77 protein-coding genes and 1 tRNA gene are annotated in these 85,872 nt (G+C 68.9%); 22 read left to right on the top strand and 56 right to left on the bottom strand.

All coding sequences use genetic code 11. The annotated features are described in order from the left end of the window. The first annotated feature begins 410 nt into the window (after nucleotides 1-410). Complete coding sequence (locus tag FMP39_RS15795) at nucleotides 411-1,190, top strand: hypothetical protein (RefSeq protein ID WP_141590920.1); 780 nt, start codon at nucleotides 411-413, stop codon at nucleotides 1,188-1,190. 28 nt (nucleotides 1,191-1,218) lie between these two features. On the opposite strand, the gene FMP39_RS15790 is transcribed toward FMP39_RS15795, so the two are convergent. From FMP39_RS15790 to FMP39_RS15705, 18 genes are all read right to left on the bottom strand, one after another. Further along, on the bottom strand, nucleotides 1,219-2,025 hold the full coding sequence (locus tag FMP39_RS15790; RefSeq protein ID WP_141590918.1) for an LpxI family protein: 807 nt from the start codon (nucleotides 2,023-2,025) through the stop codon (nucleotides 1,219-1,221). Between the two features lie 28 nt (nucleotides 2,026-2,053). Then, nucleotides 2,054-2,830, bottom strand: a complete 777-nt coding sequence (lpxA, locus tag FMP39_RS15785; protein ID WP_011554711.1) for an acyl-ACP--UDP-N-acetylglucosamine O-acyltransferase — start codon at nucleotides 2,828-2,830, stop codon at nucleotides 2,054-2,056. Between the two features lie 29 nt (nucleotides 2,831-2,859). Further along, on the bottom strand, nucleotides 2,860-3,321 hold the full coding sequence (fabZ, locus tag FMP39_RS15780) for a 3-hydroxyacyl-ACP dehydratase FabZ (protein WP_011554712.1): 462 nt from the start codon (nucleotides 3,319-3,321) through the stop codon (nucleotides 2,860-2,862). Next, nucleotides 3,321-4,370, bottom strand: coding sequence for a UDP-3-O-(3-hydroxymyristoyl)glucosamine N-acyltransferase (gene lpxD / locus FMP39_RS15775; RefSeq protein ID WP_043612861.1), 1,050 nt, complete (start codon nucleotides 4,368-4,370; stop codon nucleotides 3,321-3,323). Before lpxD ends, fabZ begins: the two co-directional genes overlap by 1 nt. Before the next feature lie 31 nt (nucleotides 4,371-4,401). Beyond that, nucleotides 4,402-4,956, bottom strand: a complete 555-nt coding sequence (locus FMP39_RS15770) for an OmpH family outer membrane protein (RefSeq protein ID WP_141590916.1) — start codon at nucleotides 4,954-4,956, stop codon at nucleotides 4,402-4,404. Between the two features lie 107 nt (nucleotides 4,957-5,063). Next, nucleotides 5,064-7,466, bottom strand: coding sequence for an outer membrane protein assembly factor BamA (gene bamA, locus FMP39_RS15765; protein WP_228558020.1), 2,403 nt, complete (start codon nucleotides 7,464-7,466; stop codon nucleotides 5,064-5,066). A gap of 130 nt (nucleotides 7,467-7,596) precedes the next feature. Continuing rightward, nucleotides 7,597-8,271: an ABC transporter ATP-binding protein gene (locus FMP39_RS15760; protein WP_090495491.1), complete on the bottom strand. Its 675-nt coding sequence runs from the start codon at nucleotides 8,269-8,271 to the stop codon at nucleotides 7,597-7,599. 2 nt (nucleotides 8,272-8,273) lie between these two features. Then, nucleotides 8,274-10,643: an ABC transporter permease gene (locus FMP39_RS15755; protein WP_141590911.1), complete on the bottom strand. Its 2,370-nt coding sequence runs from the start codon at nucleotides 10,641-10,643 to the stop codon at nucleotides 8,274-8,276. 12 nt (nucleotides 10,644-10,655) lie between these two features. Continuing rightward, complete coding sequence (lysS, locus tag FMP39_RS15750) at nucleotides 10,656-12,209, bottom strand: lysine--tRNA ligase (protein ID WP_141590908.1); 1,554 nt, start codon at nucleotides 12,207-12,209, stop codon at nucleotides 10,656-10,658. A 74-nt stretch (nucleotides 12,210-12,283) separates the two neighbouring features. Further along, a complete protein-coding gene (locus FMP39_RS15745) occupies nucleotides 12,284-12,625 on the bottom strand; it encodes an anti-sigma factor (RefSeq protein WP_090495551.1) in 342 nt (113 codons plus the stop codon). A 38-nt stretch (nucleotides 12,626-12,663) separates the two neighbouring features. Beyond that, on the bottom strand, nucleotides 12,664-13,290 hold the full coding sequence (locus tag FMP39_RS15740; protein ID WP_141590906.1) for an RNA polymerase sigma factor: 627 nt from the start codon (nucleotides 13,288-13,290) through the stop codon (nucleotides 12,664-12,666). 140 nt (nucleotides 13,291-13,430) lie between these two features. Then, nucleotides 13,431-14,553, bottom strand: a protein-coding gene (gene prfB, locus FMP39_RS15735) for a peptide chain release factor 2 (RefSeq protein WP_228558019.1) whose coding sequence is annotated in 2 segments (ribosomal slippage) — nucleotides 13,431-14,483 and nucleotides 14,485-14,553 — 1,122 coding nt in all. Because the reading frame shifts where the segments join, the coding sequence is not laid out codon by codon here. A gap of 18 nt (nucleotides 14,554-14,571) precedes the next feature. Beyond that, the gene (locus tag FMP39_RS15730) at nucleotides 14,572-15,894 is read right to left on the bottom strand and encodes a DUF4105 domain-containing protein (RefSeq protein ID WP_141590902.1); all 1,323 of its coding nucleotides are present in this window, start codon (nucleotides 15,892-15,894) and stop codon (nucleotides 14,572-14,574) included. Between the two features lie 99 nt (nucleotides 15,895-15,993). Next, entirely contained in the window at nucleotides 15,994-16,878 is an 885-nt protein-coding gene (gene ybeY, locus FMP39_RS15725) for an rRNA maturation RNase YbeY (RefSeq protein WP_186817935.1), read from the bottom strand. After that, nucleotides 16,875-19,385 carry an HD family phosphohydrolase gene (locus tag FMP39_RS15720; RefSeq protein ID WP_194858414.1) on the bottom strand — a complete coding sequence of 837 codons (2,511 nt, stop codon included), beginning with the start codon at nucleotides 19,383-19,385 and terminating at the stop codon, nucleotides 16,875-16,877. Before FMP39_RS15720 ends, ybeY begins: the two co-directional genes overlap by 4 nt. 133 nt (nucleotides 19,386-19,518) lie before the next feature. Continuing rightward, nucleotides 19,519-20,604 carry a PhoH family protein gene (locus FMP39_RS15715; protein WP_141590897.1) on the bottom strand — a complete coding sequence of 362 codons (1,086 nt, stop codon included), beginning with the start codon at nucleotides 20,602-20,604 and terminating at the stop codon, nucleotides 19,519-19,521. An 87-nt stretch (nucleotides 20,605-20,691) separates the two neighbouring features. Beyond that, nucleotides 20,692-21,807, bottom strand: a complete 1,116-nt coding sequence (locus FMP39_RS15710; protein ID WP_141590894.1) for a DUF4388 domain-containing protein — start codon at nucleotides 21,805-21,807, stop codon at nucleotides 20,692-20,694. A gap of 6 nt (nucleotides 21,808-21,813) precedes the next feature. After that, complete coding sequence (locus FMP39_RS15705; RefSeq protein WP_228558018.1) at nucleotides 21,814-24,021, bottom strand: hypothetical protein; 2,208 nt, start codon at nucleotides 24,019-24,021, stop codon at nucleotides 21,814-21,816. Nucleotides 24,022-24,137: 116 nt separating this feature from the next. Between FMP39_RS15705 and mazG the strand changes: the two genes are divergently transcribed. Together mazG and rpsT are read left to right on the top strand one after the other, a co-directional pair. Beyond that, nucleotides 24,138-25,328, top strand: a complete 1,191-nt coding sequence (gene mazG, locus FMP39_RS15700) for a nucleoside triphosphate pyrophosphohydrolase (RefSeq protein WP_141590889.1) — start codon at nucleotides 24,138-24,140, stop codon at nucleotides 25,326-25,328. A 139-nt stretch (nucleotides 25,329-25,467) separates the two neighbouring features. Further along, on the top strand, nucleotides 25,468-25,743 hold the full coding sequence (gene rpsT / locus FMP39_RS15695) for a 30S ribosomal protein S20 (protein WP_011554729.1): 276 nt from the start codon (nucleotides 25,468-25,470) through the stop codon (nucleotides 25,741-25,743). Between the two features lie 72 nt (nucleotides 25,744-25,815). Here the strand turns inward: rpsT and lptE are convergent, their stop codons facing one another. The 3 genes from lptE to leuS all read right to left on the bottom strand — a co-directional run bounded on the left by lptE (nucleotide 25,816) and on the right by leuS (nucleotide 29,491). Beyond that, complete coding sequence (lptE, locus tag FMP39_RS15690) at nucleotides 25,816-26,346, bottom strand: LPS assembly lipoprotein LptE (RefSeq protein ID WP_228558017.1); 531 nt, start codon at nucleotides 26,344-26,346, stop codon at nucleotides 25,816-25,818. 31 nt (nucleotides 26,347-26,377) lie between these two features. After that, on the bottom strand, nucleotides 26,378-26,893 hold the full coding sequence (locus FMP39_RS15685; protein ID WP_228558016.1) for a hypothetical protein: 516 nt from the start codon (nucleotides 26,891-26,893) through the stop codon (nucleotides 26,378-26,380). Nucleotides 26,894-26,989: 96 nt separating this feature from the next. Further along, nucleotides 26,990-29,491, bottom strand: coding sequence for a leucine--tRNA ligase (leuS, locus tag FMP39_RS15680; RefSeq protein WP_141590925.1), 2,502 nt, complete (start codon nucleotides 29,489-29,491; stop codon nucleotides 26,990-26,992). A gap of 504 nt (nucleotides 29,492-29,995) precedes the next feature. Here leuS and FMP39_RS15675 point away from each other — a divergent pair. Next, nucleotides 29,996-32,866: a SusC/RagA family TonB-linked outer membrane protein gene (locus FMP39_RS15675; RefSeq protein ID WP_141590923.1), complete on the top strand. Its 2,871-nt coding sequence runs from the start codon at nucleotides 29,996-29,998 to the stop codon at nucleotides 32,864-32,866. 3 nt (nucleotides 32,867-32,869) lie between these two features. After that, nucleotides 32,870-34,213, top strand: a complete 1,344-nt coding sequence (locus FMP39_RS15670; RefSeq protein WP_141590883.1) for a RagB/SusD family nutrient uptake outer membrane protein — start codon at nucleotides 32,870-32,872, stop codon at nucleotides 34,211-34,213. 66 nt (nucleotides 34,214-34,279) lie between these two features. Here the strand turns inward: FMP39_RS15670 and FMP39_RS15665 are convergent, their stop codons facing one another. From FMP39_RS15665 to plsX, 25 genes are all read right to left on the bottom strand, one after another. Next, a complete protein-coding gene (locus tag FMP39_RS15665; protein ID WP_141590881.1) occupies nucleotides 34,280-35,170 on the bottom strand; it encodes an NAD(P)-dependent oxidoreductase in 891 nt (296 codons plus the stop codon). A gap of 93 nt (nucleotides 35,171-35,263) precedes the next feature. Then, the gene (locus FMP39_RS15660; RefSeq protein WP_141590878.1) at nucleotides 35,264-36,994 is read right to left on the bottom strand and encodes a putative ABC exporter domain-containing protein; all 1,731 of its coding nucleotides are present in this window, start codon (nucleotides 36,992-36,994) and stop codon (nucleotides 35,264-35,266) included. Continuing rightward, nucleotides 36,991-37,740 carry an ABC transporter ATP-binding protein gene (locus FMP39_RS15655; RefSeq protein WP_090495508.1) on the bottom strand — a complete coding sequence of 250 codons (750 nt, stop codon included), beginning with the start codon at nucleotides 37,738-37,740 and terminating at the stop codon, nucleotides 36,991-36,993. The genes FMP39_RS15660 and FMP39_RS15655 overlap by 4 nt, the downstream gene beginning before the upstream one ends. A 16-nt stretch (nucleotides 37,741-37,756) precedes the next feature. Then, entirely contained in the window at nucleotides 37,757-38,137 is a 381-nt protein-coding gene (locus FMP39_RS15650) for a response regulator (RefSeq protein WP_011554738.1), read from the bottom strand. A 41-nt stretch (nucleotides 38,138-38,178) separates the two neighbouring features. Further along, the gene (locus FMP39_RS15645; protein ID WP_141590875.1) at nucleotides 38,179-39,216 is read right to left on the bottom strand and encodes a chemotaxis response regulator protein-glutamate methylesterase; all 1,038 of its coding nucleotides are present in this window, start codon (nucleotides 39,214-39,216) and stop codon (nucleotides 38,179-38,181) included. Then, a complete protein-coding gene (locus tag FMP39_RS15640; RefSeq protein ID WP_141590873.1) occupies nucleotides 39,213-40,085 on the bottom strand; it encodes a protein-glutamate O-methyltransferase CheR in 873 nt (290 codons plus the stop codon). Before FMP39_RS15640 ends, FMP39_RS15645 begins: the two co-directional genes overlap by 4 nt. A 9-nt stretch (nucleotides 40,086-40,094) precedes the next feature. Continuing rightward, complete coding sequence (locus tag FMP39_RS15635) at nucleotides 40,095-42,074, bottom strand: HEAT repeat domain-containing protein (RefSeq protein WP_141590871.1); 1,980 nt, start codon at nucleotides 42,072-42,074, stop codon at nucleotides 40,095-40,097. Beyond that, nucleotides 42,071-42,448, bottom strand: coding sequence for a hypothetical protein (locus FMP39_RS15630; RefSeq protein WP_141590868.1), 378 nt, complete (start codon nucleotides 42,446-42,448; stop codon nucleotides 42,071-42,073). The genes FMP39_RS15635 and FMP39_RS15630 overlap by 4 nt, the downstream gene beginning before the upstream one ends. Nucleotides 42,449-42,469: 21 nt before the next feature. Next, on the bottom strand, nucleotides 42,470-42,994 hold the full coding sequence (locus FMP39_RS15625; RefSeq protein WP_141590866.1) for a chemotaxis protein CheW: 525 nt from the start codon (nucleotides 42,992-42,994) through the stop codon (nucleotides 42,470-42,472). Then, nucleotides 42,991-43,557, bottom strand: a complete 567-nt coding sequence (locus tag FMP39_RS15620) for a chemotaxis protein CheW (RefSeq protein ID WP_090495514.1) — start codon at nucleotides 43,555-43,557, stop codon at nucleotides 42,991-42,993. Before FMP39_RS15620 ends, FMP39_RS15625 begins: the two co-directional genes overlap by 4 nt. A 43-nt stretch (nucleotides 43,558-43,600) precedes the next feature. After that, a complete protein-coding gene (locus FMP39_RS15615; protein WP_141590864.1) occupies nucleotides 43,601-46,174 on the bottom strand; it encodes a chemotaxis protein CheA in 2,574 nt (857 codons plus the stop codon). Next, nucleotides 46,171-46,545, bottom strand: a complete 375-nt coding sequence (locus FMP39_RS15610; RefSeq protein WP_011554746.1) for a response regulator — start codon at nucleotides 46,543-46,545, stop codon at nucleotides 46,171-46,173. The genes FMP39_RS15615 and FMP39_RS15610 overlap by 4 nt, the downstream gene beginning before the upstream one ends. 55 nt (nucleotides 46,546-46,600) lie before the next feature. Then, complete coding sequence (locus tag FMP39_RS15605; RefSeq protein WP_141590862.1) at nucleotides 46,601-47,092, bottom strand: M17 family peptidase N-terminal domain-containing protein; 492 nt, start codon at nucleotides 47,090-47,092, stop codon at nucleotides 46,601-46,603. A 30-nt stretch (nucleotides 47,093-47,122) separates the two neighbouring features. Beyond that, entirely contained in the window at nucleotides 47,123-47,545 is a 423-nt protein-coding gene (nusB, locus tag FMP39_RS15600) for a transcription antitermination factor NusB (RefSeq protein WP_141590860.1), read from the bottom strand. Between the two features lie 3 nt (nucleotides 47,546-47,548). Beyond that, nucleotides 47,549-48,052, bottom strand: coding sequence for a 6,7-dimethyl-8-ribityllumazine synthase (gene ribH, locus FMP39_RS15595; protein WP_020478482.1), 504 nt, complete (start codon nucleotides 48,050-48,052; stop codon nucleotides 47,549-47,551). Nucleotides 48,053-48,092: 40 nt separating this feature from the next. Then, nucleotides 48,093-48,755: a riboflavin synthase gene (locus FMP39_RS15590; protein ID WP_141590858.1), complete on the bottom strand. Its 663-nt coding sequence runs from the start codon at nucleotides 48,753-48,755 to the stop codon at nucleotides 48,093-48,095. Between the two features lie 51 nt (nucleotides 48,756-48,806). Beyond that, nucleotides 48,807-49,970 carry a bifunctional diaminohydroxyphosphoribosylaminopyrimidine deaminase/5-amino-6-(5-phosphoribosylamino)uracil reductase RibD gene (ribD, locus tag FMP39_RS15585; RefSeq protein WP_141590856.1) on the bottom strand — a complete coding sequence of 388 codons (1,164 nt, stop codon included), beginning with the start codon at nucleotides 49,968-49,970 and terminating at the stop codon, nucleotides 48,807-48,809. 9 nt (nucleotides 49,971-49,979) lie between these two features. Beyond that, entirely contained in the window at nucleotides 49,980-50,486 is a 507-nt protein-coding gene (nrdR, locus tag FMP39_RS15580) for a transcriptional regulator NrdR (RefSeq protein WP_011554752.1), read from the bottom strand. A gap of 21 nt (nucleotides 50,487-50,507) precedes the next feature. Beyond that, on the bottom strand, nucleotides 50,508-51,764 hold the full coding sequence (gene glyA / locus FMP39_RS15575) for a serine hydroxymethyltransferase (RefSeq protein WP_011554753.1): 1,257 nt from the start codon (nucleotides 51,762-51,764) through the stop codon (nucleotides 50,508-50,510). A 36-nt stretch (nucleotides 51,765-51,800) separates the two neighbouring features. Then, nucleotides 51,801-52,244, bottom strand: a complete 444-nt coding sequence (gene rpiB / locus FMP39_RS15570) for a ribose 5-phosphate isomerase B (RefSeq protein ID WP_090495521.1) — start codon at nucleotides 52,242-52,244, stop codon at nucleotides 51,801-51,803. Between the two features lie 20 nt (nucleotides 52,245-52,264). After that, entirely contained in the window at nucleotides 52,265-53,518 is a 1,254-nt protein-coding gene (gene fabF / locus FMP39_RS15565) for a beta-ketoacyl-ACP synthase II (protein ID WP_141590854.1), read from the bottom strand. Nucleotides 53,519-53,602: 84 nt separating this feature from the next. Further along, nucleotides 53,603-53,845, bottom strand: a complete 243-nt coding sequence (gene acpP / locus FMP39_RS15560) for an acyl carrier protein (RefSeq protein ID WP_011554756.1) — start codon at nucleotides 53,843-53,845, stop codon at nucleotides 53,603-53,605. 104 nt (nucleotides 53,846-53,949) lie between these two features. Continuing rightward, entirely contained in the window at nucleotides 53,950-54,699 is a 750-nt protein-coding gene (fabG, locus tag FMP39_RS15555) for a 3-oxoacyl-[acyl-carrier-protein] reductase (protein ID WP_141590852.1), read from the bottom strand. Next, nucleotides 54,696-55,637, bottom strand: coding sequence for an ACP S-malonyltransferase (gene fabD, locus FMP39_RS15550; protein WP_090495524.1), 942 nt, complete (start codon nucleotides 55,635-55,637; stop codon nucleotides 54,696-54,698). Before fabD ends, fabG begins: the two co-directional genes overlap by 4 nt. A 138-nt stretch (nucleotides 55,638-55,775) precedes the next feature. Beyond that, nucleotides 55,776-56,837, bottom strand: coding sequence for a phosphate acyltransferase PlsX (gene plsX, locus FMP39_RS15545; RefSeq protein ID WP_141590850.1), 1,062 nt, complete (start codon nucleotides 56,835-56,837; stop codon nucleotides 55,776-55,778). Nucleotides 56,838-57,280: 443 nt separating this feature from the next. Between plsX and rpmF the strand changes: the two genes are divergently transcribed. Then, entirely contained in the window at nucleotides 57,281-57,469 is a 189-nt protein-coding gene (gene rpmF, locus FMP39_RS15540; RefSeq protein WP_011554760.1) for a 50S ribosomal protein L32, read from the top strand. Nucleotides 57,470-57,601: 132 nt separating this feature from the next. Here rpmF and FMP39_RS15535 read toward each other — a convergent pair whose 3' ends face one another. Then, nucleotides 57,602-58,204 carry a DUF177 domain-containing protein gene (locus FMP39_RS15535; protein ID WP_141590848.1) on the bottom strand — a complete coding sequence of 201 codons (603 nt, stop codon included), beginning with the start codon at nucleotides 58,202-58,204 and terminating at the stop codon, nucleotides 57,602-57,604. A 163-nt stretch (nucleotides 58,205-58,367) separates the two neighbouring features. On the opposite strand from FMP39_RS15535, the gene FMP39_RS15530 reads away from it, so the two are divergent. From FMP39_RS15530 to FMP39_RS15505, 6 genes are read left to right on the top strand one after another with little or no spacing between them, the layout of a single operon-like run. Next, on the top strand, nucleotides 58,368-59,303 hold the full coding sequence (locus FMP39_RS15530; RefSeq protein ID WP_141590846.1) for a lipopolysaccharide assembly protein LapB: 936 nt from the start codon (nucleotides 58,368-58,370) through the stop codon (nucleotides 59,301-59,303). After that, the gene (locus FMP39_RS15525) at nucleotides 59,300-59,806 is read left to right on the top strand and encodes a hypothetical protein (protein ID WP_141590844.1); all 507 of its coding nucleotides are present in this window, start codon (nucleotides 59,300-59,302) and stop codon (nucleotides 59,804-59,806) included. Before FMP39_RS15530 ends, FMP39_RS15525 begins: the two co-directional genes overlap by 4 nt. Before the next feature lie 25 nt (nucleotides 59,807-59,831). Beyond that, nucleotides 59,832-60,512: a response regulator gene (locus FMP39_RS15520; protein WP_141590843.1), complete on the top strand. Its 681-nt coding sequence runs from the start codon at nucleotides 59,832-59,834 to the stop codon at nucleotides 60,510-60,512. Between the two features lie 13 nt (nucleotides 60,513-60,525). Next, nucleotides 60,526-61,887, top strand: coding sequence for a cell wall metabolism sensor histidine kinase WalK (locus FMP39_RS15515; protein WP_141590842.1), 1,362 nt, complete (start codon nucleotides 60,526-60,528; stop codon nucleotides 61,885-61,887). Nucleotides 61,888-61,899: 12 nt separating this feature from the next. Continuing rightward, the gene (locus FMP39_RS15510; protein WP_140793614.1) at nucleotides 61,900-62,844 is read left to right on the top strand and encodes a metallophosphoesterase; all 945 of its coding nucleotides are present in this window, start codon (nucleotides 61,900-61,902) and stop codon (nucleotides 62,842-62,844) included. A gap of 59 nt (nucleotides 62,845-62,903) precedes the next feature. Further along, entirely contained in the window at nucleotides 62,904-63,398 is a 495-nt protein-coding gene (locus tag FMP39_RS15505) for a histidine phosphatase family protein (RefSeq protein WP_011554767.1), read from the top strand. A gap of 6 nt (nucleotides 63,399-63,404) precedes the next feature. Here the strand turns inward: FMP39_RS15505 and FMP39_RS15500 are convergent, their stop codons facing one another. The 6 genes from FMP39_RS15500 to FMP39_RS15475 all read right to left on the bottom strand — a co-directional run bounded on the left by FMP39_RS15500 (nucleotide 63,405) and on the right by FMP39_RS15475 (nucleotide 70,272). Beyond that, nucleotides 63,405-63,857, bottom strand: coding sequence for a DUF1634 domain-containing protein (locus tag FMP39_RS15500; protein WP_194858413.1), 453 nt, complete (start codon nucleotides 63,855-63,857; stop codon nucleotides 63,405-63,407). Next, entirely contained in the window at nucleotides 63,854-64,696 is an 843-nt protein-coding gene (locus FMP39_RS15495) for a sulfite exporter TauE/SafE family protein (RefSeq protein ID WP_141590838.1), read from the bottom strand. Before FMP39_RS15495 ends, FMP39_RS15500 begins: the two co-directional genes overlap by 4 nt. A 96-nt stretch (nucleotides 64,697-64,792) precedes the next feature. After that, nucleotides 64,793-65,533, bottom strand: a complete 741-nt coding sequence (locus FMP39_RS15490) for a carbonic anhydrase (RefSeq protein WP_141590836.1) — start codon at nucleotides 65,531-65,533, stop codon at nucleotides 64,793-64,795. Further along, complete coding sequence (locus FMP39_RS15485) at nucleotides 65,530-67,077, bottom strand: SulP family inorganic anion transporter (protein WP_141590834.1); 1,548 nt, start codon at nucleotides 67,075-67,077, stop codon at nucleotides 65,530-65,532. Before FMP39_RS15485 ends, FMP39_RS15490 begins: the two co-directional genes overlap by 4 nt. A 205-nt stretch (nucleotides 67,078-67,282) precedes the next feature. Continuing rightward, a complete protein-coding gene (locus FMP39_RS15480) occupies nucleotides 67,283-68,626 on the bottom strand; it encodes a sigma-54 dependent transcriptional regulator (RefSeq protein WP_141590832.1) in 1,344 nt (447 codons plus the stop codon). Beyond that, nucleotides 68,623-70,272, bottom strand: coding sequence for a PAS domain-containing sensor histidine kinase (locus FMP39_RS15475; RefSeq protein ID WP_141590830.1), 1,650 nt, complete (start codon nucleotides 70,270-70,272; stop codon nucleotides 68,623-68,625). The genes FMP39_RS15480 and FMP39_RS15475 overlap by 4 nt, the downstream gene beginning before the upstream one ends. A gap of 195 nt (nucleotides 70,273-70,467) precedes the next feature. Between FMP39_RS15475 and FMP39_RS15470 the strand changes: the two genes are divergently transcribed. From FMP39_RS15470 to FMP39_RS15430, 9 genes are all read left to right on the top strand, one after another. Continuing rightward, nucleotides 70,468-71,157 carry a response regulator gene (locus FMP39_RS15470; RefSeq protein ID WP_090495539.1) on the top strand — a complete coding sequence of 230 codons (690 nt, stop codon included), beginning with the start codon at nucleotides 70,468-70,470 and terminating at the stop codon, nucleotides 71,155-71,157. 132 nt (nucleotides 71,158-71,289) lie between these two features. After that, nucleotides 71,290-72,111, top strand: a complete 822-nt coding sequence (locus FMP39_RS15465) for a phosphate ABC transporter substrate-binding protein (RefSeq protein WP_141590828.1) — start codon at nucleotides 71,290-71,292, stop codon at nucleotides 72,109-72,111. 61 nt (nucleotides 72,112-72,172) lie between these two features. Next, on the top strand, nucleotides 72,173-73,153 hold the full coding sequence (pstC, locus tag FMP39_RS15460) for a phosphate ABC transporter permease subunit PstC (RefSeq protein WP_225887838.1): 981 nt from the start codon (nucleotides 72,173-72,175) through the stop codon (nucleotides 73,151-73,153). After that, complete coding sequence (gene pstA / locus FMP39_RS15455) at nucleotides 73,150-74,061, top strand: phosphate ABC transporter permease PstA (RefSeq protein WP_141590824.1); 912 nt, start codon at nucleotides 73,150-73,152, stop codon at nucleotides 74,059-74,061. Before pstC ends, pstA begins: the two co-directional genes overlap by 4 nt. A gap of 46 nt (nucleotides 74,062-74,107) precedes the next feature. After that, complete coding sequence (gene pstB / locus FMP39_RS15450) at nucleotides 74,108-74,851, top strand: phosphate ABC transporter ATP-binding protein PstB (protein WP_222595301.1); 744 nt, start codon at nucleotides 74,108-74,110, stop codon at nucleotides 74,849-74,851. A 25-nt stretch (nucleotides 74,852-74,876) separates the two neighbouring features. Continuing rightward, on the top strand, nucleotides 74,877-75,563 hold the full coding sequence (gene phoU, locus FMP39_RS15445; RefSeq protein WP_141590822.1) for a phosphate signaling complex protein PhoU: 687 nt from the start codon (nucleotides 74,877-74,879) through the stop codon (nucleotides 75,561-75,563). A 143-nt stretch (nucleotides 75,564-75,706) separates the two neighbouring features. Then, on the top strand, nucleotides 75,707-76,915 hold the full coding sequence (locus FMP39_RS15440; RefSeq protein ID WP_141590820.1) for a ceramide glucosyltransferase: 1,209 nt from the start codon (nucleotides 75,707-75,709) through the stop codon (nucleotides 76,913-76,915). A 52-nt stretch (nucleotides 76,916-76,967) separates the two neighbouring features. Continuing rightward, nucleotides 76,968-77,414, top strand: a complete 447-nt coding sequence (locus FMP39_RS15435) for a response regulator (RefSeq protein ID WP_141590817.1) — start codon at nucleotides 76,968-76,970, stop codon at nucleotides 77,412-77,414. Between the two features lie 78 nt (nucleotides 77,415-77,492). After that, on the top strand, nucleotides 77,493-78,776 hold the full coding sequence (locus FMP39_RS15430; protein WP_141590815.1) for a hemolysin family protein: 1,284 nt from the start codon (nucleotides 77,493-77,495) through the stop codon (nucleotides 78,774-78,776). Between the two features lie 59 nt (nucleotides 78,777-78,835). On the opposite strand, the gene FMP39_RS15425 is transcribed toward FMP39_RS15430, so the two are convergent. Beyond that, nucleotides 78,836-80,062: a fibronectin type III domain-containing protein gene (locus FMP39_RS15425; protein ID WP_141590813.1), complete on the bottom strand. Its 1,227-nt coding sequence runs from the start codon at nucleotides 80,060-80,062 to the stop codon at nucleotides 78,836-78,838. 361 nt (nucleotides 80,063-80,423) lie between these two features. Between FMP39_RS15425 and FMP39_RS37420 the strand changes: the two genes are divergently transcribed. After that, a complete protein-coding gene (locus tag FMP39_RS37420) occupies nucleotides 80,424-80,774 on the top strand; it encodes a hypothetical protein (protein WP_194858412.1) in 351 nt (116 codons plus the stop codon). 234 nt (nucleotides 80,775-81,008) lie between these two features. Here the strand turns inward: FMP39_RS37420 and FMP39_RS15420 are convergent. Together FMP39_RS15420 and FMP39_RS15415 are read right to left on the bottom strand one after the other, a co-directional pair. After that, nucleotides 81,009-81,082 (bottom strand) — tRNA-Arg (locus FMP39_RS15420). A 123-nt stretch (nucleotides 81,083-81,205) separates the two neighbouring features. Next, nucleotides 81,206-85,561, bottom strand: a complete 4,356-nt coding sequence (locus tag FMP39_RS15415; RefSeq protein ID WP_141590811.1) for an Ig-like domain-containing protein — start codon at nucleotides 85,559-85,561, stop codon at nucleotides 81,206-81,208. Between the last annotated feature and the right edge of the window lie 311 nt (nucleotides 85,562-85,872).

Genomic DNA, 85,872 nt, shown 5'->3' with positions numbered 1-85,872 from the left:
CGCCCCAGCAGCCCCAGCACCTCGTAGCGCCCCCCCGGCACGGAAGGCACCGCGCCTGGCACCGGCGGGGACGGAAGGCCCGCCACCGTGGCCCCCTCCCCGTCCGGCCGCGCGGCCGTTTCCGAGGGCAGGGTCGGAACGAGGAGTGGCGCGTCGCTCCCAGGCGGAGGCATGGGCAAAGCCTATCAAACGCATACAGCCGCGGCACGGTGGCACACCGAGCCTGTGCCACCGTGCCACGCGAGGGTGTGTCACCTCACGTGTCTCGAGTGCGCGCCCAGAGGGAGCCATGCGGTCCCACGCCACGGCATACGCCTTGCTCAAGCAGCGACGCGGCAAGGACGCGTGAAGGGCTCAGGGCCGCACGCGCCGCGCCGCCTCAACACCTCACACCACAGGAAACCCAACCCATGTCGAAGCTGCGTCACGCACTGATTGCCCTGTCCATGCCCGCCGTCCTGTGGGGCTGCGGTCCCGAGGACCTGATGGACGTCTCCGCGGAGCCCCCCGCCGCGCAGGACCTGACAACGCAGGGCCAGGAGCTGGCCACGGCCAACACGTACACCTGGTCCCAAGGCAACCTCGCCACGCCCATGGGCACGACGGTGAACCGGACCTGCTATCTGATGCGCGTGGGTGGAGACTTCGAAGGTGGCGGCGAGCGCGTCGACATCTTTCAGACGGGCAGCTCGTGGTACCTCGGCGGCAACTCGTCGCAGACCGGCATCAACGGCGCCGCGGGCTGCATCAACGTGGCGGATACGGGCACGGAGTACACGTGGACCCAGTCGTCGAGCTACCCCACGTACCTGGGCTCCTCCACCAACCGCGTGTGCTACCTGACCGGCGTCGCGGGCAAGTTCCATGGGAGCGGCGAGTGGGTCCACGTCTATGAGACCGCCGGAAGCTGGTACATGACGGGCAACTCCAGCCAGAGTGGTGTGCGGGCGCGCGCGCGATGCATCGACCTGGGCGCTGGCACCACGTTCAGCCCGGAGTACACCTGGAGCCAGGGCAACTCGGCCACGGCGTTGGGCGGCAGCGCGGGCCGCTCCTGCGCCCTGACGTACGTCCGGGGCAAGTTCGAGGGTGGCGGGGAGTACGTCCGCACCTACCAGGCGGGCGGCTCATGGTACCTGGGCGGCGCGTCCGGCCAGGTCAACGTGGCCGCGCGCGCGCGCTGCTTCTAGACGCCGCCGGCGCACGGGGCGCCGGGGCTCAGGGCACGCCGACGATGGTGATGCCCCTGGACTCGGCGCCCGCGAAGAGGGCCGGGGCGTCCAGCAGCACCGTGCGCCCCACCTCGAGCGCCAGCACTCGCGCGCCCACCTCCTGCATGACTTCCAGCGTGTGAGGGCCCACGGCCGGCAGGTCGAAGCGGAGGTCCTGCTGCGGTTTGCAGCGCTTCACCACCACGGCGCCTGCGTTGCCACCCAGCCTGCCGCCCCGGAGGATGGCCTCGTCCGTGCCCTCCACCGCCTCCAGCGCCAGGACGTGGCCGTTGTGCACCACCACCGTCTGCCCCACGTCCGCCTGGCCCAGCAGCATGGCGACCTCGCGGCCCAGGGCCACGTCCTTCTCCTGCGCCGGGTGCAGCCGAGGCCCCGCGAGGTGGCCCTCCGGGCACAGCACCTCCCCCAGGAAGTCCGTGGGGGCGATGATGGTGACGCCGCGCGACTCGAAGTCCGAGGCCACCGCGCGCAGCAGCGCATCATCCCGGAAGCTTCGCAGCCGGGAGATGATGCGCACCGCGCCCAGGTCCGGCCGGGCTTCCGCCAGCGCCCGCACGCGGCCGATGCCGCCCGCCATGACCGCCTGCTTCACGCCCGCTTCCCGGAAGGCCTTCTGGATGCGGTCCACCTGACCGACACGCACCCACGTCAGCCGGTCCACCTCCGACGCCAACGCCGGGTCCGTCTCTCCCCGGTGCGCCACGACCACGACTTCCAGGCCCTTCTTCCTCGCGGCACGCGCGAAGAGAAAGGGCAGCCGGCCGTTGCCCGCGATGAGGCCAATCCGATCCACCGCCGATGCCCCTCCGTCGCTCACGGCGTCAGCGCGTGAGGCCGCGCTTGCTCTGCTGGATGAACTGGATGAGGTGGTCCACCTCGGAGTGGCCCGCCAGCTCCGCGCGCAGCCGCACCATGGCCTCCTGGAGCGTCAGCTTCGAGCGGAACAGAATGCGGTGCGCTTCCTTCACCCGCTCGATCTGCTCCTTGGAGAAGCCGCTGCGCTCCAGGCCCACCGTGTTGAGGCCCACCAGCTCCGCCCGGTCTCCCTGGGCGGTGGCATACGGCGGGATGTCCATGGTCACCATGGCGCCGCCGGAGATGAAGGCGTGCTTGCCCAGGCGGGTGAACTGATGCACCGCCGCAAGGCCGCTGATGATGACGTGGTCCTCCATCGTCACGTGGCCCGCGAGCGCGGAGCCATTGCCGATGCGGCAGCCATTGCCCACCACGCAGTCATGCGCGACGTGGCAGTTGGCCATGAAGAGATTGCCACTGCCAACACGGGTCGCGCCGCCACCACCGGCGGTCCCCTTGTGCAGCGATACGAACTCGCGAATCTGGTTGTCGTCGCCGAGCACCAGCTCCGTGTCCTCGCCCGCGTACTTGAGGTCTTGCGGGTCGGCGCCAACGGAGGCGAACTGGAAGATGCGATTGCGCTCGCCCAGCGTCGTGCGGCCCTCGATGACGACGTGGGGCCCCACACGGGAGCCCGCACCGATCGTCACCTGGGGACCGATGATGGAATAGGGGCCGACCTCGACGGTTTCGTGAAGGCGGGCGTCGGGATGAACCACCGCGGTGGGATGAACCTGAGCCATGAAGTCTCCTCGTGCTCGCGGGGCGCGAATCAGGATGCCGCGCTCTCAGCCGCGTCGGCGTCCTTGTCCACGACGGTTGCCAGGAACTCGCCTTCGGCGACACGCGCGCCGTCGACCGTCGCCAGGCCCTTCGTCTTCCAGACAGCGCCCTTGTGACGCACCACCTCGATCTCCAACTGGAGGCGATCCCCCGGCAACACCGGCTTGCGGAAGCGCGCGCCGTCCACGCCCATCAGGTACGTGAGCTTGCGCGACGGATCCATGTTCTCGCTCTTGTAGGCAAGGATGGCCGTCGCCTGCGCCAGCGCCTCCAGGATGAGCACACCCGGCATCACCGGGTGACCGGGGAAGTGCCCATTGAAGAAGGGTTCGTTGATGGTGACGTTCTTGTAGGCCGTCAGCTTCTGGCCCGGGATGATCTCCACCACCCGGTCTACCAGCAGGAACGGGTACCGATGCGGCAGCAGATTGAGAATCTCTCCGATGTCCATCACGGCCCCTTTTCCTTCTCCAGCGTCTCCACCCGGCGCCGCAGGGCGCGCACTTCCTTGAGCAGGTCCGCCATCTGGCCCGCCGCGGCGCTGGCCCGCAGCCACTCTCGGTGGGGAACGGCGGGGCTACCGCTCACCACCTGGCCATCTGGCACGTCGTGCGCGACGCCGGACTGCGCGCCCACCTTGGCCAGGTCACCAACGCGGATGTGCCCCACCACGCCAACCTGCCCCGCGAGCACCACGCCCGTCCCAACCTCCGCCGAGCCGGACACACCGGCCTGAGCGCAGATGAGGGACAGCGGGCCCACTCGCACGTTGTGGGCAATCTGCACCAGGTTGTCGAGCTTCGCGCCGCGCCCCACCACCGTCTCGCCCACCGTCGCGCGGTCGATGCAAGTGCACGCCCCCACCTCGACGTCGTCCTCGATGCGGACGATGCCGACCTGGGGAATCTTGAAGTGCTCCGGCCCCGCCTCGCCTTCCGGGTTGAAGGCGAAGCCGAAGCCGTCCGCGCCCACCACGCTGGAGGCGTGGAGGATGACGCGCGCGCCCACGATGCAGCGCTCGCGCACTGTGACGTTGGGGTACAGGACGCAGTCCTCCCCCACCTCGGCCTGTTCCCCCACGTAGGCGCCCGGGTACAGCACCGTGCGCGCGCCCACCCGTCCGCCCCGGTCCACCGACGCGCCGGGCAGCAGCACGGCCTCCGGATGGACGGTGGCCTCGGGATGGACCCAGGCGCCGGGCCTCACGCCCGCGGCGGGACGCTCCGGCGCGTGGAACAAGCGCAGCAGCTTCGCGTACGCCAGATGTGGGTTGGCCACCCGGACCAGCGCCACGCCCTCGCGGGGGGGGACGTCGGCGCCCACCAGCACCGCCGAGGCACGGGTGGCCTCGAACTGGCGCCGGTAGCGCGGGTTTCCGTAGAAAGACACGTCTCCCGGGCCGGCTTCTTCAAGCCCGTTGAGTCCGTGAATGAGCTGTGAGGGGTCACCGAGGAGCTCTCCACCCACATGGGCGGCGAGTTCCCCGAGCTGGCGGGGCATGGGAGCGGTCTGCACGAGTTGGGAGTGACGGCTACTTCTTCGTCGGGGCGTCCTTCGCCGCCGTCTTCTTCGAGCTGTTGTACGCCCGGATGACTTCGTTGGAGATGTCGTGCTGCGAGCGGGCGTAGACGATGCCGGAGTCGCGGCGCTCGAGGACGAAGCCCAGGTCATCGCGCTCGGCGATGGTGTTGATGATGGAGTCGATCTTGTCGATGATCGGCTTCATCTCCTGCTGCTCCTTGTTGGCGGCCTCGGCGCGGCTCTTCTCCCACTTCTGGGCGAGCAGCATCACCTTGCGCTGGAGCTCGGCCTCCTTCTGGGCCTTGCTCTCCGCGCTCATGGCGCTGGCCTGCTTGTCGAGCGTCTCCTTCTCGGCGCGGAGCGCGTTCTGCTCCTTGTCGATTTCCTTCTGGCGGTCGTCGAGCCACTTCTGGAGACGGGCCTTGGCGGCCTTTCCGTCATCCACCTCCAGCATGACTTTCTGGAGGTCCACGTAGGCGACCTTCAGCTCGGCGGCCGAGGCGGCCACCGGGAGGGCGAGCGACAGAGCGGCGGCCGTGGCCGCGATGGTGGTGCGAAGCGACATGTTCAGCAACTCCTCAGGAAGGGTACAAGCTCCGACGTACGCCTATCGGGCATCTTCAATTCCCTCCGCCCGTGGGCGCGGACGCCGGACGACGGGCCAAGGGCTTATCAGAAGAAGTTGCCGATAGTGAACTCGAACAGGATGTTGTCGTCCTCCGGCCGCTTGGTGAGCGGGATGCCCCACTCGAAGCGCAGGGGGCCAATGGGCGAGAACCAGCGGAATCCAAAGCCGGCGGCATGGAAGAGACCGGCCGGCAACCGGTCCTGACGGTCCTCGAAGAAGCGCTCATTCGCCGCGAAGGCGTTACCCGCGTCGTAGAAGACGACGCCGCGCAGGCCGGCCTTCTCGAAGATGGGGAACTCCAGCTCGAAGTTGAAGATGAGCTGCTTGTTACCGCCCACCCGGAAATCCGTGATGGTCGCGTCCGGACTGCCGGAGCGGGGAACCTTCACGGACGGGCTGATGCTGCGCAGGAAGTACCCGCGGACGCTGTTGATGCCGCCCACGTAGTAGAGCTCCGAGATGGGCAGCGGCTTGTTCTGGTCCAGTTGCTGGATGTAGCCAATGGTGGCGTTCGTCTTGAAGACGAAGCCCAGCGGCATGGGGAAGTACAGCCGCGAGTAGGCCGTGTACCGGTTGTAGAGGAACGTACCGCCCAGGAAGTCCGGGGCGAGTTCCACCGAGCCGTAGTGGATGAAGCCACGCGACGGGAACAGGCGGTTGTCGCGCCGGTCGAACGACAGCGACAGGCGGGCCGCGCTGGTCGTTCCGGACAGGAACTGGTTGGCCAGCAGCACCGCGCCCAGGTTCTGCCCGGCCTCCACGTTGACCCACTCACGTGAGTAACCAATGGTGCCCAGCAGGTCGTCGATGAACTGGTAGCCGATGGACACCGTGCCACCGGTCGAATTGCGGATGAAGCCTTCGTAGTCCGCCTGGATGCGGAAGAACTCCGCCGACAGCAGGTAGCGCGTGTCCAGGAAGTACGGGTCGTAGAAGGACAGCTGCACCAGGGAGCGCAGACCGGAAATCTGCGCGGACGCGGAGACGCTCTGGCCCCAGCCCAGGAAGTTGTTCTGGGCGATCTGCGCCGTGAAGATGAAGTTCTCCACGTTGGAGAAGCCCAGGCCGACCTGGAACGTACCGGTGGCCTTCTCCTTCACCTCCACCTGGAGGACGATGGTGTCGTCCGCCGAGCCGGGGCGCTGGGTGATTTCCACCGTCTCAAAGAAGCCCAGCGCGGTGACGCGCTCGCGGCTGCGGCGCACGCCGGTGCCGCTGTAGAGCTCCCCTTCGTAGACGCGCAGCTCGCGGCGGATGACCTTGTCACGCGTCTTGCTGTTGCCCACCACGTCGATGCGCTCGATGGTGACCTGGGGCCCCTTCTGCACGTCGAAGGTCAGGTCCACCGTGCGGCTGTCCGCGTTGACGCTGGTGATGGGGTTGATGTTCGCGTAGGCGTAGCCGCGGTCGTAGTAGACGTCCGAGACGGAGAGGATGTCCTGCGACAGCTGCGAGCGGTTGAAGCGCTCGCCGGTGGCGGACTTCATCATCGACGCCATCTGTTCCTTGGTGACGTCGTCGAGCAGGTCCCCGGAGAAGTCGATCTTCCCGATGTCGTACGGCTCGCCCTCCGTCACGCGGAGGGTGATGAAGATGAAGCGCTTGTCCGCGGAGAGCTGGACGGTGGGCTTGTCCACCCGGACGTTGATGAAGCCCTTGTCGTAGTAGGCGATCTGGATGACGGCCAGGTCGCGCTGGAAGGCCTCCTCGCGGTAGGTGCCCTCACCGGTGAAGAAGGAGAGGAACCCGCCCTCGCGGGTGATCATCGTCTCCTTCAGCTCCGCGGCGGACAGCTTCTCCGCCCCGAGGATGGTGATCTGCTTCACCATCACCTTGGCGCGCTCGTTGATGTTGAACACCACATCCACGTTGGCGCCGCCCTCGACGGGCTTGAGCTGGTGGCTGACCTCGGCGAGGAAGTAGCCCTTCTCCACGTACTTCGCCTGGATCTTCTGCACGCTGGAGCGCACCAGCTCCATGTCCAGGATGGTGGAGGGCTTGACGTCAATCTCCTCCTTCAGGTCGTCCTTGCTCAGCTCCTCGTTGCCGACGAGCTGGACGAGCCGGACGGTGGGGCGCTCCTCCACGCGCACAACGTAGGCGATGCCGCGGGCCAGCCGCTGGACGAGCAGCTCCACGTCCTGGAAGTAGCCCAGCGCCCACACCGCCCGGAGGTCCTGGGCGGTGCGCATGGGGCTCAGTTCGTCGCCCACACGGGTTCGGAGGGCGCGGCGGATGGCTTCGGCCTCGACGCGCCGGTTGCCTTCGACGCGGACCTCCACGACCCGGCGGGCATCCTCCGGCGACACCGGGGCGTCCTCGGGGAGCGTGGGCTCGGAGGCCACATCGGCAGGAGCAGCGGGAGCGGTCACCTCGGGCACGGCAGAAGGCGCGGCGGCGCCCTCCTCCTCTTGCGCCAGCACGGAGCCGGGCACGAGGGACCACATGGCGACCGCCAGCAGCGGGAGCAGTGACTTGCGCGACAGAACGGGGTGCCTCAAGGGGAGACCGGCCAGGAAAAGGCGGGGCAATCTACGGGAAGGCCCATCAGGGCCTCAATGCAAAATTGCCAGGACATCACGCCTCCGACACCTCGCCCCCGGCCAACCGGAGGCGGCGGGGCATGGAGCGGGCAAGCGTCTCGTTGTGGGTGACGACCACGGCCGTGATGCCTTGCTCGCGGTTGACCTCCCGAAGGAGCTGGTGGATGCCCTCGCCCGTCGCCGGGTCGAGGTTGCCGGTGGGCTCGTCCGCCAGCAACACCGCGGGCTTGAGCACCAGGGCGCGCGCCAGGGCCACGCGCTGGGCCTCACCACCCGACAGTTCCCCTGGACGGTGGTCCACGCGGTGTCCCAGTCCCACCCGCTCCAGCAGTTCACGGGCATAGGCGTAGGCGGCGGTGCGGTCCTGTCGCCGGATGAGGGCGGGCATGGCGACGTTCTCCAGGGCGGTGAACTCCGGCAAGAGGAAGTGGCTCTGGAAGACGAAGCCGATGGTCTGGTTCCGGAACTCGGCGATCTCCGCGTCGTTCATGGAGAACACCGCGCGGCCCTCGAACATCACCTCGCCGGCGGCCGGGGCATCCAGGGTGCCCAGGACGTGCAGGAAGGTGCTCTTCCCCGCCCCGGACGCGCCCACCAGCGAGACGAGCTCTCCCCGCTGGATGTCCAGCGACACGCCTCGAAGGATGTCGATGCGCTTGCCGTGCAGGAAGTAGCTCTTGAAGACGTTGCGGATGGACAAGAGCGCCATGGCTACTCCGCCTTGAGGCCTTCCACCGGCTCCACACTGCTGGCCTTGAGGGCCGGGTAGATGGAGGCGAGGTAGGTGACGAGCACCGCGATGACGACGGCCAGCACGGTCTGCACCGGCTCGACGCGCACCGGCACCGCCGGGATGTAATAGACGTCCGGGTCCAGCTTGATGCCGACCTTCTCGATGAAGACGCACCAGGACAGGCCGGAAATCAGACCGAGGAAGCCGCCCGCGACGCCAATCTGCAGGCCCTCCGCGAGGAATATCTTCACGATGCCGCCATCGGGGACGCCCAGTGCCTTGAGGACGGAAATCTCCTTCCGCTTCTCCAGCACCAGCATGATGACGGTGGCGACGATGAGGCCCGCGGCCACGATGATGATGATGGAGAGGATGATGCCCATCACCAGCTTCTCCAGGCGCAGCGCGGAGAAGAGGTTCTTGTTCATCTCTCCCCAGTCGCGTGCCCGGTAGGGGTAGCCGCCCAGCACCTTCACGACCTGCGAGGCGATGCGCCGCGCATCGTCGATGTCCGCCACCTTCAGCTCGATGCCCGTGGCCCCCTTCACGTCGAAGAAGTCCTGGGCTTCCTTGAGGAGGATGTAGACGAACTTGGAGTCGTACTCGTACATGCCCGAGTAGAAGATGGCCGCCACGCGGAAGGCGCGGCTCTTCGGAATCGGGCCGGACGGCCCCAGCTCGGTGCCCAGCGGGGAGACGACGTTCACCCGGTCTCCCACCACCACGCGCAGCGACGCCGCCAGCTCACGGCCAATGACGATGCCCGGCAGCACCGGCGCCTTCTTGGGCGTCCCGGAGCGGCGGATGATGTCGTCCTCCTCGACCCCGCTCTCCTCCGCGGGCTCCTCGTCCGGCAGGCCGCGGTGGACGATCTTCTCCGGCGTGTAGAGGATGTCGAGCGAGCCGCCACCGAGGATGTTCTTGGGCAGGTCCGTCACCTCGCCCACCGTGCCCGGGTCGATGCCCTTGATGATGACGCCGTCCACGTTGCCCTCGGACGCAATCATCACCTGGTTGATGATGAAGGGCGTCTGTCCCACGACGCCGGGCACCTTGCGGACGGACTCCATGACCTTGGCGTACTCGGGCAGGTCGCCCGCGTACTTGGACACCACGGCGTGCGCGTTGGTGCCCAGGATCTTCTGCTGCAGGTCGGCCTCGAAGCCGCTCATCACCGACAGCACGATGATGAGCGCCATCACGCCCACGCCAACGCCGCCCACGGACAGGGCGGTCATCATCATGGTGGGCGACTGCTCCCGAAGCTTGAGGCGGTTGAGGTCGGAGGCGGCCGCCAACGGGTCCTTCAGGCCCAGTTCGCGGATGCGGGTGCGCTCCACGGCCGCTTCCGCCGAGCGAATGATGAAGTAGATGAGCAGTGGGGGGATGATGCCGAGCATCAGCACCGCCAGCGTCCCCAGCAGCAGCGACGGCCGGAACACCGCCACGTGCCGGCGCGCGACGAAGAGCTCGAACCCCAGCTTCAGGTCCACCCGGCCGCTGCCGGCGGCGATGAAGCCGGTGTTGATGCCCAGCACCAGCGCCAGCACCAGGAAGGTGAAGACGAGCCAGTACCCCAGCTCCGGGCGGCCAATCAGCCCCGCGACGTACGTCACCTCGCGCAGCCGGTAGCCCAGCGCGAGCTGCAGCCCGGGCAGCCGCTCCATCAACGTGAGGACGATGGGGATGGGCAGGCCCAGGTACAGCACGCCGATGGTGGCCTCGGGCAGCGACAGCCGCTGCGCGCGCGACGCGCCGATGAAGCCGGAGATGAAGGCCACCATGCCACCCGCGAGCAGCGCGATGGCGAAGGCCCCGGTGGGCGGCAGCGACAAGCCGCCGCTGGCGCCCTTCCCCGCCGAGCCCAGCTCCGTGGCGGACACGCCGCTGGACAGCACCGTCTGCAGGAGGACGAGGACCACCTCCGCCAGCAGCATGCCGCCGCCGTAGGCGCCCAGGGTGCTCCAGTAGAAGTCCCGGTAGCGCGCCAGGCGCGGGTACAGCGTGGCGCCCGCGGCCGGGCTGGGCCCTTCGGTGGGCTCCGGCGCGCGGCGGATGCCGGCGGCGATGAGCGCCCACCCCGCGAGCCAGACGACGGAGCCCGCGACGAGGAGGCCCGTGTTGGGCACCGGCGCGACCGGCTGCTCCGACACGAGCAGCAGCGCGTTGAGGGCCTGGACCAGCCCGCCCCACCCCAGCAGGGACAGCCCCAGGGAGGAGCTGGTCTCCAGCCAGGCTTGAGAGGACGTGAGCGCCACCCCGAGCAGGCTGAAGCCCACCAGGGCGACCAGCGCCCCAATCCAGATGAAGGTCCAGCGATGGACGGTCTGCCGTTCGGCGGAGTGCACGCGGCCTCCTGGCTACTTCGCCAGTGGCTTGAGGAGGGGAAACAGGATGACGTCCCGGATGCTCTGCGAATCCGTGAACAGCATGGCGAGCCGATCAATCCCGATGCCTTCACCGGCGGTGGGCGGCATGCCGTGCTCGAGGGCCCGGATGTAGTCCTCGTCGTAGTCCATGGTCTCCTGCTGGCCCCGCTGCTTCGCGTCCAGCTGAGCCTGGAAGCGGCCCTTCTGGTCCAGCGGGTCGTTCAGCTCGGAGAAGGCGTTCGCGATTTCGCGGCCCGCCACGTACAGCTCGAAGCGGTCCGTCACGTCCGGGTTCTGGTCATTGCGCCGGGCCAGCGGCGAGACGGCGGTGGGGAAATGGGTGATGAAGGTGGGATGGATGAGCGTGTGCTCGACGTGGTGCTCGAAGAGCGCGCCCACCAGCTCACCGTGATTCATGGTGTCGATGGCCCGCCGCTCGGCCTCCGAGTGGCTCGTCTTGAGCAGCTCGTGGCGCAGCCGGTCCGCGTCCGCCATGTCCTTGTCGGACAGGCCGCTCACCACCTCGCGGATGGCCTCCGTCATGGAGATGCGCTTCCAGCCCTTGCCGAAGTCGAGCACGTGGTCGCCGTACTTCACCTTCGTGTCGCCGGTGACAGCCTTGGCGGCCTCCGAAATCATCTCCTCGGAGAGGTCCATCAGGTCCTCGTACGTGGCGTACGCCTGATAGAACTCCAGCATCGTGAACTCGGGGTTGTGCCGGGTGCTGATGCCTTCGTTGCGGAAGTTGCGGTTGACCTCGTAGACGCGCTCCAGGCCGCCCACCACCAGGCGCTTGAGATACAGCTCCGGGGCGATGCGCATGTACAGGTCGATGTCGAGCGCGTTGTGGTGCGTGGTGAAGGGCCGCGCCGCCGCGCCGGACACGAGCGGGTGCATCATCGGCGTCTCGACCTCGACGAAGTCACGCGTGTCGAGGAAGTTGCGGATGAAGCGGATGAGCTTGTTGCGCCGGAGGAAGGTCTGCTTCACGTCCGGGTTGGACACGAGGTCCAGGTACCGCTGACGGTAGCGAACCTCCACGTCCGTCAGGCCGTGCCACTTCTCCGGCAGGGGGCGCAGGGACTTGGTGAGGGGGGTGAACTTCGTGGCGGAGAGCGTGAGCTCACCCGTCTTCGAACGGAACACCGGACCGGTGGCGGCCAGGAAGTCGCCCAAGTCACAGAGCTTGAAGGTCTCATAGGAGTCCCCCAAGGCGTCCTTCTTCATGTGGACCTGGATTTCGCCCGAGCGGTCGCGCAGCTTGATGAAGGCGGCCTTGCCGAAGGAGCGCATGGCCACGATGCGGCCGGCGACGTCATAGGGCGGAGGCGCAGCCTGCTCGATTTCCTCGGCGGACTGAGCGGCGTGCTTCTCGTGGATTTCGGCGGCCTGGTGCTGGGGACGGTAGCCGTTGCCGTACGGATTGAAGCCGGCCTCGCGCCACTTCGCGGCCTTCTCCAGCCGCTGGTCGTAGATTTCCTGTTCCTTCGTCCCGAGGTCGCCCTCGCCCGCACTCTTCTCGCTCTTGTTTTCGGTCTCGGCCATGACGCGCTTTCCCAAAGGCGCGGCACCGTAGCCAAGCCTCCCCCGGGAAGCAACGCAACACAGCGGATGGCCGCTCAGGGAGCGACCATCACCAGGAAGGCGGCCACGGCGGCCGCCAGCAGCAGCGGGATGAGGACCTCCACCGGGAGCCGGTGGTTCATGTGCAGGGTGTGCAGGCCCCGCAGACCGAAGCGGCGCTTGCGGCGCACCCGGTTCATCACCAGGGAGGCGAGCGCGGGTGGGGCCTTCTCACGCTCCACGCGCTGGAGCCGCTGCACCGTGCTGGAATAGCGCTGCCAGCCCTGGCGGCAGTCGTCGCAGCCGTCCAGGTGGGTGCGAACCTCCTGCGCCTTGGGGGCGGGAAGCTCGTCGTCGGCGAGCGCGAGGAACAGGGCCCTCGCCTCGCGATGGTTCATCCGCGGTTCCACGTCCCGCAGTCTGCGATGAATGCCGTTCATGGCTCAAGCCGCCCCAGGAGGTCCGCCAGCTTTTCCCGGGCCCGGTGGAGCCGGCTCTTCACCGTGCCCTCCGGTAGCTCGGTGATGTCGATGATTTCGTCGTAGCTGAGGCCTTCGATGTCGCGCAGCGCCACCAGCATGCGCGCGTCCGGCTCCAGTTGGGAGATGGCCCACTGCACCCGGGCGCGCTCACGCGCGGATTCCAGGGCCGCATCCGGGCCGGGCGCGGTGCCCCCGCCTTCGGAGAGCAGGGCCGCGGCCTCGTCGAACACTTCGGAGCGGCCCCGGCCCCGGCGCTTCAGGTACTTGAGCCGGTTGATGCAGTGGTTGCGGGTGATGCGGAACAGCCAGGTGGACAGCTTCGAGTCCTCGCGGAAGCGGCGGACGTTCTGGTGCACGCTGACGAAGATTTCCTGCACCAGGTCGTGAGCTTCCTCACGATCTCCCACCATGCGGACGCAGAAATCGTAGAGCCGGTCCTGGTGGGTGCGCACCAGCAGCTCGAAGGCGTCCGGCTCACCCCGGCGCAGCCGGGCCAGCAGCGCCGCGTCCTTCCGGCGCGACTCGGACGCGTCCGCGGCGGCCTCTTCCTGTCCGATTTCGAGCACGCCGCCCGATGACACGCGTGTCCTCCCGCGACAGCCCCTCCGCAGGAGGTGCCACCGTCCCTCAGCCTACCTTGGTCCCCTGCCCCGCGGCCCTCCGACAGCAGGGCCGCGGAAAAGGTTCCGGGCGAAGGCGAGGAAACGGTGAGGCGCGGCGCCTAGTCCGCGCCCGCGCTGCGGTTGGGGTTCTTCACGCCCAGCAACTGGGCGGTGACGAACTCCTCCAGGTCCCCATCCAGCACGGCGTCCACGTTGCCCGTCTCGATGCCGGTGCGCAGGTCCTTGACCATGCGGTACGGCGCCATGACGTAGGAGCGGATCTGCGAGCCGAAGGAGATGTCCTTCTTCTGCGCCTCGGCGGCGTCGCGCGCGGCCTCGCGCTTCTTCATCTCCAGTTCGTACAGGCGACCCCGCAGAATCTTGAAGGCCATGTCCTTGTTGGCCGACTGCGAGCGCTCCGTCTGGCAGGTGATGATGATGCCGGTGGGCAGGTGGCGCAGCTGCGCGGTGGACGACGTCTTGTTCACCTTCTGGCCGCCCGCGCCGCCGCCGCGGATGAACTTCAAGTCGATGTCCTTCTCCGGGATGTCGATCTGGATGGTGTCATCCACCTCCGGATAGACGTCCACGGACGCGAAGGCCGTCTGCCGGCGCGCGTTGGCGTCGAAGGGCGAAATCCGCACCAGCCGGTGCACGCCCACTTCCGCCTTCAGGTAGCCGTAGGCGAAGTCACCTTCGATGCGCAGGGAGACGTTCTTGAAGCCCGCCTCTTCCCCCGGCACCTCGTCGTTGATTTCGACCTTCCAGCCCTTGTTCTCGCAGTAGCGGGTGTACATGCGCAGGAGCATGGCCGCCCAGTCCATGGAGTCCGTGCCACCGGCGCCGGCGTTGATGTCCATGAAGCAGCTGCTGCGGTCCTGCTCGCCGGACAGCATGCGCGCCAGCTCCAGCTTGGCGACGTCGCCCTCCAGCCCCGTGAGGGAGCCTTCCGCCTCCTGGGTGGTGGCCTCGTCGTTGGCCTCGGCGGCCAGCTCGAAGAGCACCTGCGCGTCATCCAGGCCGCGCATCACCTTGTCGTAGGCGCCGACGCTGGCCTCCAGCGTGGACTTCTCCTTCAAGAGCGCCTGCGCCTTGGTGTTGTCGTCCCAGAAGGTGGGCAGCGTGGAGTCGCGTTCAATCAGCGCGATGCGGGACCGCTTGCGGTCGAGGTCAAAGATGCCCCCGGAGCGCCAACACACGCTCCCTGAGGCCGTTGATCTTCTCCATCGAATCGTTCGCCATGGCTTCTTTCCGTATCCTCTAGGGAGTCTTCAGCGATGCGACGGCATCCCGCCGTCCGGCTGACGCGCGGTTCGCCCTGGGGAGGCGCGCCAGTACTCGATCCAGACCGAATGCGCCCGCCATGCCCAGGGAGATGGGCAGGATGAGCGCGATGAGCCGCCAGTTGTCCTGGTCGAAGGGCGGCAACACCTTGAGCACCACGCCCAGCACGCCCAGCGCGGCGAGCAGCGTCCACACCTTGAACAGGCGCGTGCGGGCCTTCTGGCTGCCCCATGTCAGCGCCACGCCGAAGGGCAGCGCCAGCAGCGTCAGCGGGTTGGCCAGGAAGAGATTCTCGTTGCGGTACGTCACCGTGTGGTCCGTCACCCACCCCATGATGAACAGCGCGGTGCCCGGCAACCCGAGCGCCAGCCCCACCACGGCGTTCTCCAGCCCGAGCAGCAGGCGGGCCACGCGGCTGCCCCGCTGGCGCTCCCACACCGCCAGCCCGACCGCCAGGCCTCCCAGGGCCAGGCCCAACGCGAGAATCCACGGGCCCCACGGGGGAGGCTCCGCCGGCGGACGCCGACGCGTGGAGGACTCGTAGTAGTTCCAGCTCTTCGCCGCGAGCGACGCCGTTTGCCCGTCCGCGCCCTTCACCTGGAGCGCCGCGACCTGAGCCTCCAGCTCATCCGGAAGGAAGGCCTCCTCCCACTTCGTGATGGGACGGTCGATCTCGTCGTTCATCATGAAGTCGAGCAGCACGCTCATGGGCGCGTTCACCGCGGTGTAGCGACGGGTGTGCTCGCGCAGCGTCATCCGCCCCGGTGCCCGGTCCGCCTCGCGGAGCTGGCCGCCCGTGGCCACGTCAATCATGTCCCGCAGCCGCGTGACGCAGTTGTCGTTGTAGTGGTGGTACAGGTACTCGCGGTTCTCCGGCAGCACGTTCTCCGCCAGCCGCTTCGCCACGATGACGCGTTGCTCGGGCGTGAGGTTGAGCTCCTGCACGCGGACGTCGCGGTCCTCGGCCTGGTAGTAGCGGAAGGTGCCGGCCACCGACGACTGGCCCACCCAGAACTCCAGCCGGCCCATGGCGAAGCGCGCGAGCATGGCCTCGTCGAAGGAGAACATGCCGTAGTTGTAGAGGCGCGACATCTGCCGCCGCCGGTCCTCCACCACCAGCGAGCCGTGGCCCCACCAGGACGGCACGTCATCCCCGGGACTGAACGTCACCAGGAGGATGGCCAGGTCCTCGCCCTGGCTTTCTCCCGTGCCCCACGGCGGCATGGAGGCCGCGCGCGCGGGCGCCGCCAGGAGCAGCAGGCCGAGCAGGCAGGAGGCGATGAGTGATGGGCGGAGCATGGCTTGGTCCAACACGCGGGAGGCCGCCTACCTATCACGCACGCCGCCCGGCTCAACGGGATGGATACTGGATTGTCCAGCGGGGAGCCGGCGGAGGGCCTACATGAGGCTGCGAGCGCGGCGGGCCTTGGCATCCACCTGGAGCGAGTCCGCCACCATGCCCCGCTCGCCCAGGAGCTGTTCCTCCAGGGCCGCCATGCGCTTGGCGTCCCGGGGCCGCTCGTGGTCGTGCCCCAGCAGGTGGAGCAGGCCATGCGCCAGGTAGCGCGCCATCTCCGCCTCCAGCGTGCGGCCGTACTCCTTGGCCTGCCGCTTCGCCGTGTCCAGGGAGATGACCACGTCCCCCAGCGGGCGCGGTCCAGGCGTGCCCTTGGGCAGGTCGCCCGCGGGGAAGCTCAGCACGTCCGTCGCCTTGTCCTTCTGGCGCCAGGTGCGGTTGAGCCGGCGGATGGCCCGGTCGTCCACCAGGGACAGGGACAGCTCCACGCCGGACAGCTCGAGTTGCACCAGGTACGCCCTGGCCCAGGTGGTCAGCAGGCGCGCGAAGTCCCGGCCCTGGCCATGCGCCACCTGGATGGTGACGTGGTTCTCCTGCACGCGGGGCTTGGGCGTCTCCATGTGCGCCAGCTCCGGGCGGAACGCGGGCGCACACACCGACCAGTAGTCACACGCCCCCTGGCCGTCGTTGCGGTACACCACGCGCTTGCCGCGCGGCACCAGTCCGACCTCGCCCGCGGAGATGCGCTCGCGACGCCCCTCCACCACGATGGTCAGCTCGCCCGTGAGGACGATGACGACCTCGTCGAATTCGGGGCGCTGCGCGGGCTCGGACCACCCGGGGGGCGCCAGCATCCGCGCGACGGACGCGGAGTCCGTGCTGGTGGTGGCCGCGCCCACGAACTCCTCGATGCGCTTGCCGTCGTCACGGGGAATCAGCTTCCCCTTGCGCAATCTCACGCCATTGCCCCTTCGTGCTGCGCTCATGCGCCCCCCGCGGTCCGCGCCTTGTCCTTGCCGTCCTTGCCTTCCGCAGGCCGATGCACCGCGCCCGCCACCACCAACGGCGGCGCCTTGCCCCCACCCACGGCGCCCGCCGGGTAGGCCGGACGCGTGTGGTAGATGCCCTCGAGCGTGTGCAGGAAGGACTGCGAGATGAGGTTGAGGTCCTTCAGCGTCAGGTCACACTCGTCGAGCTGACCCTCGGAGAAGATGAGGTTGATGATCTTCTGCACCTGCGCGAGGAGCTTGGGCGTGGTGGGGTCCGCCATGGAGCGAGTGGAGGCCTCCACCGCGTCGGCGATCATCACCAGCGCCGCCTCGCGGAACTGCGGCTTCGGCCCCGGGTAGCGGTAGATGCTCTCGTCGATGGGCGGAGCACCTTCCTTGCCCTCCTGCTCCTTCAAGGCCTTGTGGTAGAAGTACCCCACCGTGCGCGTGCCGTGGTGCTGCGGAATCGCATCCGCCACCAGCTTGGGCAGCCGGTACTGACGGGCCATCTCCAGGCCCTCCGTCACGTGGCGCTTGATGATGACCGCGCTCATCGCCGGCGCGAGCGCGTCATGGCGGTTCTCACCCTTCTGGTTCTCCCCGAAGTAGAGCGGATTCCGGCCCTTGCCGATGTCGTGGTAGTACGCACACGAGCGCGCCAGCAGCGGGTTGGCCCCAATCGTCTCCGCCGCGTTCTCCACCAGCGAGCCGATGATGATGGAGTGGTGGTACGTGCCGGGCGCTTGGACGATGAGTTCCTTGAGCGCCGGGTGGTTCAGGTTGGCCAGCTCCAGCAGCTTGATGTCCGACGCGTAGCCGAAGGTGGCCTCGATGAGCGGCGTGAGCGCCATCACCATCACCGGCACCGCCAGCGAGGAGCCCGCGAAGGCGCTCACCGCGGTGATGAGGGTGTCGGCCGACAGGCCCTTGCCTTCCACGAGGAAGAGGAAGAGCACCGCCACCAGGTTCACCGCGCCCGTCACCAGACCCGCGCGGAAGATGCCCACGCGGTCCTTCGCCTTCACGATGCGGTCGGCCGCCACCAGCGAACCCACCAGCGTGAAGACGCCGAAGGCCAGCGAGTTGCCCAGCATCACCCCGGTGAGACAGGCGAAGACGAGCGCGAAGAAGAGCGCCAGCTCCTGCGTGAGGATGAAGCGAACCAGCATGGCGCCGGCCGCCACCGGGAAGGCGTAATAGAAGGCCTCGATGGGCAGCGCGGTGTAGCGGTCCTGCACCGCGTCCGCGATGGACACCCAGATTTGCAGCAGGCCCAACAGGCCCAGCAGCAGCAGTCCCAGCAGTACGCCGTCCTTGCGCGTGGGACGGAAGCGCCGGAACGCGGCGCGGCAGAAGAAGTACGTCGAGACGATGAGAAGGCCCACCAGGCCCGTGCCGCCCACCTGGAGCTGGACCAGGTCCAGCCGGTCCGTCTCCGCGCGCATGCCGCGCAGGATGACCAGGTGCGACTCATTGACCAGCTCACCGTCGCCAATGACGCGCTGGCCCTTCTTGATGGAGATGACGGCGTCCTTCACCGCCTGGGCCGCCTGGTTCCGGCGCGCGTCCGACTCCGCGATGTTGATGGTGAGGTTCGGCCGAACCAGCCGCTGGGCCAGCCGGAGGATGGCGCGGCGCTGAACGCCTGGCGCGTCCGGCATCAGGTTGCCGGGCACCGAGGCGAAGCGCTCCATCTCCTGGTGCGCCTCGGGGACGTCCACCACCTGGGTGGAGCCCCCCGACAGGGACTCCTCGGCCTTGTTCACCACGTCGCGAACGGTGAGGCCCTGATGCGCCTCCCGCGCCAGCTCCTCCCGAGAGCCCGCCACATGGACCGCGCCGCGCTCGGAGCGATACGCCCGCTCCAGCACCAGCAGCGTGGCCGTCTCTGCCTCCTGCGAGAAGCGGGTGGCATAGAGCGCCTGGAAGTCCTCGGCCTCCAGCACGGCGTCGCGCTTGCCGAAGAAGCGCTCCTGGAGCTCCGCCCGCATCTTCTCGCGGGTGCTGCGCTCCAGCTCCAGCATCTCCGGGGACGCGGCGGGCTTGCGCCGGCGGGGCGTTTCGCGCTCCTCGGGTTCCGAGTCGGACTGCGCCTCCGCGAGCTCGTCCAGATGCAGCCGCATGGACGCGAAGGCGGAGCTCACCGTCGACCGCAGCTGCCCCAGGACGGCGGGGTTCAGGTCGTACACCGGTTTGACGGCCGCGCGCGCGTCCTGGCGCCGCTGCTGCGTCATGGCGCGGTGGACGATCTCGTAGTCCCGCGCGGCCTTGAAGCCAGCGGGCGAGCTGGCTCGGAACGGCTTGCCGAGGTTCTCCTCCGCCAGCGCCGGAATCTGCTGGCTGTAGAGACCCGGTGAGATGACGAAGCCCGCGCCTATGGAGACGGCGAGCAGGAGAAGGACCTGGATGGCGCGGCGCCCCCAGACGCCGTTGTCCAATCCGAGGCGTTCGGCGAGCGCGTCCAGTGGACTGCGCCCAGGGGGCTGCGTTTCCGGTTCGGCCATGGGGGTCCTCACCCTAGATAAGGCGTCGCGGATCCTTCAAGGACGCAACGCCTGGGAATATTCGCAAGGGTGGGATGGAGTACGCCCGCCCGGCAGGGTACGCGCGGGTGGGCGCAAGTAGGTATTGGCACCGTTACTCGACGGCAACGGGCTCGGTGGCGGTGGCCGGCGCCGCGATGGACGCCTGGGCGGCAGCGGTTGCTGCTTCCCGGGCCGCCTGGGCTTCGCGCTGGGCGACGTCCGCCCGGTCGTAGGCGCGGATGACTTCCTGGACCAGGGGGTGGCGAACGACGTCCACCTCCGAGAACTCCGCGAAGTGGATGCCGTCGATGTTCTTCAGCACCGCGCGCGCATGGTTCAACCCGGACATCTTCCCCGTGGGCAGGTCCACCTGCGTCACGTCACCGGTGATGACGGCCTTGCTGTTGTAGCCCAGGCGCGTGAGGAACATCTTCATCTGTTCCACCGTCGTGTTCTGGGCTTCGTCCAGGATGACGAACGCGTCGTTGAGCGTGCGGCCACGCATGAAGGCCAGCGGGGCCACTTCCACCACGCCCTGCTCCAGCAGTTGCGCGGCGCGCTCGGCCGCCATCATGTCGTGCAGCGCGTCGTAGAGCGGCCGCAGGTAGGGATTCACCTTCTCCTGCAGGTCTCCTGGCAGGAAGCCCAGCTTCTCACCCGCCTCCACCGCGGGGCGCGCCAGGATGATGCGCTTGACCTTGCGCTCCTGGAGGAAGGCGACCGCCATGGCCATGGCGAGGTACGTCTTGCCCGTGCCCGCGGGGCCGATGCCGAAGACGATGTCGTGGGAGCGGATCGCGTCCACGTAGCGCTTCTGGTTGATGCTCTTGGGGGAGATCTGCCGGTTGCCGGAGCTCTTGAGCACCGGGCCCAGCATGACCTCCTGCAAGGACTCCGCGCCGCGGCCGAGCACCTTGATGCCCTGCTCCACGTCCTCCCGGTAGACGGGACGGCCGGCGCGGATCATCTCCTCCAGGTTCTCCAGGAGGCGGACGGAGAAGGCGACGGCGTCGGACGGGCCGGAGAGATGGAACTCGGTGCCGCGTTGTCCCACCCGGACTCCGAGGCGCCGCTCCATCAACTTGAGGTTTTCGTTCTGGTTGCCGCAGAGGGCCAGGGCGGTCGCGTTGTCACGAACGTCCACCTTGGCGGAGGCGGTAAGCACTTCGGGCGCTTCCAACGTGGCGGGATTTCGCAATGCGGATTCTTCCTCGGTCTATGTCGCTACGGCTGACACCAACGTAACGCCGCCCCCAGGGCCGCGAAAGACGACTTTGTGTCAGGACTAGCGCAAGGGTGGCAGGAGAATGAACTGCCGAGCGGCCAACCGCCGGTAATAGTACTCTTCCCGCCACGGGTATTTCAGTTCGCCCGGTTTCAACAGTCCAGCCTGCACCAAAGAATCCAGACGTTCGGGCAGTTCACCGCGTTCCAGGCGAAACACCTCGAGCGCGGCCTCGATGCGGACGCGCTGGGCCTGGGAAACATGACGTTGGGCCGCTGAGTCCGCAAATACCGCGGCAACGCCCGCTTCGGGGTCCGGGCGCACGGCCCGGGGAACCACCAGCACCACCGCCGCCAGCACCGCCACGGTGGCGACGAGCCGCCCCAGCGGCCCCGCCACGCGAGCAAGCAGGCGCTGGTCCCCAGGAGCGGGGGCCGGGGCGCCCTCGGGGAGTATCGGCCGGACGTACTCGCCCTTCACCAGGTTGTAGAGCGCCTTGCAGGTCTCGAACTCGCCCAGGCAGGAGATGTCCACCAGCTTGCGCAAATCCCTCCCGGGCGAAAGCTCATCGTAGATGCGCCGCTCCGAAGGACCGATGGCGCCCAGCTCCCCACCCTCTTCTCCGCGCGGCTGAGGCAGGGCCTTGATGCGCTCGAAGACCAGGTCGTCGCGGTGGATTTTCTGCCGGATGACCGGCCACTCATCCACCATCCGGAAGCCCTCCATGAGCACCGTCTCGGCGCGCAACGGATGGATGGCTTCCGCGTCCGGCTCCACTGGCTCCTGGATGAATTCGTAGGTACCCGACTTCCAGGTGAAGAGACGGTAGAGGGTCTCCGTGGCCTGAAGCTGCATCATCGCCTGGAAGCGCTCGGCGGTGAGGGCCTGGCTGGAGACGAGCACGTCCCCCAGCCGCTTGAGGGTGCGGCGCTGCGTCTCCAGGGCCGCCTCGAGCTGCGTCTCGGTGATGAGCTCCGAGCGCACCAGCATGGCGCCGATGAGCTCCTTGCGCTTCCGGGTGACGCTCTCCGCCTTGATGATGTGGCCATCGTTGAAGCCGATGCGCACTTCCTGGTCCTTGGCGCGGACGTGGAGCGTGCCCGTCTTCTGCTGCTGCCCGATGAGCTGCAGGATGTCGCCAATACCAAAGTCCTTCAGGGTGCCTTGCAGGGACATCGCCGTTCACTCCCCCCGCCGCAGACGGCGCAGACCGCGCAACGACAGCAGGTGGACCCCCAGCAGCAGCAACGCCGCAGGCGCGAGCTTGAGGTAGAGGGGGGCTTCACCGTAGGGCCCTCGCACCAGTCCCTGGTGCAGGAGCACCGCGGCCAGCGCGAAGAGGAAACCGAACGCATACAGCGCGCCGCGGACCGGCACACCCGAGGCCACGTGCCCCGCGCCGGATAGCACCGCGCCCAGGGCGTACGCCACGCGGCCCGTCCAGGCCTGATGCCGGTCCACCTGGAGCTGCTTGCGCGCCCTCAGTTGCTGCGGCACCAGCCCCCGGCGGGAGAAGACGTTGACGCACTGGCCACATTGCTTGCTGCCGATGCCCAGCTCCGGGTCGCAGCGCACGCACACCGCGCGGCCACAGCGCTCACACACCTTGGCCGCCTTCAAGCGGTCCCCCGAGAAGCCCCACAGGGCCAGCAGCACCGCCAGCGCCGCGGCCCCCGCGGAGGCCATGGGCCCGGGAGGAAGCCCCGGGAGCAGCCAGCGCGACACCTGCGTCTCCACCTGGCGCCCCGCCCCCGTGCCATCCGCGAGCGGAAGCCAGTCGGACTCCCCCAGCCGCGGGGCCAGCAGCAGCAGGTTGAGGAGCAGCCGGTCCTCCGGCGGCGGGTCCCGGACCAGCAGCGTTCCATCCAGCGCCTGCGCCGAGGCCATGGCCGTGGCGGCGCGATCCAATTCCTTGCCGACCTCCGAGTCCGGCAGCGTCTTCGCCCTGCGGCGGACTACCTGCGCCAGGTTGTAGTGCGGAGCCGCCAGGTCCGGCGCCGACTGCGAGGCCTGCACGTAGAGCAGCGCCGCCCCCTCCGCGTCTCCCAGCGCGACCAGGGTGTTGCCGAAGCGCGTGAGCAGGCGCGCATCCGAACTCTTCAGCGCCGAAGCGGCCTTGAAGTGCGTCCTCGCCTCTTCCAGCAAGCCGCGCCGGGATTCGAAGTACGCCAGCGACAGGACCTCCGCGAACGTCGCCGAGCGGGACTCCATCCGCGCCAGCACGCGCGCCCGCGCCTCCTCGGCGGACAGGCCGCCCCGCTCCAGGAGGTACACGTCCTCGGCCGGCGTGCCCGCGAACGCGGTGACACGCGCGAGCTGCCCCGCCGCCAGCGGCAAGAGCCCCACGCCCGCCACCAGCACCGCCGCCACGACCCGCTCCTTGCGCGAGAGATAGAGGGACACGGTGGCCAGCATCACCAGCAGCGCGGGCAGCACGCCCAGCCCCAGCACCCACGGCAGGCTCAAGAGCAGCAGCCCCAGGACCAGGGACTGCCACCGGGAGACGACTCGCGGCAGCAGATGGTGGAAGTCATGCAGCGCGTAACGGAGCTTCCGCAGGAAGAACAAGCCCATCAGCAGCACCGCCGTGGCCCCCCAGGCCAGCAGCACCAGGGCGCCCAGGTCCGCCAACGCGGGCCGACGATAGCGGGCATCCTGCACCAGGGTCGCCAGTGCCTGCCGCACCTGCCCCAACGTGCGGGATACGTCGCCCGGCTTCTCCAATGCGTAGAGCTCCGCGAGTTCGAAGCGCGCATAGGGCAGCCCCGGCGACAGCTCGACCGCCACCTCCGCCAGCCGCACCGCGCCGGCCATGTCCCCCGCGCGGCGACGCACGGCCGCTTCGCGCAGGAAGCCCACGCTCAGGGGCTCCAGGTCCGTGGCGGCCAGCTCGACGCGCAACGTCCGCAGTTCCTTGAGGGACGCCGCGGCGGCGTCCCGATCATTCGTCGCGCGGGCCTGCCGCCACCGGTTCCAGATGGCCTCCAGGTCCGCATCCGTCACCCGCGGCGCCAGCACCGGACTCAGTGTCACCGGCCTGGGGGTGATGACCGTGGGTTCCTCGACCGGCGGAGGACTGGCCGCCGCGGGAGTCCGGCCGTTGGCGGGGGCAGATTCGGAGGCCCTGACATTGCGCGCGGGCGCCCCGGGCGCTTCGTCGGCGTCCTCGGAGGAGGCATCCTCCGCGGCGGGGACGTCTTCTTCCGGCACGTCCTCCGCGTAGGCGGCGTCATCCACCGGATCCATGGACTCATCCCGGAGGTCGGGCTCCATGGGGCCTGGATCCACCTCGGGAAGGCGCGTGGGGGCTTCCAGCTGCGCGGACGCCACGACGGGCACCAGAAGCGTGAAGCCACTGAGAAGGAGGGCAAGAAGCGGCAGGCGGATCATCCAGAGAGTGGATTGTAGGCGACCCAGGGCCAACCGCGAAAACGAACGCCAGTCCGGCTGCCCACCTGCCGCGTTTGCCGGACAGCACCAGACCCGTGCGTGCTACAGGAACGTGCATGGCGGACACGACGCTGAACCCCGGGGCGGAGCTGGAGCGACTGGTCGACATCATGCGGAAGCTGCGCGCTGAAGGCGGCTGCCCGTGGGATCGCGAACAGGACCTGCGCTCGCTGCGGCCCTACCTCCTGGAAGAGGCCTTCGAGGTCCTGGAGGAGATGGACCGGGTCGCCTACGGCGGCTCCTGGCGGACCTTCTGCGAAGAACTGGGAGACCTTCTTTTCCAGATTGTCTTCCACGCCCAGCTCGCCTCGGAGCTTGGGGAGTTCTCCCTGGCCGACGTGGCGAAGGCCATTGGTGACAAGCTGGTCAGCCGGCACCCCCACGTCTTCGGCGACGGCCAGCGCATGGAAGGCGCCGAGCAGGTCCTGGACAACTGGGCCAAGCTGAAGGCCGCGGAGAAGAAGCGCAAGACGGGCCGGGAAGGCTCGGTGCTGGACGGTGTCCCCGTCGCCGCCCCGGCGCTGATGCGCGCCGAGCGGCTCACGGAGAAGGCCAGCCGCATCGGCTTTGACTGGCCGGACGTCGCCAGCGTGCGCGCCAAGCTGACGGAGGAGCTGGGGGAGCTGGACGAGGCCATCGCCGCGAATGATCGGGATGCCATCGAGCACGAACTGGGGGACGTGCTGTTCTCGCTCGCCAACCTCGCGCGCTTCGTCGGAGCCCCCGCCGAGGACGCGCTGCGGATGGCCATCCGCCGCTTCACCGCCCGCTTCCAGCACATCGAGTCCGCCCTCCGCGCCGAGGGTGTCGCCCTGGGGGATGCCACCCTGGAGCACATGGAGCGCCACTGGCAGGAGGCCAAGGCGCGAGAAAAGGCCCTGCCGTCTCCGACGTGGGTTCCTCGCGCGCCCGTCACCACGCTGAGGCTGGGCGTGGCGGATCTTCCCGCGCAGCGCGCCTTCTGGGACGCCCTGGCTCCGCGGCTGGGGTGGATCACCCGACGGGCTCCGGCGGCGTATCAGGCCCTCTATGAGGACGGGGGCATTCTGATCGCCTTCGAAGCGACCGGGACGCCCACGACGGGCCTGCGGCTGAGCCTGACGGCCCCCTCCCTTGCGGCGGTGGAGCGGCTCCCCGGCATCCTCGCGGAGATTCCGGGGAGTCGGCTGATCCAGCACCAGGCCGGCCGGCTCACCTTTCAAGATCCCGCGGGGCTGGTGTGGGAATATACGACTTCGGTAGAGTGATTTTCCTCGCAGGTGCCCTCGGCGGGGCGTCCAGAGCCTGGAAATCCCGGCTGGAGGCCCACACCCGCCTTGACGCCTGCGAGGCGTCGCAGTAAGGACGGCCCCTCTTTTAGCCTGCCATTACCGCTGGAGATTTCTCTTGGCCAACACCAAGTCCGCAGAGAAGCGTCACCGTCAGTCCCTGAAGCGCCGCGCGCGCAACGTCACCGTGCGCGGTGAGGTGAAGACCGCCGTCAAGTCCGCCCGCGAGGCGCTCGGCAGCAAGGATGGGGCGAAGATGACGGACGCCATCAAGTCGGCCGCCAAGGCGCTGAGCAAGGCCGCCACCAAGGGCGTGCTGCACAAGCGCACCGCTTCCCGCCGCATCTCGCGTCTCGCGAAGGCCGCCACCAAGGCCGCCCGCGCGCAGGCCTAGTCGAAGCCTCGGGGCCACCTCGCGTGGCCCTGCTTCATTCGTGCAGGCTGCCGGGAGGAGGCTCTTGCCTCCTCACCAGGCGCCCGCGAGCCGGTCGTACCCATCCCGCATCAAGACCTCCGCGAGGCGCTCGAGCGCGACCTGCCGGTTCGCCTCCGCCTCCAGGATGTCTCCGCTTCCCAGCACATAGTCCTCCGAACCGAAGACCTCCGTCTGCTTGAGGACCTGTCCGTCCTTCACCACGCGGAGTTGCGCCCGAGCGGAGACGCGGAAGAAGAAGCCCGGGCTGGTGCTCTTGCCAACGACGGTCGTGGGCGTGTTCGCCACCGACAGCACCGTGCCCTCCATGCGCCCGTCGCAGGACTCCGCGCTGCCCAGCCGGCCCACGCGGATCAGCTCCTGCCGTAGGAAGCGCGTGAAGACCGTTTCCAGCGTGGGCTCGGGCGTGGCGTTGACGAAGACAGGCGCGCAGAGGGACGTCACGCCAGCCGGGAGACCGTCTCCGCGAGGCGCCAGGCGGTAGCCACAGCCCGCGGCTACCCACATTCCCACCACCACGCCAATGCGAAGACGCCGGGGTCCGACAGCGCAGGGTCGCGACATGCGCGGCACCCTACCCGGCCCGATCGGCCCGTCAAGACAGAGGGCCACCGTCTTGTGTCGGCGGAGGCGGCGGCGGTGACGACTCGCCGTCGACAGCCACGCCGCGCACCCGCAGGGCCTCCGCCAGCGACATCCACGCCGCCAACAGCCGCGTGTCCCGAGGAGAGCCCCGCCGCGCCAACCCCAGGGGCCAGCGCACCTGCGCCCCCTGCCGAGGCACCAGGACGAGCCCGTGTGAACGGCACGTCAACGCCAGCAGGCCGCCCAGCGCCGCCATGCCCAGCCCCAGCACCTTCAGCGCGACGGGCTGCGCCCACAGGCCCAGCAAGGCGAAGACGGTCAACGCCAGCGCCTCCCGGAAGTAGCGCGACTCCAGCCGCGCCTCCCGCAGCGAGTCCAACTCCACGGGAGGCACCATGACCGACGGGTGCGGTTGATAGAAGAGCCGCGTCCCCTGGCCGGAAAGCATGCGCCCTCCGCCCAGGTCCGCGACGAAGAACGGCTCCTCCGCTGCCGGTCCCCCGGGAAGAGGGGCTTCGGGAAGCACGGCCTCGCAGGCAATGCACCGCGGGCGGCCCGCAGGTTGGGGCCGCCCACATGCACCACACATGATGAGGACCTCGGCCGGCACCCGGGTCCCCACTCAGGTCGCGACGAAGTTCACGAGGCGCTTGGGGACGAAGACGAACTTGCGCAGCGTCTTCCCCGCCAGGGCCGCCTGGACCTTTTCGTCCGCTTCCGCCGCGGCGCGAACATCCGCCTCCCCCGCGTCCGCCGCCACGCGAATCTCCGCGCGCAGCTTGCCGTTCACCTGCACGGCGTAGGGGATGACGTCGTCCACCACCAGCGCCGGATCGAACTCCGGCCAGGACTGCGCGACGGTGAAGTCCTTGCTGCCATAGGCCTCCGCGATTTCGTCCGCGATGTGCGGCGTGAACGGCGTGAGCACCACCGCCAGCAACCGCACGGCCTCCGCCATGGCGGCCTTCTCCGCGGCCGTCTCAGGTGTCCCCTGAGCGTAGAGCGCGTTGAGACCTTCCATGATGCCGGCGATGGCCGTGTTGAAGGACAGGCGCTCGATGGCCTCCCCCACCCGCTTGAGCGTCTTGTGGGCGGCGCGGAGGATCTCCAGCGCCTTGCCCTCGTAGGGCCCGTCGTGGGTGGCACCCGCGGCCGCCGCCTGGTGCGTGGCGGCCAGCGCCCAGACGCGCTTGAGGAAGCGGAACACGCCCTCCACCTGCTCATCGGACCAGTCGAAGTCCCGCTCCGGCGGGCCCGCGAACAGCACGTAGGCCCGCGCAGTGTCCGCGCCGTACTTCTGGACGATGGAGGCCGGCGCCACCACGTTGCCCCAGCGCTTGGACATCTTCCGGCCATCCGGACCGTTGACGATGCCCTGGGTGATGAGCCGCTTGACGGGCTCATCCACGGGGCTCAGCCCCAACAGCTTCATCACCCGCGTCCAGAAGCGGAAATAGAGCAGGTGCATCACCGCGTGCTCGGGACCACCCACGTAGATGTCCACGGGCAGGAAGCGCTGGGCCTCCTTCGGGTCGAACGGAGCCGCGTCGTAGTGCGGGGACAGGTAGCGCGCGAAGTACCAGCAGGAGTCAACGAAGGTGTCCATCGTCTCCGCTTCGCGCCGGGCAGGCCCGCCGCACTTCGGACACGGGGTGTTCACCCACGAGGCCACCTTCGCCAGCGGCGGCTCGCCCTTGCCGGTGAGCACCGCCTGGGTGTCGATCTCCGGCATGCGCACGGGCAGCTGCGCCACCGGCACCGGGATGCCGTTGCGGTCCGGGTCGCACTTCTCGCAGTAGACGATGGGGATGGGCGTGCCCCAGTAGCGCTGGCGGCTGAAACCCCAGTCCTTCTGGCGGTACGTCACCGTCGCCTTGCCCTTGCCGTCCTTCTCCAGCGCCGCGGCCATGGCCTGGCGCGCCTGCTCGGACATCTGGCCCGTGTAGGCGCCCGAGTCCTCCAGCACGCCATACTCCGTATAGGCCGCCTCCAGCTTGTCACCCGGCGGGAGCTTGTCACCGGACGCGGGCTGGATGACGACCTTCACTGGCAGGCTGTACTTGCGCGCGAAGGCGAAGTCGCGCTCGTCATGCGCGGGCACGCTCATCACCGCGCCGGTGCCGTAGTCGCTCAGCACGAAGTTGGCGATCCAGATGGGGACCGCCTGGCCGGTGAAGGGATTCTCCGCGTAGGCGCCCGTAAAGACGCCCTCCTTCTCCGCGCCCTCGCCCAGGCGCTCCGTCTTGGACTGGGCGGCCATGCGCTTGGCGAAGGCTTCCACCTCCGCGCGGCGCTCCGGCGTCGTCACCTGGGCCACCAGTTCGTGGTCTGGCGCCAGCACCACGTAGGTGCAGCCGAAGATGGTGTCGATGCGGGTGGTGAACACGCGCAGCGCGGCGTCGTGCCCCTGCACGCGGAAGTCGGCCTCGGCACCGTCCGAACGGCCAATCCAGTTCCGCTGCGCGGCGGTGATGCGGTGGGGCCACTCCTTGAGTGTGTCCAGCGCGTCCAGCAACTCCTGCGAAAACCGGGTGATGCGGAACGCCCACTCGGGCATCTCCTTGTCCACCACGGGGGAGTCGCAGCGCTCGCAGACGCCGTCCTTCACCTGCTCGTTGGCGATGACGGTGTGGCAGCCGGTACACCAGTTCACCTTGCTGAAGCGGCGATAGACGAGCCCACGCTCCAGCATCTGGATGAAGAACCACTGATTCCAGCGGTAGTACTCGGGATCGCTGGTGTTGACCTCGCGCTCCCAGTCGTAGCAGTAGCCCAGGCTTTTGATTTCCTTCTTGAAGGACGCGATGTTCTCGGCCGTGCGCACCGCCGGGTGCACGCCGTCCTTGATGGCCGCGTTCTCGGCCGGCAGGCCGAGCGCATCCCAGCCCATGGGATGCAGCACGTCGAAGCCCTTCATCCGGAAGTAACGCGCGTACACGTCCCCGAGCAGGTAGTTGCGGACATGCCCCATGTGCATCTTCCCGCTGGGGTACGGCAGCATCTCGAGCACGTACTTCTTGGGTGCACCGGGGCGGCTGCCTGCCCGGAAGATGCCCGCGTCGTCCCAACGGGTCTGCCACTTACCTTCAATCGCCTGCGGCTCGTAACGCTCGTTCATCACCATACCCATCGAGTCTCTTAGAGGAGGGACGTGCCCCAGGCAACAGTCTCGCCCGGAGAAATCCGTCCCGAACGGACGGCGGCCCCAGGATCGGCTGACGGGCGGCCCCGGGGCCTGGCTGCAGCGCAGGCCCTAGACGCGCAGCAGCCTCGCTGAGGACAGACGCAAGTCCAGCGGGCTCCAGCGGCAGGCAAACATTCCCGCCAACATGAATTCAAAGATTAACAATAAAAGTGAGGATATGCCGTTGACGGCCAATCGTTGAGCCAGTGACGATTCGCCTCACCGGCATCCTGCCTTGGGGGGAGCCGTCCATCCGCAGCGAGTGAGGACCGAATGACGCTGAGAAGGGCGTTGATTCCGGGGTGCGTGTTTGCACTCTTCTCGTTGGAAACGCTGGCGCAGGACGAAAATATCGCGCCACCGGCAGCCGAAACACAGACACCGGCGGCACCCACGCCAGGGGTTGCGCCGCAGCCAGCACCCACGGCCCCCGCGCCCGCGCCGGTGAGCGGGCGCACGGTGAAGGGCCGGGTCGCGGACCGGCTCACCAACGAGGGACTGCCCCTGGTGCGTGTCATCATCAAGGGCACCACCCAGGGCGTGGAGACGGAGCTGGACGGCACCTTCACCCTGCCCAACGTGCCGACCCGAGCGGTGACGCTGCTCTTCTCCAGTCAGGACTATGGCGAGCGGGAGGTGCTGATTGGCGCCAACCAGCGCACCGTCGAGGTCGCGCTGGAGAACATCTTCGCGGAGGAGATGGTGGTGGTGGGGCGCGCCAGTGAGGTGGCGCGTAAGAACCTGGCCAACTCGGTGGCCTCGGTGAACTCCGAGGAGATCAACCGCGCCCCTGCCCAGACGGTGGACCAGGCGCTCCAGGGCAAGGTCGCCGGCGCCAACATCCAGAGCAACGGCGGCGCACCCGGTGGCGGTCTCCAGCTCCGGCTGCGCGGCGTGTCCACCATCAACGGCTCCTCCACCCCGCTCTACGTCATCGACGGCGTGCTCGTCAGCGACGTGGCCATCGCCTCCGGTGTGTTCGCCATCACCGAGTCCGTGGCTGGCGCCAACGCGAACCCTACCCAGGACAACCAGGTCAACCGCATCGCGGACATCAACCCCAACGACATCGAGAGCATCGAGGTTCTCAAGGGCGCATCCGCCGCCGCCATCTACGGCTCCAAGGCCGCCAACGGCGTGGTCATCATCAACACCAAGCGGGGCCGCTCCAGCGAGCCGCAGTTCGAGGTGACCCAGCGCCTGGGCATGTACACGCTGGCCAACAAGCTTGGCACCCGCCGCTTCAACAGCGTGGAGGAGGTGCGCGACACCTTCGGCGAGGCCGCGGTCCAGTACTACGAGCAGGGGCGAAGGTTCGACCACGAGGCCACCCTGGCCGGCCGCCGCGACCTGTCCTCGGAGACGCTGGCTAGCGTCAGCGGCGTGACGGGCAACACGAAGTACTTCGCCTCGGCGATGATCAAGAACGACGAAGGCATCATCGCGAACACCGGCTACGAGAAGCAGTCGTTCCGGCTGAACCTGGGCCAGAAGCTGGGTGACGCGGTGGAGGTCAACGTCGCCACCAACCTGGTTCACTCCCTGGGGCAGCGCGGTCTGACGAACAATGACAACGCGAGCATCAGCAACTACATGGTGCTGCCGCGCGCGCCGGAGTTCCTCCCGCTGGAGGCCAACTCGGACGGCGTGTACCCGCAAAACCCCTTCCTCTCCAACCGCGCCAACCCATTGCAGACAGCCGCGCTGGTGAAGAACGACGAAAACGTGTGGCGCTTCATCGGGTCCGGAGACCTGACGTGGCACCTGTGGAAGACGGAGGCCCACCACCTGCGCGTGCTGGCCAACGCGGGCGTGGACCGGTTCCAGCAGGAGAACTCGCTCTTCTTCCCGCCCGAGCTCAACTTCGAGCCCATCGATGACGGCCTGCCGGGCTCGTCGCTCTTCGGCACCAGCCAGGTGCGCAACCTGAACTCTGGCCTGAACCTGGTGCACACCTACAAGCCCGCGTCGGGCGGCATCGTGGCGACCACGTCCGGCGGTCTCCAGTTCGAAGAGCGCAACATCGATTCCGTCTACATCGTCAGCAGGAACCTGAACGCCGGCCAGCAGAACGTGGACAGCGGCACCGTGGTCAACCTGCGGCAGAACCGCTCGCTGGTGAGAGACCGGGGCTACTACGTCCAGGAGGAGGTCCTCCTGCTGGACGAGCGCCTGACGCTGGTGGGCGCGCTGCGCGGCGAGCAGAGCAGCGCCAACGGCAACCCCAACGCGCTGTTCCTGTACCCGAAGCTGGCCTCCGCCTACCGGATTCCCTCGTTCCACCCGAAGGTGAACGAGTTCAAGGTCCGCGCGGCCTACGGAGAGACGGGCAACCTCCCGCTGTACGGCATGAAGTTCAACGGCCTGCGCGCCACCGGCAACATCGCCGGCAGCCCCGGCCTGGTGGGCACGGGCATCGCGGGTGACCGGAACATCAAGCCGGAGCGGCAGCGCGAGGTAGAAGCCGGCGTGGACGCCCTCCTGTTCGGCGGCGACGTGGTCGCGGAAGTGTCCATCTACCAGCGAAACATCAGCGACCTGCTGCTGCAGCGCGCCCTGGCCCCGTCCGGTGGCTTTGCCACGCAGATCTTCAATGGCGGCTCGCTGCGCAACCGTGGCGTCGAGGCCATGGTCCAGGTAACGCCCGTGCGCGGCGGCTTCGAGTGGACCAGCGGCGCGACATTCGCCCTCAACCGCAGCCGGGTGATGGACCTGCCTGTTCCCGCGTTCCTCGCCGGTGGGTTCGGCACTGCCTTGGGCGCCTTCCGCATCGAGAAAGACGCGACGGCGACGCAGATTGTCGGCAACGACGGCGTCGACGAGAACGGCCGCCCGATTGTCCGGAAGATTGGTGACACCGAGCCCACCTTCCGCATGTCCTTCACCAACAACCTCAAGTACCGGGACTTCAGCCTGTCCTTCCTGTTCGACTGGCAGCAGGGCAGCGACATCATCAACCTGACGCGGTACATCTACGACGACGCCGGGACGTCACCGGACTTCACGACGGGGGGCCGCGAGCGGCTCGTACGGCAACGTACGCACGCGAGCACGTACATCGAGGACGCCAGCTTCCTCAAGCTGCGTGAGGTGACCTTCATGTACCAACTGCCCAAGGACTGGGTGTCCATGGTCCCCGCGGTGAAGTCCGCCCGGCTCAGCCTGAGCGGACGCAACCTCATCACCTTGACTGGCTACTCCGGGTTGGATCCCGAGGTGAGCAACTTTGGCAACCAGGCCGTCGCCCGCAATGTGGACGTGGCCCCCTTCCCTCCCAGCCGCAGCTTCTGGACCTCCATCGACGTCGGGTTCTGAGCCATGACCATCCAATTGACCAAGAAGACATTCGTGGGGCTCTTCACCGTCCTGGGACTGAGCGGCTGCGGGAGCATGGACGTTCCGGACCTGAACAACCCCAGCCTCGATGACTTCCGCGAGCGGCCCTCGCGCCCCGCGGTGCTCACCGCCGCCACGGGATTGCTCCTCGGCCACCGCGCTGGTGTCGCCGCTCCCAACGGCTACGTGGCCCAGCTCGGCATCATCGGGCGCGAGGCGTACGTCTTCGACTCCGCGGACCCGCGCGCCGTCGGCGAACTCCTGGGCCCTACCCTGGACCCTGGCGGCCCGGCGTTCGGCGGCAATCACTGGACCAACCCCTACCTGAACATCCGCAACGCCAACGCGCTGCTGGACTCCCTGGACAAGGTCCCCAACACGCCCGACGCTGAGAAGGAGGGCATCCGCGGCTTCGCGAAGACGATGCAAGCCCTGGACTTCCTCGTGGTCATCAACACGCGGGACACCGAAGGGGCCCCCATCGACGTCAACCTGCCCATTGGCCAACTGGCCCCCATCGTCGGCAAGGAGGCGGTGTTCGAGCGCATCGCCGCCCTGCTCGACGAGGGCCACGCCCACCTGGGGAACGCAGGTGAGTCCTTCCCCTTCCAGCTCAGCCCAGGCTTCGCCGGCTTCAACACGCCCACGACGTTCCAGCAGTTCAACCGCGCGCTCGCCGCGCGAGTGGCTGTGTACCGGGGACGCTACCCCGAGGCGCTCACCGCCCTGAGCCAGTCCTTCCTCAACCAGAGCGCATCGTTGGACCTGGGCGTCTACCACTCCTTCGGGACGAACTCCGGCGACACGGACAACGGCCTCATCAGCGTCAACGTCTACGCGCACCCGTCGACCGTCACTGACGCGGAGTTCCAGGAGAATGGCACCGTGGATGACCGCGTCGTCCGGAAGCTCACGCGCCTGCCCGCGCCCAGGACCGCGGCGGACGGGAAGCTGTCGACGGAGTGGCGCTTCCGCATCTACCCCACGAACAACTCGCCCGTGCCCATCATCCGCAACGAGGAGCTCATCCTCCTGCGCGCCGAAGCCAACATTGGAGAGCGGAACCTCGGACCGGCGGTGGACGACCTCAACTTCATCCGCACCACCTCCGGCCGGCTGCCCCCGCGCCTGGACATCGATGAGAACAATGCCCTGGACGAGTTGCTGAAGCAGAAGCGGTACTCGCTCCTGTTCGAGGGCGGCCACCGGTGGATTGACCTGCGGCGCTACGGGCGGCTCGACACACTCCCCCGTGAGCTGGACCCGAACATCGCGCCCCACGAGCGCTTCCCCATCCCCGCGGCTGAGATGAACGCGCGGCAGTAAGCGCTGCTCGCGGTTCCTGAAGCTCCAGGTGCACGGCAGTCAGGCGTGCACCTGGAGCGCGGGCGCTCAACCGCCCTGCTTCAGCCCGGCCCGTTCGGCGACGAGCGCCCCCAGCGCGGACCAGTCCAAATCGCCGTGGCCCTGCGCGACGCCTCCCAGGAACTGGTCCTTCACGAGGCTGGCCAGGGGCATGGGCACCTCGGCGGTGCGCGCGGCGCCCAGGACGAGCTCCACGTCCTTGAGGCCCAGCCGCATCTTGAAGCCCGCCGGGCTGTACTTCTCCTCGGCGATGAGCTGCGCGTACCCCTCGAAGATGGGTGAGCGCGCGAAGACGGATTGGAAGACCTCCAGGAACACCTTCGGCTCGATGCCGGACTTGCGCGTCAGGGCGAAGGACTCGGCGAGCGCCTCCATCATCGACGCGATGAGGAAGTTGCCCGACAACTTCACGACGTTGGCTGCCGAGGCACTTTCACCCAACACGGTGAGGCCGCGCCCCAGCACCTCCAGCAGCGGGCGGCAGCGGTCCACGTCCTGCTTCGGACCGGCGGCAACCACCCACAGCTGCTTCGACGCCGCGGCGGTAGGGCGGCCGAACACCGGCGCGGAGAGATACCGCTGGCCGGCGCTCGCATGCGCCTCCGCCAGCCGTTCGGAAAGCGCCACGGAGAGCGTGCTCGACGAGACGTGCACCGCGCCCGGCGCCAGTCCCGCCAGGAGGCCGTCCTGGCCGAACACCGCGGATGTCACGGCCGCATCGTCCGCCAGCATGCTGAAGACGACCTCCGCACCGCGCGCCGCCTCCGCGGGGCTGCGGGCGACGCGCGCCCCCTTCTCCTTCAACGGCGCGGCCTTGGACTCGGTGCGGTTCCACACCGTCAGCTCGTGCCCCGCGGCCGCCAGGCTCGCCGCCATGGGCAGCCCCATGTTGCCCAGGCCAATGAATCCCACCTTCATGTGCGTCTCCTCTCCGGAAACGGCCCGGATAATCCGCGCCCGGGGGCCCCACCACCGCAAAGCACGCGCACGTCCAGGAGCGAACGGGACGACCTATTCTGGCCGGTCCTCGGAGACATCCAGGCGCTCGAAGGCGTGGCCCAGCGCCATGACGCCCAGCCACACCTCTCCCACCAACACCCCCGCCGCGACGAAGCCCGCCACGGGCAGGGCCCAGGGGCCCAACAGCGTCGACACTGGGAGGCCCACCACGAGCGCCACCAGCCCCGCGGGAATCAACCCCACCAGCATCACCACCAGCGTGCCCACGACGGCCAGCAGGCGCTGCCCCATCGCCTCGATGCCGCGTGCCCGTTCGCCTGTGTCCGCCGGCACCCACGAGGGAAAGAGGACCACCGCCGCGTTCTGCACGAAGAGGCCCGACAGCGACACGGCCGGAAGCAGGAACGCCAGCGCCAGCCCTCCTGGCCACCACCAGCCGCCCAGACGCGAGGCCTCCACACCGGGCCCCAGGACGAGCGCCACCGCCAACAGCGCGAGTTGGAAGGAGGCCAGGGCCAGCGAGGATGCCGCCAACTGCGCGCGCACCACCTGCCTTCCTGTCAGTGGCATGGCGCGCAGCAGGTCCAGCTTGGGCAGGTCCATCCGCAGGTCCATGCGGAACGCGCTCGGCCCCACCACCGTCAGCATCACCGACAACGCCAACGCCACCGGCCCGAGCACCCGCCGCGTGTCCGTGAACAGACGCGTGTCACCCATCATCGCCGCGATGGCACCGCCCAGGATGATGAAGGCGAGGAACACCGCGAACCCGCCCCCCATCCGTTTGCGCGCAATCAGGTTCTTCCAGATGAGCGCCACCTCCGGTCGGCCTCGAGGCAGCAGCCGGAATGGCGGGCGGCTCAACGTGAGCGAGCCCACCCGCGTCATCCGCCCCGAGGCCCGCAGCATGCGCTCCCGTGAGCGGGACTCCGCGCGCACCACCGCTGTCTCCTCGAACGGAACTTCGGCCCAGAGCACCCAGCCGTAGTGTGCCGCCATCAGCGCCAACGCCGGTGGCAGGGCCCACAGGAAGTCGTCCACGCTCTGCGCCAGCGCTGGCGCCACCAGCAGCCGGCCCGGCCACAACACGGCCGCCACGCCGGGAGACGCCATCAGCGCCTGCAACCACCCGCGAAGCGCGCGGCCTGACGACAGGTCCTCGGGCACCGGGTGCTCTCGCAGTGAGGTGAACCCCGCCAGCGCCACGAGCGCCAGGACACCCCCCACCGCGCCCCAGCGGACCACCTGGCCCCAGAGGCCCCATGCCGACAGCCGCGTGCGCACGAAGGACGCCGCCGTCGAGTGCAGATAGAGCGTGCCCAGGGCCAGACACGCCCCCACGAAGAAGAGGACGGGATGCGGGCTGATGGTCCTCCCGAGGAACAGCGTGGCGAACAGCGCGCCCAGCGACGTGCCCAGGAGCCCGCGCACCAGCTTGTATTGCAGCAGGGCCCGGCGAGCGACGGGCGCGGGGAAGAGCTGCACCACCTCCGTCTCCGAGAAGGTCAGCGACGGCCGGTCCCGGCCCAGCGCCCACGCGGCGAACAATGTCCCCAGCGCGGAGCCGACCAGCGACAACTCGGCGAACAACCGCACACCTTCGGGCACCGTGCCCACCGGCCCACGGAAGTCCAGACGCCGGAAGAAGACGGAATAGAGATACGCCGCGCCTACTAGCACGCCCAGGAGGTAGCGCGGCTTGCGCAGCCGCTCCAACTGCCGTCGGATGCGATTGCGCCAGGTCGCGGCCCAGAGGAAGGCCACCGCGCGAGGGAAGCTCACGGCGCCTGCGTTCCCGCGCTGGTGATTCGGACGAAGAGCTCTTCCAGCGAGGCGTGCTCCCCTTCCGCGCCACTCAGTCGCGCGCGGATGTCTTCCAGGCTGCCCAGCGCCATGGCCTTGCCGCCCGCGATGACGAGCAGCCGATGGCACAACTCCTCCACCAGCGGCAGCAGATGCGAGGACAACACCAGGGCCGCGCCCTCCTCCGCCCGGCGCCGCAGCGACGCCTTCATCCGCCGGATGCCGATGGGGTCCAGGCCGGTGAGTGGCTCGTCCAGGAGGATGAGCTTTGGCGAATGCAGGAAGCCACAGGCGATGGACAGCTTCTGCTTCATGCCTCGCGACAGCTCGCCCGGCAGGGACTTCTCCTTGCCCGTCAGCTCCATCTCCTCCAGCAGCGCGCGGCCCCGCTCCTCCCAGTCCTCCACGCCGTAGAGTCGCGCCGTGAAGTTCAGGTGCTCCCACACCGTGAGGTATTCGAAGAAGCGCGGCTCGTCCGGCAGGAAGGCCAGCGCGCGCTTCGCGTCCACCGGCGTCCGCGACAAGTCATATCCCGCGACCAGGATGCGGCCCGAGCTGGGCGGCAGGATGCCCGCCAGGCACCGCAACGTGGACGTCTTCCCCGCGCCGTTGGGCCCCACCAACCCGAGCACCTCGCCGGGCGCCACCTCGAAGGTGAGCCCCTGCACGGCCTTCACCTCGCCGTACGCCTTCTCCAGGCCCTCCACCCGCAGGACGGAATCCATTCGTGCGCGCTCACCTTCAGTCCAGCTTCAGCAGGTCCCGAACGGTATCCAGTACGACCTTCGCCTGCACGGGTTTCACCAGGTACGCGCTCGCGCCCAGCTTCATCGCGCGCTCCCGGTCCGCCGCCGCACCCTCCGTGGTGACGACGATGATGGGGACGTTCCGGTACTCGGTCGCCTGCCGGATGTGGCTGATGAGCTTCAGCCCGTCCATCAGGGGCATGTTGATGTCCGTGAGCACCAGGTCGAAGCGGCCCTGCGTCAGCTTCTTCAAGCCCTCGGCGCCGTCCTGGGCCTCGGTACACACCACACCGGACAGGCGCTGCAACGCGTACATGATGCTGCGCCGCATGGCCTGCGAGTCATCCACCACCAAGGCTCGAATCTGCTGCGTCATGGGCCGGGGACGTTAGCACCCGTGCGCCAGGGGCCGGAGTTTCAGCGCCGCCGCCGCGCCAGGGCCGCGAGCGCCGGGCCGATGTCACCCAGTGGAATCACCCGCTTCACCGCCCCGGTGGCGATGGCCTCCCCCGGCATGCCGAACACCACCGAGGTCTCCTCCGACTGCGCCCAGACCTCGCCGCCAGCGCGGTGCACCGCGCGCGCGCCCTCCGCGCCGTCGGCGCCCATGCCCGTGAGCACCACCCCCAGGGCCTTGGCGCCGAGCACCTGCGCCATGCTGACGAAGAGGCGATCCACGCTGGGCGCGTACTTATCCACGGGCGTGGACGGCGGCGTGTGCAGCTCCAGCCGGGAGCCCCGCTCGGCCACCACCATGTGCCGCCCGCCTGGAGCGATGTACACGTGCCCGGGCTGGACCAGGTCTCCGTCACGGGCCTCCGTCACCGAGAAGGGGCCGATGCGGTCCAACCGGTCCGCGAAGGCGCGGGTGAACTGCGGCGGCATGTGCTGGCAGACCAACACGCACGGCGTGGGCTCCACGGCCAGTCCCTCCAGCACCCGCTGCACCGCGGGGGGCCCCCCCGTAGAGGCGCCCACGGCCACCACCAGCGGCGGCTCGCCCGCCACCGCCATGGCGCGAGCCCCTGGCGCCGCGTGCCGGTAACCGGGGCGCACGTGCCGCGCCGCCCGGACCTTCTCCAGCAGCTCCACCCGAAGCGCCTCCATGGCCTCGAACGTCGGGTGCTGCGGCTTGGCGATGAAGTCGAACGCCCCCAACTCCAGCGCCTTGAAGACATCCGAGCGGTGCGAATAGCTGGAGATGACGATGACGGGCGTGGGCGCCGTGCGCATCAGCAGGCGGAGGAACGTGTACCCCCCGAGCTTCGGCATCTCCAGGTCCAGCGTCACCACGTCGGGCTTCAGGTCCACGACCTTCTTCAGCCCCTCTTCGCCATCCGCCGCGCGGTCCACCACTCGCACGTCCGGCTCCGACTCCAACATCGTGGAGAGGGTCCGCCGGTTGTGGGCCGAGTCGTCGATGACCAGTACGGAGATGACGCCCTTGCTGCTCATCGACGCGCTCCTTCGTCCAGCTCCGGCCTCCGGTACACCAGGTCCCCGCGCAGGTGAACGAACTCGAAGTCCGAGCCCAGGTTCAGCAGGTTCTCTGAGTGTCCCAGCAGCAGGTACCCCCCTGGCACCAGCCGGTCCCGAACGATGCGCAGGAACTTCCGGCGTGCCGCCAGGTCGAAGTAGATGAGCACGTTGCGGCAGAACACCACGTCCATGCGTGGCACCAGTTGGCTACCCACCTCGTCCAACAGGTTGTGGTGGCCAAACGACACCCAGGCGCGCACTTCGTCCCGGACGCGCACGCGGCTGTTGCCCAGCGAAACGAAGTGGCGTTCCAGCAATTCCGGCGAGGTGGCGCGCAGCGCGGAAGGCCCGTACTCCGCGCGCCGCGCCATGGCCAACACGCGCCGGGAGATGTCCGTGCCCAGGACTTCCACGTCCCAGTCGTCGAAGCGGCGGCTGTCCTTGAGGAGCATCGCCAGCGTGTAAGCCTCCTCCCCGGACGAGCACCCCGCGGACCACACCCGCAGGCGCCGCAGCCTCGCGTTGCGCCGCTCCACCACCGGGAGCAGTTCGTCCGTGAAGGCCTTGAGCTGCATGGGCTCGCGGAAGAAGTACGTCTCGTGAGTGGTGAGGGATTCGACGGCCGCCTCCAGCTCGGCGTGCCGGTTGGCGTCGTAGCGCAGGTAGCGGTGGTACGCGCCGTAGTCCGGCAGCCCCAGCAACTCCAGCCGGGGCCACAGCCGGCGCTCCATCACGAACTTCATGTCCTCGTGCACCAGGATGCCGCAGTGCGAATACACGTGGTCCCGGAGGAGACGGAACTCCTCCGCTGACATCTCCGGTCGTCCGTCGTCGAAGCGTGCCATGGAGCCCTCTCAGCGCCGGAGCAGGCGCTCCACGGCATCGGAGAGGGCTCGCAGCGCCAGGGCGTCCGACTCCGCCTCCAGCGCCTCCCGGGCGGCGGACAGACACTCCGGCCCCGCCGAATCTCCCAGCACTCGCGCCGCCGCCGCGCGGACATCCCAGCGCGCGTGACGCAGCAGGGACAGCGCCATCGTCACCCCTGCCGACGACTCCGCCCCCGCCACCAGCGCCGCCTTCACCACCTCCACGTCCGGATGCCCCGCGGCCTCCCGCAACACCCCGGGGCCCGCCGCTCCCATGCGCGCCAGGGCCCGCACCGCGGCCACCGCCAGCGCGCCATCCGCATCCCGCGTCAGGGCCACCAGGTCCGGCACCCGGTCCAACGCGCCGCAGTCCCCCGCCGCCTCCACCGCGGCCACTCGCACGGAGGGGTCCTCGTCCCTCAGGACCGGAGACAGCAGCGCGCCCGCGTCAGGCCCGCCCAGTCGCGCCAGGGCCCGCGTGCCCGCGATGCGCACCGGCACGGACTCATCCGCGAGCGCCGCGCGCACCAACTCCCGACCGACGTCACCATCCAGCTCACACGCCGCCACCACCGCCGCCGCGCGCCACCGAGGGTCCTCGTCCCGCGCCAGCCGCTTCAACGTGGGCAGGGCCGGCACGCCGCCCACGCGGGCCAGGGCGGCGACCGCCGCGGGCGTGGCCCTGCGCGCCACCGCGTCCTCCAGCGCCTCCAGCACCGCCGGCCGGCACGACTCCGCCAGCCCCGCCAGGGAGCGCGTCGCCGCCCCCGCGAGGGATGGCTCTTCCAGCAGGGCGACGAGCGGCGACACCGCCGAGGCCGCGCCTGTCCGCCCCAAGGCACGCACCACCACCGCGCGAAGCTCGTCCTCCACCCACTCCAGCAACGCGCACAGCGGAGCCACCGCCGAGGCGTCGACCAGATCCACCAGCGCTTCGGCCGCGGCGGCCCGCGCCGGCAGGGACAGGTCCGGCAGTCGATGAAGCAAGGTGCGCCCGCCGTCCGGCCCCAACCTGCCCAGCGTGTGCAGCACCTCGCGCAGCAGCCGCGCCTCGCGCGCACATTCCGCCACGGGCACGGCCAGCGACGCATCGCCCAGCGAGGCCACCGCCACCAACGTGCCCGCGCACACCATGACGTCCTCGGACGCCAGCGCCTCGGTCAATCGCGGCGTCATGCCGGGAAGGGGCAAGAACGCCTTCCGCACCGCCGCTTCGAGCTCCCCGCGCCGCGCCCCTGCGGCACGCGCGGCCTGGGTCCCCAGCGCGGACAGCGCCGCCTCTCTCACCGAGCGCAACTCCGACGTGAGCCCCTGGCAGATGCGCACCGTCGCGTCCGCCTCCGGAAGGAGGCCCAGCATCCGGTAGGCGCTCCGCTGAAGCCGAGGGTCCTCCAGCAAGGCCTTCACCACCGGCAGGGGCGCCGCATGCTGAAGCAACGTCAACCCTTCCAAGGCGGACAGGCGAAGCAGCGGCTCCGGCTCGGCCAGCAGCGCCTCCAGCGCGGTGACGGCCTGCGCGCCGCCAATGCGTCCCAGCGCCTCCGCCGCGGACACACGCACGTTGAGGTCCACGTCCGAGAGCGAACGCACCAGGGGCCCCTCCGCCTCGCGCCGCCCCAGCTGCCCAAGGATGTCCGCGGCGAACTTGCGTTGGTCCGGGTCCGGATGGGCCAGCAGGTCCACCAAGGGGCCCAACGCGACACTGCCCAGCCCCGCGAGCGCCTCCGCCGCCGCGTTCCGAGCCCCCGTCTCCCCTCGCTCCCCCAGCACGGAGATGAGCCGGGCCGCGAGCTCGCTCGAGGCGGGCATCCGCTTGAGGGCCTCCGCCGCGACGTGGCGCACGCGCCAACTCTCGTCATGCAAGCCGACGATGAGAATCTCCAGAACGCCCGCGGTGCACGGGTCCAGCGACTGGAGTGCGAGGTAGCGCGCCTCTTCCTCGACCGGGGGCTCGGAGTGGGGGCTCATGTGTCGAAGACCTGGTCAGAGCCTGGCTGGAGGTAGAACCAGAGGGCGTAGGCCCCCAGGGCCGTGCCCAGGGGAACATTGGGAATGGCGAGGATGCCCAGCACCAGCGTCAGCGTCCTCGACCACGCTTTGCGGTACAGCAACCCGAAGCCGGTGATGACACCCGGCAACCCCAGCAGCGCCAGGCACCCGCCCACGCCCATGCCCGCGGCAACAATCAGCGCCCGTTCCTCGGGCTTCGCGCCTGGCAACATCCCGCCCATCGCCCCGAAGAACAGCATCACGCCCACGGCGATGAGCACCGACAGCCCGTTGATGACGATGAAGAGGATGCCGAGGATTCGACGGTGCTGCTCCAGTCCTTGATGGCCCATCTCAATCCCCCATGTGTGCGCCTACGTCGTGTTCCTTGAAGACTCGCGCTCCAACTCCACGCGCAGTAATGCCTTGAGGTCCAGCAACAGCCGGAGCCGGTCCGGCGGTCCACAGACACCGACGACAAAGGGCGTGTGTCCCGCCACCCTCAGCGCGGGCGCGGGCTTGATGTCGCCGCGCCGCACTCGCAGCACCTCCGCCACCCGGTCCACCTTCACCGCCACGCGCCGCGTGCCCAGCTTGCAGACCAGCAGCCGCGTCTTCGGCGTCTCCGGCCCCGGCGTGCCCAGGAGCCGGCACTGCAGGTCCACCACCGGCAGGATGAGGCCGCGCAGGTGGAGCACGCCCTCCACGAACGCCGGGGCGTGAGGGATGGGGGTGATGCGCTGGAGCGGGAGGATTTCCTCCACCCGCATGATGTCCAACACGTACTCCTCCGCGCCGATGAAGAAGGCACAGAGCTGCACCACCGTGTCCGCGGCCGAGGACACTTCATCCGGGACCGCGTGGGGACGCCGCGACAGCAGGTTGACGGAGTCCTTCATGGGGCGAGCGCCTGTTCCGCGTCCAAGAGGATGTAGAGCATGGGGCCACGCCGGCCCATGCCCACCACGCAATCCCTGTCACCCACGCGCATCCCCGGTGGCGGTGCCTCCAGCATGGACGGCTTGAGCTTCACCACGCCCACCACGCCATCCACCCACACCCCCGCGGGCCCCGTCTCCGTGCGCAGCACGAGGATGCGAGCACTCCGGGGCGGCGCCGGTGCGTCAGGCCCGGCGACCAGGGGCGCCCGCTCCGCCAGCCGCAGCCGCACCTTGACGTCGTACACGGGCAGCAGCTCACCGCGCAGGTTCATCACCCCCAGGAGTTGAGGCTCGGCGCGGGGAATCTCCGTCAGCGGCGGAACCTTGGAGATTTCACGCACCCCCCGGATGGGGACCGCGTAGCACTCCCCTTCCAGGCGGAAGGCCAGGTACTCCTCGGGCACCTCCTCGGGGGCCGCGGGCAATACGCCGTCGCTGCCCGCCGCGAAGTCCTGGAGCCCGGAGACGTCCTCGTCAGGACGGTAGAAGAAGTCGTCGAGCAGTTCCGAGAACCGGGACACAGCGACGCAGGATAGCAGCCGGCGCGCCCGTCCGCAGCGAGGGTCAGGCGCGACGCCGCTCCACGGCCATGCCCTCTTCCAGGAGCGCCGCCACATCCAGCACCAGGACGGTGCGCCGGTTGCCCAGTTCGGTGGCGCCGGAGATGCCCCGGACGGACTGGAGCCGGCCCCCCAGGGGCTTGGTGACGATGTCCTGCTGACCGTGCAATTCGTCCACGGCGATGCCCAGGCGCTCCTGGGCCAGGCCCACCACCACCACGAAGTGGCGGCTCACCGGGCGCTCCGGCAAGGCGAACATGCGAGACAGCCGCACGAAGGGCAACGTCTGTCCGCGCAGGTCCAGGACCTCGCGCCGCTCCACGGTGCGGATTTCCTTGGGCTGGACGGAGATGATTTCCAGCACGCTGTTGAGCGGCACCGCGTAGGTGCGGCCACTGACGCCCACCAGCAACGCGCGAATGATGGCCAGCGTGACGGGGAGCGTGAGGTGGAAGGCGGTGCCCTTTCCGCGCTCGCTCCACACGTCGATGATGCCCGACAGGTTGCCCAGGTTGTTCTTCACCACGTCCAGGCCGACGCCCCGGCCGGAGAGCTCGGACACGCTGCGGGCGGTGGAGAAGCCGGGCTGGAAGATGAGGTTGAGCAGCTCCCTCCGGCTCATCTCCTGGGCTTGCGCGAAGGTGATGAGGCCGCGCGTGATGGCCACCTCGCGCACGCGCACCTCGTCGATACCGGAGCCGTCGTCACTCACCTCGATGACGACGTGGTTGCCCTTCTGCTCGGCGCGCAGGCCCACCACCGCGCGCCGGGGCTTGCCTGCAGCCAGACGGGCGTCGGGGGATTCGACGCCGTGGTCGATGGCGTTGCGGATGAGGTGCATCAGCGGGTCGCTGAGCTCCTCGACGATGAGCTTGTCCAGCTCCACCTCTCCACCGCTGATGGCGAGCTCGATTTCCTTGCCCGCCTCGCGGGTGATGCGGCGCACCAGCCGTGCCAGCTTGTCGAACACCTGGCCAACGGGGACCATCCGCGCTTCCAGGAGTCCTTCCTGGAGGGCTTCCAGCTTGCGCTCCAGGCCCCGCGTTTCGCGCGCCAGCTCCTGGCCGAACAGCTTGGAGAGCGCCACCGCGCCGTCCTGCCTCGCGGACTCCGCGAGCCGCTGGAGGTTGGCCTTGATGAGCAGCAGCTCGCCCACCATGTTGATGAGGCCATCCAGGCGACCGATGTCCACCCGCACGGTCTGAGTCAGGGAGCGCAGCGACGTGTCCGCCGTCAGCGCCGCTGAGGTGCTCACGGGGGCACCGGCCGGTGCCGCTGGGGCCACCGAGAGCCCCTTGGGTGATGCCTTGGCGGCGCCCTGGAGGTAGGCGACGACGGGCACGCTGGAGGGTCCAGGCGCGGGAGGCGGTAAAGGCGAGCCGCCAGAGTTGGCAGGTACGTCAGCGTCCGACGTGGGCCATTCCAGGGGCCCAGGCTCCGTGTCTTCCGGTACGTGCGAAAGGAGCGGCTGCTGCGCCTCGGGAGGCATCGCGGCGGGCGTCGCGCGTACGGCCTTCTTCTTGCCGCCGCCCTTGGGCGACATCGAATGCCCCGCCGCGGGCGAAGCCTTGGCGTCCGCGGACGTGCTTCGGGAGCCGCGCGAGGGCGTTGCGCCCTTCCGCGCCCCCTCTGGGGCCACATCCGCCACGCGGACGGGCACATCAGGTTCCGCGAGGCCCCCTGCCGCTGCGTCCTGAGCAGTGCCAGCGTCCCCCTCGCGCGTCGCCGCGTCTCCGAGCCGCGTCTCCGACTTCGCGCCCCCGGACGCGCGAATCATCGCAGCGGGTTGCGCGGCCTGAAGCAGCGCGCTCGTCGCAGCCGCCGCGGCCGGGCGCACCGTCAGCGCGGACAGCTCCGCGGGCGTCCCCTTCAGTCCCGTCTCCAGGGATACACGGTCGACCTGCGCACCGAAAATCAGGTCGAACGCGATGCCATGCGCGCCACCCGGCTGTGCGGACGGCAACGTGCTGATGACCTCGCCCAGCGGCTTGAGCCTCGCGTTGAGCTCCGCCAGTCCCTTGTCGAAGTCGGACAAATCAAAGGCGGCCCGCACGCGCCACAGCGACACACCCCGCCGCACGTTCTCCCGCAGCCGGTGTTCCTCGTACTCCGTGAAGACGGAGCGGACCTGCGCCTCCAGCTCCAACCGGTCCAGCGGGTCGTCCGCAGCAACCTCCGCCGGAGCGCCCATCGACGCCATCCGCGCGGCCATCGCCTCCACGCGGGCGGACAGGCTTTCGCTCTCCGCGCCGCGAGCGGCCTCGCCCAGCAGCGCCTGGAACGCATCCAGCGCTTCAATCAGCGCATCCAGGACCGCGCCGTCCAGCAGCAGCTTCCCCAGCCGAAGCCTGTCGAGCAGGTCCTCCGTCCCATGCGCCAGCCGGGAGATGCGCTCCTGGCCGAACAGCCCGGACAACCCCTTGAGCGAATGCGCCGCGCGGAAGATGCCGTTGACCAGGTCCGGGTCCGCCTCGGAGCCCCGGCGCTCGTCGAGCATGAGCAGGTCCCTGGCCAGGGCGTCGAGAATCTCCGTCGCCTCGGCCACGAACTCGGCCAGCGCCTTGCTTCCCGGGCTCACGGCAGCTTCAGGTAGCGCCGCAGGAGCGCTTCGAGGCTCCCGGGGAGGAAGGGCTTGACCAGATACTCCGCGGCGCCCAACGCGAGCCCGCGCTCGCGGTCCTGATCGCGCCCCTCCGTGGTGATGATGAAGAGCGGCACTTCGCGGTAGTTGGGGTTCTTCTTGACGAAGTTGATGAGCTCCAGCCCGTTGATGTCAGGCATGTTGATGTCGGTGATGATGAGCTCGAAGCGGTGACGCGGCAGCAACTTCAGGGCCTCGAAGCCGCTCGAGGTCACCACCACCTCGACGCCCTCCACGGCCTCGACCATCGCGGCGATGTACTCGCGCGATGCTTTCGAGTCCTCGACAATCAACACCTTGACACGCATGTGCGCTCGCCCCGGGCGAGCCATGCTAGCAGAAGGCCCGCCCGCCCGCCGAGCGTCAGCCCTTGCGTGCAGGCAGCGACTTGACGAGTCCCTTGTCCGCCAGGACGGCCACCCGTTCGCCCTTGAACGCAGGCAGGAAGCCCTTCTGGAAAGCCGCGACCCGCGCGGCGTCCTCCACCTGGCCACCGGCGGGCACTTCCAGCGCCACGGACTCCACCCGGGCCTTGGACAGCACCCGTCCCGCTTCAGCCATCGCGTCGTTCAACGTGCCCGCGTCCAGTCGCTGACGCGCGCCCAGCCCCACGACGAAGATACGGGGCACCGCCAGCTTCCCGTCCGAGGGCAGCAGCAGCCAGTCATCCTTCGCGCCCGTGAAGAAGCCGGCCTTGAGCACCCGCGAGAGCGAGCCACACAGCCGCCAGTCCACGAAGCCCGCGGAGGACGGCAGGGGCCGGTCATCCTCGGCGATGAAGAGGCAGAGCGCGTCCACCCCGCCGAGCGTGTCCAGGCCCTCCAATCCAATGTCGTGCGTCGTCGTCTGGCTCACGGCGCGTCCCTCGCGGCTGGCGTCAGCGGCTCACGGCTTGTTCAAGGCGACCGCGACGCGGTCCAGGAGCCCGTTGACGAACGCGCTCGATTCTTCATTGCCGAAGTTCTTCCCCAGCTCCACCGCCTCGTTGATGGACACCTTGCGGGGGATGTCCGGGCGGTACTTCAGCTCGAAGATGCCCAGTCGCAGCACGTTCCGGTCGATGCGCGACATGCGGTCCAGGCGCCAGTTGTGGCTGTGGCGCTCGATGAGCTGGTCGATTTCGTCCCGGTGGGACTGCACACCTTCCACCAGTTCCCGGGCGAACTTCACCGCGTCCGGGTCCCGCTTGCTGCTCTCCTCGGCGGCCGACCAGGCCGACTCCAGCGCCTCCGCCGTCGTCGCGGTGGCCATCTCCAACTGGTAGAGCGCCTGCAGCGCACGCTCACGTCCCGTTCTTCGCGCGCCCATGGCCTACGCCTTCCTTCCGTCCGTCGCCGACATCTTCGCGTACAGATTGACCATCTCGATGCAGGCCAGTGTGGCCTCCGCTCCCTTGTTCCCCGCCTTCACGCCCGCCCGGTCGATGGCCTGTTCCACCGTGTCCGTCGTCAGCACGCCAAAAGTCACCGTCGTGGCGGGGGTGGCGGCCGCGGCCTCGAAGGCCACCGCGCCAATGCCCTTGGCGCACTCGCCGGCCACGTAGTCGAAGTGCGGCGTCCCGCCCCGGATGACGGCGCCCAGGGTGATGACGCCCACGTACTGCCGCGTCTCAGTCACGCGCCGGACCAGACCGGGCAGCTCATAGGTTCCGGGGCAGCGGTACACGTCAATATCCGCGTCGGCCACGCCGTGGCGCACCAGCGTGTCCACGGCGCCCTTGGCCAGCTCCTCGGTGATGAAGCCGTTGAAGCGGGCCACGCAGATGGCGAAACGGCCCTTAGGGGGTAGAAAGTCACCGTCGAAGTAGCGAGGCATGCCGCGCTTCCTACACCACCCCGGGGCCCGGCGTCGCCTGCTACGGCGTGCCAAACCCCGCAGCCGCGATGGCCGCCGCCGTCAGCCCGCCGCCGCCCCCGGGAGCCCCCTGGCCCCGCTGGAGCGCGAACAGCCGCGCCACGTACTTCCCTATCTGGTCCGCCTCCAGGTTCACCTTCGACCCCACGCCCCGCGCCTTCAAGGTGGTGCGCTCCTGCGTCTCCGGGATGAGCTGCACCCGGAACCGGTCCGCCTCCACCGTGTTGACGGTGAGGCTGATGCCGTCGATGGCCACCGAGCCCTTCTCGATGAAGTACGGCGCCAGCTCCTCCGGCAGCCGGAACCCCATCACCCAGGAGCCTCCCTCCGGGTACGTCTCCAGCACCTCGCTGACGGCGTCCACGTGGCCAGAGACCAGGTGCCCGCCCAGCCGGTCCCCCAGCGCCAGGGCCCGCTCCAGGTTCACCTGGTCTCCGGCCTTCACGGAGCCCAGCGTCGTCCGGCGCAGCGTCTCCGGCGCGGCCTGCACGCGGAAGCTGTCGCCGGTGCGCTCCACCACCGTGAGGCAGGCGCCGTTGACGGCAATCGACTCGCCCAGCTCGAAGGCCGCCGCGCCCAGCGAGGTGTGAATCCACAGGTCGGTCATCCCGCCGGGAATGACGCGCTCCACCCTGCCAAGGTCCTGAATGAGGCCGGTAAACATGGGGCCGCTTATAACGGACCGGCCCCGCCTGCGCCCACGGCCGCTCGTGTCCTACAGCAGCGCCTGGAGCAGGATGTCGTCACCGTGGCGTTCGAAGGCGAGGTCCTTCACCGCCAGGGCCTGGGCCATCTCCTTCACTCCCAGGTCGCCGGCCCACGACAGGCCCGGGCTGCCAATCAGCTTGGGCGCCAGGAACAGCGCCAGCGAATCCGCCAGGTGCCCACGCAGGAAGGAGCCGTACATCTCCGCGCCGCCCTCCACCATGACGTGGTTGTGGCCGCCCTTCGCCAGCCGCCGCAGCAGGGCCTTGAGGTCCACCTGTCCCGCCTTCTCGCGGAGCTGCCAGACGTCCACGCCCTGGGCCAGGAAGCGCCGCGCCTTGCGGCCCTCCGGGTCCTCCAGCGTGGCCACCACGGTGCGCGCGGGGCTGCGCTGCGTGAAGATGGTGTAGCCCGGGGACAGGCGCAGGTGGCTGTCCACCACCACGCGCAGCGGGTCCTTCCCACCGCCTCCGGGCAGCCGCGTGGTCAGCTTCGGGTCGTCCTTCCGGACGGTGTTGGCGCCCACCAGGATGACGTCCACCGAGTCCCGCAGCCGGTGGACCCAGGCGCGCGCCGGCGCCCCCGTCACCCAGCGCGAGTCACCGGTCGCGGTGGCCAGCTTCCCGTCCAGCGTCACCGCCGCCTTGAGCGTCACCCAGGGCAGGCCCGTGCGGATCATCTTGAAGAAGGGCCGGTTGAGGCGGTCCGCATCCTCCGCGAGCACACCCGTGAGGACCTTGAGGCCGGCGCGCCGCATCCGCGCCACCCCCTTACCACTCACCTTCGGGTTGGGGTCCGCCGACGCGCAGATGACGCGCCGGACGCCCGCCTCGATGATGGCCATGCTGCACGGCGGGGTACGCCCGTAGTGGTCACACGGCTCCAGCGTGGTGTAGAGGTCCGCGCCCTTGGCGCGCGCACCGGCCGCCTCCAGCGCGACGACCTCCGCGTGCGCGCTGCCCGCCTTCTTGTGGTAGCCGCGAGCGATGATGCGCCCGCCCTTCACCAGCACCGCGCCCACGACGGGGTTGGGGCTGGTGCGGCCCAGGCCCTTGGCGGCTTCCTCCAGCGCGATGCGCATGAAGAACTCAGCCACCGCCCGGTCGAAATCCGCCGCTCGCTTCGCCCGGGGCGCCCGTGTCGCTTCCAACCTTGCCCGTGTCAACAGCCGCATGTGCTTTCTCTAACCGCCCTTGTCCACCGGTGCCGAGGGAGGCGCCTGGCGCTGCTCGCGCGCCTCCGCCTCGCGCAGGGCCTTCAGCTCGTCCATGAACTCCGCGATGTCGCGGAAGCTGCGGTACACGGACGCGAAGCGGACATAGGCCACCTCGTCCAGCTGCCGCAGCCGGCGCATGATCTCCTCGCCGATGACGGACGAGGGCACTTCCTTCTCGCCCATGCCCTGCAGCTGCCGCTCGATGGCGACCACCGTCTCCTCGAGCTGATCCGCGGACACGGGCCGCTTCTCACACGCCTTCTTCAGCCCGTTGACGATCTTCTCCCGGTCGAACGCCTCGCGCCGCCCATCCTTCTTCACGATGAGCGGGTAGAGCTCCTCCACCCGCTCATACGTGGTGAAGCGGCGCTTGCAGGTCAGGCACTCGCGGCGCCGCCGGATGACGGAGCCCTCGTGTGACTCACGGGAGTCGATGACCTTGTTCTCGGCGTCCTGACAGAAGGGGCAGCGCATGGAAGGGTACGGCCCGCCAATCTACTTCAACCGCGAGGCGTAGAGCGGGAACCCCTGCGAAAGCTCCTTCACCTGCCCCTTGATGCGGGCCAGCGCGGCGTCGTCCTGCGCGGCGTCCAGCGCCTCGCCGATGAGCCGCCCCACCACCGCCATCTCCGCCTCGCGCATGCCGCGCGTGGTGATGGCCGGCGTGCCCACCCGGACGCCGGACGTGGTCATCGGCTTCTCCGGGTCGAACGGAATCATGTTCTTGTTCACGGTGATGCCGGCCTTGTCCAGCACCTCTTCGGCCACCTTGCCCGTGAGCTTCTTGGGGCGCAGGTCCACCAGCATCAGGTGGTTGTCCGTGCCACCGGACGTCAGCCGCAGGCCCGCGCGCTGGAGCGCCTCCGCCAGCGCCTTCGCGTTGGCGACAATCTGCCGCTGGTACGCCTTGAACTCCGGCGACAGGGCCTCCTTGAAGGCCACCGCCTTGCCGGCGATGACGTGCATCAGCGGGCCGCCCTGGATGCCGGGGAAGATCTGGCTGTTGATGGCCTTGGCGTAGGGCTCGCGGCTCAGCACCAGGCCGCCCCGCGGACCGCGCAGCGTCTTGTGCGTGGTGCTGGTGACGATGTCCGCCACCGGCACCGGCGAGGGGTGCACGCCCGCGGCCACCAGGCCGGCGATGTGCGCCATGTCCACCAGCATCGCAGCGCCCACCGCGTCGGCGATCTCACGGAACTTCGCGAAGTCCAGCGTGCGAGGGTACGCGCTGGCGCCCACGACGATGACCTTCGGCTTGTGCTCCTTGGCCAGCGACTCCACCTGCGCGAAGTCGATGGTCTCCGTGTCACGCGTCAGGCCGTAGTGGACGACCTTGTAGAGCTTGCCGGAGAAGTTGAACGTGGCGCCGTGGGTGAGGTGGCCGCCGGAGTTGAGGTCCAGCGACAGCATGGTGTCGCCCGGCTTCATCAGCGCCATGAAGGCGCCCATGTTGGCCTGGCTGCCGGAGTGCGCCTGCACGTTGACCGCGTCCGCGCCGAACAGGTCCTTGGCGCGGGCGATGGCCAGGTTCTCCGCGACGTCCACCACCTCGCAGCCGCCGTAGTAGCGCTTGCCGGGGTAGCCTTCCGCGTACTTGTTGGTGAGCACCGAGCCCACCGCCTCCATCACCGCCGGAGAGACGAAGTTCTCCGAAGCGATGAGCTCCAGCCCTTCCTCCTGGCGCTGGGTCTCCTCGCGGAGGACGCGGGCAATCTCCGGGTCCACTTCGGCCAGCGTACGGATGTTCTCCATGGCGGACTCCCTCGAACGACGGGTACGGCGGGGCCGTTAGCCCTGGGACTCGGCCTCGCGAATCATCTGGACGCGCCGCTCGTGGCGGCCGCCTTCGAAAGCAGTGCTGAGGAACGCCTCCAGGATGGCGCGGCCCACGCCGGCCCCCACCACGCGCTGGCCCAGGCACAGCACGTTGGCGTCATTGTGGGCCCGGGCCATCCGGGCCTCGAACTCCGTGGTGCACAGGGCCGCCCGGATGCCCTTGTGCTTGTTGGCGACGATGCTCATGCCAATGCCGGTGCCACACACCAGCACGCCCAGGGTGGCCTCCCCGGACGCCACGGCGCGGGACACCCGCGCGGCGAAGTCCGGATAGTCCACCGAGTCCCGCGTGACGGGACCCACGTCTTCGTGGGCCACGCCCCGCGCGGTGAGCGCGGCCACCAGCTCCTGCCGGAGCTCCAGGCCCGCGTGGTCTGAAGCGAGGATGACTTTCACGCGGGTTTCTCCTGAGACGGCTAGAAGCGCTTGAACACCAGCACGGCGTTGGTGCCGCCGAAGCCAAACGAGTTGCTCATCACCGCGTCCACCCGGACCTCACGCGCCTGGTTGGGCACGTAGTCCAGGTCGCAGTCCGGATCAGGCGTGGTCTGGTTGATGGTGGGCGGCAGGATGTTGCGTGCCAGCGCCAGCGCGCTGACCACGCCCTCGAAGCCACCCGCCGCGCCGAGCATGTGGCCCGTCATCGACTTGGTCGACGACACGGCGAGCTTCCGCGCGTGGTCGCCGAACACCGTCTTGATGGCCTTCGTCTCGTTCGCGTCGTTGAACGGCGTCGAGGTGCCGTGAGCGTTGATGTAGCCCACGTCCTCCGGGTTCATCCCCGCGGACTGGAGCGCCAGCCGCATGCAGCGCGCCGCGCCCTCGCCCTCCGGCGCCGGCTGGGTGACGTGGTACGCGTCCGAGTTGGCACCGTACCCCACCACCTCCGCCAGGATGTTGGCGCCGCGCTTCTTCGCGGCCTCCATCTCCTCCAGCACCAGGATGCCCGCGCCCTCGCCCATGACGAAGCCGTCACGGTCCTTGTCGAAGGGACGGCTGGCCCCGGCCGGATCATCATTGCGCGTGGACAGCGCCTTCATCACCGAGAAGCCACCCAGCCCCAGCGGGGTGATGGCCGCCTCGGCGCCGCCGGCGATGACCGCGTCCGTCTCACCCAGGCGGATGGACTTCCAGGCCTCGCCAATGGCGTGGGCACTGGTGGCGCACGCGGACACCGGCGCCCAGTTCGGCCCCTTGCAGTTGTACCGCATGGAGATGAGGCCCGGCGCCATGTTGATGATCATCTGGATGATGAAGAAGGGCGACAACCGGTCGAACCCCTTCTCCAACCCCTTGCGGTGCTGCTCTTCCAGCGAAGAGATACCGCCGATGCCCGAGCCGACGATGACGCCGACCTTCTCCGGCATGTAGCCGTGCGGCGCATCCGGGCCAATGGGAATGCCCGACTCCGTCACGGCCATCTGCGCGGCGGCCAACGCGAACTGCGCATACAGGTCCATCCGGCGCACTTCGCGCTTTTCGATGAACGCCTCGGGCTCGAAGTCCTTCACCTCGCCCGCGATGCGCGTGTCGATTTTGCCAACGTCAAAGCGCGTGACCTGGGCAATACCCGACTTGCCGGCGATCAACGCCTGCCAGTTCTTCTCGGTTCCGGTTCCCAGAGCCGAAACAAGCCCGGTTCCGGTGACGACGACTCGACGTTGTGACACGGTCCTCTCCGGTGGCGCCTGGGACACCGGGGACGCCGCGCATCACGCGGCGCCGCCCCGCACCCCGGCACGCCGTGGTGCTGCCTACTTCTTGTGGGTGTTGATGTAGCTGACGGCGTCGTTGACGGTCTTGATGTTCTCCGCCTCTTCGTCGGGAATCTCGACCTCGAACTCCTCTTCCATCGCCATGACGAGCTCCACGATGTCGAGGCTGTCCGCGCCCAGGTCCTCGATGAAGGAGGACTCCGGCTTGATCTCATCCTCTCCGACACCGAGCTGGTCGGCGATGATGGACTTGACCTTGGCCTCAATGGTTGACGTCGACATAAGTGTAGAACCCTCCAGGAACCAGATGTGGCCCGGCTGGCTTCCCGGACCATGTCGAAAGCGGGCGCGGTATATCCCACGCCCGGCGGCAATCCAACCGTGGGTTACATGTACATTCCGCCGTTGACCTTCAGGACCTCGCCGGTGATGTAGGACGCGGCGTCCCCCGCCAGGAAGAGCACGGCACCGGCGACCTCCTCCGGATTGCCCAGCCGCCCCAGGGGGATGCCCTCCAGCATCTTCTGGCGCATCTCGTCATTGATCTGATGCGTCATGTCCGTCCCGATGAAGCCGGGGGACACGGCGTTGACGCGGATGTTCCGGCTGGACAGCTCGCGCGCCACGGACTTGGTCAGGCCGATGAGCCCCGCCTTGGACGCCGAGTAGGCCGCCTGACCGCCGTTGCCCATCTCCCCCACCACGGAGGTGATGTTGATGATGGCGCCGCCCTTCTGCTTCATCATGGGCCGGCTGACGGCGCGGATGAGGGAGAAGGCGCCCTTGAGGTTGGTGTCCAACTGCTTGTCCCAGTCCTCGTCCTTCACCCGCATCACCAGGCCGTCCACCGCGACGCCCGCGTTGTTGACGAGCACGTCCAGCCGGCCGTGGCTCTTGACGATGCCGTCCACGGCGCTGGCGCAGGCGGCGCTGTCGGACACGTCGAAGCGGATGGCCTCCGCCTTGGCGCCCTCCGCCTGGAGCAGGGCCACCGTCTCCTGGGCCGCCGCCTCGTTGCCCGCATAGCTGATGACCACGGTGGAGGCCCCCGCCTTGGCGAAGGCCACCGCGCACGCCCGGCCGATGCCGCGCGAGCCACCCGTCACGAGCACGACCTTGTCCTTGAAGCCGCTCATGGTGCCACCCCCAGTGCCGCGAGCGCCTTGTCCAGGCTCGCGGAGTCCTCGACGTTGAACAGCTCGATGTCCTTGGTGATGCGCTTGACCAGGCCCACCAGCACCTTGCCCGGCCCCAGCTCGATGATGCGGGTGACGCCTTCGGCCTTCAGCGCCTCCACGCACTCAATCCAGCGCACCGGCGAGCTCACCTGCTCCAGGAGCAACGGCACCACGCGGGACGCGTCCGCGTTGGGACGGGCCTCCACGTTGGTCACCACCGGCACGGACGGCGCGGACACCTGGATGCCGCCCAGCACCTCCGCCAGCCGGGGCTGCACCGGCGCCATCAGCGCGCAGTGGAAGGGCGCGGACACCGGCAGGGGCATCACGCGCTTGGCGCCGGCCTCCTTGCACTTCACCCCGGCGCGCTCCACGGCCGCCGCGTCACCGGCGATGACCGTCTGCTCGGGCGAGTTGTAGTTCGCCGGCGACACCACCTGCCCCTCGGCCGCCGCGTCACAGGCCGCCTTCACCTTCTCCGGAACCAGGCCCAGCACCGCGGCCATGGCGCCCACGCCCGCGGGCACCGCCTCCTGCATGAAGGTGCCGCGCGCGCGCACCGCCCGGACCGCGTCTCCCAGGTCCATGGCGCCCGCCGCCACCAGCGCCGAGTACTCGCCCAGCGAGTGCCCCGCCACGAAGGACGGCGCCGGTCCCCGCTTCGCGAACACCGCGTGCGCCGCCAGCGACACCGTGAGGATGGCCGGCTGGGTGTTGGCCGTGAGCTTCAGCGCCTCGTCCGGACCCTCGAAGCAGAGGGTGGAGAGCTTCTCCCCCAGGGCGGCGTCGACCGCGTCGAACACGGCCCGGGCCTCGGGGAACTTCTCATACAGGTCCTTGCCCATCCCCACGGCCTGGCTGCCTTGCCCGGGGAACACGAACGCGACCTTCGACATGCGGACTCTGCCTCCTCTTCAGCGGCCGGGGCCGCAGGCTTGACGCCCTGTTGCCGTACCTGACCAGGTTGAGCCAGCAATTTCCGCGAGGCGCCCCGCCACCAACCCGAGGCGGCCTGCACGCTCCGGGCGAAGGCTCTAATCGGAAACGCCCGCGTCTGTCGCTCTTTTTCCCTTCGGATGGGTCGGAAGCCACGCCGCCGCGCGCCCGATGCAACGCGTCAACTCCGCCTGCACGCCCCCCTCCGCCATGGCCAGCGCCGCGCCCAGCGCGTTGAAGAGGGCCCGGGGCGTGGAGCGCCCATGCGCGACGATGCCCACCCCCTGGATTCCCAGCAGGGGCGCCCCGCCGTACTCGGCGTAGTCCACCACCCGGCGGAGCCCGGCCAGCGCGGGCTGGAGCAGCATCGCCCCCACCTTCTCCGCCAGCCCGCCGCGCCGCTCGATGGCCTGACGCAGCATGCCAATGACGCCCATGCCCACGCCCTCGGATGTCTTCAGGACGACGTTTCCGGTGAACCCGTCCGTCACCACCACCTGCACCTCGCCGGAGAAGAGGTCCTTGCCCTCCACGTAACCCACGAAGTCCAGATCCGAGCGCCGCAGCAGCCCACTGACCTCCCGGGTGAGCGGCGTCCCCTTGGAGGACTCCTCTCCATTGGAGAGCACGGCCACCCGGGGCCGGGGCACGCCCATGCGCGCGCGCACGTAGGCCTCCCCCATGACGGCGAACTGGGCCAGGTGCGACGGCTTGCAGTCCACGTTGGCGCCCGCATCCAGGAGCAGGCACCGGCCGCCGCCCTTGAGCGCGGGGAAGAGCGCGGCGATGGCGGGGCGCTCCACGCCCGGCAGCCGTCCCAGCGTGAGCAGGCCCCCGGCCATGACGGCGCCGGAGTTGCCCGCCGAGACGAGCGCCTCCGCCCGGCCGTCCCGCACCAGCTCGAAGCCCACCCGGAGGGAGGAGTCCCGCTTGCGGCGGAAGGCGGTCGAGGCGTGCTCGTCCATCTCCACGACTTCAGAGGCATGGTGGACCTGGAGGTTGGACGGAGGCCGCAGCTTGCCCAGCAGGGGCGCCACCTTCGCCTCGTCCCCCACCAGGAGCACCTCATGGCCGGGGTGGGCCCGCGCGAAGAGCACCCCACCCTCCACGGGGGCGGCGGGCGCGTGATCGCCGCCCATGGCATCCAGCACCAGCCTCATCCCCACCCTCTCCTTGCCCGCCCGGCGTCCGGCCGGCTGTCGGTGTCGGTATCCCACCCGCCGGGGGGCGGGCGGCGCGCAGCACAGCAGGAACCCTGCAGGGGGGCAACGACTGGCTGATACGCCCTGGGGCACGGCCGGAAGAATGGCGCCCGCGCCATGGACGTTGTCACCGGGCACCGTCCGGGATAGACGGTGCCCGGGAGATAACGGGCCCTCCCGCGTTGCCGCATTGACTCGGGGGCTTCGAGCCGCTAGGGTCCGCCGCCTTCCGAAGCCGGACATGGAGTACGGGAGCCTTCGTGCGACCGCCCCAGACCGGTTTCGAGCAGAGAGTGTTGCGCACGGAGCCGGGGACCCCGGCACAGCGCGAAAGACATTGGACTCAACCGGTCCGGACCGGCGCGAACGCTCCGGGTCGGGGTCGAATATAGAGGTGAGCCGTGGGTGTCCCCAAGAAGCGTACTTCGAAGATGCGTCGCGACCGCCGCCGTGCGGCCAACAACAACCTGCGGAGCGCCGTGCAGGTGACCAAGTGCCCGAACTGCAAGGAGCCGGTGATGCCTCACCGCGCCTGCACGTCCTGTGGCCAGTACAAGGGCCGGGAAGTGGTCGCTCAGGCCGAGGCCTGACGCACAGTCGCATACAGCGCCCTTCCCGGGCGCTGAGAAACACGACGGGCCGCGTCTCCATCCAGTGGAGGCCGCGGCCCTTGTCGTTCCAGGGCCCCCTCTCACGAGGCGGCCCTGCACTCCAGGCCCACTTCAGTTGTTGAGCTTGATGTTCTTCAGCGGCGCCAGGCGCGGATCCACCGGCCGGGTCTCACAGGTGCAGGCGACGTCGTTGCGGTTCGCGCCGCACTGCGAGCACAGGCCCTTGCAGTCGTCCCGGCACACGGCGTTCATCGGCAGGGCCAACAGGAGCTGCTCCCGGACGATGGGGTCCAGGTTGATGGTCTTCCCGTCGAAGAGTTCCTGATCCGCATCGTTCAGCTCGAAGGAGCCGCCAGACTCACCCTGGCTGCGCTCCTTCTTCTCCATCGCCTTCTCGTCGTCATCCTTGAAGTCGTCGCCCCGAGCCAGGGACTCCGGCACCAGGTTGAGCGTGAACTCCACGGGGACCTTCATGGCCACGTCGGCGAGGCAGCGCTTGCAGGGGCTGGTGACGTCCACCGTGAAGCGCCCCTCCAGCAGCACGCCGCCGCTCAGCTTGCGCAGCGACGCCTTCAACGTCGCCGGGGCCGTGGCTCGGAATCCGGTATCCTCGCCGGAGGCAGCGCCTCCCAGCGTCTCACCGAGCAGCTCGAGATTGACGGGCTCCTCGAGCTTCAGCCCTGCGTCCTTGATTTGATCAACCTTTACGAGCATTTACGCTACTTCCAGGCCAAAAGGGGCGCGCAACATAGAGGGTGGCCCCTCCAGCGTCAACACGCCCTCGTGCAACACCGCCACGAAGATGTCACCGCGCCGTCACCCCCGACGGGCCGGCCTTCGTGGATTCTCTCGATAACGTTTTGATAGGTTCGAATCGATGCACGCACATGGCTGGCGGTTGCGCGGGTGGGCCCTCATCCTGGTGCTGGGCCTGGGTGCCCGACCGGGCTGGAGCCGGCCCCTCTTCCCTGAGCCTGTTCTCTCGCAGCTCGGCCCGGCCAGCCCGGCCATCACCGAGGCCCGCGAGCAGTTCGACCAGGGCGAATTCGAAGACGCACGTCGCACCCTCCTGGAAGGCCTGGATGCGCCGGACCTGACGGATGATCAGCTGGTGGAGATGTACCGCCTGCTGGGCCTCACGGCCCTCTACCTGGGGGACGAGCCCCAGGCGCGCGACGCCTACGAGAAGCTGCTCCAGGCCCGGCCGGACTACGAGCTCCCCCGCAGCTCCCCGCCCAAGCTGCGCGCCCTCTACGCGCGCATCCGCGAGGACATCAAGAGCCGGCGCGTCCGCCCCGTCACCCTGGACGTGGACCCCATCCCTGATCCACCGGGTGGCGAGCCCGTCGTCGTGGAGGCCTCCATCCAGGACCTGGCGCTGGGCGCCCGCGCGCGCCTCTTCTACCGGCGCGCCGGTGACGAGGCCTACAGCTCGGTGGACTTCGCGCGTGAGCGAGGCCCCGACGGCCGCCCCCTCGAGCGCTACCGCGCGGTGTTGCCGGCCTACGAGGTGCCCACCGAGGCCGAAGCCTACGAGATGGAGTACTACTTCGAGGTCGCGGACGCGGCGCAGCGCCGGCTCGCGGGCCGGGGAGACTCCTTCCAGCCGCTCATCTTCCAGGTGGCGCCCCGGGCCGTGCGCGCCGGCGCCGCCGCCGACCCGTCCTCCCGTCCCTGGTACAAGAGCCCCTGGCTCTGGGTGGGCGTGGGCGCGGTGGCCATTGGCGCCACCGCCGGCGTCGTGGCGCTGACCTCCGGCGAAGAGCGGGGCCGCGTTCCCATCACCATCCGCGTGGAGCCCCCCGCCCCATGAGCCAGCGCCTCCTGTCCCCGCTGTTGCTGCTCGGCCTTCTCGGTGCGTGCGGCCCTAACGCCGAGCCCGCGGGCCGCTTTCCGCTCGCCCTGACGATGGAGCGCGCGGTGGCCAACGATGTCCAGGCCCTGCAGGTGGCCGTGGTGTCGCGGGGCTCCAGCCGCAGTTGTACCGAGATTCAGCGCACGTGCCTGGGTACCCAGGTACGGCGTGACGACCTGGTGGTGCTCAAGGACGCCCAGGGGCGCGAGGGCAGGGCCCTCCGCTTCCCCGTGGACCTGGCGACCCTCCAGTCGGGAGGAAGCCTGGAGCTGGCGGTGGACGTGCCAGTGGGCCGAGATTACGCGCTCGTCATCGAGGCGATCACCACGGGGACCCCGCCCGGCTTCCTGGGGAGTTCCTGCAACTACCTCCGTGAGGTCAACGCGGGCGACAACGCCCCGGTGATTGCCGCGCCCCTGACGCTGACCGGTGGAGATTGCAATCCGTCCATCGCGCCCTGAGCGCGGAGGGACTCGAGAGGGCTTCATGTCGCGCATCCTGATTATCGAGGACGAGCAGGACCTGGCGGGTCTCGTCGAGTACAACCTGCGGGCCGCGGGCTTCGAGACGGAGACGGCGAGCACCGGCGCGAGCGGGCTCGCCAAGGCGCGCGCGCATCCGCCAGACCTGGTGCTGCTGGACCTGATGCTGCCGGACGTGGCGGGCAGCGAGGTGCTGCGCATGCTCAAGACGGACACCGAGCTGCGCAAGGCGTCCGTCATCATCGTCAGCGCGAAGGGCCAGGAGTCCGACCGGGTGCAGGGCCTGGAACTGGGCGCGGACGACTACGTGGTGAAGCCCTTCTCCGTCCGCGAGCTCCTCCTGCGCGTCAAGGCCGTGCTGCGCCGCGCGGACGCGGAGGACGGGCCCTCCGCGGTGCTCGCCTCCGGCGACATCAGCCTGGACACCACCCGCCACCAGGTGCGCGTGAAGGGCGAGGAAGTGCTCCTCACCGCGCTGGAGTTCCGCCTGCTGCGCACGCTGCTGGAGCGCTCGGACCGGGTGCAGACGCGCGAGGTGCTGCTGTCGGACGTCTGGGGCATCCAGGCGGAGATCCACACCCGCACCGTGGACACGCACATCAAGCGGCTGCGCGAGAAGCTGGGCCCCGCCGGGGACATCATCGAGACGGTGCGCGGCGTGGGCTACAAGCTCAGCCCTCCGTGAAACCGCCCCGCCCATGCCCCTGCGCGCCACACTCCTTCCGCTCCTGCTGCCCGCCGTCGTCGTCGCGACGCTCGTCGCCCTTCTCGACGGGCCGAAGGAGGTCTTCGCCGCGGCGCTCGTCGCGCTCGCCGGCTCCCTCATGTCCCTGGGCGTGAGCCGCGGAACGCTGCAGCGGCAGCTCGACCTGCTGGCCCGCCACACCCGGGAGCGCGCCGAGGGCGCCCCCCCCGCCGCTCCTGGCGTCCCCGAGCGGCTGGACGAGGTGGCCGGGCTCGAAGGCGCCATCGACTCGCTGCACGCCCAGCTGTCCGCGCGCAACGCGGCGCTCACGCAGGAGGCGCGCACCCTCACCGCCGTGCTGGACGGCATGACGGAAGGCGTCTGGGTGACGGACGCGGAGGGCACGGTGGTGCGCCACAACGACGCGCTCCGGCCCCTGCTGGCGTCCACGAGCAGCCCGCTCACCGGCCAGCGCCCCCTGGCCCTCATCCGGAACGAGGCGCTGCACGACGCCGTGATGCGCGCCTGCCGGGAGAGCGCATCCAGCCACCTGGAGCTCACGCTGGACGGCCACTTCCCGCGCACGCTCTCCATCCGGGTGACGCCGCTGGCCAAGGATTTGCCGGGCAGCGCCGCCGTCTTCCACGACGTCACCGAGCTGCGCCGGCTGGAGAAGGTGCGCAAGGACTTCGTGGCCAACGTGTCGCACGAGCTGCGCACGCCCATCACCGCCATCCGCGGCTACGCGGAGACGCTCCAGGGCGGCGCCCTCAATGACCCCGTCATGGCGCCGAAGATGGTGGAAATCATCCACCGCCAGTCCGAACGCCTGTCCGAACTGGTGGAGGACCTGCTGGAGCTGTCCCGCCTGGAGTCGCGCGAGGTGAGCCTGAAGCTCGCCCGCGTCACCCTGGCCGACGCCGCCGCCCGCGCCGCCGACACCGTGCGCCCCAAGGCCGGGGGCAAGGGCCAGGCGGTTTCACTCCATGTCCCCCCAGATCTACTCGCGGTGGGGGACCCCCGGGCCGTGGAGCAGGTGCTGCTCAACCTGCTGGACAACGCGGTGAAGTACACGCCCGCGGGTGGCCGGGTGGATGTTTACGGTGCGTGCGAGCAAGGCCGCTGCGTGGTGCGGGTGAAGGACACGGGGGTGGGCATCGAGCCCAAGCACCAGTCGCGCATCTTCGAGCGCTTCTACCGGGTGGACAAGGGCCGCAGCCGGGACATGGGCGGTACCGGACTGGGGCTCGCCATCGTCAAGCACCTGCTCCAGGCCATGGACGGCGAGGTCAAGGTGGAGAGCGAACCCAACGAGGGGAGCACCTTCACCATTTTTCTGCCCCTGGCGGCTTCATCGAGCGCGGCGACAGGGTAGGATGGAGTGACCATGCGGGTCGCCATCCTCGCGGACATCCACGGCAATCTTCCTGCCTGCGAGGCCGTCCTCGAGGACATCGCCCGCTCTGTAGCGCCCGACTACATCGTCGCGGCCGGAGACCTGGCGCTGCGTGGCGCCCATCCCCGGGAGACGGTGGACCTGCTCTTCGACCGGTGTGACTCCGTCCTGATGGGCAACACCGACTGCTACCTGGCGGGCAACTACCTGGGCGGCGCCTACCGGGAGAAGGACCACTGGAAGACGGAGCTGCTGCGCTGGACGCGGGACCAGCTGGGCGGCGCGCTGCTGGAGAAACTGGGCGCCCTGCCCTTCTCCGTGCGCTACACGCCGCGCAAGGGACAGGACCTCTTCGTCTGCCACGCCAACCCGCGCAACCTCGAGGAGTCGCTGGACCCCACGCTGGATGACGTCGCGGTGCGCCGCTTCTTCAGCCACCTGGACGCGGCGGCCTGCGCCTTCGGGCACCTGCACTTCCCCTACCGCCGCCGCGTGGGCCGCATGCTCATCGCGGACGTGGCCAGCGCGGGCATCCCCCGGGACGGAGACCTGCGCCCCGCCTACGGCGTCTTCACCTTCACGCCCAAGGGCTGGCGGGTGCAGATTCGCCGGGTGCGCTACCCGGTGCGTAAGGCCACCCAGGCCCTCACCGCGCGCCGCGTCCCCGGCGGACCGCTCCTGGTCCACAAGCTGGTGGAGGCGCGCTATCGCCACCACAACGCGCTGATGGAGGCCGCGCGGCGCCACTCCGGCCTGCCACCGCCGGGCCCGGTGCTCCGCCCGCCGCCAGGGGCCGCCTCGCGCGCCGCGGCCACGCCCATGGACAGTCGTCCCTCCCCGGAGGTCGACCCCGCCTCGTTGCCCACGGACCTGGACGGAACCGTGACGGGCGCGGCGCCGCTGCCCCTGGACGCGCTCAACGATTTCGAAGGGTAGACGTTGTCGCCAGTCCGTTGCTTGCGTGGGGACGCCCGGAGTGATTCACGGCGCTCACCATGTCTGCACGCGAGCTGCCGCTGCTGTTCATCCGCCACGCCGTCGCGGAGGACTCTCACGTCCTGGGCGATGAAGCGCGCGCCCTCACCCCGGAAGGCCGCGCGGCCTTCCGCCACCACGCACGCAAGCTGGCACGCCTCACGCCACTGCGCGGCATCATCACCAGTCCGCTGGTGCGCGCCGTCCAGACGGCGGAGCTGCTCGCCGAGGCCTTCGGCGTGTCCGGCGTGGAGGTCCACCCCGCCCTGCTGCCCCAGCGCGGCGCGCACAAGCGCATCGTCGACCTGGGCCGCGAGCGCGGCGCGGGCTGGGCCCTGGTGGGCCACAACCCCTCGCTGGAGCGCGCGGCCATTCGCGCCCTGGAGCATGAGCTGCCGGACAAGCTGCGCAAGGGCGCGGCGCTGGCGCTCCATCCCCTGAAGAACGGCGGCTTCACGCTCGCGTGGTGGGCCACGCCGGGCAAGCCCGTGAAGCGCCCCGGCGACCTGCGCTGACGCGCCTCAGTGCGCCGCGCCCAACAGGAAGGACAGGACGAGCATGGCCAGCACCGTGGCGGTGATTCCCACGTAGAGCCGGTCCTTCTGCTGGCGGAAGATGAGCAGCGACAGGGCCACCCGCATCACCGGCACGGCCATCATCACCAGCAGTCCCGCCATGACGAACGCCTGGCCCCGGGCGGCCAGCGCCCCCGCCACGACGTCCCTCAGGGTGTGCGGCACCGGGTGCGGCGAGGTGAGGCGCAGCAACGCCTCGGAAGAGACGAGGTAGTCCGGATGACGGAAGAAGGTCACCACGGTGCCCAGCGTCACCAACGCCAGGCTGGCGGCCACGCCGTACCGCAGCAAGTCACTGATGAGCTGCTCCGGATGGAGCAGCGAAGCGTCCTCGCCGTCCTGCACCGCCGCGGCGGCGGCCTCGGGGCTTCGCGGCTCTGGATTCGGTGCCTCGCTCATGACGCCCACCCCTTGCGCAGCATCTCGAAGGCCACCCACAGCAGCACGCCCACGAAGAGCGCGCGCAGCCACGTGCTGTTCACCCGGGCCATGAGGTGGCGCGAGCCCAGCCACGCGCCCAGCGTGACGCCCACGCACACCGGCCCCGCGATGAACGGGTCGATGTTGCCGCGCGCGAAGTAGACGCCCGCGCTGGCCGCCGCCGTCACGCCAATCATGAAGTTGCTGGTGGCCGTGGACACCTTCAGCGGCAGCCGCATGGCCAGGTCCATGGCCGGCACCTTGAGCGCGCCCGAGCCGATGCCCAGCATGCCGCTCACCGTGCCCGCCACGTACATCAGCCCCAGTCCCGCCAGTGGCCGCGTGACGCGGTAGGACACCTCGCGGCCCTGCGACTCATCCCAGTAGCTGCCGTGCAGCGCCAGCCGGTCCGCCAGCGCGTCCGCGGGCACCGGCGCCTCGGCGCTCGCCCGCATCCGCCGCAGCATCACCAGCGCCGACCACGCCATGACGCCGCCAAAGACGAGGTACACGCCGCGCCCACCCACCAGCCCGGACATGTACGCGCCGCTGAGCGCGCCCGCGGTGGTCGCCAGCTCCAGGAACATGGCCACGCGGGTGTTGGCCATCCGGTCGCGCACGTAGGCCGCCGCCGCGCCGCTGGACGTGGCGATGACGGAGACGATGGACGCCCCCACCGCGTACTGGATGTCCACTTTCAGGAGCAACGTGAGCACGGGAATCAGGATGAGCCCGCCGCCAATCCCCAGCAGCGAACCCAACAGTCCCGCACCCACGGAAAACCCCAGGACGACGAGCATGAAGAGGAAGGGAGTCATCGAAGCTGCTCCCCATCCTCTCCCCCTCACCGGCCTTTGGCCACCAGGAGAATGGCTCGATTCGAGCCGCTCCCCTGGTTGCCTGCTTCCACCGGGCTACTGCGCGCTGGCCACCACCGCGATGCGCTGAGCACCGTTGCCGTTGGCGAGCGCGCCGGGGGCGTGGGTGTCCGCGCCCAGCTCGCGCAGCAGGGCTTCGCCCACCAGTTCGTCCATGGGGATGAAGCGGCCCAGCAACGGGCGCCAGGCGTGGACCTGCGCGGTGGCGATGTCGAACCACCAGCCGTGCAGCCGCAGGGTGCCCGCGTCGAGGCGCTCCTTCACCCACGGATAGGTGGAGATGTGCTCTATCTGCACCAGCACGTTGTTCTGGGACAGGCGATCGTAATCCGACCGGCCCTCACCCAGCGTCGGGTTCGCCTCCATCCGCTGGAGCGCGTCCTTGCCGTGCTCGAGCCAGCCCTTGAGGTTCGGGTTCTCAGGACCCACGCCGCCAGCGAGGATGGCCTTCATCGCGCCGCAATTCGAGTGGCCGCACACGACGATGTCCTCCACCGGCAGGTTGCGGAGCGAGAACTCCAGCGCGGCCGCCTCGGACTGGTCGCCCGTGGACTGCCCTTTCGAATCCGACGGCGCCACCATGTTGCCGACGTTGCGGACCACGAACAGGTCGCCCGGGTCCGTGGACACGAGCAGGTTGGGCACCACGCGGCTGTCCGCGCAGGCGATGAAGAGGCAGTCCGGCTTCTGCTCCTGCGCCAGCAACGCGAACTTCTCCCGGTAGCTGGAACGGGCGTTGAGCTGAAAGTCCAACAGACCGCGAATGAGCTTCCTCACTGCGCACCTCCAGAGACAAGCGAGTTGTGATTGGGACCGTCAACGACCACGGGGCTGCTCGGCTTCACCGTGCCCTTGCGGCTCCAGACGTCTTCGAGCGACTCGGCGAACACCGAGCCACCCGTCTTGCGATGCGTGTCACACCAGCTCTCCAGGGCTTCGTGCCCGGAGTGGTCCAGCGTCTGCACGGCCAGGTCCAGCTCCACCTTGGAGCCCGACGGAACCTGCGCCAGCGCGGTGGACAGCTTGGGGACGCCGACGAACGTCAGCGCGCCCGAGATTCGTACCTGATAGGACGCATGCGCCTGCTGGTGCACGTCGACCTTGATGCGGCCCAGGTGCCACAGCAGGCGCAGCACCGCGAACGCCAGGCCCATGCCGATACCGGCCAGCAGGTTGACGCCCACCACGCCGGCCACCGTCACCAGATACACGGCCAGCTCCCCACGCTTCTGGAGCTCACGGATGTGGTGCACGTTCACCAGCTTGGCGCCGACGAAGACGAGCAGACCCGCTAGCACGGTGAGGGGGACGAGCCCCGCCACCGAGCCGAGCAACGTGATGAACAGGAGCAGCCACACGCCGTGCAGCGTGCCCGACAGCCGCGTCTTCGCGCCGGCGGTGATGTTGGTGGCGCTGCGGACGATGACGCCGGTGATGGGCAGGCCACCCGCCAGACCCGAAATCGTGTTCGCCAGCCCCTGGCCGAAGAGCTCGCGGTCCAGGTTCGCACGGGGGCCCGTGTGCATCTTGTCCGTGGCCACCGCGCTCAAGAGCGACTCCGCGCTCGCGACCAGCGCCAGCGACAGCACCGCCGTGCCGAAGGTGACCCAGTCGCCCTTGGGGAAGGTGGGCAGCTGGATGCTGGAGAAGATGTTCTCCGGCAGGTCCACCCGGGCCACATCGGCGCCCATGAAGGTCGCCGCCGCGGTGGCGCTCACCACGGCCACGAGCGGACCGGGAACCTTCTTCAACTTTCCGGGAACGAACTGCCACGCCACCATCAAGCCGATGGTCAGCAGGCCCAGCAGCGTCGCGGCGCCATGAAGGTCCGCAATCTGCCCCGGCAGCTCCTTCACGTTCTGCCACGCGCTCGACTGCGGCGCGCCGCCCATCACGATGTGGACCTGCCCCAGGACGATGAGGATGCCGATGCCGGCCATCATCCCGTGGATGACGGCGGGAGAGATGGCGAGCGCGCCGCGCGCCACCTTCAACCCACCGAGAATCATCTGCACCACGCCCGCGGCGGCCACCGCCGCGCACGTCATCGCCAGGCCCATCTGCTGGATGAAGCCAAACACCATGACCGCAAGGCCCGCCGCGGGACCGCTCACCTGGAGGGGCACGCCTCCAAAGAGCCCCACCACGATGCCGCCAATCACACCCGCGATGAGCCCGCTGACGATGGGCGCGCCTGAAGCCAGCGCGATTCCCATACACAACGGCAACGCCACCAGGAACACCACCAGGGAAGCAGGCAGGTCCGTGGCCAGCGCCTTCCAGGGGGAAGCAACGCCCTCAGGACTCTTCGAAGTCGACATCACACCTCCACACAAGTCGCCGCGACTGCCGCGTGCGCTGGTTCACGTGGAGGCCCTCCGCAAAGAGCGTGCCGTCCGCCTTTCGACAGGCTCAGAGGGAACGCAAGGTGATTGCGGTCGGGAATATGAAAACGATTTTAAGTCCCGAATCCAGACTTAAAAATCCTTGAGGCCGCCGACCTCAAGAATCTTGAAGCGCCCTCGCCTACTCCTCCTCAAGCCGGCGGAGGAAGGTGGGATAGGAGAGCCCCAGCACCCGGGCGGCCTCCATCCGGCGCCCATCCAAGCGGGCGAGGACGTGCCGGACGTACAACCGCTCCACGTCCTGCAAGGGGCGCGGAGCCCCGGAGACGACGAACGCGTCGGGGTCCACCTCGGGCGGGCCGCTGGTGCCCTGCGGCTCCAGGGAGGCGAGCTCCAGTTCGGGTCCGGCCTCCAGCACCAGGGCCCGTTCGAGCACGTTGCGCAGCTCACGGACGTTGCCGGGGAACGGGTAGCGCTCCAGCCGGGCGCGCGCGGCGCTGGAGAAGCTCACAGTCCGGCGCCCCAGCTCGGCGCCCAGCTCCGCCACCAGGGACTGTGCCAAAGGCAACAGGTCCTCGCGGCGCTCGCGCAGCGGCGGAATGTCCACCCGGAAGACGCTCAGGCGGAAGTAGAGGTCCTCGCGGAAGCGGCCCTCGGCCACCTCCTTGGTCAGGTCGCGGTTGGTGGCCGTCACCACGCGCGCGCTGCTGCTCAGCTCGGCGGTGCCGCCCAGGCGGCGGAAGGCGCCCTTGTCCAGGAAGGTGAGCAGCTTCGCCTGGAGCTGCAGCGGCAACTCGCCCACCTCGTCCAGGAAGAGCACGCCGCCCGCGGCCACCTCCACCAGGCCGCGGCGGGCGGTTCGCGCGTCGGTGAAGGCGCCGCGCTCGTGGCCGAAGAGTTCACTTTCCACCATGGTGGCGGGCAGCGCGGCGCAGTTGACGTGGACGAACGAGCCCTGCCCGCCTTGCAGCGCGTGCAGGTGGCGCGCAATCACCTCCTTGCCCACGCCCGTCTCGCCCAGCAGCAGCACCGGGCTGCGCGGCGCCTTGGCGATGCGCTCCAGCATCTGCAGCGCGGCGAGCATCTTCGGCGAGTGCGGACGCGACAGGCGCCGCCGTCCGCCCAGCTCGCTCTCCGCCAGCCGCAGCCGCTCCTGGAGCTGCAGGTCCGCGACGGCGCGGCGGGCGCGCAGCACCAGGTCATCCAGCTCCACCGGCTTGGACAGGTAGTCGCGCGCGCCCGCCTGGATGGCCTCCACCGCGCTGGCGATGTCGCCGTGCGCCGTCACCATCAACACGGGCGTGTCCGGAAGCTGGGCGCGCAGCTCCGGCAGGATGTCGATGCCGTCCCCGTCCGGCAGGCGCCGGTCCAACACCACCAGGTCCGGCGCCTCGCGGGACATGGCCCCACGCGCGTCATGGAGTGAATGCGCCAGCGTGACGCGGAAGCCCTCGTGTCGCAGCACGGAGGCCGCCAGCGAGGCGAAGGTCCGGTCGTCATCGACCAGCAACAGATAGGTGCTCATCGGGCCACCTCCAACGGAAGGCGCAGCGTGAAGCGGCTTCCCAGCGGACTCCGGACATAGTTCAGACTGCCACCATGGGCCTCCACGGAGGCACGCGCCATGGGCAGCCCCAGCCCCACGCCCTTGGCCCGCCCGGTGGCGAAAGGCTCCCACAACCTGGGCTCGAGACGCGGATCCACGCCGCCCGCATTGTCCTCCACCACGAGCACGGCGTCATGTTCCTCCCGCGTCAGACGCACGCTGACCCACGGTGCCAACTGCATCCCTGTGTCCTTCGCCACCGCGCCCGCCTCCACCGCGTTGCGCAACACGTTGTCGATGGCGGACACCAGCAGCGCGGCATCCCCCTGGACCATCAGGGACTCCTCCAGGGACGTGGTCAGTGCCACGGCCTCTGACTCCGGCAGCAGCTTCACGCCCTGGAGCGCGTCCTTCACCAGCAGGTGCACCTCGCAGCGGCGGCGCAGCGCTGCACGAGGCGCCCCGAAGGACAGCAGCGAGCGCGCCAGATGGCTCAGGCGCTCCACCTGCGAGCGCAGCGCGCCCACGGGCAGCTCGCTGCCCGCGGGGGTATGCCGGAGCACGGACAGCGCGGCCTGGATGCCGTTGAGGGCGTTCTTCACCTCATGCGCGATGAGCGAGGCCGCGGTCCCCAGCGCGGCCATGGTCTCCTGGCGTCGCAGCCGCTCCTCGGCCGCCAGCAGCGACCGGTAGGAGTGCCGCAGCAGGAGGATGAAGATGATGAGCGTGCTGCTCAGCAGGGCGATGTGGAACGCCAGCTGCCGCAGGAAGCGCGCCCGGAGGCCCGCGGTGGCCGTCTCCTCCTCCAGGACGACCAACAGCAGGTCGCTCTTCCCCACCCACGCGCCCGCGCCCATCATGTGCTTGTCATCCAGCGTCAGCGGACCCGGCATGTTCGCCAGCGCGCGCAGCCGCCCCGTGATGTCCCCGGCGCCCAGCTTGAACCCCACCGGCATCAGGATCTGCCCCTGGTCATCCATCAACACCAGTGACGTCTGCGCGGTGGGCCGCGTGGGCAGCGCGCTGGCGCGGAGCTCTCCCAGCAGCACGCCCTTGAAGCGGCCGTCCTGGAACATGGGGACGGCGACCACGATGGGCCCCCCCTCCCCTTCCAGCAGGTCGATTTCCGGCTGGCGGCCCTCCACCATCCGGCGGAACCAGGGCCGCTGCGTCAGCGGCGAGCGCCCCAGCGGCATGTCCGGAGGGTCGCTCCAGACGCGCTCGCCCTCGGGCGTCAGCAGGGCCACGCCCTCCGAGAAGAGGGACGAATGGTAGAAGGCACTCTCCAGCAGGGCCAGCTCCGCCGGAGAGGCGCCGTCCTCGGGAGACAGCGCCGGGTGCCCGGCCACGCGGGCCAGCTCCGCCTCCAACAGCCCCAGGTGGACGCCCAGCGCCTCCGACTGCACCTGCGCCTGGTTGAGCAGCCGGCTCAGCAGCTCCTCGCGCGCGTTGCGCACGTCCTCCACGTAGCCCAGCACGGGGCTCGTCAGCGCCACCAGCCCCACCAGCCCCAGACCGACGAGCGCGGAGCGTCCCCCGCGCCGCTGCGCGTGGGCCAGCTCGCCCGGCGTGGGGGTCAGCGTCGGGAGTGGAGGTGGCGTCGGCGGCAGGTGGGCGGAAGTCATGACAGAGCTCCCTGGGGTTTACCCCGGCGCGGAAGCACCTTCACGCGCAATCAGGCCACCGGGCTGGGGGCCCGCCCGCTGGAGGGCCGGCCATCGCCCCGGGGCGCCCGCTCCCGCGCGTGTTCCCGCCATGACGAAGTTGTTGCACATGCGTCACACGTTCGGAAAAGGGGGCGCGCAGAGTGGCGGCCCGCCATGCCCCATGTCCTCATCATCGACGACGAACGCGACCTCGCGGAGCTCATTGATTTCAACCTGCGGGGTTCCGGCCTCACCACGCACGTGTCCCATACTGGCGAAGAAGCGCTGGTGGCCGCGCGCGAGCAGAACCCCGACCTCGTGCTGCTGGACCTGATGCTGCCGGACATGTCCGGCATCGATGTCTGCCGACAGCTGCGGGCCAGCCCCCAGTCCCGGGGCGTCCTCATCGTCATGCTCACCGCCAAGGGCGAGGAGTCCGACCGCATCCGCGGCTTCGAGGTGGGCGCGGACGACTACGTGGTGAAGCCCTTCAGCGTGCGGGAGCTGGTGCTGCGGCTGAAGGCCATCCTCCGCCGCGGCGCGCCCACGGCTGGGAGCACGGCGCCGCTGGCGCTGGGGCCCCTGCGCCTGGACGTGGCGTCCCACCGCTTCTTCGTGGAGGAGCGCGAGGTGGCCCTCACCGCGCTGGAGTTCCGGCTCCTGGAGCACCTGCTCGCCCGCCTGGGCCGGGTGCAGACACGTGAACAGTTGCTGGAGGAGGTGTGGGGCCTGTCCTCCTCCCTGGAGACGCGCACCATCGACACCCACGTCATGCGCCTACGCGACAAGCTGGGCCCGGCGCGTGCGCTGCTGGAGACGGTCCGCGGTGTCGGCTACCGGATGCTGGACCCAGCCGCGGGCTGAGCGACGTGACGGCGATGTCACGTGGCGGACGCGAAACGGACACCCACGTCACGTAGAAGCGCGGCGTCTTCGCGCAAGCCTCACACCGCGTCCAGATTCCGATTCACATCTTCCAGCCAGGAGAAGTCCCCCATGAAATCGCTCCTCAAGCCCCTGCTCGCGGTGTTCCTCCTGGCGCTCCCCGCCGCTGCCCAGGCGGGCACCGTCACCATCAAGGGCTCCGACACCATGGTCATCCTCGGCCAGCGCTGGGCCGAGGCGTTCATGAAGAAGAACCCCACCATCAAGGTCCAGGTCACCGGCGGCGGCTCCGGCGTGGGCCTGGCGGCGCTCCAGAACGGCACCACGGACATCGCCATGTCCAGCCGGGAGATGAAGAAGGCGGAGGCCGACAAGCTCCGCGCGCGCTTCAAGGGGCCGCCCGCGCAGCGCTCGGTGGCCAAGGACGGCGTCACCTTCTACGTCCACCAGGGCAACCCCGTGAGCGCGCTCACCACCGAGCAGTTGATGAAGATCTACGTGGGCGACATCACCTCGTGGAAGCAGGTGGGCGGCGCGGACGCGCCCATCGTCGCGTACTCCCGGGAGAACTCCTCCGGCACCTACGTCTTCGTGAAGGACATGGTGCTGGAGGGCGAGGACTTCGCGCCCGCCATCCAGACACTGCCCGGCACCGCCGCGGTGGTGAACGCCGTCTCCAAGGAGAAGAACAGCCTGGGCTACGGCGGCGCCGCGTACGCAGAGGGCATCAAGGAGCTGAAGGTGAAGAAGGGCAACGAGGAGATCGCCCCCAGCGCGGACAACATCAAGAGCGGCAAGTACCCGCTGGCGCGCGACCTCTTCTTCTACCTGCGCGCCGAGCCGACCGGCGACATCAAGGCCTTCATCGACTTCGCGCTCTCCCCCGAAGGTCAGGCCATCGTCACCCAGGTCGGCTACTTCCCCGTGAAGTAGCCACGGAGCGTCACACGAATGTCACAAGAGGCGCTGAATCCCTATGGATAGACAGGCGACCATGGAGCAAGGTCTCACGCGGGTCGTGGCCGCGCCGCGCCTGTCCGCGGCGGCGCGGAGGCGTCAACTGCGGGAGAAGGCCGTCGCGGGCTTCATCACCCTGATGGCGTTCACGGGCATCGCCGCGCTCATCCTCATCATCGTCTTCGTGGCCAAGGAGGCGCTGACGCTCTTCACCGACGCGGACGCCCGCCACGAAGCCAGCCTCGCCAAGATGTTCCTGCCGCAGGAAGGCCGCTACCCGTTCCGGTGGCAGCCCGTGTCGGACACGCCCAAGGTCAGCATGATTCCGCTGTTCGTGGGCACGCTGAAAATCACCCTGGTCTCCATGCTGGTGGCGGTGCCCATGGGCGTCTTCAGCGCGCTCTTCGTCGCGGAGTTCGCCCCGCGCCGCCTGCGCGAGCTGCTCAAGCCCGTCATCGAACTGCTGGCCGGCATCCCCTCGGTGGTGCTGGGCTTCTTCGCGCTGATGGTGCTGTCGCCGGTGGTGAAGGACCTGTTCCACCTGGACCGGCCGCTCAACGGCACGCTTGCGGGGCTGGCGCTGGCGCTGGCCATCGTCCCGGTCATCTTCACCGTGTCCGAGGACGCGCTCACCGCGGTGCCCCGCAGCTACCGCGAGGCCTCGCTGGCGCTGGGCGCCACGCTCTGGGAGACGGCGTGGAAGGTGGTGCTGCCCGCGGCGGCCCCCGGCATCCTCGCCGCGTGCGTGCTGGGCTTCGGCCGGGCCATTGGCGAGACGATGATTGTCCTCATGGCGTCAGGCAACGCGGACATCGTGTCCTGGAACCTGGGGGACTCGGCGCGCTCGCTGTCGGCCACCATCGCGGCGGAGATGGGTGAAGTGGTGGTGGGCAGCCCGCACTACTCCCTGCTCTTCTTCATCGGCGTGGAGCTGTTCATCTTCACCTTCGTCCTCAACATGGTCGCCTCCACGTGGACGAAGAAGGTCCTCCAGCGGCTGACCGGGAGCGCCTCGTGAAGTACACCACGCGCCGAGCGGTGGGGCTGGGCCTCACCGGACTGACGGCCCTCGCGGCCTTCTTCATCGTGGGCATGCTGGCCCTCATCCTGCTGGACGTCGCGCGCAACGGCGCCCGCCACCTCTCCTGGACCTTCCTCACCCAGCCCCCCAGCGACGGCATGATGGGCGGCGGCATCTTCCCCGCCATCTTCGGCACCGCCGCGCTCACGCTCCTGATGACGCTGGCGGTGATGCCGGTGGGCGTGCTCACCGCCGTGTACCTCCACGAGTACGCGCCGCCGGAGTCACGCTTCGCCCGCTGGGTGCGCGTGGCGGTGGTCAACCTCGCGGGCGTGCCCTCCATCGTCTTCGGCCTCTTCGGGCTCGGCTTCTTCATCCTCTTCGTCGGCGGCAACCTGGACCGGATGCTGGGCTACGAGGAGATGCACTGGGCCCAGCCGGGCATCCTCTGGGCCTCGCTGACGCTGGCGGTGCTGACGCTGCCGGTGGTCATCGTCTCCACGGAGGAGGCGCTGCGCGCGGTGCCGCTGGAGCAGCGCACCGCCAGCCTGGCCCTGGGCGCCACCCAGTCCCAGACGCTGGCGCGGGTGGTGCTGCCCGGCGCCCTGCCCGGCATCCTCACCGGCGCGGTGCTGGCCATCTCCCGCGGCGCGGGCGAAGTCGCCCCCATCCTCTTCACCGGCGCCGCCTACTTCCTGCCGGACCTGCCCACACACCTGGACTCCCAGTTCATGCACCTGGGCTACCACACGTATGTCATGGCCACCCAGTCACCGAACGTGACGGAGGCCAGTGGTCCGCTGTATGCGACGGTGCTGGTGCTGCTGGCGCTCACCTTCGCCCTCAACCTCGTCGCGGTCATCATCCGGACGCGCACGCGCCGCAAGGCCGCCAGCGCCCACTGACGGTACGCCTGCCATGTCCCTCCAACCCCAGAATCCCCGAGCGAAGATGGAAGCGCGGGAACTCACCCTGCGCTACGGCCCCAAGACGGCCATCCACAAGGTGTCCCTGGCCATCCTCGACCGGCGGGTGACGGCGCTCATCGGCCCCTCCGGCTGCGGGAAGTCCACCTTCCTGCGCTCGCTCAACCGGATGAACGACCTCATCTCCGGCACCACGCATTCGGGCACCATCCTGCTGGACGGCATGGACATCCATGACCGCGGCGTGGACGTGGTGGACCTGCGCCGGCGCGTGGGCATGGTCTTCCAGAAGTCCAACCCCTTCCCCAAGAGCATCTTCGAGAACGTGGCCTACGGCCTGCGCGTGGGCGGGATGAAGGACAAGGCGGAGCTGGCCACGCGCGTGGAGAAGTCCCTGCGCGGCGCCGCGCTCTGGGACGAGGTGAAGGACCGGCTGGACGAAAGCGCCCTGGGCCTTTCCGGCGGCCAGCAGCAGCGTCTGTGCATCGCGCGTGCGATGGCGGTGGAGCCGGAGGTGCTGCTGATGGACGAGCCCGCCAGCGCGCTGGACCCCATCGCCACCGCGAAAATCGAGGAGCTCATCCACGAGCTCAAGTCGACGTACACCATCGCCATCGTCACCCACAACATGCAGCAGGCCGCGCGCGTCAGCGACCGCACCGCTTTCTTCTACATGGGCGAGCTGGTGGAATGCGGCCCCACCGAGCAGATCTTCACCAACCCGCGAGAGAAGCGCACCGAGGACTACGTCACCGGCAAGTTCGGGTGAGCGGAAGAAAAAGGGGACCGGACACATGCCGTCGACGCATACGGACAAGGCCTTCGAGGCGGACCTGAGGGATTTGCGGGAGAAGCTGCTCGCCATGGGCGCGAAGGTGGAGACCCTCATCGTCCAGAGCATGAAGGCGCTCACCGACCGCGACAGCACCCTGGCCGAGAAGGTCGTCGCCGCCGACAAGGACGTCAACCGGCTGGAGGTGGACATCGACGAGCTGTGCCGGAAGATCCTGGCGCTGCGCCAGCCCGCCGCCAGCGACTTGCGCCTCATCACCACGGCGCTGAAGATCGTCACCGACCTGGAGCGCATCGGCGACCTGGCGGTGAACATCGCCGAGCGCTCCATGGACCTGAACCAGGCCCCCCCGCTGGCGCCCTACGTGGACACGCCCCGGCTGGCGGAGCTGGCCCAGCGGCAGGTCCGCATGTCGCTGGACGCCTTCGTCTCCGGCGACGTCGCCAAGGCGGAGGAGGTGCTCCGGGGCGACGACTTGCTGGATGCCCTCTTCCTCAAAATCTTCAACGAGCTCCTCGCCTACATGATGGAGGACTCGCGCAACATCCGCCGCGCCACGGCGCTGATGTTCATCGCGAAGCACCTGGAGCGCATTGGCGACCACGCGCTGAACGTGGCGGAGATGGTCGTCTACATGGTGCGCGGCAAGGACATCCGCCACCCGCAGAGCCGCAACCTGGCGGAGTAACCCGCGGGCGCGGGCTTCACCGCCCTGTCACCGCGAATTGCCCGGCCCGCCCCGGGCGCTTCGCGGGGCTGACGTGGAGGGCCTCTAGCGTGGCAACCGTGGTCGCGCCATGACGGCGCACCGGCCCCGGGGATTGCCCGCGAATGTTGCTCGCCTCCACCGTCCTGCTGCTTGCCGCCTGCCTCGGGTTGTTCGTCCTCACCGTCCAGTTCGCGCTCGTGCTGCGCCACCGGCGTGGACCGTCCCCCACCGCGCGACCGGGCACGCCCCGCCCGGGTATCTCCATCCTCAAGCCGCTGTGCGGCGTGGATGACGACCTGGAAGCCAACCTGGCGCGGTTCGCGAGGCTGGACTACGCGGGCGCGTACGAGGTGGTGCTCGGCGTCAAGGATGCCAGGGACCCGGCCTTCGCCGTCGCCCGCGCGGCGGTCGCCCGCTGGCCCCACGTCATGCGCCTGGAGGTCCAGGAGGGTGAGCCGGGCCGCAACCCGAAGGTGAACCAGCTCATCACCCTGGCGGACCGGGCGCGCTACGACGTGCTGGTCATCAGCGACAGCAACACGCGGGTGGCGCCGGGATACCTGGAGGAGATTGCCCAGGCCTTCAAGGACCCGGAGGTGGGCTGTGTCACCCACCCGGTGGCGGGCATGGGCGAGCGCACCTTCGGCTCGCTCCTGGACAACCTGCACCTGGGCGCCAGCGCGGCGGCGGGGATGATTGCCGCCAAGCGGCTGGCCGGCCAGGACATCGTGGTGGGCAAGTCCATGGCGCTGCGCCGCGAGGACGTGGACGCGCTGGGGGGCTTCTTCTCCGTGAAGGACGTGCTGGCGGAGGACTACGTCATCGGCCAGTGGGTGACGCGGAAGCTGGGCCGGCGCGTGGTGATGGCGCACACGCCCGTGTTCAACGTGTCGCTGCGCAAGAGCGTCCTGTCCTTCTTCCAGCGCTATCTGCGCTGGAGCGTGATTCACCGGACCGCGGTGTCTCCAGGCACGTACCTGGCCCAGGCCCTGCTGAACCCCACGCCGCTGGCCCTGCTGGGCGCGATGCTGGCCCCCTCCTCCGACACCGCGGCGCTCTGCCTGGGCGTGGCCCTGGGCAAGGTCGCGGTGGACCTCTCCACCGTGCGCGCCCTGCGGCCGCAGGCCCTGTCGTGGGACGCGGTGCCCGCCGTCTTCGCCAAGGACGCCCTGCTCTTCGCGGCCTGGAGCTACGCGCTCTTCTCCCGCACCGTGAACTGGCGCGGCACCCGGCTGCGCGTGGGCCGGGGCACCCGGCTGATGCCGGTGCGCACGGCGGGAATGACGGCCGAGCCCGCGCTGCCCCAGGGCGACCGCATCCTCGCGGGCTGAGCCAACGAAGCGCCCTCCCAGGGCCTGCCTGCCCGAATGCTGGACGGGCACCATGTCACCGCTCGCGGAGAATGATGGCGCCCTTCAGCAGCGTTCATCTCAAGTCGGGGGAGGACGATTGGCGCGACTGGCAACGGATTACGGCGCAAGAAGGGTCTTGGTCGTCGATGACGACGCGGACTGGAGGGAATTCCTCCGGCTCAGCCTGGAGGACCTTGGCTACGAGACGACCGAGGCCTCGGATGGGCAGGAGGCACTGGAGGCGCTGAGGCGTGGCGGACGCTACGGGGTGATGCTGCTGGACCTCAACATGCCGGGCATGTCCGGGCTGGAGGTCGTGGAGCATCTGCCACGCGGGCCGCATCCCCGCATCGTCTTCCTGACGTCCGCGGCGGCGCAGGATGTAGGCAGTGCCCTGCTCTCGGGGCCACACTACTACCTTCCAAAAGGTGCGAGCCGCGACCAATTGTCGCTCCTCTTGCAGTCACTTGGTGAGTGAGCAGCCCGCCTCCGGCGTATAGGGTAGAGGGCCCCTGAGAGGAGGGCCATTATCGTCACCGAGCTTCTCATCATCCTGTTGCTGGTCCTGGCCAACGGCATCTTCGCCGGTGCGGAGCTGGCCATCATCTCTGTCCGCCGGACGCGGCTGCGGGAACTGATTGAAGAAGGCAGCACCTCCGCGAAAGCAGTGGAGGCCCTGCGCGGCAACCCTGAGCGCTTCCTGGCCACGGTGCAGATTGGCATCACCGTCATCGGCGCCACGGCGGCCGCGTTCGGTGGCGCGAGCATCGCCACGCGTCTGGGTGACTTCCTCACGAGACTGGGAGTGCCCGAGCAGCAAGCGGACGAAGTCGCCCTGGCGGGCGTGGTGGCCTTCGTCTCCTACCTCTCGCTGGTGCTGGGCGAGCTGGTGCCCAAGTCGCTCGCGCTGCGTGCCGGCGAGCGCTACGCGCTGCTCATCGGCCGGCCTCTGCGCGGCCTGGCGTGGCTGATGCAACCGGTGGTGTGGTTCCTCACCGCCAGCTCCAACGTGGTGCTGCGCCTGTTCGGCGACCGGACGAACTTCACCGAAGGCCGCCTGTCCGCGGAGGAGCTCCAGCAGTTGGTGGAGGAGGCGGCGAAGCAAGGCACGTTGGATCCGCACGCCGGCGAAATTGCATCACGCGCCTTCGAGATGGGCGACGTGACGGTGGGCGAGCTGTCGGTGGCCCGGGACGAGATGGTGGCCCTGCGGCGGCACTCCAGTCCGGAGGAGATTCGCCGCGTCCTGCTGGAGGGCGGCCACTCGCGCATGCCGGTGTACGAGGGCACGCTGGACAACATCGTCGGCTACGTCATCGCCAAGGACCTGCTGGGGGTGGCCTGGGAGGGCAACCTCATCATCCTGGAGGACGTGATGCGTCCGCCCTTCTTCGTCGTGGAGACGATGCGGGCCATGGACGCGCTCAAGGAACTGCAGAAGCGGCGCATGCAGTTGGCGGTGGTGGTGGACGAGCGCGGCGGTGTGGTGGGGCTCGTCACCGTGGAGGACCTCGTGGAGGAGCTGGTGGGCGACATCCTCAGCGAGTCCGAGGTGCCGGAGGAGTACGTCAAGCGCGAGGGGCCGAACACCGCCCTGGTGCTCGGCACCGCGAGCATCCGCGACGTCAACCGGGAGCTGTCCCTGGACCTGGACGAGGACCAGGACTACGCCACGGTGGCCGGCCTGTGCATCGCCCTGTCCGGCGGCGCCATCCCCGAACCGGGCACCAAGGTCCAGACGGAGGGAGGACTCGTGCTGGAGGTGGTGGAGTCCTCTCCCCGCCGTGTGGACACCGTGCGCTTCCACCTGCCCCCGCGCGAAGAGCCCGCGGAGGCGTGAAGTCTGACACCCGGCCTTTGGCTCCGGAGGCCAAAGGCGTCGGGAGGTACGGCGCGGCCTCAGGGGCGCAGCGAGTCAAAGTAGCAGTAGAGCTCCACGGAATCTCCAGCCCCAAACGCACTCCGGGCGACGAGATAGAACCGCATGGGGTTCCCTTCGCGAGGAATCTCCGGGAGGACGTAGCGCAGCTCGGTGGTGAACCACGCGGTGTAATTGCCGCCGAGCAACGTCTCGATACGGTAGTCCACCACCGGGTGCCCATAGTCGAACTCGGGCGGCGTCCAGGCGAAGGTGATGTTCCCGTCCGAGGTATCGCAGGTGGCATTGCGCGGCGCTGACGGACGTCGGGATGGCATGCTCACGATGCGCTCCGAGACGGCCCCCCACCCCGCCTCGTTCTGGGCGACGACCGTGAAGTGATAGGTCGTCGCGTTGAGCAACCCCGTCACGTTCAACGTCAATTCGGTCGTCTCCACAGTCCGCAGGACTTCGTCGTTCAGGTACACCGTCACCAGATAGCCGGTGATGGGACGGCCTCCCGTGTCCTCGGCGGTCCAGCGCAAGAACACGCGCTCCGTGTACGGATTGGCCGTCAGCGTGGGCGCCCCTGGCGTCGTGAAGGGTGTGGCAGAGACGGAAATCCCAGCCCCCTTCGCATGTCCGTTGTCGGCGACGACAGTGAACGTGTACGCCGTCCCGTTCGACAACGAGACCAGCGTGGCCTGCGTCTCCGTGACGGTAACGGTCACCGGCTCGGCCTCAGCCCCCGCATCCTCGGCCTGCACGGTGATGACGTAGCCGGTCAGGGCCATGCCCTTGCTATCGGCGGCCTCCCACGTCAGCACGACCTCCTGGTTCCCAGGCACGGCCACCAGGTTGCTCACCGCGCCGGGCGTCACGTGCGGCGTGACGAGGGCCGTGCGCGTGGACGCAGCACCACGGCCCCGGTCGTTCACCGCGAGCACGCTGAACGTGTAGGCCGTGCCATTGGTCAGGTCAGGGATGAGTGCCTGGGTCGCGGACGCCGGCAAGGTCACGACCCGGACCTCGGTCTCCCCGGAGAAGACATGCACCGCATATTCGAGAATCGCGCTGCCACCGTCGTTCGCGGGCGCCGCCCACGTCACCGTGACCTGTGAGTCCCCCGCCACCGCCGCCACCTGGGTCGGCGCCTGGGGGACTGTCACCTGCGGTCCCTGGGGAGGCGGGTCATCCGAACCGCCACATCCCATCCCTCCAAACAGCCCCAGCAGCACCGCGGCCAAAAACCGGATTCGTCCGTTCATCACGACAGTCCTCCCCCATCACTGGGAAACGCAGGCCTACAGCATCACGCCCGCCTCCGGGAAGAGAGGCGGCATGGACCCTGCCCTTCGGAAGGAAGTGCTCGCACAGCCCTGGCGCAGGACAACCGCCCACCTGAACAAGCCCATGAGAAGAGCGGGCACTCAGCCCTTACAAACGCTCAGAACTCTGGAGATTCGGAACCAGGGACCATCCAGCCGAATCTCGTCGCGACATCCCGGCCGCGCGAAAGACAAGACGCGTTGACCTCGGTGCGCGCGCACGCGTCCACGCGCCCCTGGCCCCATTCGAATCATCCAAGCTGGCCCGAATGAAGTTCCCCAGGTCTTCTGCGTGCCGCGGTTGAAAACCGTCACGTCCGCATCGGACCAGGTGAATACCTCTCCCCAATTGAAGCTGATCTGCCCCCGTTCTTCGGACCATGCGTTACGAGAGTCCTGCGGCGATGCCTTTGCCCATCACAACTGCGCAATTGCAGCCATGGGCACGGGCATGGAGCCCGTCTTGTCGGAGAAGAGCCCCGCGCACGAAGAGCGGGCGGCATTGTTTCAGCGCTTCCTGCCAAGCACGCTCGAATCCGTGCAGTTGGCTCACGTGCTCTTCTCCAGGCTCGAGAGTACCGGGCAGCAACTGGCACGCCGACAGACTGCTGGGCGCGCCCATCACCATCGGGCTGCCCGGCGTCGCCGCTGAGCATCGCTCGTTCGGGCGCCCTGCGGCCCATGCCTGACGTCAAGTCGGCCTCACTCTGGGGTAGCCAGCCTCGGCCTCAGGTAGCGCCCCCATACGGGCCTCCCCAGCCGGATGCCACGTCGGGCCAGGTCCAGAAGGTGTCGCGGAGCGCCTCTACAGCGAACACCCGCCGAAAAAGCGAAGGGCCTGGAATCAGCGGGGAAATTCCCCAATGATTCCAGGCCCTTCTACCAGCGCGCGATGCAGGATTCGAACCTGCGGCCTTTGGCTCCGGAGGCCAACGCTCTATCCAGCTGAGCTAATCGCGCAACCGCCTCTCGGCTGAAGCGGGGCCACAAGTAGCCGAAGTCCCCGGCCGAAGCAAGCACGCAATCCCACAACGGACGCCAGAAGACATCCCATCCCAGCGGGGTGGGATGAGGCCCGCCTGCTCACACGCGCCGCCGCCTGGCGGCCATCAGGACCCATCCTGTCCAGCCCAGGAGCATCAAGGGGACATGCCCTTCGCCACCCGCGGCACAGCTCAATCCGCCGCCTCGCGAGCTCACCCGACGGATGATGTTGATGGACGGATCCACCGTGAACGAGGATGCCTGCGACTCGGGGCCCATGTTCTGGGCCGCATCGCGCGCCAGCGCGCTGACCGTGTGGGGCCCTTCGCTGATGGCCGTGGTGAGGGTCAGACGCCACAGCCCGGATGGCTCCACGGGCGCGACACCGCGCTCGACGCCGTCAATGAAGAGCACCACCTGACTCCCCGGTTCTGCGCTGCCCTGGAAGGTCGGCGTCAGAGAACCCACGACCCCCTCAGGGGCCGGCGCGGTGATTTCCGGCGCCAACGGGGGCGTCATGTCCACCCTCCAGACATAGACTTCCGGTGTGGTGTCCACGTTGGTCGCTTCATCACGGGCCCGGACCGCCAAGCGGTGCTCACCTTCGGCCAACTCGTTTACCGGATACGGCGAGGAGCAGTCCGCGAAGGGGGCACCATCCAGGCTGCACTCGAACCAGATGGGCGCTTCGTTGGACTCGAAGCGGAAGTCGGCTTGCTGGGCATTGGTGTCGACCACCGGCTTCTCGACGATGCTGGTGCTCGGCTCCACCGTGTCCACGCGCCAGGTATGGGTGCCGACCTCGTCCGCCACATTACCAGCCCGGTCGATGGCACGAACGGCGAACAGATGCGTCGCATCCCCTACCGAAACAGCGTACGGCGAGGTGCAGGCACTGAAGTCCGAGCCATTCAGGCTGCACGCGAAAGTCGACCCCTCCTCATTGGACGCGAACTCGAACGTCGCCTGGGGCTGATTCGTCAAGCCATGAGGCTTCACGGTAAGCGTCGTCACCGGTTTGATCGCATCGATAATGAAGAACCGGCTCGTCGTGGGGCCAACGTTTCCTGCCCGGTCCTTGAAAGAGAAAAGCAACGTGTGCTCGCCGTCAGGCAGGGCCACCGGGTGAGTGAAGCTCCAGACCGAGCCGGCGCCCTCAATGACCACCGAGTGCACGAGCTGCGTGCCACGATAAACGTCGACGGTGCCCGCCGTGAGGGAGTCATCATTTGGAACCAATCCCTGGAAGAAGGGAGAGCGTTCCTTGATGTACATGCCATCTGCGGCAGGGCTCGTGATGTTCGGCACCCCAGGCGGGGTCAAATCGACGGTCCAAGTGAACAAGTCGGGCGACAGGTCCCGGAACTCCCCCTCCGCCGCAAAGACACTCAAGGTGTGCGAGCCCTCCGACATGTTATTAAACATCCTCTCGGGGTTCGCCGAAGTAGCGCAATTCTGTTCAACCACTCCGTCCAACTCACATGTGTAGACGACATTGGACAGGTTCGAGGAAAACTTGAACCGCGCAGTCGTTTCCTGGGTGAACTCGCCCAACATGACAGCCTCAATGAACGTCATGACTTCCCCCACCGCGACGGACCACGAGTGCGCAGCCGGAATCAAGTCACGATTTCCCGCCGCATCAATGGCCCGGACGAGAAACTGATGTTCCCCCTCGCTGATGAGCGGGTATTGGTCATTGGGCAATCCATAAGGACTGACGCACGAGAAGTAGTCGCTCCCATCATAACTGCATTCAAATTGGACGCCGGGCTCCACCGAAGAGAACTCGAACGTCGCGACCAGCTTGTTCGTCAAGATGGCAGGCTTTGAGTCAATCTGCGTCTCCGGTGGCGTCCGGTCCACCGTCCAATCGTGGTGGCGAGGATCGTTGTCCACGTTCCCCGCGGCGTCTCGCGCACGTACCCACAACCTGTAGTCACCGTCTTGCAACGGCGGCGTCAGGTAGGAGTACGCACAATCCACCCAAAGTGGGCTCACCTCCGCGGGCGCCTCGGGAACAGGTGGTGGTGACGAATCCAGGACACACTGGTAGCCCACCACGTCTTCCGCAGCAGAAGAGAAGGTGAAGAGCGCCTGGTGGGCGTTGCTCAACGTGCCCACCGTGGTGTTCAAGATCGTATCGGGGCGAATCTTGTCCTTCCGCCACGAATGAGTGGCGGGCGTCGGGTCCACGTTGCCCGCCGCGTCACGGGCTCTCACCAGGAATGTGAATGCCGCGTCGTCGCCTGGCGTCGGGAAGGAGTCCCCGCTCTCACACTCATCGAAGTCCACCCCGTTCAGGCTGCACTCGAAGTCACTCGCGTCACCCACCGGCTCCGACTGGAACGTGAAGACCACCGAGTCTGCGTTGTTCACCGCCGCTGGCAGCGTCCCTGTCAGCCGCGTGTCCGGCCGCGTCAGGTCCACCGTCCAGGTGTGGTGGCGAGGATTGTTGTCCACGTTCCCCGCTACATCCTTGGCCCTCGCCCAGAGCGTATAGGTACCGTCGGTCAGTACTCGCGTCAGGTAGGACGCCGCGCAGTCCTGCCACTGCGAGCTGCCCTCCGCGGGCGCCTGGGTCGTCGCAGATTCGTCCAGGACGCACTGGAACGTCACAGGACTCTCGTTCGAGTCGAACTCGAAGCCCGCTCGAGGCGCGTTGCTCAACGTGCCCACGGAAGCAGTCAACGTCGTGGTGGGGCGAATCTTGTCCTTCCACCACGAATGAGTGGCGGGCGTCGGGTCCACGTTGCCCGCTGCGTCACGGGCTCTCACCAGGAACGAGAATGCCGCGTCGTCGCCTGGCGTCGGGAAGGAGTCCCCGCTCTCACACTCATCGAAGTCCACCCCGTTCAGGCTGCACTCGAAGTCACTCGCGTCACCCACCGGCTCCGACTGGAACGTGAAGACCACCGAGTCTGCGTTGTTCACCGCCGCTGGCAGCGTCCCAGTCAGCCGCGTGTCCGGCCGCGTCAGGTCCACCGTCCAGGTGTGGTGGCGAGGATTGTTGTCCACGTTCCCCGCTACATCCTTGGCCCTCGCCCAGAGCGTATAGGTACCGTCGGTCAGTACTCGCGTCAGGTAGGACGCCGCGCAGTCCTGCCACTGCGAACTGCCCTCCGCGGGCGCCTGAGTCGTCGCAGATTCGTCCAGGACGCACTGGAACGTCACAGGACTCTCGTTCGAGTCGAACTCGAAGCCCGCTCGAGGCGCGTTGCTCAACGTGCCCACGGAAGCAGTCAACGTCGTGGTGGGGCGAATCTTGTCCTTCCACCACGAATGAGTGGCGGGCGTCGGGTCCACGTTGCCCGCTGCGTCACGGGCTCTCACCAGGAACGAGAATGCCGCGTCGTCGCCTGGCGTCGGGAAGGAGTCCCCGCTCTCACACTCATCGAAGTCCACCCCGTTCAGGCTGCACTCGAAGTCACTCGCGTCACCCACCGGCTCCGACTGGAACGTGAAGACCACCGAGTCCGCGTTGTTCACCGCCGCTGGCAGCGTCCCAGTCAGCCGCGTGTCCGGCCGCGTCAGGTCCACCCTCCAAGGATGCCCCGGAGGCGCGTCGTCGACGTTGCCCGCTTCGTCCTTGGCGCGAACCCACAGCGAATTGGTGCTGCCATCGCCCCGCGCGGACGTGAAGTATGGATTGCTGCACGGTGCCCACCGGTTGTCGCTCTCAGCGGGGCGATCCAACTCTTGTGGTGAAGCCAGGATGCACTCATACGTGACGGGGGACTCGTCTGATTCGAACCGGAACAGCGCGACCGCCTCGTTGAAGTCCGAGCGAGGCGTCCCCCCCGTGGCAAACCACGTGTTGGGCCGAGACAGGTCGACCCGCCAGACATGCCGAGCGGGCGTCGTATCGACGTTCTGCGCCGCATCCTTTGCCCGAACCCAGAACGTGTAGGACTCGCCATCCGCCAAGGAGGCCGCCGTATGGCTCCCCGCCGCAGAGCACGAACCATCCTGCCACTCCGGTGAATTCACCGCGGGTGGTGTGGCCACAGTGCCTTCCTGAAGGATGCACTGGAAGGTCACGCCCGAGGTCTCATTCGACGCGAACTGGAAGGTCACCGTCGAGAAACGGGATGGAGACGCGGGAGTACCATTCGCCGTGAAATGCGTGTCAGGCGCGGTGGTATCAACAGTGTAGATTACCGGGTTGCTCTCCTCCCCTTGAATCCCCTGGGCTTCCGTGACGGCCACCAGCGTCGTGTTGCCGGTTCGCAACGCCCGGTTGAGCGTCACAGCGAACGATGCAGCACCTGCCGTCGTACCGACGGCGGCACGGCCATACTCCGGGCCTGTCACTCGCCCAGCAACCAACTCGTAGATCACCACTTCGGTCCCTGGCACGCCCGTTCCCGTGAGCGTGGGCAAGGGATTGTTCGTCGTCACATCCGTGGCGGGAACAATCTCTGGCTCACCCGGTGCGGCCAGTGCTGAATGCATGAGCGTGGCAATGCCCGTATGGGGAAACGCATTGTTCGCGGGTGTGGCATCAAAGCGGCTACCATCGACCGCGTTGCCCGCGACGCCGTTCGCCACGTTGACCGACACCGCGCACGCATTCGCACTCGTTGCCTGAACCAGAATTCTGCCGCCACCACCACCGCCACCAGGGCCGCGCAAAGCTGAATCGGCGTCGTTCGTGTCGCCGCCAGCGCCACCGCCGGCGTTGAGGTAGTTGGCCGCTCCGCATGCGACTTGCGCGACCGTCCGGACATAGATTGTCTCTTATACACCTCTGACGCTGCCGACGA

It is taken from the genome of Myxococcus sp. AB056, assembly GCF_006547365.1.
In the GTDB taxonomy this organism is placed as follows: Bacteria; Myxococcota; Myxococcia; order Myxococcales; family Myxococcaceae; genus Myxococcus; species Myxococcus virescens.
This window is presented reverse-complemented; position numbering and strand designations above follow the sequence as displayed.

What these genes read in the sequence shown, in the direction of transcription:
- FMP39_RS15795 (WP_141590920.1), top strand. Translation starts at nt 411, where the DNA reads ATGTCGAAGCTGCGTCACGCACTGATTGCCCTGTCCATGCCCGCCGTC.
- lpxA (WP_011554711.1), bottom strand. Translation starts at nt 2,830, where the DNA reads ATGGCTCAGGTTCATCCCACCGCGGTGGTTCATCCCGACGCCCGCCTT.
- fabZ (WP_011554712.1), bottom strand. Translation starts at nt 3,321, where the DNA reads ATGGACATCGGAGAGATTCTCAATCTGCTGCCGCATCGGTACCCGTTC.
- lpxD (WP_043612861.1), bottom strand. Translation starts at nt 4,370, where the DNA reads ATGCCCCGCCAGCTCGGGGAACTCGCCGCCCATGTGGGTGGAGAGCTC.
- FMP39_RS15770 (WP_141590916.1), bottom strand. Translation starts at nt 4,956, where the DNA reads ATGTCGCTTCGCACCACCATCGCGGCCACGGCCGCCGCTCTGTCGCTC.
- bamA (WP_228558020.1), bottom strand. Translation starts at nt 7,466, where the DNA reads ATGTGGTCCCTCGTGCCCGGCTCCGTGCTGGCGCAAGAGGAGGAGGGC.
- FMP39_RS15760 (WP_090495491.1), bottom strand. Translation starts at nt 8,271, where the DNA reads ATGGCGCTCTTGTCCATCCGCAACGTCTTCAAGAGCTACTTCCTGCAC.
- lysS (WP_141590908.1), bottom strand. Translation starts at nt 12,209, where the DNA reads ATGGCCGAGACCGAAAACAAGAGCGAGAAGAGTGCGGGCGAGGGCGAC.
- FMP39_RS15745 (WP_090495551.1), bottom strand. Translation starts at nt 12,625, where the DNA reads ATGAACCATCGCGAGGCGAGGGCCCTGTTCCTCGCGCTCGCCGACGAC.
- FMP39_RS15730 (WP_141590902.1), bottom strand. Translation starts at nt 15,894, where the DNA reads ATGCTCCGCCCATCACTCATCGCCTCCTGCCTGCTCGGCCTGCTGCTC.
- ybeY (WP_186817935.1), bottom strand. Translation starts at nt 16,878, where the DNA reads ATGAGCGCAGCACGAAGGGGCAATGGCGTGAGATTGCGCAAGGGGAAG.
- FMP39_RS15720 (WP_194858414.1), bottom strand. Translation starts at nt 19,385, where the DNA reads ATGGCCGAACCGGAAACGCAGCCCCCTGGGCGCAGTCCACTGGACGCG.
- FMP39_RS15710 (WP_141590894.1), bottom strand. Translation starts at nt 21,807, where the DNA reads ATGTCCCTGCAAGGCACCCTGAAGGACTTTGGTATTGGCGACATCCTG.
- FMP39_RS15705 (WP_228558018.1), bottom strand. Translation starts at nt 24,021, where the DNA reads ATGATCCGCCTGCCGCTTCTTGCCCTCCTTCTCAGTGGCTTCACGCTT.
- mazG (WP_141590889.1), top strand. Translation starts at nt 24,138, where the DNA reads ATGGCGGACACGACGCTGAACCCCGGGGCGGAGCTGGAGCGACTGGTC.
- lptE (WP_228558017.1), bottom strand. Translation starts at nt 26,346, where the DNA reads ATGTCGCGACCCTGCGCTGTCGGACCCCGGCGTCTTCGCATTGGCGTG.
- leuS (WP_141590925.1), bottom strand. Translation starts at nt 29,491, where the DNA reads ATGGTGATGAACGAGCGTTACGAGCCGCAGGCGATTGAAGGTAAGTGG.
- FMP39_RS15670 (WP_141590883.1), top strand. Translation starts at nt 32,870, where the DNA reads ATGACCATCCAATTGACCAAGAAGACATTCGTGGGGCTCTTCACCGTC.
- FMP39_RS15665 (WP_141590881.1), bottom strand. Translation starts at nt 35,170, where the DNA reads ATGAAGGTGGGATTCATTGGCCTGGGCAACATGGGGCTGCCCATGGCG.
- FMP39_RS15655 (WP_090495508.1), bottom strand. Translation starts at nt 37,740, where the DNA reads ATGGATTCCGTCCTGCGGGTGGAGGGCCTGGAGAAGGCGTACGGCGAG.
- FMP39_RS15650 (WP_011554738.1), bottom strand. Translation starts at nt 38,137, where the DNA reads ATGACGCAGCAGATTCGAGCCTTGGTGGTGGATGACTCGCAGGCCATG.
- FMP39_RS15645 (WP_141590875.1), bottom strand. Translation starts at nt 39,216, where the DNA reads ATGAGCAGCAAGGGCGTCATCTCCGTACTGGTCATCGACGACTCGGCC.
- FMP39_RS15640 (WP_141590873.1), bottom strand. Translation starts at nt 40,085, where the DNA reads ATGGCACGCTTCGACGACGGACGACCGGAGATGTCAGCGGAGGAGTTC.
- FMP39_RS15635 (WP_141590871.1), bottom strand. Translation starts at nt 42,074, where the DNA reads ATGAGCCCCCACTCCGAGCCCCCGGTCGAGGAAGAGGCGCGCTACCTC.
- FMP39_RS15630 (WP_141590868.1), bottom strand. Translation starts at nt 42,448, where the DNA reads ATGGGCCATCAAGGACTGGAGCAGCACCGTCGAATCCTCGGCATCCTC.
- FMP39_RS15625 (WP_141590866.1), bottom strand. Translation starts at nt 42,994, where the DNA reads ATGAAGGACTCCGTCAACCTGCTGTCGCGGCGTCCCCACGCGGTCCCG.
- FMP39_RS15610 (WP_011554746.1), bottom strand. Translation starts at nt 46,545, where the DNA reads ATGCGTGTCAAGGTGTTGATTGTCGAGGACTCGAAAGCATCGCGCGAG.
- nusB (WP_141590860.1), bottom strand. Translation starts at nt 47,545, where the DNA reads ATGGGCGCGCGAAGAACGGGACGTGAGCGTGCGCTGCAGGCGCTCTAC.
- ribH (WP_020478482.1), bottom strand. Translation starts at nt 48,052, where the DNA reads ATGCCTCGCTACTTCGACGGTGACTTTCTACCCCCTAAGGGCCGTTTC.
- FMP39_RS15590 (WP_141590858.1), bottom strand. Translation starts at nt 48,755, where the DNA reads ATGTTTACCGGCCTCATTCAGGACCTTGGCAGGGTGGAGCGCGTCATT.
- ribD (WP_141590856.1), bottom strand. Translation starts at nt 49,970, where the DNA reads ATGCGGCTGTTGACACGGGCAAGGTTGGAAGCGACACGGGCGCCCCGG.
- nrdR (WP_011554752.1), bottom strand. Translation starts at nt 50,486, where the DNA reads ATGCGCTGCCCCTTCTGTCAGGACGCCGAGAACAAGGTCATCGACTCC.
- glyA (WP_011554753.1), bottom strand. Translation starts at nt 51,764, where the DNA reads ATGGAGAACATCCGTACGCTGGCCGAAGTGGACCCGGAGATTGCCCGC.
- acpP (WP_011554756.1), bottom strand. Translation starts at nt 53,845, where the DNA reads ATGTCGACGTCAACCATTGAGGCCAAGGTCAAGTCCATCATCGCCGAC.
- fabG (WP_141590852.1), bottom strand. Translation starts at nt 54,699, where the DNA reads ATGAGCGGCTTCAAGGACAAGGTCGTGCTCGTGACGGGTGGCTCGCGC.
- fabD (WP_090495524.1), bottom strand. Translation starts at nt 55,637, where the DNA reads ATGTCGAAGGTCGCGTTCGTGTTCCCCGGGCAAGGCAGCCAGGCCGTG.
- plsX (WP_141590850.1), bottom strand. Translation starts at nt 56,837, where the DNA reads ATGAGGCTGGTGCTGGATGCCATGGGCGGCGATCACGCGCCCGCCGCC.
- FMP39_RS15535 (WP_141590848.1), bottom strand. Translation starts at nt 58,204, where the DNA reads ATGCTCGTAAAGGTTGATCAAATCAAGGACGCAGGGCTGAAGCTCGAG.
- FMP39_RS15530 (WP_141590846.1), top strand. Translation starts at nt 58,368, where the DNA reads ATGCACGCACATGGCTGGCGGTTGCGCGGGTGGGCCCTCATCCTGGTG.
- FMP39_RS15525 (WP_141590844.1), top strand. Translation starts at nt 59,300, where the DNA reads ATGAGCCAGCGCCTCCTGTCCCCGCTGTTGCTGCTCGGCCTTCTCGGT.
- FMP39_RS15520 (WP_141590843.1), top strand. Translation starts at nt 59,832, where the DNA reads ATGTCGCGCATCCTGATTATCGAGGACGAGCAGGACCTGGCGGGTCTC.
- FMP39_RS15515 (WP_141590842.1), top strand. Translation starts at nt 60,526, where the DNA reads ATGCCCCTGCGCGCCACACTCCTTCCGCTCCTGCTGCCCGCCGTCGTC.
- FMP39_RS15510 (WP_140793614.1), top strand. Translation starts at nt 61,900, where the DNA reads ATGCGGGTCGCCATCCTCGCGGACATCCACGGCAATCTTCCTGCCTGC.
- FMP39_RS15505 (WP_011554767.1), top strand. Translation starts at nt 62,904, where the DNA reads ATGTCTGCACGCGAGCTGCCGCTGCTGTTCATCCGCCACGCCGTCGCG.
- FMP39_RS15500 (WP_194858413.1), bottom strand. Translation starts at nt 63,857, where the DNA reads ATGAGCGAGGCACCGAATCCAGAGCCGCGAAGCCCCGAGGCCGCCGCC.
- FMP39_RS15495 (WP_141590838.1), bottom strand. Translation starts at nt 64,696, where the DNA reads ATGACTCCCTTCCTCTTCATGCTCGTCGTCCTGGGGTTTTCCGTGGGT.
- FMP39_RS15485 (WP_141590834.1), bottom strand. Translation starts at nt 67,077, where the DNA reads ATGTCGACTTCGAAGAGTCCTGAGGGCGTTGCTTCCCCCTGGAAGGCG.
- FMP39_RS15480 (WP_141590832.1), bottom strand. Translation starts at nt 68,626, where the DNA reads ATGAGCACCTATCTGTTGCTGGTCGATGACGACCGGACCTTCGCCTCG.
- FMP39_RS15475 (WP_141590830.1), bottom strand. Translation starts at nt 70,272, where the DNA reads ATGACTTCCGCCCACCTGCCGCCGACGCCACCTCCACTCCCGACGCTG.
- FMP39_RS15470 (WP_090495539.1), top strand. Translation starts at nt 70,468, where the DNA reads ATGCCCCATGTCCTCATCATCGACGACGAACGCGACCTCGCGGAGCTC.
- FMP39_RS15465 (WP_141590828.1), top strand. Translation starts at nt 71,290, where the DNA reads ATGAAATCGCTCCTCAAGCCCCTGCTCGCGGTGTTCCTCCTGGCGCTC.
- pstC (WP_225887838.1), top strand. Translation starts at nt 72,173, where the DNA reads ATGGAGCAAGGTCTCACGCGGGTCGTGGCCGCGCCGCGCCTGTCCGCG.
- pstB (WP_222595301.1), top strand. Translation starts at nt 74,108, where the DNA reads ATGGAAGCGCGGGAACTCACCCTGCGCTACGGCCCCAAGACGGCCATC.
- phoU (WP_141590822.1), top strand. Translation starts at nt 74,877, where the DNA reads ATGCCGTCGACGCATACGGACAAGGCCTTCGAGGCGGACCTGAGGGAT.
- FMP39_RS15440 (WP_141590820.1), top strand. Translation starts at nt 75,707, where the DNA reads ATGTTGCTCGCCTCCACCGTCCTGCTGCTTGCCGCCTGCCTCGGGTTG.
- FMP39_RS15435 (WP_141590817.1), top strand. Translation starts at nt 76,968, where the DNA reads ATGTCACCGCTCGCGGAGAATGATGGCGCCCTTCAGCAGCGTTCATCT.
- FMP39_RS15425 (WP_141590813.1), bottom strand. Translation starts at nt 80,062, where the DNA reads ATGAACGGACGAATCCGGTTTTTGGCCGCGGTGCTGCTGGGGCTGTTT.
- FMP39_RS15415 (WP_141590811.1), bottom strand. Translation starts at nt 85,561, where the DNA reads ATGCATTCAGCACTGGCCGCACCGGGTGAGCCAGAGATTGTTCCCGCC.